This window comes from Brevibacterium sp. BRM-1 (assembly GCF_026802075.1).
GTDB classification, from domain to species: domain Bacteria; phylum Actinomycetota; class Actinomycetes; order Actinomycetales; family Brevibacteriaceae; genus Brevibacterium; species Brevibacterium rongguiense.
In genome coordinates this window covers 1,488,541-1,602,066 of record NZ_CP113788.1, presented here as the reverse complement: position 1 = coordinate 1,602,066, position 113,526 = coordinate 1,488,541, and the positions used below count along the sequence as shown (strand labels likewise).

Sequence of the window (113,526 nt, the reverse complement as noted above, 5' to 3'; positions counted from 1 at the left end):
GCAGCTTCGAGGAGGTCGCCTACCTCATCTGGCACGGCGAGCTGCCCACCCGCGCGCAGCTTGACGAGTTCACCCGCAGCGAGCGCGACAAGCGCGAGATCGACCCCCAGCTCGTCGACCTCCTGCTGTCGCTGCCGCGCGACTCCCACCCCATGCACGTCGTGCAGACGGCCGTCGCCTACCTGGGCGCCGTGGACCCCCACGCCGATGAGACGGGGGAGGAGGCCAATCGCCGCATCGCCGAGCGCCTCTACGCCCAGCTGCCCACGATCGTCGCGATCGACCACCGGCGCCGCCACGGGCTGGACCCGGTCGCCCCCTCGAAGGACCTGGGCTACGCGGCCAACTTCTTCCACATGGTCTTCGACGAGGTCCCGGCCGAGGAGATCGTCCGCGCGTTCGACATCTCGATGATCCTCTACGCGGAGCACTCGTTCAACGCCTCCACGTTCACCGCCCGCGTCATCACGTCGACCACCTCGGACATGTACTCCGCGGTCGCCGGGGCCGTGGGCGCGCTCAAGGGCCCGCTGCACGGCGGTGCCAACGAGGCCGTCATGGCGATGCTCGAGGAGGTCGGCACGGCGGATCGGGCGTCGGAGTGGATCGACCGGGCGCTGGCGGAGAAGAAGAAGATCATGGGCTTCGGCCACCGGGTGTACAAGAACGGCGACTCGCGCGTGCCCACCATGCGCAAGGCGTTCGAATCGATGGTGGAGGTCACCGGCGACACCCAGCTGCTCGACCTCTACAACGCCTTCGAAGAGGACTTCGTGGGCCGCAAGGGCATCTACCCGAACCTCGACTACCCATCCGGGCCCGCCTACCACCTCATGGGCTTCGACACCGAGCAGTTCACGCCCATCTTCGTCATGGCCCGCATCACCGGATGGACCGCGCACATCATGGAGCAGCAGGCCGCGAACGCGCTCATCCGCCCGCTGAGCGCCTATGACGGGCAGGAGCAGCGCGAGGTCCCGGCCGACCGCGGCTGAGCGATGACCGCGCAGCAGACCGGCCGGGCGGCCGATCGCGAGGGCTTCGCCTACTCCGTCGCCGACGGCGTCGGCACCCTCGTCATCGACCGCCCGGCCAAGCGCAACGCGCTCTCGCGCGCCATGTGGCAGGCGCTGCCGGGCATCCTGCACGACATCGACGCGGACCCCGAGGTGCGCGTCCTCATCCTCACCGGCGCCGGCGGGCACTTCTCCGCGGGCTCGGACATCCACGACCTCGACGTGCCGCTCGCCGAGTTCTGGGAGACCAACTCCGCCGCCGAGGCGGCCCTCGCATCCGTGGACATCCCCACCATCGCCGCGATCGAGGGCAACTGCGTGGGCGGGGGCACGGAGCTCGCGGCGGCCTGCGATGTGCGCATCGCGGCGCCGGGCACCATCTACGGCGTCACGGCCGCGAAGCTGGGCCTCGTCTACCCCCCGGGCCCCACCCGGCGGCTGGCCGCGATCCTGGGCGAGTCCTGGGCGCGGTACTTCCTGCTGACCGCGGAGATCATCGACTTCGACGAGGCGCTGCGCCTGGGCTTCATCCACCGGTCCGCCGATGAGCCGCTGGCCGCCGCGCGGGAGCTCGCGGCCACGATCGCCGGGCGCTCGGCGCTCAGCCAGACGGGGGTCAAGCGGATCCTGCGGGGCGCGGAGCCGTCGCCGGAGGCCGCCGGCTGGCTCGCCGAGGCGTACGCCCACGAGATCACCGAGGGGCAGCGGGCGTTCTTCGCCAAGGAGGCGCCGGCGTTCACCACCCGCCGCCAGGACTGGGAGGCGTGAGGGCGGGCGCCGGTGAGCGCCCGCGCGCTCAGCGCGCGCCGTGCGCGGCGTCGGTGCCCAGGACGTAGGCGACCTGGGCGATGTGCTCGGCGGCGTCGACGCTCACGCTGATGAGCCGCCCGGCCCGGGTGACGGGCGGATCCCACTGCTCGTCGATGACCTCGGCGACCTGCGCCTCGGTCAGCTGCGAGACGTAGTCGACCTGCGCCTCGGTCGCGGCCTCGATGTAGTCGATGAGCAGGCGCGGATCGTCGACGACGATCCGCTCCGCCTGCTCGGCCGACTGGCCGTAGCCCATCTGCGCGGCGCCCAGCTCGGCATCGTCCAGGCCCAGGTCGAAGCGCGCGTCGAACCCCTGGGCGGTCCACACCTGCTCGGTGCCCGCCAGGTCCGCGATCTGCACGTCGATCTCGCGGCCCGTGTGCCACAGCAGCCACGCCGGCGAGTTCGGGTGGCCGCCCACGTGGACGTTGAGCACCGCAGGGTCGAGCGAATCGGCGATGGCGGCAAGCGAATCGGCGGGCCGGCGGGCGAGGTCGGTGAGGATGGCGATCGATTCCATGCCTGCACACTAATGCGCCGCGGCGGTGGCGAAAAGGGCGCCGCCAGCAGGAATGATCTCCCGGGGCGCCGTGTTCTACACCGTGTAGCAAGAAAAACCACAACCCGAGGAGGAAACGCGATGGCAGACAATGCCCCGTTCAAGGCGTCCCACGAGCTGGCCGAGAACCTGCAGAGCGTCGTCACCGATCTCATCGACCTGAGCCTGGTGGGCAAGCAGGCCCACTGGAACATCCTGGGCACCAACTTCCGCGACCTCCACCTCAACCTCGACGAGGTCATCGACATCGCCCGCGAGGGAGCGGACGACTTCGCCGAGCGGATGCGCGTGCTCTACGCCGTGCCCGACGGCCGCGCGGTCGTCGTCGCCAAGGAGTCCAGCCTCCCGGCGTTCCCCGAGGGCGAGATCTCCACGCACGATGCGGTGGACCGCATCACCGATGCGATCTACGCCGCGACCGGCACGATGCGCAAGATCCATGACGCCGTGGACGCGGCCGACCCCACGACCGCGGACATCCTGCACGAGTACACCCAGAAGCTCGAGCAGCAGGCCTGGTTCATCTCCGCGGAGAACCGCAAGCCCGCCGCGAAGTAACCCGCCGCACCTCACGCCGTCCGGCGCCACGGCCGAACGGCGCACGGCATCGGCCGTGCTCAGCATGTGAGTCCTCATCCGGCCGACGCCCACAGGGGCCCGGCAGCCGCGCGCTGCCGGGCCCCTGTGCGCGCCCTGCGCCTCCTGGACGGGCGGCGGACAGGCACCGTGCCCGGCGCGGATACACTGGCCCGATGCGCCTAGCGGTCCTCGACATCGGGTCGAACAGCATCCACCTCCTCGTCGTCGACGCCCACGTGGGCGCGCCGCCGCTGCCCGCGACCTCCCACAAGGAGGTGGTGCGCCTCGCCGAATACCTCAAGCCCGACGGCTCGATCTCCGGCTACGGGCGCGATCGCCTCATCGCGTTCTGCCGCGAGGCCATCGACATCGCCGAGGACCAGGGGGCCGAGCAGATCCTCGCCTTCGCGACCTCCGCCATCCGCGAGGCGCCCAACGGCGAGGAGGTCATCGAGGCCATCCGCACGGCCTCCGGCCTCGACCTGACCGTCATGACCGGCGACGACGAGGCGCGCATCACGTTCCTGGCCGCCCGCCGCTGGTTCGGCTGGTCGGCCGGCAACATCCTCCTCCTCGACATCGGCGGCGGCTCGCTCGAGATCGCGGCCGGACACGACGAGTACCCCGAGGCCTCGCTGTCCGTGCCGCTGGGCGCGGGCCGGATGCACGCGGACTTCCTGCCGGACGAGGCGCCCTCCGAGGAGCAGCTCGCCCGGCTGCGCCACCACGCCCGCCGCACGATCGGCCGGATCGCCGGCGACATCAACCGGGTGGGCGCGCCGGAGAACGTCGTCGGCTCCTCGAAGACCTTCCGCTCGCTGGCCCGGATCGCCGGCGCCGCCCCGAGCGCCGACGGCATCTTCGTGCCCCGCACCCTCTCCCGCCGCGACCTGCCCGGCATCGTCGACGCCCTGGCCAGTCGCACGAACGCCGAGCGCGCCCAGCTGCCCGGCGTCTCCGAGGCCCGCGCCGGCCAGGTGCTCGCCGGTGCGATCGTCGCCGAGGCCGCATTCGCGATCTTCGGCATCGAGCGTATGAGGATCTCCCCGTGGGCGCTGCGCGAGGGGATCATCCTCCGGCGGCTCGACCTCCTCGACTCCGCGGAGGCGCTCTCGCCCTCCGATGCCGCCCACCGCACGCTCGCGGCCGCGGGTCGCAGCTGAGGCGCCGCACCGCCTGGCGCACGGGCTCCCGCGTCGTCTGCCACCTCTGGGGCATTCCGCGCCCGCGGGCCCTCGGGCCCGCCGGCCCGCACGTCCACCCGCTGGCCGCCTGCGCGCCAGACGGCCACCGGTCCCGAGGGGGTCATGGCCCGCGGCCGGGCGCCAGTAGACTAAGCGCCGTGAGCGGGAAGAGCGAAGACAGCGAGACGGACCGGCCGACCCCGGCGCGCAGGGCACTGACCGCCAAGAACTCGGCGAAGGCGAACTCCCGCCGGCACCGCGAGTACTTCGCGGCCAACCCGGTCTACGAGCAGGGCGCCGGCCACGTCTCTGACCACGAGATCCGCATCGGACTCTCCTCCTCCTCCGTGTCCCCCATGACGGTCGAGGAGACCTTCGACACCGCGGCCCGCCTGGGCTACGACGGCGTGGAGATCATGGTGACGAACAACCGCGGCACGCAGGACGCAGAGCTCATGCGCGCGGAGTCGCAGCGCACCGGCCTGCCCGTCATGTCGCTGCACGCGCCCACCCTGCTGCTCATGCCGCGCGTCATGCACCGCGACCACTGGGAGAAACTGCGCCTGACCTGTGAGCTCGCCGCGCGGGCCGGCGCCCGCACCGTGGTCCTCCACCCGCCGTTCCGCTGGCAGGGCGACTACGCCCGCGACTTCGTGCCCGGGGTGCGCCGGATGGCAGCCGAGACCGGGATCGCGCTGGCGGTGGAGAACATGTACCCGTGGCGCGCCGGCGTGCGCGAGATCCTCGTCTACCAGCCGGACTGGAATCCGCTCGACGAGGACTACGACGCCATGACCTTCGACTTCTCCCATGCCGCGACGGCCGGGATGAACGCGCTGGAGACGGTGGCCGAGATCCGCGACCGGCTGGCGGTCGTTCACCTCACCGACGGCTCCGGCTCCCTCAAGGACGAGCACCTGGTGCCCGGCCGCGGGCGCATGCCCGTCGCGGAGACCCTCCAGCACCTCGCCAAGCACAACTGGGCCGGCGACGTCGTCGTCGAGGTCAACACCCGCCTCGTCGCGAAGAAGGCCACCCGCGATGCGATGCTCGCCGAATCCCTCGCCTTCGCCCGGCGCCACCTGGGCCTCACCGCCGCCCGATGACGGCGGCAGTGTGCCCAGCGGGCCGGTGCCGCGGCCGAGGCGCGGGCCCGGCCGGCGCCTCGCGCTCGGCTCGCTGAGCGCAGCCGCACCGACACCCCACTACCTCCCCACCGAAAGGACGGCAGTCAGCATGACGCCAACGATTGCATTCCTGGGCACCGGAAACATGGGCGCCGCCCTGCTGGCGGGCATCCTCGCCGCGGGCGAGGACCACGTCGCCCGCGACCGGGTGCACGCCACGACGAAGTCGGAGGAGTCCGCGCGCGCGCTCGCCGAGCGCCTCGACGTCCCCGCGACCTCGCTCGAGTCCGAGCCGGATGCCAACCGCGAGGCCGTGGACGGCGCGGACTTCGTCTTCCTGGGCGTCAAGCCGTGGATGATGCGCGGGACGCTCGCCGACCTCGCGGGCGCGCTGCCGGCCCGCGCCGTCATCGTGTCCATGGCGGCGGGCTTCTCCGCCGCGCAGATCCAGGAGCTCGCCCCGGACAACCCGGTCGTGCGGATCATGCCGAACACCCCCTCCGCACTGGGCCGCGGCGTCATCGCGCTGGCGGCCGGGGAGGGCGTCGACGAGGACCAGCGCGCGCAGCTGAGCGCGCTGCTGTCCGGCGCGGGCGAGGTCTTCGAGGTCAGCGAGGAGCAGATCGGGGCGATGACGGGCATCTCCGGCTCCGGCGTGGCGTACTTCTTCTACCTCGCCGAGGCGCTCGTCGCCGCCGGCGTGGAGCTGGGACTGGACGAGGAGACGGCGCGCGGGATGGTCGTGCAGACGGCCGTGGGCGCCGGTGCGCTGCTGGCCGACGGGGGCGACCCGGCCGCGCTGCGCAACGCCGTGACGAGCAAGGGCGGCACCACGCACGCGGCCATCACCGCGCTCGCCGACGCCGACTTCGAGGCGGTCGTGGCGCGCGCCGCCACCGCCGCCCGGGATCGCGCCGCGGAGATGGAAGCGGAGAACCAGCAGGGCTGAGCGCCCGCCTGCCGCAGGAGCGCCCGCTGGGCTCCCGCGCTACGGGCGGCCGGCGAAGCGGCCCAGCAGCTCCACATTGCCCGCCACGATGAGCACGTCCTGGGCGCCGATGCGGGTGCTGGGCTCCGCGTACGTGAAGTCCCGCCCGGGGCTCTTCACGCCCACGACCGTGACCCCGTACGTGTCCCGGATGCGCGACTCGCCCAGCGTGAAGCCCTGGACCTCCTTGGGCGGGCGCATCTTCACGACCGCGAAGTGGCCCTCGTCGAACTCGATGTAGTCGAGCATCCGCGAGGACACAAGGTGGGCCACGCGCGCCCCGGCCTCGGACTCGGGGAAGAGCACGTGCTCCGCGCCGATCCGGCGCAGGATCTTGCCGTGGGCGTTCGAGATCGCCTTCGCCCACACCTGCGAGATGCCCAGGTCCACGAGGTTCGCGGTGGTGAGCACGCTCGCCTCGATCGAGGTGCCGATGCCCACGACGGCGGTCGTGAAGTCCTCGGCGCCCACCTGGCGCAGCGCCTCGATGTTCGTCGAATCGGCCTCGACGACGTGGGTGAGGCGGCCCGTCCACTGCTGGACGACCTCCGGGCTGCGCTCGATCGCCATGACCTCGCGGCCCAGGCTCATGAGCCCCTCCGCGGTAGCCGAGCCGAAGCGCCCCAGCCCGATCACGAGGATCGAGGACGCCTCCCGCTCGGAGGACTTCTTGGCCACGCGCTCTCCTTCTCACTCGTCATCACAGGCTCAGACATCGTCACAGGGCCGGTCGCACTGTCGTCCTGCCCCGCAGGGCCATTCGCATCCCGGCGTGCGCCGCGGTGCTCAACCGATGATCGGCCGCTCCTCGGGGAAGCGGTACAGCCGCTGGGTGTCGCGCTGGGAGACCGCCGCCGCCAGCGTAATCGTACCCAGCCGGCCCAGGAACATGAGGACGGAGAGGACGTAGAGGCCGGCGGGCGGCGAGGCCTCCGTCACGCCGGAGGACAGCCCGCAGGTGCCGAACGCGGAGATGACCTCGAAGAGCACGAGGTCGAGCTTGAGGTGGGTGACCTGGAGCATGATGAGCGTGCCGACGATGACGATCGTGAAGCCCGCCAGGGTCACGGAGATCGCCACCTTGATGACCGAGGGGTCGATGCGCCGCTGGAAGGCGCTGACATCGCGCAGGCCACGGGCCTCCGACCAGGCGGCGAGCACGAGGATCGCAAGCGTCGTGACCTTGATGCCGCCGGCCGTGGACGAGGAGCCGCCGCCGATGAAGATGAGGACGTCGACAAGCAGATGGCTGCTGGCCGACATGTCCGGCACGCTCACCGTGGAGAACCCGCCCGAGCGAGTCATCACGGACATGAAGAGCGCCTCGACGTTCGTGTCCCAGAAGCCGTGGGCGCCCAGCGTGCGCGGATTGCCCGCCTCGAAGAGGAGGAGGAAGGCGAAGCCCACCGCCACGAGGATCCCGGAGGTCGCCAGCGTGAGCTTCGTGTGCAGGTCCCAGCGCCGCGGTCGGCGCCACAGGAAGGTGACCATGAGGATGACGGGGAAGCCCAGGGAGCCCACGAACACCGCGAGCATGATGACGATGAGGATCAACGGATCGTTGGCGAAGTGCTCCATGCCGCCGGAGTGGATCGTGAAGCCCGCGTTGTTGAACGCGGAGATCGCATAGAACGCGGAGTGCCAGACCGCATCGCCCAGCTCCTCGCCGCGCAGCAGGAAGCGGGGCAGGAGCAGGGCGAAGACCACCGCCTCGGCGACGACGATCGTGCCGACGACCACGCGCAGCAGCGTGCCGACCTGGCCCAGCTTGAACGTGTTCGTCGCCTGCGCCGCGATGAGCCGCTGGCGCACGCCCAGCTTGCGGGAGACGACCATGCCGAGCACCGAGGCCAGGGTGAGGATGCCCAGGCCGCCCACCTGGATGCCAGCCGTGATGACGGCGACCCCGAAGTCCGACCAGTACTCCTCCGTGACCACCGGCGTCAGCCCGGTCACGCACACGGCGGACACGGCGGTGAAGACGGACTTCGCAATCGAGATGTCACCGGGGTCGCGGTGGGCGATCGGCAGGCACAGCAGGACGGCGAAGACCGCGATGACGCCCACGAACGAGACCATCGCAAGGCGAGCGGGGGAGGAGTCGGCGACCCTGTCGACGAAGTCGCGCAGGCGCCGGCCCGGGGCGAACACGCGCTCGCTCATGGGGTCCCCGGGCAGTCTGCTCACCCGGACATCCTACGGCGAGCCCGCGCTGCCCCGGGGGAGCCCGCCCCGGGCTGTCCCGGCGCCCGCCCACGCTGCGCAACTCCGCGCCCGAGGCGCGGGCGGGCGGGTGCGCGCCCGCACCTCGGGCGGGGCGTGACCGGGGTTACAGTTGACGCATGAGTGCGGCAGAAACCGACGTGCTCGTCATGTGGGACGAGTCGCTGACCGAGTACAACTTCGGGCCCAGCCACCCCATGAACCCGCTGCGCCTGGACCTCACGGCCAAGCTCGCCACCGACTTCGGGCTCTTCGACGCCCCGAACATCACGATCGAGGCGATCCCGCAGGTGGACGAGGCGGAGCTCGCCCGGCTGCACAAGCCGGACTTCATCGCCGCCGTCAAGGACGCCGGGCGGGTCTCCCAGGTCGACGAGCACACGCAGGCCGCCTACGGGGTGGGCACCGAGGACGTGCCGCGCTTCAACTCGATCCACGAGGCCTCCGGGCGGATCTTCCAGGCCAGCGTCGAGGCCGCGCGCGCGATCGCCGGCGGCCGCTACGACCGGGCGGTGAGCTTCGCCGGCGGCATGCACCACGCGATGCCCGGCAAGGCGGCCGGATTCTGCGTGTACAACGACTGCGCCGGCGCCGTCCAGCAGTTCCTCGACGCGGGCTACGAGCGGGTCGCCTACATCGACTTCGACGCGCACCACGGCGATGGCACGGAGTCGTTCTTCTGGGACGATCCGCGCGTGCTCACCGTCTCCGCCCACGAGAACGGGCGGTTCCTGTTCCCGGGCACGGGCTTCGCCAACGACATCGGGGGGCTCAAGGCCGCCGCGAGCGCCGTCAACATCTCGCTGCCCCCGCGCACCGGGGACGCGGACTGGCTGCGCGCCATCGACGCGGTGGTCCCGCCCGTGCTGCGCGGCTTCGATCCGCAGGTCATCGTCTCCCAGCACGGCTGCGACGGCCACCGCCTCGACCCCCTCACCCACCTGCGGGTCAGCGTCGACGCGATGCGCGTGGCCGCCACGTGGGTCCGCGGACTCGCCGAGGAGCTCACCGACGGCAAGTGGCTGGCCGTGGGCGGCGGGGGCTATGCGCTCATCGACGTCGTCCCGCGCGCCTGGGTCCAGCTCGTCGCGATCGCCGCGGGCCGCGATATCGAGCCCGCCGCCGAGGTGCCCCAGCGCTGGCGCGACTACGTCCTCGCGCTCACCGACCGCGACGCACCCGTGCGCATGACCGACGGCTCCGATGCGGACTTCGCGCCGTGGTCGCGCGGCTACGATCCCGAATCCGACCTGGACCGCACGGTGATGAGCACGCGCAAGAACATCTTCCCCTTCTTCGGGCTCGACGCGTACTACGACTGAGCCGCCGGCGCCCGCCTGTCGCCCATCTCTCCCGACGCTCGTTTGGGAAAAGGCCGCGCGGCCGATACCATAGAGCGGTTACGTTCAGCCCGTGAGCCCCGTGTTCGCGGGAGTTTCCGACGCAAAGGAATCACTGTGGGTTCAGTCATCAAGAAGCGCCGCAAGCGCATGGCCAAGAAGAAGCACCGCAAGCTTCTGCGCAAGACCCGTCACCAGCGCCGCAATAAGAAGTAAGGCGCGCAGGGCCGCAGTGTCCGACCCCCGTCGCACCGGCGGCGGGGTTTCGTGCTGTCGTGGGCGTGCCCGCGTCCGGCACGCGCTCGGCCCGGTCCGCAGCGCCGTGGAGTGCGCATGAGCCTCAAGCTGACCCTCATCACCCGCGAGGGCTGCCACCTGTGCGCGGAGGCCGCGCCGATCGTCGCCCAGGAGGCGGCTGCGCGCGGCCTGTCCGTCGCGGTGCGCGATGTCGATGCGGACCCCGACCTGCTCGCCCGCTACGACTGGGAGGTGCCGGTCGTGCTCATCGGCGGGCGCCAGCACAGCTTCCACCGGGTCGACCGGCGGCGCCTGGCCGCCGCGCTCGACCGCGCGATGGCGGCACGGGGAGCCCCGGACCAGCCCGGGCCGCCCGGCACCGCCGGGCACTGAGGCGCCGGCCACCACAGCACTGGGCGCTGAACGGCCGAGGCGCTGGACGACTGAGGTGCTGGAGGACCGAGGCGCTGAACGACTGAGGTGCTGAGGCGCTCCAGCGCTGCGGCGCTGCGCCGCTGGGCACCGAGCCCCCCGCTGGGCCCGCGCAGCGCTCGGCACCCGCAGCGGGCAGCACCCGCATGCGCACCCGCTGCGGCGGGTGCGATCCCGCCCGGCGCGCAGCCGGGCGGCCGCGGACCCGCCGCCGGCGGGCCCGCACGGAGGACAGGAGTGAGATCGGTGGACAGCGCAACACAGCTGCGGCCCGGCCCCGCCGTGCCCGAAGTCCCCGCCCCGGTCGTCTCCCGCCTGCCCGCCTACCTCCACGCGCTCGAGGAGCTCGTGGCCGAGGGCCGCACGACCGTGTCCAGCGAGGAGCTGGCCGGCAAGTGCCAGGTGGGCGCCGCGATCCTGCGCCGCGACCTCTCCCAGGTCTCCGCCGTGGGCCGCCGCGGCGTCGGCTACGACTCCACCGCGCTCACCCGCGCGATCCGCGGCTTCCTCGACGTGGACTCCCGCCGGGCCGTCGCGATCGTCGGCGTGGGGCGCCTGGGCACCGCGCTCGCCCACTACCCGGGCTTCCTGCCCGCCGGCTTCGAGATCGCCGCGGTGTTCGACGACGACCCCGCCAAGATCGGCACGGCGATGGGCGGGCTCACGGTGCGCCACCCCGACGACCTGGCGGCCGTCATCGCCCGGACCGGCATCGACCTCGCCGTCCTCGCCGTGCCCGCCGAGGCCGCCCAGGCCACCGCGGATGCGTGCGCCGCCGCGGGGGTGCGCGGCCTGCTCAACTTCGCACCCGTGCTCGTGAGCTCCCCGGAGCACGTCCACGTGCGCTCGATCGACCTGGCCTCGGAGATGCAGCTGCTGGGCTTCTACGCCCCAGCCGCCGCCCCCGACCCCACAAGCACTGAGCCCGCGAGCGCTGAACCCGCGGGCGCCGCCCCCGCAGCACCCGCGCCCGGCCCCGCCCCCCGCGACGGGGCGCCGGACGCTCCCTCCGCCGCGCCGGCGCCGTCCGGCACAGCACCGCATCGGCACCCGGACCCCGGGTCCCAGGAGATGACACCATGACCCTGCTCGTTCTGGGGATCAACCACCGTTCCGCCCCGATGTCCGTGCTCGACGCCATCGCGCTCGACCGCGAGGGGATCGCGGCCCTGCGCGCGGGGATGCTCGCCGGGGAGTACGTCAGCGGCGGCGCCGCGCTCGCCACCTGCAACCGGGTCGAGCTCATCGCCGATGTCACCTCGTTCCACGGCGGCCTCGCGGACATGGGCAGCGCGCTCGTCACCGCCACCGGCCTGGACTGGCGCGAACTCGCCCAGTACCTCACCGTCTACTTCGACGACCGCGCGCAGGAGCACCTCTTCACCGTCGCCGCGGGCCTGGACTCGATGGCGCTGGGCGAAGCGCAGATCCTCGGCCAGCTGCGCCGGGCCTACACGGCCGCGCGGGAGGCCGGCGCCCTGTCCGGTCCGCTGACCCGCGCCCTCGAGGCCGCCCTCGAGCTGGGCAAGCGCGCCCACGCCGAAACCCCCCTCGACAGCGTCTCCCAATCGCTGCTCGACGCCGCCCTGACCGCCGCGGCCCACCACGTGGGGCCGATCGCGCAGGCCAATGCGCTCATCATCGGCGCCGGAGCCATGTCCGGCCTGGCCGCCGCGACCCTCGCGCGCGCCGGCACCGCCTCGATCACCATCCTCAACCGCACGCTCGTCAAGGCGCAGCGGCTGGCCGACTCCGTGGGCGGGCGCGCCGTCGAGTTCGACGAGCAGTCCCTCATCGCCGAGGTGGCGGCCGCCGACGTCGTCATCTCCGTCACGGGCGCGCGCGGCACGGTCCTCGACCGCGACCGCGTCATCGCGGCCCTGCAGGCCAAGGCCAAGCCGCGGCAGAACACGTTCCTCATCGACCTGGCCCTGCCCCACGACATCGCCCCCGATGTCGCGGACCTGCCGCACATCCGTCTGCTGGGCCTCGAGGACCTCTCGCGGATGTTCGCCGACGCCAGCCAGGAGGCCGGGTCCGACGTCATCGCGGTCATCGCCGAGGTGCGCGGACTCATCCGCGAGGCCATGGACGCCGACGCCCAGCGCCGCGCTGCCAACCGGATCAGCCCCACCGTCGCGGCGCTGCGCGAGCAGGCGGCGGCCGCCGTCGAGGCCGAGTTCGAGCGCGTGGCCAACAAGCTGGGCGAGCGCGCCGACGCGGCGGTGCTCAAGGAGATCCGCAAGAGCCTGCGGCGCACCGCGGACAAGATCATCCACACGCCCACGGTGCGGGTCAAGGAGCTCTCCGCCGAGGACTCGGGCGTCGACTACGCCGCCGCGCTGACGACGCTGTTCGACCTGTCCTCGGCGCCCGCCGTGCGCGCGGACACGATCTCCGACCTCCAGCGGCCCGGCGCCGCCCCGATGGCCCGCAGCGGCCCGAGCGCAGCCCCGCGGCGCCCCGGCGGGGCCGAGCGGTCACCGGTCGCCGCCGACGGCCTGACCCCCGTGGCCGACCACACCCTCGACGTCGTCGAGCCCGCCCACTACACGGGCCGCACGGTCAAGCTCGGCACGCGCCGGTCCCAGCTCGCCCGCGCCCAGTCCACGGCCCTGGCCCAGCAGCTCGCCGCCCAGACGGGCTGGCGGGTCGAGATCTGCGAGGTCGTCACCGAGGGCGACATCAACATGACCCCGCTCGCCGCGCTGGGCGGCACCGGCGTGTTCGTCTCCGCCGTGCGCACGGCGCTGCTCACGGGCAAGGTCGACATCGCCGTGCACTCGCTCAAGGACCTGCCGACGGCCCCGGCCGCGGGCATCGACCTGGCCGCCGTGCCCCCGCGCGTCGACCCCTCCGACGTCCTTATCGCCCGCGACGGGCTGACCCTGGCCGAGCTGCCCGCCGGCTCCGTGGTGGGCACCGGCTCACCGCGCCGCGCGGCCCAGCTGCGCGCGGCGCGCCCGGACATCGAGGTACGCGGCGTGCGCGGCAACGTCGACACCCGCATCCGCCACGTCACCGAGGGCCGGCTGGACGGCGTCGTCCTCGCCGCGGCCGGGGTGCGCAGGCTCGGGCGGCTGAGCGAGGTCACCGATGTGCTCGCCACCTCCGTCATGCTGCCCGCGCCCGGACAGGGCGCCCTGGCCGTGGAGTGCCGCGCCGCGGACGCGGACATCGCCGCGACGGACGCCGAGCTGCGCGAGGCGCTGGCCGGCCTCCACGACGAGGCCGCCGCCCTGTGCGTGCTCAGCGAGCGCGCCGTGCTCTCGCGCGCCGAGGCGGGCTGCTCGGCGCCCATCGGCGCGCTCGCCGAGCTCGACGGCGAGGCGCTCACCCTCACGGCGGTCATGGCCGACGACGAGGGCCGCCTCCAGCAGGTCAGCCGGTTCGCCCGCCTCGCCGCCAGCGTGGGCAGCGCCGATGCCGGGGCCGCCGCGGACAACCGGCGCAGCGCCCGCGAGCTGGGCTACCTCAGCGCCGACGAGCTGCTCGGCGCACTCGGCGAGGTGCCCGGCACCTCGGCGCCGGGGGCCAACGCGCCCCGAACCCATGTGGAGACTGCGAGGGGCGTGAGCCGATGAGCGACGAGACGAAGGACACCGCCCCCGCGGATCCCGGGACCCGGGTGGAGGGCGCGCCCGCCGCGGGCGACCCCGCGCATGCCCAGGCGCCGCTGCGCGAGAGCCCCCACGTGTACTTCCTCGGCGCCGGACCCGGCGACCCGGGGCTCATGACGATGCGCGGCGCGGACCTGCTCGCGGCCGCCGGCGTCGTCGTCCACGACGAGCGCATCCACGACGACATCCTCGACGCCTACCTGCCGACGGCGGCCCGGCGCATCGACGCCGCGGAGCTCGGCACCTCGGCGACCACCCGCGGGCGCCGGCTCGCGGCGCTGGCCCAGGAGGAGGGCGTCGTCGTGCGGCTCGTGCCCTACGACGGCGTGCTGTTCTCCACGACGACCGATGAGGCCGCCGCCGTCCACCGCGGCGACGTGCCGTTCGAGATCGTGCCCGGCATCGGGCTCAGCGCCGCCGTCTCCGCCTACACGGGCACGCCCCTGACGACGAACCGGGTGCGCTCGGTGCGCTTCGTCGAGGCCGGCGAGCAGAGCCACGTCGACGTCTCCAAGCACCGCAACACGGGCCACGTGCTCATGGGCTCGCCCCAGGAGATGACCGCCGGCATCCGCGCGCTGCTCGCCGACGGCTGGGACCCGCAGACTCCCGCGCTCATCGCGGCCAACGTCTCCACGATCAGCCAGCTCACCATCGAGACGGCGCTGGGCGCTGCCCCGGACCGGATCGCCGAGGAGATCGCCGACGAGCACCTCACCGTGCTCCTGGGCCAGGGCATCGCCGCCCGCTCCGAGCTGTCCTGGTTCGAATCGCGCCCGCTGTTCGGCTGGCAGGTGCTCATCCCGCGCACCAAGGAGCAGGGCGCGGACACCTCCGAGGTGCTCGCCGAGTTCGGCGCCGTGGGCACCGTCGTGCCGACGATCGCGATCCAGCCCCCGCGCACCCCGCAGCAGATGGACAAGGCGATCCGGGCGCTCGTCGACGGCGACTACCAGTGGGTGGGCTTCACCTCCGTCAACGCCGTGCGCGCCGTGCGCATGCGGCTGGCGAACCTGGGCCTCGACACCCGCAGCCTGGCCGGCGTCAAGGTGGCGGCCGTGGGCGGCAAGACCGCCGAGGCGCTGGGCGAGTGGGGCATCGACCCCGACCTCGTGCCCACCGCCGAGCAGTCCGCCCGCGGGCTCGCCGCGATCTGGCCCGAGTTCGACGACGAGGGCGGCTTCAACCGCGTCCTCCTGCCGCGCGCCGACATCGCCACCGAGGTGCTTGTGACGGGTCTCACCGAGCGCGGCTGGCAGGTCGACGACGTGACGGCGTACCGTACGGTGCGTGCGGCCCCGCCGCCCGCTCCGGTGCGCGACGCCATCAAGGGCGGCGAGTTTGACGCGGTGCTCTTCACCTCGTCGTCGACCGTGCGCAACCTCGTGGGGATCGCGGGCAAGCCGCACCCCACCACGGTCGTCGCGTGCATCGGCCCGGCCACGGCGCAGACCGCGCGCGACCACGGCCTGCGCGTGGACGTGACCGCACCCGAGGCGAACGTGGGCGCCCTCATCGATGCCCTCGTCGCCGACGCCCGGCGGATGCGCGACGAAGACCTCGCCGCGGGTCTCGCCCCGCTGCGCCCCTCGCAGAAGAGGCGCAGCCGTTCCAGGAGGAGCTGACATGCCCGACTACTCGCTGGCTCCGGGAGCCATCCGCCCCCGCCGCCTCCGCCGCACCCCCGCCCTGCGCCGCCTCGTCGCGGAGCACCGCCTGAGCCCCGCCGAGCTCATCGAGCCCATGTTCGTCAAGGAGGGCCTCGAGGCCCCCGTCGAACTCGCGACGATGCCCGGCGTGAGCCAGCACAGCCTCGACTCGCTCGTTGCCGCCGCGCAGCGCGCCGCCGATGCCGGGGTGGGCGGCGTCATGCTCTTCGGGATCCCGGCCCACCGCGATGCGACCGGCTCGGCCGCCGATGACCCGGGCGGCATCCTCAACCGGGCCATCGCGGCCGTGCGGGACGCCGTGGGCGAGCGCCTCGTCGTCATGGCCGACCTGTGCCTCGACGAATTCACCTCGCACGGCCACTGCGGCGTGCTCGCAGCCGACGGCGGCGTCGACAACGACGCCACCCTGGACCGCTACGTGTCCATGGCGCTCGCCCAGGCGCGCGCCGGGGCGCAGGTGCTGGGCCTGTCGGGCATGATGGACGGCCAGGTGGCCGCCGTGCGCACGGGCCTCGACGAGGCGGGACTCCTCGACACCGTCGTCATGGACTACACGGCGAAGTACTCCTCCGCCTTCTACGGGCCCTTCCGGGAGGCCGTCGACTCGCAGCTGACGGGCGACCGGCGCACCTACCAGCAGGATCCGGCCAATGGCCGCGAGGCGCTGCGCGAGCTCGACCTCGACCTCGCCGAGGGCGCCGACATCGTCATGGTCAAGCCGGGCATGCCCTACCTCGACGTGCTCGCAGAGGTCGCAGCGGCCAGCCCCGTGCCGGTGTGGTCCTACCAGATCTCCGGGGAGTACGCGATGATCGAGTTCGCCGCCCGGGCCGGCGCGATCGACCGCCGCGCCGCGATCCTCGAGTCGCTCATGGGCTTCAAGCGCGCCGGCGCGGACGCCGTGCTCACCTACTGGGCCACCGAGGCGGCCGGGTGGCTGCGGGAGACGGCGTGAGCGAGCCGCGCTGGCTCGACGACGGGCAGCAGCGCGCGTGGCGCAGCCTGCTCGAGGGCTTCTCGCTGCTGAGCGCGGAGCTCGAGCGCGGGCTGCGCACCCGCTTCGGGCTCGGGATGGGGGAGTACGAGGTCCTCGTGCGCCTCTCCGAGCGCCCCGACCACTCGATGCGGATGGCGGAGCTCGCCAACGGCACAGTGATGTCGCGCTCCCGGCTGACCCACGTGGTCGGCCGGATGGAGCGCCGCGGCCTCCTCGAGCGCACGGCCACCGCGGAGGACGGGCGCGGCGTGCTGTGCTCCATGACCGAGGCCGGCTGGGAGCTGCTCAAGGCCGCCGCCCCGTACCACGTCGAGGACGTGCGCGAGAACCTCATCGACCTCATCGACGCCGAGGACACCCAGGCGCTCGCCCGCGCCATGGGCGCCGTGGCGAAGCACATGCGCGGGCAGCGCTGAGCCCCGCGAAAGGAGACACATGCCCCAGGACACCGCACCCCAGGACACCGCACCGCACGCCGCCGGCTCGGCCGCCCAGGCCGACCCCACCGCCCGGTCCCGGGAGCTGTTCGCCCGCGCCCAGCGGGTCATCCCCGGCGGTGTGAACTCGCCCGTGCGCGCGTTCGGCGCGGTGGGCGGCACGCCGCGGTTCATCGAGCGCGCGCAGGGCGCCCTGCTCACCGATGCCGACGGCCGCGAATACGTCGACCTCATCGGCTCCTGGGGCCCCATGATCCTGGGCCACGCCCACCCCCAGGTCCTCGCCGCCGTCCAGGAGGCGGCCGCGCGGGGCTTCTCGTTCGGCACCCCGAGTGAGAACGAGGTGCGGCTGGCCGAGGCCATCGTCGAGCGCATCGAGCCCGTGGACGAGGTGCGCCTCGTGTCCTCCGGCACGGAGGCGACGATGTCGGCCATCCGCCTGGCCCGCGGCTGCACCGGCCGCTCGCGCGTCGTGAAGTTCGCCGGCTGCTACCACGGCCACGTCGACTCGCTGCTCGTGGCGGCCGGCTCCGGCCTGGCGACGTTCGCGCTGCCGGATACGCCCGGCGTGACCGGCGCCGACGCCGCGGACACAATCGTGCTGCCCTACAACGACGCCCAGGCCCTCGAGGAGGCGTTCGCCGAGCACGGCGACTCGATCGCCTGCGTCATCACGGAGGCGTGCCCCGGCAACATGGGCATCGTGCCGCCGCGCGAGGGCTTCACCCAGCTCATCCGGCGCCTGACCCGGGCCCATGGTGCGCTCATGATCTCCGACGAGGTCATGACCGGCTTCCGCGTGGGCCCGGCCGGCTGGTACGGCTGGGAGTCCGAGCGCGAGGGCTATCCCGACGGCCCCGCCGACCTCTTCACGTTCGGCAAGGTCATGGGCGGCGGCTTCCCGGCGGCCGCGTTCGGCGGCAGGGCCGAGGTCATGGGCCACCTGGCGCCGGCCGGGCCGGTCTACCAGGCGGGCACGCTGGCGGGCAATCCCGTTGCCACCGCGGCGGGCCTCGAGACGCTGCGCCTGACCACGGAGCTCGACGTCTACTCCCACCTCGAAACCGCCGCAGACGCGCTGCGCCCGGCCATCGCCGAGGCGCTCGAGCGCGAGGGCGTGGCGCACACGATCCAGAGCGCGAACTCGATGTTCTCCGTCTTCTTCACCGACCGCGAGGTCCGCGACTACGAGGACGCGCGCAGCCAGGACAGCGCCGCCTACGCCGCGTTCTTCACCGCGATGCTCGACCAGGGCGTCCACCTGCCGCCCAGCGCGTTCGAGGTGTGGTTCCTCTCCCTGGCCCACACCCCGGAGGTCATCGACCGGATCATCGCCGCGCTGCCGCAGGCGGCCCGCGCGGCCGCGGCCGCCGCCGGGACCCGAACGGGGGCCGGCGCATGACCCGCACCCGCGTCCACCTCACCCGCCACGGGGAGGTCGACAACCCCGAGGGAATCCTCTACGGCCGACTGCCCGGCTACGGCCTCTCCGAGCGCGGCGGCCGCATGGCCCAGCGCCTCGGCGAGCACTACGCGGCGGCCCAGGAGACGGGCGGCGCTGCGATCCGCGGGCTCGTGCGCTCCCCGCTGCAGCGCACCGCGGAGACGATCGCGCCCACCGCCGCCGCGCTGGACCTCGAGCCCGTCGTCGACGAGCGCGTCATCGAGGCCGGCAACGGCTTCGAGGGAATGTGGGTCGACCGCCGCACGCTGCTCGAGCCGGCGAGCCTGGCGATGGTCTACAACCCGCTGCGCCCCTCGTGGGGCGAGGCCTACCGCGCGCAGGCGCTGCGGATGACCGCGGCCATCGCGAGCCTGCGCCGGCGCCTCGAGGATGCCGCGGCCGCCGAGGGCCTGGAGTCCGCGGACGGGATCATCGTGTCCCACCAGCTGCCCATCTGGATGGCCCGCCGCTTCGCCGAGGGCCGGCGCCTGTGGCACGATCCCCGCGCCCGCGAGTGCGCGCTGGGCTCTGTCACGACCCTCACATACGACGGGGGCACACTGGTGGGCGTGGACTACCGGGACGTGTGCGCAGACCTCCAGCCCGCCCGGGCGGGGGTGGGGGCATGATGGACCGCCGCGGCGCGCTGGGCGCGCTCGGCGCGCTGGGGGCCGGTGCGGGCCTGCTGGGCCTGAGCGGCTGCAGCACGGACAACGACCAGCTGGCCAAGCAGGCGGGCTCGGGGCAGGGCTACGTTTCCGGCGACGGCGTCGTCACGCAGATCGCGCCCGGTGAGCGCAAGGAGCCCCTCGACCTCGCCTTCACCCTGCTCGACGGCAAGCGGGCCGACCTCAAGCAGTGGCGCCCCCGCGCCGTCGTCATCAACCTCTGGTACGCCGCGTGCCCGCCGTGCCGCCGCGAGGCCCCCGAGCTCGTGAAGGTGGCCCAGAAGTACAAGGGGCGCGCGGAGTTCCTGGGCGTCAATGTCCGGGACCAGAAGGCCGCCGCCCAGGCGTTCATCGACACGTTCGCCATCAAGTACCCCGTCATGCTCGACGCGGACGGCCGGATGGTCTCCCTGCTGTCGGCGATCCTGCCGCCGCAGGCCACCCCGTCCACCGTCGTGCTCGATGCCCAGGGCCGGGCGGCCGCGCGCATCGTGGGCCGCGTGGAGTCCTCGACGCTGACCGGCGTCATCGACGACGCGCTGCAGGGCTGACCGGCGTGCTCGCAGGCGGACTCGGACACACGTTCGCGCAGACCGCGCTGAGCGGGCCGCTCCTCGCGGCGCTCGGCGTCTCCGCGCTGGCCGGGCTCGTCTCGTTCCTCTCCCCGTGCGTGCTGCCGCTCGTGCCCGGCTACGTGGGTTACGTGACCGGGCTGACCGGGGCGCACGCGAAGGACCGCAGGACCTCGACGGTGGTGCTGGGCGTCAGCCTCTTCGTGCTGGGCTTCGCCGTCGTCTTCGTCTGCCTGGGCACCGTGTTCTCCTCGCTGGGGGCGCTGCTGGGCAATTGGACGGACATCGCGATCCGCATCATGGGCGTGTTCGTCGTCATCGCGGGCATCGTCTTCATGGGCGGGCTGCGCGGCCTGCAGCGGGAGCGGCGAGTGCATGCGCGCCCCCGCGCGGGGCTCTGGGGCGCGCCGCTGCTGGGCGCGACGTTCGCACTCGGCTGGGCGCCGTGCATCGGCCCCACGCTCGCCGCCGTGCTCGCTCTGTCCACCGGCTTCGGAGCGGAGGGGGCGAGTGCCCGCGGAGCGCTGCTCACGTTCGCCTACTGCCTGGGCCTGGGCGTGCCCTTCCTCATCGTCGCGGTGCTCGTGCACAAGGGCATGGGCCGCCTGCGCTGGGTGCGCGAGCACCAGCGCGGGATCCAGCTGGCCGGCGGCGCGATGCTCGTGGCGGTGGGCCTCGTCCTCATCAGCGGGCTGTGGACGGCGTGGATGAGCGGCGTGCAGAACGCCGTGGGCGGATTCGAGACGGTGATCTGAGTGGCCGAGCACGATCACGCAGGCCGGCCCGCGCACGATGACGCGGGCGGGCCCGTACCGAGCAGGGAACGGCCCGCAGCTGGCGAGCAGCGGCCCACGACGCAAGAGGAGCAGCCCGAGCAGGTGGCGAAGCGCAGGAACGGAGCAGCGGCGGGGAGCGAAGCCGCCGAGGGTCCGGCAACGTCCGGATCGGCGAAGGCGGGCAGCCAGGCGAAGGCCGGCAGTCGCGCGCAGCCCGGCAGGACGAAGGCCAGGGCGGCCACGCCCGGCGGGACGAAGGCCGGTCAGGAGCCCGAGGCCGCCACGACGGGATCCGGCCGGGGACCCAGCGCCGGAAAGGCCGGGAGGCCGGCGGGCGCCTCGGGCCCGGCAGCTCCGGCGAACCTCGGCGTGCTGGGCATGGCCCGCTGGGCCTGGCGGCAGCTGACGACCATGCGCGCGGCCCTCATCCTGCTGCTCATCCTGGCGCTCGCGGCCATTCCCGGCTCGCTCCTGCCCCAGCGCATCCAGGACCCAGGCCGGGTGACGACGTACATCCAGGACAACGGGCAGCTCGGCCAGGTCCTCGACCGGCTCCAGCTCTTCGACGTCTACTCCTCGTTCTGGTTCTCCGCCGTCTACATCCTCCTCATGATCTCCCTGGTGGGCTGCGTGGTGCCCCGCTCCGCGCAGCACTGGAAAGCGATGCGCGCCAAGCCGCCCAAGGCGCCGCGCAGGCTGGGCAGGATGCCCGGCTATCAGGAGTTCGCGCTGCCGGAGGGCCAGGCGCCCCAGGCGCTGCTGCTCCAGGCCCAGAAGCGGCTGAAGAGGGCCGGCTACCGCACGGCCCTGGCCGAGGACCACGTGGCCGCCGAGCGCGGCTACCTGCGCGAGACCGGCAACCTCGTCTTCCACATCTCCCTGCTCGCCCTCGTCATCACGATGGCCGCGGGCTCCCTCTTCGGCTACTCGGGCCAGCGCGTCCTCGTCGAGGGCGACACGTTCACCAACTCGCTCGTCTCCTACGACTCCTTCGAACCGGGCTCGTACTACGACTCGGACCGGATGCCGGACTTCCGGCTCAAGCTGGACTCGTTCGACGCCACCTTCGACACCCAGGCCCAGGGCAGCCAGTTCGGCCAGCCGCGCAGCTTCCTCGCCAAGGTCACGGAGACCTCGAACGGGGCCTCCACCCAGCACGAGCTGCGCGTCAACGAGCCCATCCGCATCAACGGCACGCGCGTCTACCTCACCGGCAACGGCTACGCGCCGGTCGTCACGACCCGCAACGCCAAGGGCCAGGTGACATTCTCCGGGCCCGTCGTCTTCCTCCCCGAAGACGGCAACTACACCTCGCGCGGCGTCATCAAGGTCCCCGATGCCGGCAAGGAGCAGCTGGGCTTCGGCGCGGTACTGCTGCCCACCGCCGGGCTGAACAAGGACAACGAGCTCATCTCCACGTTCGCCGGCCTTGAGCGGCCCTACCTCGTCATGACCGCCTACAAGGGCAACCTGGGCCTCGACTCCGGGCAGGCGCAGTCCGTCTACGACCTCGACACCTCGGAGATGGAGCCCATCGCCGGCGCCGACGGGCAGCCGCTGCGCCTCGAGATGAGCCCCGGCAAGACCGCCCAGCTGCCCGATGGGCTGGGCTCCATCACCCTCGACCGGATCGACAAGTACGTCTCGCTCGACGTCCGCCACGACCCCACGCAGGGCTTCATGCTCGTCTTCTCCGTGCTGCTCGTGGCCGGCCTGGGCCTGTCCCTGTTCGTGCCGCGCCGGCGCATGTGGGTGCGCGTGAAGGACGGCCGGGTCAAGGTGGCCGCGCTGGCCCGCGGTGAGGACCCCCGCGTCCAGGCGGCGGCCGCGGACCTTGCCGTAGACTTGCGGGACTGAGGAGTCGCTCAGCCGCGCTCCCCGGAAAATGCTGCTGCAGAGGAACCGAGTACATGGACGTCAACGTCACCCTGGCCGCCTGGTCGAACCTGCTCGTGTACTCGGCCATGGCCGTCTACGCGATCGCGTTCCTCGTGTACGCGTTCGACCTCTTCGGCCGCCAGCGCACCGCTGACGCCGCTGCCCGCCGCACCGCGGCCGAGGCGCGGGCCGGGGCCCGCTCGCGCGCCGGGTCGCGCGCGCAGGGTCGCGCGGGGCGCGCCTCGGCGAAGAGCTCCGTGCACCGGACCTCGCGCCACGAGCAGGTGGCCGTGCTCGACGCGGAGGACGAGGCGGACGCTGACGGCGGCCAGGCGCGAGCGGGCTCGAGCAAGCCGGCCGAGGCCGCGGACGCGGATGGCCCCAGCGCGGGTGCGGGTGCGGACGGGCCGGGTGCGGGCGCATCGGTGCGCGGCGCCTCGGGCGGGATCCGCCGCCTGGCCCGCGTGGGCACCGCCCTGACCGTGCTGGCGCTGCTCCTGCACATCGCCGCCATCGTCACGCGCTGCCTGTCCGTCATGCGCGTCCCGTGGGGCAACATGATGGAATACGCGATGACGGCCTCGGCAATCGCGTGCATCGTCTACCTCGTCACGGTCCGCGTCAAGGACGTGCGCTACCTGGGCACATTCGTCACCGGGGCCGTGCTCCTGGCGCTGGGCCTGAGCATCACCGTGTTCTACACGCCGGCCGCGCAGCTCGTCCCCGCCCTGCAGAACTACTGGATCTACATCCACGTACCGATCGCGATCCTCTCCACCGCGCTGCTCTCCGTGTCCGCGGCGCTCGCGGTGTTCCAGATGCTGCGCGCCTGGCGCGAGGCGAAGTCGCCGTGCCTCCTGCGCTTCATGGACCGGCTGCCCGCCAGCGACGACATCGAGAAGGCCTCCTACCGGATCGCCGCGGTGGGCTTCATCACGTGGACGTTCACGCTCATCGCCGGGGCCATCTGGGCCGAGGTGGCCTGGGGCCGCTACTGGGGCTGGGACTCGAAGGAGATCTGGACCTTCGTCGTGTGGGTCGTCTACGCGGCGTACCTGCACTCGCGGGCCACGCGCGGCTGGAGCCCCACGAAGGTCGCGGTGCTCAACCTCGTGGGCTTCCTCTGCGTGATCTTCAACTTCACGATCGTCAACGTCTTCTTCAACGGCCTGCACGCGTACTCGGGGCTGAGCAGCTGAGCGGTTGAAAGGCGGGCTGCTTCGCCGCCGCACGGCTGAGTGCCTGGGTTCGGGTGGCGCGGTGCTGTTGTGGTGGGGCGGTGCTGTTCTGGTGGGGCGCTCGGGGGATTCGGCTGCGGCTGGTGGGCGAGCGCTCAGGCGTCCGGATCTTCGCCGCGCTCGCGCATCCGCCGGCGGCGATCCTGCTCGTCGCGGACGCTCTGGGCGATGCGATCGAGGTATTCCGGGTCGTCGTCCGGGGCCGCGGGACCTGACGGGCGGCGCTGGGGAAAGCTCGTGCGGCCGAACAGGTACCACAGCACGATGCCGATGACGGGCACGAACACGATGACGGCCAGCCACGCGGCCTTCGGCATGATCTTGATGAGGTCCCGCTCGCGCAGCGCGCAGTCGAAGACGCTGTAGATGGCGATCGCCGCGTAGAGCACGACAACGGCGATGAGGATGCGAGACATGCCGCCCAGGATAGTGCACTCAGCGCGCGGTCCACGTGGGGCGGGCGCTCAGCCGCCGCGACTAGAATCGTGGCCGTCATGCGCGAATTCGTTCTGTACTCCCTCGCCCGCCTGGGCTTGCTCGCCGTCACGCTCGTCGTCGTCGTGTGGGCACTCGGCCCGTCCGTCTTCTCGCTCGTGGCGGCCGTGCTCATCGCCGCCATGCTCAGCTATCTCCTGCTGGCCGGCCTGCGACGCCGGGCCACGGATGCGATGGCCAAGCGCCGCCGGCTGGCAAAGGCCTCCGCGGCCAGCGCGCCCGGTGCCCAGCCGGCCGACGCTCGTCCTGCCGACGCACGGCAAGTGGACGCCCAGCAAGCGGACGCCCGGCGTGAGGGTGAGCGAACCGTCGACGACCAGCTGCGCGCAGCCGCTACAGGCCCGCGCCGCCGCGGCGCCGATGAGTCCGCCGAGGATGAGGCCCTCGATGCCGCTCAGCCCGTGGAGCCAGCAGACGCCGCCGAGCCGGACACAGCGGAGGCTCCGCCCGCCTCGGACCACCGCGCCGAGCCCTGACCGGCGCGTCCCCGCTGCTGCATCACCGCAGCACGCAGCGATCTGCGGGCCGGTGAGCGGTCGATTTCGTACGGTTCCGGTGCGCCAGAGCGAACAGGATTGACCGTTCGGCACCGGGTGGGGCAGGGGACCGCACAGGAATGACCTTTCAGCCGCGCGCCCGCCACCCCGCGGAGGCGCCGCGCCCGGCACCCCGTGCCGCGCTGACCGCTACCCGGCGCCGAGCCCCCGCGCCAACCGCCCCGCCGCAGCGGCGGGCCCGGCGGGCGGCCGTCAGAGCGAGAGGCCCAGTGCCAGCAGCGCCGAGTACGTGAGCGCGGCGAGCCCCGTGTGCTTGATCGTGGGGATGAGCGCCGTGCCCTCAGCATTGCCCAGCACCGTCTTGAGCGGGGAGACGATGAGCACCAGGGAGAGCACCGCGAGCAGCGCGGCGGGCTGGCCGGTGAGGATCGGGACGATGAGCAGCACGTAGGGTGCAAAGACGAGGAGGGCGTAGACGGCGCGGGCGTGGTCGTCGCCCAGGAGCACCGCGAGCGTGGTCTTGCCCACCTGCGAGTCCGAGGGGATGTCGCGCAGGTTGTTGACCATGAGCACGGCGCAGGCGAACAGCCCGATCGCCACCGCCCCCGCCCAGGCGGACGGGGAGAGCCGGTGGACCATGGAGTACGCGCTGCCCAGTGTCGCGACGAGGCCGAAGAAGACGAAGACGAACACCTCGCCCAGCGCGATGTAGCCATAGGGGTGCTTGCCGCCCGTGTAGTACCAGGCCGCGAGCACCGCGAGGACGCCCACGGGGATGAGCCACCACGAGTGCGACACGATGGTCAGCAGCACGCCGGCCAGCCCGGCCACCGCGAAGCTTGCGAATGCGGCGCGCTTGACGGCATGCGGCGGGGCGGCACCGGTGGCGGTCAGACGCAGCGGCCCCACGCGCTCGTCATCGGTCCCGCGGATGCCATCGGAGTAGTCGTTGGCGTAGTTCGAGCCGATCTGCAGCCCCAGTGAGACGACCAGGGCGAGGAGCGCCCGGAGGAAGAGCGAGGGCAGGTGCACGCCGTGGGGCTGACCGTCGTCGACGGAGCCGATGATGAGCGAGGACAGGCCGCCGATGCTGCCCAGCGCCGCGCCGGTGCCGATGAGGACCGGGGCGATGGCCAGGGGGAGGGTGCGCAGCCGCGCGCCCTCGATCCACTGCGCCGCTGTCGCCATGCGCGCTCGCCGCCCTTTCGCTCATCCGTGTGTGTGCGCCATCCGCGCCCGAGGTGCCCCGGGCGGTGCGCTGCCGTGCCGGCCCGCGCTCATATCGAACGCACGATCGGCCACCCCATCGTACTCGGCGCGCCGATGGGCTGCGAGTTCGTCCGGTTCGCTCAGCGGGCGCCCACGCTGCCCCCGGAGCCGGAGAGCCTGCGGGCCGCGAGCGCTCGGGCGGCCCGTCGGTCGGGCTTGCCGATGCCGGTGGTCGGCAGGGCCCCCACGGTGATGACCGCCATGGGGCGCTCATGGGGTGCGAGAGCGGGCCGCTCGGCGGCGGGGACGGCCGCGGCCGCGGGCGGCGCGCTGCGCGGTGCGCTCGGCCCGCCGTTCTGCAGCAGCGTCTTCGCCGCCAGCTCGCGCACGCGCCCGGCCTGGCGCTGCGGGTCCGCGCCCCGGGCCGCGGAGAACTCACCCGCCTCGGCCGTGACGAGCGCGACCAAGCGCTCGCCCCACTCCTCGTCGGGCACCGAGGTGACGAGCACCTCGGCGACCCCGTGCGGTTCCAGCAGCGCGAGCAGGGCGTGCTCGACGGCGAGCGGCGAGACGTTTTCACCGCCGGTGATGATGACGTCGTCGGCCCGGCCGAGCACGCTGAGCACGCCCCCCGCCAGGCGGCCCAGGTCGCTCGTGAGGAAGGCGCGTGCAGTGCCCGCACCGGAGAAGCCCGTGCCCTCGTCCGGCAGCGCCCGCAGGGTTCCGGCGCTCGGATCGTGGGCGATGTAGCCATCGGCGAGCACCGGGCCCGCCAGCTCGATGCGCGAGTGAGCGGTGATGGCCACGCGCACGCCGTCGAACGGCACGCCGTCGTAGACGCACCCGCCGCCGGTCTCGCTCATGCCGTAGGTGCGCACGATGCGCAGCCCGGCATCCGCGGCGCGGGCCAGCAGCGCTGGGGACAGCGCGGCTCCGCCCAGCAGGATCGCGTCGAAAGCCGCCGCGGCGCGCACGGCGGCCGGATCGCGCATGATCCGCACGAGCTGCGTGGGCACGAGGGAGGTGTAGAGCGGCTCGGCGGCCGAGTGGAGCGCGGCCGTGCGGAGGTCGCGCACCTCCTGCGCGAAGCCCTGCGCGCTGAAGCGGCCCTGCGCCACGAACGGGGTCGTGCCCGCCAGCTGCGAGCGCAGCAGCACCTGCGCGCCGGCGATGTGGTTGGGCGGCAGGGCCAGGTACCAGCGGCCGTGCCCGCCCAGGTATGACGCCGTCGCCTCCGCCGAGGCGCGCAGGGCGTCCGCGCTCAGCGCCACACCCTTGGGCGCCCCCGTGGAGCCCGAGGTGTGGACGACGAGGGCAGGCGCGCCGCGCCCCGTGCCGGCGGGGTCGAACGCGCTCGGTTCGACGACGGAGGCACTTTCCCCGCTGCGCGCGGGCAGGACGACGGTGTGCCGGCCGGCCATGGCGCGGCGCAGCAGCTCGGAGAGTTCGACGGGAGTGTGCAGGGCGGTCCTCGCTCGGGGTGGGGTGGTCGGCGGAGCCGGCGGTTCAGGAGCCCTAGGGGCTCACGAGTACCAGGAGGTCAGGAGTACCAGGTTCTCAGGAGTGCTCAAGGGCTCACGAGCACTGGCGGCTCAGGGGTACCAGCGGCCCAGTGGTGCCGGCCGCTCAGCGGTACCGCGGGGTCAGTAGTACCACGGGAACGGCGACCAGTCGGGCTCCCGCTTGCCCAGGAAGGCATCGCGGCCCTCGACGGCCTCGTCGGTCATGTAGCCCAGGCGGGTGGCCTCGCCCGCGAACACCTGCTGGCCCATGAGGCCGTCGTCGGCGAGGTTGAACGCGAACTTCAGCATCCGCTGCGCATTGGGCGACTTGCCCAGGATCTCGTGGGCCATCGTGAGCGCGGCGTCCTCGAGCTCTGCGTGGTCGGCGACCTCGTTGACCGCGCCCATGTCCGCCATCTCCTGCGCGGAGTAGGCCCGGCCCAGGAAGAAGATCTCCCGCGCCCGCTTCTGGCCCACCTGCTTGGCCAGGTAGGCGGAGCCGTAGCCCGCGTCGTAGGAGCCCACGTCCGCATCCGTCTGCTTGAAGCGGGCGTGCTCGCGGCTGGCGATCGTGAGGTCGCACACGACGTGCAGGCTGTGGCCGCCGCCGGCCGCCCAGCCCGGGACGACCGCGATGACGATCTTGGGTATCGTGCGGATGAGGCGCTGGACCTCCAGGATGTGCAGCCGGCCGGCGCGCGCGGGATCGACCGACTCCGCGGTCTCGCCGTCCGCGTACTGGTAGCCCGAGCGCCCGCGGATGCGCTGATCGCCGCCGGAGCAGAACGCCCAGCCGCCGTCCCGGGGGGAGGGGCCGTTGCCCGTCAGCAGCACCGCGCCCACGGTGGGGGTCTGGCGGGCGTGGTCGAGGGCGCGGTAGAGCTCGTCCACCGTGTGCGGGCGGAACGCGTTGCGCACCTCGGGCCGGTCGAATGCGATGCGCACGCAGCCCACGTCGGCCCCCTGGGCGTCGATGGCGCGGTGGTAGGTGATGTCCGTGAAGTCGAAGCCGGGCACCTCGCGCCACTTCGCGGGGTCGAAGGTCTGGGACACGGGCGCCGGGGCGGAATCGGTTGGGCTCATAGGGTTCCAAGGATAGTGCGCGGCCCGGCCGGGCGCCGCCTACGCTGGGGGCATGCGCGACGACACCGGCGGCACCGCACCGCTTCCACCGCTTCCAGCGCGGGCCCCCGCGCCCGGCACGCACACGACCGCGGATCGTGGACCCGAGGCGACCCGGGCCGGTGTGCGCCAGTCCGAGACCGGCCAGGCCGCGGGGCGCGAACCTCGGGCCCCCGGGCCGGGGCAGTCCCGGCCCGGGGAGCGCCGGCCCGAGGAGCGCCTCGGCGGTGGGCTGGCGCAGGTGCTCGCCGGTGAGCCCGCCGACCTCTTCGACCGGATGTGCGCCGTCTCCCTGCCCATGGTCGCCCGGTTCCGCGGCATCACCGTGCGCGAGGCGCTGCTGCTGCGCGGGCCCGCCGGCTGGGCGGAGTTCTCCCCGTTCGCCGAGTACGCCGTGCCGGAGGCGTCCACCTGGCTGGCCGCGGCCATCGAGGCGGCCACGGGCCCGTTCCCGCCGCCGAGGCGCCCCGCGGTGGCCGTCAACGCCACCTTGCCGGCGGTCCCGGCAGAGCGGGTGGCGGAGGTGCTCGCCCGCTACGACGGGGCGCACTGCGTGAAGATCAAGATCGCCGACACGGGCGCGGCGGGCGGTGCCGACGATGCGGGCGGCGCGGGCCTCGAGGAGGACCTCGCCCGCATCGCCGCGGTGCGCGCGGCCGCCCCCGGCATGCGGGTGCGCCTCGATGCCAACGGCCGCTACGGGCCCGCACAGGCCCGCACCGCGCTCGCCCGCTTCGCGCGGCTGCCGGGTTTCGCCGAGGCGTGCGACTACATCGAGCAGCCGGTCATGGACGTGCGCGAGCTCGCCGACCTGCGCGCCTGGGCGCAGGCGGAGCGCCTGGGGCTGCGGATCGCCGCCGACGAATCGATCCGCAAGGCCGAGGACCCGCTCACCGTCGCCAGGCTGGGCGCGGCCGATCACATCATCGTCAAGGCGCAGCCGCTGGGCGGGGTGCACCGCGCGCTGTCCATCGTGGAGCAGGCAGGCCTGCCCGCCACGGTGTCCTCGGCGCTCGAGACGTCCGTGGGTCTGGCCGCTGGGGCCGCGCTGGCCGCGAGCCTGCCCCCGGTTGCCGCAGGCCTGGGCACGAGCGCACTGTTCGAGCGCGACGTCGCCCAGCCGCCGCTGCGCGCGGTGGGCGGCGAGCTGCCGGTGGGCCGAGTCGAACCGGACGCGAAGCTGCTGGCCGAGCTGGATGCGGGCCCCGTGCGCACCGCGTGGTGGGTCCGCAGGCTCGAGGCGTGCTGGGAGCATCTGCGCGGGCGAGTGGAGCGCGGTGAGTTTGCCGACCACTCGGGGCCGGGGACTAGCCGCGCGGTGCGCTGAGGTCGCGTTCCCCTGGCGCCCCTGGCGCCCCCGGTGTCGAGGCATCGTGCACTATGCGCGTGCGCCGCGGGTCGCCCGCCGTGCGCGCAGGGCTGCCGACCGCGCGCGCAAGGTTGCCCGCCGTGCGCCCCGAGCTGCCCGCGGCCCGCGCGGCCAGGACCTCGGCCCGCGCGGCCGTGGCGATGGACACGACTGCGCCCACCAGCGTGACGGGCACGACCTCATACTCGTAGATCGCCACGTTCAGACCCCACAGGTCCATGTCGATGAGCAGCGTGAGCCCGTGCAGTGCCAAGCCGCCGCCCACGAGCAGCGCAGCGAACGCTGCGAGTCGGAGGGGCGCTCGCACTCCCGCGCGGGTCGTCACCGCCTCGACGACCGCACCGGGCGCGAACGCGGCCATCCCCAGCTGGGCGGCGAACAGCAGCGCACCGGGGTCCAGTGCCGCATGCCACCCGCCGGAACCGGGCCCGCCCGCGAACGACTCGACGGCGTTGATGACACCGAGGACCCCGGTGATGACGAGGCCCGGCACCAGCCACCACGCGGCGCGGTGCAGTGGGCGCAGGACATAGCGCGCGGGGAGACGGGTCATGTCAGTCCAGTGCCGCGAACAGGGACGCGGCGGCCTCGGCAGCCGGCTGCGGATCGTCCGCGCTGAGGTTCTCCGCGCTCACCAGCGCCGTTCCGCTCACCGCCCAGACGGCTGCCGTCTTCGTCTGCTCGCCGGAGAGGTCCCCGGTGATGACGGCGGCCCGCGCGGCCTGCGAACCGTCGACCGCGACGTCGCGCGCCTCGACCGTGAAGGGCGACGTGCGACCGCCGATGTCCAAGGTGAAGGAGGCGCAGCGGTCGAGTGCCCGGTCCACGGTGTCGTAGGCTCCGCGCGCCTGGCCGGGGGAGTCGTAGGACACGACGGCCAGCGAGTGGTCGCTGTCCTCGGTGAGTCCCGCCACCGCATCCTCCTCGGGGGCGTTGGTGGCCAGCACCTCCTGCGCGAGGCCCTTACAGTCCGCAGGGGTCGACTTCGCCTTCTCCAGCTGATCGAGCATGGCCTCGAGCTGCGCCTTCGTCTCCTCGGACATGGGCGCGAACGCCTTGCCGCCCGCCTTCGCCTTGCGCACCGCGGCCTCGAGCGCCGAGCGGTCGACCTTTTCCTGTGGGCCCTGCGTCTCCGGCGCCGAGGTGCCCTCGCCCTGCGCGCTCGCCGTGCCGGCCGTCGGCGCCGAGGTCGCACCGCCCTGTGCATCGTCGGGATCCGATCCGTGGTCACCGGCCGGGGTGCAGCCCGCGAGGGCGAGTGAGGCGACGAGGGCCAGGGCGGGCAGAGCGCTGCGCCGCGGGCTCCGCCCGGTGCGCGCAGCGCCCGGGGCGGCCGTGGGCATCGGGTGGGTGTGTGGCGGATGCTGGGCGGGGGTGCGCATGCTGCTGCCTTCGTCGCAGGGGCCGACCGTGTCGGTACCGCCGACGCTAGCACGCGGCCGTGGCCGTGGACCCGCCCGGCGAGCGGGCAATCGCCGCGCCGCGGCGGGCCTTCGCGCTGCGTGTCCGGCGGGCAGGCACACGGGATGACGGCCCGTGGACGAGGCGGCCCGCGGACGAGGCGGCCCGCGGGCGAGGTGACTCGGGCACCCGGGTCACCGGTCCGGGAGGGCGCGAGCCCTCAGGCGAGCGCAGTCGGCGCGGCGACGATCCGCACCTGCGTCAGCGCCTCCTGGCCCCACGTGCGGAAGTGGCGCGTCCGCGGGCCCGGGACGATGGGATCGTGGAGGGCCGCACCCAGGCGGCCCGTGAGGTCGAGGCGCCCGTGTGCGTCCGCGCGCACGGAGAACGCGCTGCTTCCCAGCGGTGAGGCCACCTCGCAGAGGTACAGCGCCCCCGGCCGGTAGAGGGCGGGCGTGCGGACGCGGAACGTGCCCGCCCCGGTGAGTGCGAATCCGTCCCGTCCCGCCGTGAACACGGTCTCCTGGCCCCGCCGCCGTGAGAGCGAGACGTACCACCCGTCGGAGGCGAACACCGGTTCTGCGGTGCGCACCGTGGTGCGCTCACCCGCTGTGCCTGCCCCTTGCCCGGGCGGGGATGTGAGGCCGGCGGCAGTTGCGAGCGGGGCGCGCGGCACACGGGCCGGGGCCGGCTCGGAGCAGCCCGCAGCCGGAACTGCCGCCCCTGTGAGAGCGGCACCGTCGGCGCTCGGCTCCGCGGGCCTTCCGGTGGCACCGGCCCGGTCCCCGGTGCCCCAGCGGCCGGTGGCGCATCCGGTCCCCGCACCGCGGCCGATGCCGTCGCCACGTTCGGGGCCGTCACCACGAGCGAGGCCCGAACCGCGAGGGAGGCCGTCACCGCAGTCGGAGCTGTCACCACGACCCGGGGCGCTCAGGGAGCCGAGTTCATCGCCGGAGCCGGGAGCAAGCTGGACGAGGCCGCCATCGTCATCGGGAGCGAGCCGGCCGAGGTCGCCGAACCGGTCGGGCTCGCCACCCCTGTGATGGTCGTCGAACCGGCCGGGGCGGTCGGACCGCTCGAGCTCGGCGAGGTGGCCCAACCAGCGGTGCAGCTCGCGCTGCCACGCGTGCCAGGAGTGCGCACCGGCCGGCCGCGGATGCCAGGCATGGTCGATGCGCAGTTCGTCCAGCCGCGCGTGGAACCGCTCGCCCAGGGCGCTCACGGCGGCCTCGAGGCGGTCCGGGCCCGCGGCCGCAGCGGGGTCGTCCGGGTCCGGCAGGCCGGAACCCGCGGTGAACCACAGGTCCGTCCCGCGCAGTCCCGCCGCGAGCGCCAGCGGGGAATTGTCCTCCCAGCGCTGCCGCGAGGTCCGCACGGGCCCGAACAGCGAGTGCGCGCGTGCGCCCTCGCGCAGCGCCACGATATGGAAGAGCGGCGGGGCGGCCAGCGGGTCGAGCGGCGAGGAGAATGCGGCCGCGGCCCGGCAGGAGCCGGGCGCCCACGCGGCGTACTTCATGGCCCCGTACCCGCCCATCGACAGTCCGGCCAGCAGGCGGCCGCGGGGCCCGGCCCGCACGGAGTGGAGCTCGGCGATGAGCGCGGGAAGCTCGATGGTGTGGAATGCGGGCCAATCGAGGATCGAGCCGTCGTCGAGCGCATGGCGCGAGTAGGAGGCCGCGCCCGCGTCCGGCATGACGACGAGGTGGGGCGAGTGCGCCGTCAGCGCCTCCGCGTTGCCCAGGTCGGTCCACGAGCGGAAGTCGTCCCCGCCGCCGTGGAACAGGTAGAGCGCGGGGGCCTGCTCGCTGGGCACGCCGGGCAGCAGCACCCGCACCCCCACCGTGCGGCCCAGGGCGGGGGAGTAGACGAAGAGCTCCCGCAGCCGGTCCGAGAGCTTCCGCTTCTCCCGCACGTGGATCCGGCGGGCGGCCGGCCCGGTGGGCTCGGCGCCCAGGGGCGCAAGCGTCTCGCTGCGCGCCGGGTAGGCACCGGCACGGCGGCGGGCCGAGGTGTGGGCGCGCACGGCGCGCGCGCCGAGCCCCAGGGCGGCCCGCTGGGCCAGCGAAGCCCGGGCCGGCGCTGCAGTCGGGCCAACACCGGCCGGCGCCTCGGCGTCCGCGGGCACGACGACATCGCCCCAGTTCAGGGCGGTGGGCAACGGTGCGGAGGCGGGAGAGCGCAGGGACATGGCGGGGCCTCGGGCGGTGGGCGCGGTGAACGGCGAACCGCCGGCGCATGGCCGGCGGACTGCGACTATACGGCGCGAAGGTGAACAGGCCCGTGCCTCTTCGCGCTCGCCCGCGCTCACTGCGCTTACCCCCGCGCAGCGCGCCTGGCCGCGCCGAACCGCGCTCACCGCACCTATCCGCGCTCACCGGCGCTTACTGGGGGAGCCCGCGCGCTCCCCGTAGGCGGCCCGCCCCTCGGGCTCCCCGGGTCTCGGGCCCCGGACCCCGGGCTACTGCCCATCGGGCCCCCGAACCTCGGGCTACTGCGGTTCGGTCCCCCGCGGGTCAGGCTCCCGCGCCTCGGGCTCCCGTGCCGCCCTGCGCTCGCGGCGCACGGGCCCCACGATCATCCCGTGCTTGAGCGCCAGATGGAGGATGCCGCCGGCGGCGATCACGGCCACGGCGATCGTGAGGACCGAGCCCTCCATGCCCATTGTCCCGCCGGTCAGCCAGGCGGGACCGGGCCACTGCGCGGTGAACAGGCCGTGGGAGTCCCCGGTGCCGGAGATGTCGGAGGAGAAGATGCCGCCCTGCACGAAGTTCCAGGAGATGTGGATCGCGATGGGCAGCCAGAGGCGGCGCGTGAGGATGTATGCCCCGCCCAGCAGGCCGCCCGCGGAGACCATGATCCCCACGGTGCCCAGCCACGTCGCCTCGGGATTGGTGAGGTGGACCGCGCCGAACAGCACCGAGCTGAGGATGAGCGCCCACCACGTGCCCAGCCACGCGTCGAGGATGCGCAGCAGGAAGCCGCGGAACAGGATCTCCTCCATGAAGCCCGCGCCGATCCCCGCGGCCAGGGCCAGGAGGATGCCGCCGGAGACCTCGACGCCGGTGATGCGGTAGCCGCCGAACAGCGCGATGAGCCCCACCGAGACCGCGATGAGCACGGCGCCCACCCCCAGCCCGATCGCGATCTCCAGCGGCACGGATGAACCGCGCAGCCCCAGCCAGGGCGCCTTGCCGATGGTGCCCACGATGAGGGCGTAGAGGACGAGGGCCACGAGCGCGCCGGCGCACATGCCGATCAGGTACTCCCCGCCCGTGAGCTCGCCCGTGCTGCCCACGAGCGCGCCCGTGTTGAACACGTGGGCGAGGACGCTCACGGTCCCCGCCACGAGCTGCGCGAGGACGAACGCCACCGCCCCCGCGACGAGCTGCCACACCCGGTGCCGATCGCTGCGCTCGACTGCCGGCCTGTGCGGGGCTTCGGCGGCGGCGTAGGGATGGGGAGGGTACGAACTCATAGGGGCCATCGTAGTGCCGGGCCCGTGCCCGCAGCGGGCCTCGGCCGGGCGCGCGCAGTGGCCCCGCCAGCCCCGGCCGTGCCGGGCGGCTGCGTCGGCACACCCCGAGCGTCTGGTTGAATCGGGATGTGAACGACTCCACCGCGCTCGCCCGCGCCCTCGTCTCCGCTCTCCTCGGCGCCGGAGTGCGCCACGCGGTCATCAGCCCGGGTTCGCGTTCGGCTCCGCTGGCCTACGCACTGGCCGCCGCCGATGCCGCCGGCGCCCTCACCGCCCACGTGCGCATCGACGAGCGCGACGCCGCCTTCCTGGCCCTCGGGATCGCCAAGGGGGAGCGGGCCGCGGGCCGGCCGCCCGCCCCGGTGGCCGTCGTGACCACCTCCGGCAGCGCCGTCGCCAACCTCCACCCGGCCGCGCTCGAGGCCGCCTACGCCCACCTCCCGCTGCTCCTGCTCACCGCGGACCGGCCGGCCCGCCTGCGCGGCACCGGAGCCAATCAGACACTCGACGCGCAGCACCGCGCGCTGCCCGAGGTGCGCGCGGCCCTCGACGTCCCCGCGGGGACGCCGGGCTCCGCCGCCGAGGCGCTGGTCGCCCAGGCGCTCACCGCGGCGCTGGGCACCGGGCTGGCCGCCGGGCGGCCTCCCGGCCCCGTCCAGCTCAACGTCCAGTTCGACGTGCCGCTGGAGCCGACCGCGGACGACCCGCCGTTCGCGGTCGCGGTGCCGGCAGTGCAGGCTGGTGTGCCCGGAGCGCCCGTTGGCGCGTCCGCGGCCCCGGTTGGTGCGTCGGCGGCCCTCGACGCCGGGTTCCTCACCGCGCCCCGCGAGCGCGCGGTGATCCTCGCCGGCGATGCGTTCGGCTGGTCCGCCGCGCGGGCGGCCGCGTTCGCAGACGCCACGGGCCTGCCCGTGCTCGCCGAGCCCACCTCGGCCCTGCGCGAGCTGCCCGGCGCGGTCCCCGCCCACGCCGAGGTGCTGGCCGCGCATCCCGAGCTCACGGCGGAGATCCGCACGGTCTTCTCATTCGGCAAGGTCACGCTCTTCCGCCCCGATGCGCGGCTCCTCGCCGCCCCGGGTGTCGCGGTGCACCGCATCCAGGCCGATCTGGACGCGGTGAGCCCCGGTGCGTGGGAGGAGGCCTGGCAGGCCGCGGGGGCCGCCGCGGGGCTCGCCCCGGACGCCGTGGGGCTGCGCTGGGCCGAGCGCTGGCGTGCGGCGGGTGCGCCGCAGAGCGCCGACCCCGCGGAGCAGGACGGCGACCAACGGGAACAGGGCACCGGACTGCCACGGGCGGCGCAGCCTGCGCGGACCGAGCAGCCGGAGCGGACCGAGCAGGAGGAACCGGCCGCTGCGCGGCCGGCCGCGGAGCCCCAGCCGGGGGCACCTCGCCCGCTCGATCCAGCCGCCGCCGTTCGTGCGATCGCCGCGGCAGGGGGCGAGCTGTTTGCCGCCAGCTCGTCGGCCGTGCGCTACCTGGACCGGGTGCCCACCTCCGGGGTGCGGCTGCACGCCTCGCGGGGCCTGGCCGGAATCGACGGGCTCATCTCCACGGCCGCGGGCGCGGCGATGGGGCTGGGCCTCGATCCTGAGTTGGACGCACCGCTGCGGCTGGTCATCGGCGACGTCGCCGCGCTCCACGACGTGGGCGGGCTGCTGCGCGAATCCGGCGAGGCACCGCCGCACCTGCAGGTCTTCGTCCTCAACGACGACGGCGGGGCGATCTTCGCCGGCCTGGAGCACGGCCAGCCGCACCTGCGGCCGTTCTTCGACCGCTACTTCGGCACCCGCCACGGCCGCACGTTCGAACATCTGGCCCGCGCCTACGGCTGGCACTACGAGCGCTGTGCGGATGCCGCGGCCATCGCCTCGGCCGCTGCGGCCGGGCGCCCCGGGGTCTACGAGATACCGCTGCCGCCCGTCGGGGGCTGAGCACCGGCCGCGGCTACGGGGTGCGCCCGCGGCCCAGCGCCTGCCGGATGGCATCGGCGCGGTCCCGGGCGGGGAGCTTGGCGAAGACCGCGTTCACATGCGTCTTCACCGTGGGCATCGACACGAACAGGGAGCCCGCGATCTCGGCGTTGGTGAGCCCCTGCGCCATCAGGGCGAGCACCTCGGCTTCGCGCGCCGTGAGGTTCGCGTGGCGCCGTCGCAGGCTCGCGGGCGAGGCCTCCTCCTCTCGCTCGTCCCGTGTGGAGTCACCGCGGGCAGGCCGCGCAGACCCGTCGGCCACGGGCGCGGCCGGGGCGGGAGCGAGGCCCTGGAGCAGGCGCGCTCCGACCTCATCGGACATCGCCGTGGCCCCGGCGGCGACGGCGCGGATGGCCGCGGCGACCTGGGCCCGGGAGGCGTCCTTGGTCAGGTAGCCCGCGGCGCCGGCCCGCAGCGCCTCGGCGATCGAGGCGTCGTCGCCGAACGTCGTGAGAACGAGCACCCGCACCGAGGGCGCCTGAGCGCGCAGGAGGGCGGTCGCCTCCGCGCCGGATACGCCCGGCATGCGCAGGTCCATGAGCACGACATCCGGGTGCACCTCGCGGGCGATCGCGAGTGCCTGCGCGCCATCCGCCGCCTGCCCGACCACGTCGACGTTGGCGAGCAGCCCGAGCACCGTGGCGAGGCCCTCGCGCACGATCGCCTGGTCGTCCGCGACGATGACGCGGATCGGGGGGCCGGACTCGCTCACTCCGGGCACCCTTCGGCGCGTGCGCGGGCATGGAGGCTGAAGGCGCCGTCCGCGGTGCCGGCGCTGAGCTCGCCCCCGGGCAGCTGCGCGAAGCGCTCCCGCATCCCCCGCAGCCCGTTGCCGCCGCCGGACTCGGCCAGGGCACCGGGCGCGAAGGACAGCGCGTTCGCGACGTCCAACGTCGCCCACCCATCGCACACGGCGTATGCGAGGTCGACGGGCTGCCCGGGCGCGTGCTTGCGGGCGTTGGTCAGGGCCTCCTGCGCGGCGCGATGGAACGCGGCGGCAGCGACGGGGGACACCGCGTCGTCGGGGCCCGCCTGCGCTCGGACCTCCATTCCCAGTCCGCGCGCCTCCGCGACGAGGGGGTCCACGGCGGCGCTCAGCGAGGCGGACCGAGCGGGGGCCTCGGCCGGGGGCTCGCGCAGCTGGGCCACCGCGTCGCGCGCCTCGGACAGCCCGGTTGCGGCGAGGGCGCGCGCCGCGCCCACCGTCCGGGCCGCATCGTCTGCGCGCCCGGACTCGAGCAGCGCCTCGGCGGCATCGAGCTGCACGACAAGACCGCCCAGTGAATGGGCGAGCACGTCGTGCAGCTCGCGGGCCAGCGCCTGCCGGTCGGCCAGCACCTGCCAGCGGGCGGTGGCCTCGAGTTCGACCTCCCGGGCGCGGGCAGCGGCCAGCTCTGAGCGGCGCACCTGCCGGCGCGCCGCACCGAGTGCCGCCATGACGCCGACCATGGCCAGCTGCACCGGCAGCCAGCGGAGGTCCTCGCGGCCGTGTGGCGTCAGCGCGGCCCCGACCAGGGCCAGGGCGGTAAGGACCGCCAGGGCGGCGCCGTGCCAGGCGGGGCGCTGGGGCTCGGCCAGCGTGCGCACCAGCACGATCGCCAGCGGCACCGCGGTGAGTCCCAGGCTGCCGGTCAGTGCCAGCGAGGCGGCCAGCACGCCCAGTGCGGCAAGGGGCAGCGGCACCCGGCGGCCGAGGGCGGCGCACACGCTGAGGGCGGCCCAGACGGCGATCGCGAGCGCGGCGAACAGGGTAGGGAGGGTGCCCACCGGGATGACGATGAGCGCCGTCGTCACGGCGGCGATGCCCACGCCGGAGCGCACGAGGGCGAGCGCTGCGCGGTTCCGGCCGAACCCGGGTGCGGCGTCGCCCACGGTCATCGTCGTTCCCCTCCTCACGGTCCCGCGTGTGCGGGGCGGATCAGCGCGCGCGGTGCGGGGCGCTCGGCGCCTCCTCGAGGGCTGCCGTGCGCGAACCGAGGACCGCGGCGGCGCCCGCGCGGTTCGCGGCCACCAGCAGCAGGATCGTACCGCTGGAGACCGCGAACTCGATTCCCGCGACGTGGGCTGCGACGCCGATGGCCACCCGGACCAGGAGCAGGCCGACGAAGACCAGGAGGCCTGCGGCGCCGCCGCGGGCCTCCCACCGCGGGGCCGTCTCGGGGTTCTTCCCCGCTGCGGCCGCGTGCGGCCGCAGCGTCGTGAGACGCCCCATCACGACACCGGAGGCCGCACCGACCAGGAGCTCGACGGCGAGGAGCGCGCAGGCGGCGAGGGTCATGGCACCCAGCTGCCCGGTCACGACCACCAGGCCCGCGCCGATGCCGCCGAGGATGAGGGCGGATCTCCACGGCCGGGCCGCATCGAGGGCTCGCCACCGCAGCTGGCGGCGCCCGATCAGCGCGATGACCACCGCGACCACGACGACGGTGGGGAGGATCTGGCCGAGGGGTCCGAGGAACTGGGTGAGGGGCAAGCCGAGCATGATGCGGTCCTTTCGTCTGACGATGGGACCAGCATCCCGGCCGAGCGCAGGGGGCGCCTCAGTCCACGGGTGGGGATTCGGGTGGAGAAAGGCGGCCCGCCGTGTCACCGGTCTCGCCTCCCGCCTCGTCCGGCAGGCGGGCACCGAGCGCGCGCAGCATGGGCGCGAGCTTCGCCGCGGTCTCCGCCAGCTCCGAATCCGGGTCCGAGTCCGGCATGATGCCCGCGCCCGCCCACAGCCGGATTCGGTTGCGCGCCTCGAGCTGGCCGCAGCGCAGCGCGATGCCCAGCTGCCCGTTGCCGCGGTCGTCGAGCCATCCCACGGGCCCGGCGTAGCGGCCGCGGTCGGCGCCCTCGAGGTCGGCGATGAGCGCGGCCGCCGCCGCGGGGGGCACGCCGCCCACGGCGGCGGTGGGGTGCACGCGGCGTGCGACCTCGAGGATGGACGGCGGGGCCGCGGGCGCCCCGGCGGCCTCGCCGTCCCCGACCTCGTGTTCGGAGCCGGGAGCCCCGCCGGAGCCAGCGCCCGCGGCCGATCCGGTGGGGGCCAGCGTCCCGCGGGCGTCCGAGGCGAGGTGGATGACGTTGGAGAGCTGGAGCAGGTGGGGTTCGGCGTCGACGTGGAGGTCGGGGCTCAGCGGGCCCAGCGAGGCGGCCAGCGAGTTGATGGCGAAGCGGTGCTCCGCGCTGTCCTTGGCCGCGCCCAGCTGGGCGCGCGCGGCGTCGAGCTCCGCGGCCGGATCGCGCTGCACGCGGTACGTCCCGGCGAGCACGCGGGAGGTGACGGTGCCGTCCTGCACCCCGATGAGCAGCTCCGGGGTGGCGCCCACGAGGCCGGCCACATCGAATGTCCAGCACGAGGGGTAGTCGGCGTTGAGCCGGCCGAGCACCGCGCGCACGTCGATGTCCTCGACGGTCTCGACGACCGCGTCGCGGGCGAGCACGGCCTTGCGCAGCCGTCCGGCCTCGCCGGCCGCCCCCGCGCCCCCTGCGGTGGCGGCGCCGCCGGATTCGCCGGGGGAGCCGACGGTGCCAGGGGAGGCGGCGGCACCGGGGGAGCCATGCGCCCCAGTGCCGAAGGCGGTCACCCGGCCTCCCGCCTTCGAGGCATCCGTCTCGGGCAGGCCCGCCGCCGAGGTGCCAATCACCGAGGTGCCGCGCATCGTCGCGCTCGCCTGGGCCACATTCGCCCGGTAGGCCTGCGCGCTCACGCTGCCGGGCAGCACCCGGGCGCCCACCGGCGCGCGCAGGGGCGAGGCGGCGAGTGCGAGGCCGGCGGCATTGTCGCCGTCCGGGGCGATGTCCGTCAGCCAGACCCGGCCATCGCGGCGGCCCATGAGGTAGCGCGGCACGTCGATGACGGAGTGGGCCCGCGAGTCAGGCGAGAACGCGAGGGCCGTGAAGCCCACGAGGCCCGCGCCCGGCAGGCCCACGCCGTCGTCGATGCGGGCGCTCGCGACGAGCGCCCGCCAGGCGCGGTCGAGGACCGTGAAGCGCGAGGGGAGCGCCGCCTCGTCTGCGGCAACTGCGCCTGGCACCCCGTTCCCGGCCACGGCGCCCGGCCCCGCGGTCCCGCGCGTGCGCAGGCGCACGGCTCGCCCGAAGCCCACGAGACCGGAGGTGCCGCGCACCCAGCAGCTGAGCTCGTCGACCGGCAGCTGTGCGAGGAACTCGACGGGCGCGGTGGGCAGGCCCGCGCGGAACGGGCGCGGGGCCTCGGGGCTGACGCCGTCGATGAACCACGAGCGCACCCGCAGCGCCGGCAGGTCCGGGAGCTCCACGGCGGCGGGGTCCAAGTCCACGGTGATCACGGCCCCATGCTAGCGACGCCGCCACAGGTCCGGTGCCGGGAGCCCGCGCGGCAGCGAGAGCACGCGCGGCGCCGGGATCCCGCGCGGCGCACCCGGGGTGGCGCGCATGCCCCGCCGGTTGCGATCATGGGGGCATGAATCGCGCGCACCTGGACAAGCAGGCATCGGAAGTCGCATCCATGTTCGACGCCGTGGCCGACCGCTACGACCTGACGAACGACGCGATGACATTCGGCATCTCGCGCCTGTGGCGCATCGAGATCACGAAGGCCGTCGACCCGCACCCCGGTGAGCGGATCCTCGACCTGGCCGCCGGCACCGGCGCCTCCTCCGTGCCCTATGCGCGCGCCGGCGCCGAGGTGACGGCCGGCGACATCTCCACCGGCATGCTCGAGGTGGGCCGCCGCAAGCACCCGGAGATCGACTTCGTCTACGCCGACGCGCTGGACCTGCCGTTCGACGATGCGAGCTTCGACGTCGTGACCATCACCTACGGCTTCCGCAACGTGCAGGAGCCCCAGGCCGCGCTCGCGGAGATGCTGCGGGTGCTCAAGCCCGGCGGGCGGCTCCTCGTCGCCGAGTTCTCCACCCCCACGCTCGCGCCGTTCGCCCGCTTCTACAAGGGCTACATCATGCGCGCGCTGCCCGCCGTGGCGCGCGCCGTGAGCTCGAATCCGGAGGCCTACGTCTACCTCGCGGAGTCCATCCGCGCGTGGCCGGACCAGGACGCCCTCGCCCACCTCATCCGCGATGCCGGTTTCGACCAGGTGCGATACCGCAACCTCACCGGCGGCATCGTGGCCCTCCACCACGCCCTCAAGCCGGTCCCGGGAGCATGAGGGCACTCGACTTCGACGCCGTCGTCGTGGGCGCCGGGCCCGCCGGCTCCACCGCGGCAGCGCACCTGGCGGCCGCCGGGCTAAGCGTCGCGCTGCTCGAGAAGTCCGCCTTCCCGCGCGACAAGGTGTGCGGCGACGCACTGACCCCGCGCGCGGTCCGCGAGCTCCAGCTGCTCGGCATCGACCCGCGCGAGGAGGACGGCTGGCACCGCAACCGGGGGCTGCGCCTCATCGGCGCGGGCCACCGGCTGGAGATGGACTGGCCGGCCGTCGACGGGATGCCGGACTTCGGGCTCACCCGGGCCCGCACGGGACTCGACGCGGCGCTCGCCGACCACGCCCGCGCCTCGGGAGCGGAGCTGTTCGAGCACACGTTCGCGCAGGAGCCCGTGCTCGGCGCCGACGGCGGGGTCACCGGCGTGCGCGCCGTCGCAACGGACTCCCGCGGCCGCAAGACCGGTGACGAGACGCTCTTCCGCGCGCCCGTCGTCATCGCCTCCGACGGGGTCTCGGCCCGCATGGCCGTAGGGCTGGGGATCGAGAAGCGCGCGGATCGCCCCATGGGCGTGGCCGTGCGGACCTACTACCCCTCGCCGCGGGCCTCGGACGATCGGCTGGAGAGCTGGCTGGAGCTGCGCGCCCCTGCGCAGGCACCCGCTGGCGACGCCGCCGGAGCGGGCCGCGCTCGGCGCCCGCGCGAGGGCGAGCGCGGCGAGGCCATGCCCGGCTACGGCTGGCTCTTCCCGATGGGCGACGGCACGGTCAACGTGGGCCTGGGGATCCTCGACTCCTCGCCCCAGTTCGGCACCGTGGACTACCGCGGAGTCCTGCGCGAGTGGATTGCCGCGATGGGCCACGAGTGGTCGATCGGGGAGGACACGATGGTCGCGAAGGTGCGCAGCGCCGCGCTGCCCATGGCCTTCAACCGCACCCCGCACCTGCGCGCGGGAGTGCTGCTCGTGGGCGATTCCGCGGGGATGGTCAACCCGTTCAACGGCGAGGGCATCGACTACGCGATGGAGTCCGCGCGCCTGGCCGCCGAGGCCGTGTCGACCGTGCGGCGCTACCCGCGCGCGGCCATGCACGCCGCCCTGCGCGAATACCCGGACCGGGTGCGCGGGGCGTTCGGCAGCTACTTCACGCTGGGCCGGATCTTCGCCTCGCTCATCGGCAGGCCCGCCCTCATGAGCGCCGGTCTGAAGTACGGTATGGGGAGCGAGACGCTCATGCGGTTCGTCGTCAAGCTGCTCGCCAACCTGTATCGCGGTGGGGAGTCCGACGAGCGCGACCTGTACGATCGCATCATCGTCGCGCTGGAGACACTGGTCCCCGCGACGGACAACAGGGACCGCTGACGGACCGCACTGCGCAGCCCGCGCCGCGGAATCCGGCACGCGGCGGCGCGCGCACCGCCGCGCGAACGACCATGGAAGAGGACATGACGAAGGCTGCCGACACCCCCGCCGCGCGCTCGCGCGACCGTGGGCCGCTGACGCCCGGGTCCTTCGCGGCAGCGGGCTCCGGGCTCGCCGAGGAGCTTGCCGAGCGCCTCGGCGACGTCGAGGAGATCCTTGAGACCGCCGTCGCCCAGGCCGACCACCTCGCCGACGAGGCCTCCCACCACCTGCTCGCCGCCGGCGGCAAGCGGGTGCGGCCCATGCTCGTCCTCCTCACCGCCCAGTTGGGCGACGGGTCGCGGCCCGAGGTGCGCAGCGCCGCCGCGGCCGTCGAGCTCATCCACCTCGCGACCCTCTACCACGACGACGTCATGGACGATGCGCCGCTGCGCCGCGGTGCCCCGGCGGCACAGCACGTGTGGGGCAACTCCGTGGCCATCCTCACCGGCGATCTGCTGTTCGCCCGGGCCTCGCTGCTGAGCGCCCAGCTGGGCGTCGAGGCGGTCCGGCTGCAGGCGGAGACGTTCGAGCGGCTCGTCCTGGGCCAGCTCGCCGAGTTCTCCGGGCCGCCCGCCGGGGCCGACCCCATCGAGCACTACCTGCGCGTGCTCGCGGACAAGACCGGCTCGCTCATCGCCGCCGCCGGCGAGTTCGGGCTCATCTACTCCAACGGCCCGCGCGAGCTCATCGGTCCCCTGCGCGACTTCGGCGAGCGCGTGGGGATCGCCTTCCAGCTCGCCGACGACCTCATCGACCTGGCCGGCGATGGAGCGAAGACCGGCAAGACGCCGGGCACGGACCTGCGCGAGGGCGTGCCGACGCTGCCCGTGCTCTACGCCCGCCGCGCCGCAGCGGCCGGCGATGCGCAGGCGGCCCAGGCCATCGTGCTCCTCGACGAGGACCTGAGCTCCGATGCCGCGCTGGAGGCCGCGCGGCGCGCGGTCGTCGCGCTGCCGGCCACCGCGCAGGCCGCGGCCGAGGCCCGCCGCTGGGCCGCCGAGGCCGTCGAGGCGCTGGCCGCGCTGCCCGCGGGCGCCGTGCGCGACGAGCTCGAGGCGTTTGCCGCCTCGGTCGTCGAGCGGGTCGCCTAGACCGAGCGCCGTTCGCGGCTCCCGCGGTTCGCGCGCGCCGCGGCCGCCGCCGACCAGGCGTTCGGGCGTCACGGCGAAGATCGTCTGGTCGTCGCCGTGGGAGAGCCGCGGGAGACAGGAGAGGCGCCGTCGTTGCCAGCGGGGCTGGTGATCCGGGATGCGGAGGCGACGGCTCAGGGGCAGACGACGAGCTTGCCGCCGCCCCTGCCCGCTGCGGCATCCGCCCACGCCTGCGGCAGCTCTGCCAGGGGGCGGACGTCGGGCCGCACCTCGAGTTCGCCGTTGGCCAGCAGGGCGGCGACCTCGGCGTAGGCGGCGGTGCGCTCGGCCGAGGCGGCCAGGAAGTTCGAATGGCCGATGAAGGAGATGCCCCGATTGCGGAAGTCCGGGGCGGCGATCTCACCGCGTGCCCCGGCGGAGTTGCCCACCTGCGCGAAGCGCCCATAGCGGGCGGTGTGCTCCACCGCAGCGCCGGCGTAGTCGCCCCACAGGGTGTCCACGACGACGTCGAAGGGCTCGAGTCCTGCCAGGCCGGTGGACATCTCGTCCGCCGTGGTGGCGTGCACCGGCCGTCCTCCCGCACGCTCGATGGCGCTGCCGGCGCCGCGGGTGGTGGCCGCAACCTCCGCGGCGCCGAGTGCCCGGGCGAGCTGGACGGTGAGGCGGCCCACGCTGCCCGTGCCGCCCAGTACGAGCACCCGTTCGCCCGCCTGCATCCGCCCGGCCTTCGTGAGCGCCAGGAAGGCGGCGATGCCGGGCACCCCGAGCGCGGCGCCGGCGACCGGGTCGACGCCCGCCGGCAGCTCCACCGTCTCCGCACCGGAGAGGTCCACCCGCTCGGCGAACGAGCCGAACGGCGGAGCCGGTGCGGAGAAGTAGACGTGGGTGTCCGGGCCGGTCTGGGCGACGCCTTCGAAGCCCAGCACGTCACCGGCGGAGAGCGGGCGGAACGGGAAGCCGCCGGCGCCGATCGCGAGGTCCACGGGGTTGAGCGCCGCGGCCCGCACGGGGGCGAGCGCAGGTTCCGCAGTGGGCGGGTCCCAGTCGGAGAGGGCGGGAGTGCCGCCGGGCTGAGCGAGGAATGCCTGCATCGTGCCGCCTTTCGGTTCCGCTGCGACGGCGTGCGGCCTGCCGCCCGGGGCCCCCGTCCGAAGCCGGCGCTCGCCGGGGCGAGCCGACGGCGAGCGCCGTGGTACAGCGAGAGGCTGTGCGCTCGGGTGAGCGGGAGCCCGAGTCTACGCCGGTGCGATGCGGGGGCAACCCCAGCGCTGCGCCATCAGCGGCGGCGGCCCCGCCGGGAGGCGCGCAGCATGTCCGCGATGATGAGTCCGACCGTGGCCCAGATGATGATGAAGCCGATCCAGCGGGTCGTCGACATCGCCTCGTGGAAGACGAGCGTGCCGAGGACGAATTGCATGGTGGGCGCGATGTACTGGAGCATGCCCACCCAGGACAGCGGGACCCGGCGCGTGGCCCCGGAGAACATGATGAGCGGGATCGCGGTAAGGGGGCCCAGGAGCATCATGATGCCCGCGTGGCCCAGGCCTGCGCTGCCGAAGTGGGAGTGGCCGGTGGCTGCGAGGACGCCGATGACGACGAGCGCGGGCGGGGTGAGGACCGCCGTCTCGATCGTCAGGCCCTCGAGGGCGCCCACCCGGCCGCCCACCCGGTTCTTCACCAGCCCGTAGGTCCCGAAGCTGAAGGCCACGGCCAGCGACAGCCACGGCATGTGGCCGTAGCCCGCCGCGATGACGACGACCGCCGCAGCGCCCAACCCCACCGCGGCCCACTGGAGCGGGCGCAGCCGCTCGTGCAGGAAGATGACGCCCAGCGCGATCGTGACGAGGGGATTGATGAAGTAGCCCAGCGAGATCTCGAGGACGCGGTTGACCTCCACCCCGTAGAGGAACGCGAACCAGTTGCACGCGACGATCGCGCTGGCCAGGGCCAGGGTGCCCAACAGGCGGGGGCTGCGAACCGCGGCCAGGACCCGGCCGAAGCCGCGGGCGCCGGTGAGCAGGATGAGGCAGAAGACCAGCGACCACACGATGCGGTGGGCGAGGATCTCGAGGCTCGAGGCGGGCGCCGCGAGCGCGAAGAACAGGGGCATGAAACCCCAGAAGACATAGCTGGCGGTGCCGAGGAGCAGGCCAGCGCGACGGCGGGCGGCCTCGTCCTCGGGGAGGGGAGTGTGGGTCACCCGCTCAGTCTAGGGAGGCCCCGGGTTCACGGGGCGAGTGCCCGCGGGCAGAGACGCCATCCGGCGCGCACCGGGCCTGCGTCGCTGCCGCTGCCGCTGCCGCAGTGATCCCCGGAGCCGCTGCCGCAGCGATCCTGGCCCGGGTCACAGTGATCCTGCACCGGGATTCGGCAACGAAATGCTGGGCCAATTAGACTGGTCCGCGGTGCCCGTGCGGGCCTCAGACCGCGCGCGGCCGACGCAGACGCTAAAGGAGTGACATGAGCCGAGCTCTCAGGGTGGCGATCGTGGGCGCGGGCCCCGCCGGGATCTACGCGGCGGACCTGCTGACGAAGGCCGAGCGCGACTTCGAGGTCAGCATCGACCTGTTCGAGCGGCTGCCCGCCCCCTTCGGCCTGGTGCGCTACGGCGTGGCCCCGGACCATCCGCGTATCAAGGGCATCATCAACGCGCTCATCAAGGTCCTCGACCGCGGCGACATCCGCCTGTTCGGCAACGTCGACTTCGGCACGGACATCACGCTCGAGCAGCTGCAGGACCACTACGACGCCGTCATCTTCTCCACCGGCAGCTTCGTCGATGCCCGCCTCGACATCCCCGGGGTGGACCTGCCGCGCTCCTACGGCGCCGCCGACTTCGTCAACTGGTACGACTCGCACCCCGATGTGGGCCAGGAGTGGCCGCTCGACGCGCAGCGCGTCGCGGTGATCGGCAACGGCAATGTGGCCCTCGACGTGGCGCGCATCCTCGCCAAGCAGGCCGATGACCTGCTGAGCACGGAGATCCCGGATCACGTGTACGACGGGCTCAAGAAGTCCGAGGTCACGGACGTCCACGTCTTCGGCCGCCGCGGCCCGGCGCAGACGAAGTTCACCCCGCTCGAGCTGCGCGAACTGGGCCACGTCAAGGACGTCGACATCATTGTCTACCCGGAGGACTTCGAGTTCGACGAGGCCTCCATGGCGGCGATCCACTCGAACAACCAGGTCAAGCAGGTCACCAAGACCCTCACGGACTTCACGCTGCGCGAGCCCACGGGCGCCCCCCGCCGCCTGCACCTGCACTTCCTCCACGCACCGGTGGCCGTGCTGGGAACCCAGGAGGAGGGGGTCACGGGCCTGCGCACCGAGCGCCAGGAGCTCGACGGCAACGCCGGGGTCACCGGCACTGGCGAATTCGTCGACTGGGGCATGGACGCGGTCTACCGGGCGGTCGGCTACTTCGGCTCGCCGCTGCCCGGCCTGCCCTTCGATCAGGCCCGCGGCGTCATCACGAACGTCGAGGGCCGCGTGGTGGACGGCGACGCACAGGCCACGGCCGCGCAGGCCGAGACCATTCCGGGCGTCTACACGACCGGTTGGATCAAGCGGGGCCCGGTGGGCCTCATCGGCCACACGAAGGGCGATGCGCTCGAGACGATCACGCACCTCATCGAGGACCGCGCTGCCGGTGCGCTGCCCGAGCCCGCGCACCCGGGCGAGGACGACATCGTGGACTTCCTCGACGCGGCGGGCGTCGAGTACGTCGACTGGGAGGGCTACCACCTCCTCGAGGCCGCGGAGAAGGCCGCGGGCGAGCCCCACGGCCGCGAGCGCATCAAGATCGCCACGCGGGAGGGCATGCTCGCGCAGGCCCGGCGCGCGGTGGAGTCCGCCGCCGAGGCGCCCGCGGGGCACTGAGCGGCGCCGCTTCGGGCGCGGGCCGGGGCGTGGGCCGGGCCCACACGCCCCTCAGCCGGCCCGGGGGAGGGCGCCCGGGCCCGAGGCCGCTCAGCGCGGGGCGTACATGATGAGCGCCACGCCGACCAGGCAGACGAGCGCGCCGCTGAGGTCCCAGGCATCGGGCCGGAAGCCGTCGGCGACCATTGCCCACGCGAGCGACCCGACGATGAAGACGCCCCCGTAGGCCGCGAGGACCCGCCCGAAGCCGCCGTCGGGCTGCAGGGCGGCGGTGAAGCCGTAGAGGCCCAGCGCCACGACCCCGGCGCCCAGGAACAGCCACCCGCGGTGCTCGCGGACGCCCTGCCAGATCAGCCATGCCCCGCCGATCTCGAGCACGGCGGCCAGTGCGAACAGGACGATCGACTTGAGGGTGTCCATGGGGCTCCTGAGCAGGGCGGCGGGCAATCGCCTCCCACCCTTGCAGACCGTCCGCCGGCGCGCACCGGGCAGGCCGGCCGCAGGCCCCAAACCCGTCGTCCACACGCCCGCCGCCTCCAGCCACGGACCACCAGCCCACCAGCCCTCCAGTCCCAGACCACCAGGAGCCCCCGCACCCGTGAACCACGTCCGCGAATTCTTCCGCCTGGCACCCGCCCAGCGCGACCACATCCCCGCCTTCCGCATCGCGCTGGGCGTGGGGGCCCCCTCCTCGCGCTGCTGGCGCTCGGCCGGCTGGACCTCGCGATCTACGCCTCCTTCGGCGCGTTCACCGGGATCTACGGCCGGTTCGAGGCGCGCCGCGCGCGGGCGGCGCGCCAGGCGATCGCGGGCGGGCTGCTCACCGCCTCCGTGGCCGTCGGCGCCGTGCTCGCGGCGCTGGGGGCGGACGTCTGGGCGCTCACGGCCGTGACCGCGCTCGTGTCCGGGGCCGGTGCGGTGACCGCGGCGCGATTCGGGCTCAAGCCGTCCGGGTCGATCTTCTTCATCTTCGCCACCGCCGCGGTGGGCTCGGTGCCGCACGGGGCTCCGGTGTGGCTCGCCGCGCGCAGCGCGGCGGCGGCCGCGGGCTTCTGCATCCTGCTGGGCACCGGGGCCCACCTGCTGGGCGAGGGCCGCATCCACGAGCCCCTCGGCCGCCTGACCTCGAACCTCACGGCCCGCGAGCTGGCGGGGCAGTTCGGCCGCTTCACCGCCGCGCCCCTGCTGGGCGGGGCCCTGGGGATCGCCGCAACGCAGCTGCTGCCGGGCCTCTCCCACTCCTACTGGGCGATGGTGGCGGCGGCCGCGCCCATCAGCGCGCCCCACCGCTCGGCGCGGGTGATCCGCGGCCTGCACAGGATCGTGGGCACGCTGGCGGGGGTCGCGGTCACGGCGCTGCTCCTCGCGTTCCCGGCCCAGCCCTGGCAGCTCGTGCTCGACGTCATCGTCCTGCAGTTCGCCGCCGAGGTGCTGGTCACCCGCAACTACGCACTCGCTCTGCTCTTCATCACCCCGCTGGCGCTCACGATGACCCAGCTGGGCAGCCCCCAGCCGGTGGGCGGGCTCGTCGCCTCGCGGGCGGCGGAGACGGCGATCGGGGCCGCGGCGGGCATCGCCGTGGTGCTCCTGGGCTTCCGCACCGAGGGCCGCGAACGGCGCCGCGCCCGCGAGGCCGCCCGCGGTCCGGGACACAGCGCACAGGGCGACCGGCACGGGTGAGGGCCACCGGATGGGGGCGGCGCCGGGGTGCTCAGCGGTAGTTCGTGAACTGCACGTCGACGTCGAGGTCCTTGCCCTTGAGCAGGGAGATGACGTCCTGGAGGTCATCGCGCTTCTTCGAGGTCACCCGCAGCTCATCGCCCTGGATCTGGGCCTTGACGCCCTTGGGGCCCTCCTCGCGGATGATCTTCGAGATCTTCTTCGCGTTGTCCTGGTCGATGCCGTCCTTGATCGAGGCCTCCAGGCGGAACTCCTTGCCCGAGGGGTACGGCTCGCCCAGGTCCAGCGACTTCAGGGAGATGCCGCGCTTGATGAGCTTGGACTCGAAGACATCGAGGACGGCCTTGACGCGGTCCTCGGAGACGGCCTTCATCATGACCTTCTCGCCCGACCAGGCGATCGAGGCGTCCGTGCCCTTGAAGTCGTAGCGCGAGCCGATCTCCTTGGCCGCCTGGTTGAGGGCGTTGTCCGCCTCCTGCTTGTCGACCTTGCTCACGATGTCGAAGCTCGAATCGCCTGCCATGTGTCATCCACTCCTTCGCGTCCGCCGCGGCCGCTGCTCGTCTTGGGTGTGCGGGGCCGGCCCCCAGCCGGGTCGTCGAGGCGCGGGGCCGGTGCTCGTGCGGCCAGTCTAGGGGCTCGGGGCGGCTGCGGGCTGCGCGGCGCGGTGCGGTGACAGCGGTATGCGCGGGCGCCGGCCCCGCAATTTCACAACGGCCGCGGCGCTATGTATGCTTTCTCTGGTGTTCATGCGGGCTGACCCGCACGAGCGCACCGCGGCAGGTTACCCGAGCGGCCAAAGGGGACTGACTGTAAATCAGTTGGCTTATGCCTACATAGGTTCGAATCCTATACCTGCCACACGGAAGAAGGGCCCCGCCACCAGCGAATACGCTGGGGCGGGGCCTTCGCCGTGGATGCCCGCGCGTGACCGGTGACGGCCGCGCCGCTCGGCGCCGTCGCCCGTCCCAGCGCTGCTGTCCGCGCCGGTGCCGTCCCTCACGCCGGTGCCGTCCCTCACGCCGGTGCCGGGATCGAGGCATCGGCACCCCGGGGCCGTGCGGTCGGCTCAGTCGGCGGCGCCCACGCGGCCGAGCGCCTCGGCGGCCCGGATGAGGCCCAGGTGGCTGAACGCCTGGGGGAAGTTTCCCGCCATGCGGCCGGCGCGCCCGTCGTACTCCTCGCTGAAGAGCCCCAGGTCGTTGCCCGCGGCCACGACGCGCTCCATGAGAGCGTGCGCATCCGCGCGGCGCCCGGAGTCCGCGTACTGCTCGACGAGCCAGAAGCAGCAGACGAGGAACGGGTGCTCGATGCCCGCCAGGCCGTCTTGGCCCTGGGCGCGGTAGCGCAGCACCAGGCCGTCGGCGGTGAGCAGGTCAGCCTCGATCCGGGCAACCGTCGCGAGCATCCGCGGGTCATCGGCCGGCACGAAGCCCGTGTGCGGGATCTGCAGGAGGGAGGCATCGACCTCCGCGGAGCCGTAGGTCTGGGTGAACGCCCCATCCTCGTCGACCCCGTGCTCCAGCACCTCCTCCCGCAGCCGGGCGCGCATCCGCCGCCACCCCTCGACGTCCGCGGCGGGCGCGGTGAGGCCCTCGTCCTCGACGGCGCGGATCCCGCAGTCGAAGGCGGCCCACACCATGATCCGCGAGTGGGTGAAGTAGGCGGGCTCCCCGCGCATCTCCCACAGGCCCTGGTCCGGATCGTCGATGTGCGCGGCGCTGTAGCGCATCAGCTCGCACTGCAGCGCCCAGGACCACTGCGATTCCGCGAGCCCCGCGCGCCGCATGTGCGCCAGTGCGATCATCACCTCGCCCACGACGTCGCCCTGGTACTGCGCGACTGCGGCGTTGCCCACGCGCACGGGCCGCGAGCCGTCGTAGCCGGCCAGGTGGTCGAGCTCGAGCTCGGTGAGGATGCGCTCGCCGCCCACGCCGTACATGATCTGCAGGCGCTCGGGATCGCCGGCGATGGCGCGCAGCAGCCAGTCCCGCCAGCCCGCCGCCGCCGAGGTGTGGCCGTGGGTGAGCAGCGCCTCGAGCGTGAGCGCCGCGTCGCGCAGCCAGCAGTAGCGGTAGTCCCAGTTGCGCTCGCCCCCGAAGTCCTCCGGCAGGCTCGTCGTGGGCGCGGCGACGATCCCGCCCGTGGTGCGGTGGGTGAGGGCGCGCAGGGTCAGCAGCGAGCGCTCCACGAGCTCGCACCACTCGCCGGCGACCTCGGAGCGCTCGAGCCACTGGCTCCACGCCGCGTGGGTGCGCTGCCGTGCCCAGTCCGGATCCGGCGGCTCGGGCGCGGTCGACCACGAGGGGAACCACGTGAGCGTCCACGTCGCACGGGCCTGTGCCTCGGCGCTCAGCTCGTGGCGGCCCTCGTGGACGGAGTCGTGCGGGTGCAGCGCGGGGCCGTGGAGGGCGAGCGCGCTGGGGCCGCCCACCGCGGTGAAGACCTCGGTGCCCGCGGCATCGGCCTGCTGGTGGACCCAGGGGACCACCGAGCCGTAGTCGAAGCGCACGCGCAGCTCCTGTTCGACCACCACGCGCCCGCGCGTGCAGGCCACGGTGCGCATGAGGTCGGAGTTCTCCGCCACCGGGGCGCCGCTGGGCGCGTGCCCGTCCGGGGGCACCGGCGCATCGAGGGCGACGTCCGCCGCGGCGGCCGCGCCGGCCGCATCGCAGTGGTCGCCCGGGGGATGGAGCACCGGCATGAAGTCGTGGACGACGGCGGTGCCGGTGGGGGAGCGCCAGGTCGTCTCGAGGATGAGCGTGCCGGGCAGGTAGCGGCGGGAGAGCACGCGGCCGTCGGCGATCGCCAGGCGCCACGCACCGTTGGACTCGTCGCCCAGGAGGGCCGCGAACGCGGCCGGCGAGTCGAAGCGGGGCAGGCACAGCCAGTCGACGACGCCCTCGCGGGTGATGAGCGCGGCCGTCCGGTTGTCCGACAGCAGCGCGTGCTCGCCGATGGGCACGCTGTGCCCGGCCGCCCGCTCATCGCCCGCCGCGGCGCCCGAGTCGCCTGCACCCGCCTCGTGTCCCGAATCGCCCGCGCGCGAGCGCTCCGCGCCCGCGCGCCGGTGCCGTGTGCTGCCCGCTGTCCCATCGCCCGTCATCGTGCGATTCTCCCGCAGGGGTCCGCCCGGCGTCGATGCGTTCCGCCGACCGGTCCCGCGGTGGCGCACCGCAGCGGTACCGCCGTTACCGGGCGGGGGCGTCCCGGCACCCGTCTCAGCCCGCGGTGAGCGGGAGGCGGGCCGCGGCCCGCGGATGGCAGACTGGGACCGGCACGGCCACTGCCCCACGCCTCGGCGGCGGTGGGCACCGCGCGCCCGAGGCCCGGGTGGCCCGGCCGCTGCCGCGCCCGGCCCAGGCACGCCCGACGAACCCCCGACGAATGGAGAGACGATGGCCCGCGAGTCGATCGACGACCTGCTGGAGCGGGTGCTCGCCCGCAATCCCAACGAGCCGGAATTCCACCAGGCCGTGCGCGAGGTGCTGGGCTCGCTGCGCGCCATGGAAGGCCGCCATCCGGAGTACGAGGACGCGCGGATCGTCGCGCAGATGTGCGAGCCGGAGCGCCAGATCATCTTCCGGGTGCCGTGGATCGACGATGCGGGCACCGTGCAGATCAACCGCGGCTACCGCGTCGAATTCAACTCCGCGCTGGGCCCCTACAAGGGCGGCCTGCGCTTCCACCCGAGTGTCAACCTCGGCATCGTGAAGTTCCTGGGCTTCGAGCAGATCTTCAAGAACGCGCTCACCGGGCTGCCGATCGGCGGCGGCAAGGGCGGCAGCGACTTCGATCCCCACGGCAAGTCCGATGACGAGGTCATGCGGTTCTGCCAGTCGTTCATGACGGAGCTCTACCGCTACATCGGCGAGTACACCGATGTGCCGGCCGGTGACATCGGAGTGGGCGCGCGGGAGATCGGCTACCTGTTCGGCCAGTACAAGCGCATCACGAACCGCTACGAGTCCGGCGTCCTCACCGGCAAGGGCCTGAGCTGGGGCGGCTCGCTCGTGCGCACCGAGGCCACGGGCTACGGCGCGGCCGCGTTCGCGCAGGAGATGCTGGGCACGCTGGGGATGTCGTTCGACGGCCTGACCGTGGGCGTCTCCGGGTCCGGCAACGTCGCGATCTACGCGATCGAGAAGGTCCAGCAGCTGGGCGGGCGGGCCATCACCGCCTCCGACTCCTCCGGCTACGTCGTCGACGAGGCCGGCATCGACTTGGAGCTGCTCAAGCAGATCAAGGAGGTCGAGCGCGGGCGGATCGGCGAGTACGCCGAGCGCCGCTCCGGCGCCCGCTTCGTCAAGGGCGGCTCCGTGTGGGAGGTCCCCATGGACGTCGCGCTGCCGTGCGCCACCCAGAACGAGGTCGACGCCGACGATGCCCGCGCGCTCGTGCAGAACGGCGCGAAGGTCCTCGCCGAGGGCGCGAACATGCCCACGCAGGCCGATGCGGTGGAGATCCTGCGCGATGCGGGCGTCGCGTTCGGCCCCGGCAAGGCCGCCAACGCAGGCGGTGTGGCCACGAGTGCGCTGGAGATGCAGCAGAACGCCGGGCGCGATACGTGGACGTTCGAGCACACAGAGGAGCGCCTCGTGGAGATCATGAAGAACATCCATGCGGACTGCCTCGCCACGGCCGAGGAGTACGGGCACCCCGGCGACTACGTCGCGGGCGCCAACATCGCGGGCTTCCGGCGGGTCGCGGACGCGATGCTCGCGTTCGGCGTGGTGTGAGCCCCGCGGTGTTCGCCGAGTACCTCGAGGCCAGCGGCGCCGAGCGCGTGCCGGGCGCCGATGCGCCGCCGTGGGTGATCGCCCACCGCGGGTACTCCGGCGTGGCGCCGGAGAACACGCTGGCCGCCGTGGACGCCGCCCGGGCGCTGGGCGTCGACCTCATCGAGGTCGACATCAACCTGAGCGCCGACGGCACGCCGATCGTCATCCACGACCAGACGCTCAGCCGCACGACGGGCTCGCACGGGACGATCGCCCAGCTCAGCGACGAGCGGATCTCGCTCGCCGATGCCGGCGGCTGGCTGGGGCCGGGGTATGCCGGGCAGCGCGTGAGCCCGCTGCGCACGGTGCTCGCCGCGCTGCGGGCCCACGGGGGCAGCCTGCTCCTCGAGCTCAAGCACGACTGGTCGCCGGGCGCCGTCAGCCGGGTGGCCGAGGAGATCATCGCCGCGGGGATGTCCGATCGCACGATCGTCCAGAGCTTCTCCGCGCGCACGGTGGGCGCCTGCCGCGACCTCGCCCCCATGGTGCCGCGCTGCCTGCTGCGCATGGTGCCCAAGGAGGGCGACCTGGAACTGGCGGCGGAGCTCGAGGCGATCGGCATCAACGTCTCCATGCGCGGCTACGGCCTGCGCCGGGAGCTCGTCGAGGAGGCGATGCGGGCGGGATTCGGCGTCTTCGTCTTCACCGTCGACACCGCCCGGGAATGGGAGCGGCTGCTGGCAGCCCGGGTCCACGGCCTCATCACGAACCAGCCGGGGCGCCTGCAGGGCTATCTCGCGGCGAAGTACGAGGCGGTCTGAGGCACCCGCCTGCCGGCTGGGAGAGGGCCGCGGCGGCGGGCCCCGGGGGCGGTGCCGATGGTCCCGGCGAGGTTTTGCCAACAGCCGAGTGGCTCATGTACAGTTCTTTCTCGTTGCCCCGATAGCTCAGTCGGCAGAGCATCTCCATGGTAAGGAGAAGGTCAAGGGTTCGATTCCCTTTCGGGGCTCTCGCACGTTCAGCGTGCCGAGGCGGGGTAGCTCAGCTGGTTAGAGCGCACGACTCATAATCGTGAGGTCGGGAGATCGAGCCTCCCCCCCGCTACCGCCCACACGGCCGCCGGATGCCCTCCGGCGGCCGTGTCCATTCACGGCCGGGCGACCCGTTGGCCGGCAGCCCCCTCAGCGCGAGCGCAGCTCCCGGCGCAGGATCTTGCCGGTCGCGGTCTTGGGCAGCTGCTCCAGCACCTCGACGCTGCGCGGGTACTTGTAGGCCGCCATGTTCGCCCGGCAGTAGTCGACGATCTCCTCCCCGCTGGCCTGTGCGCCCTCCTTGAGGGTCACGTACGCCTTGACCGTCTCACCGCGGTACTCGTCGGCCACGCCCACGACGGCCGCCTCGCTGATCGCCGGGTGGCCGTAGATGACGTCTTCGACCTCGCGGGGCCACACCTTGTAGCCGGCGGCGTTGATCATGTCCTTCTTGCGGTCGACGAGGAAGATCCAGCCGTCGGCATCGGCGAAGCCCACGTCGCCGGTCCTGAGGAAGCCGTCGTCAAACGCCTCTTGCGTCGCCTCCGGGCGCTCCCAGTAGCCGGGCACCACCTGGGGCCCCGCGCACAGCAGCTCGCCGTATTCACCGGCCGCGCAGTCGCGGCCGTCCTCGCCCACGACGCGCACCCGGGTGCCGTAGACGGGCCGCCCGATCGACAGGGCGCCGGAGGCGGGGTCGACCGGGGCGCGCGCGTCGCGCGGCACGCCGATGGCCGCGGAGGTCGTCTCGCTCATGCCGAAGATGTTGTGCACGTAGGCGCCGAAGACGCCCTCGAGCCTGTCCGCCAGCGCGGGGGCCACGGGGGCCCCGCCCGTGTAGACGACGTCGAGGCCGGCGAAGTCCTCGGGTCCGTTCTCACTCGCGTCCGCGAGGGCCATGAGCGCGGTGATGGCACCGATCGTGAAGACGGGGCGATGGGCGCGCGCGGCCTGAAGCATCGCCTTCGGGTGGAACCGGTGTGTCAGCGCGATGGGATGGGCGCCGCGGATGCCGAGCATGAGGTGGGCGACCATGCCGGTGATGTGGAACAGCGGGGCGACGCCCAGGATCGGCTGGCCCGGGCGCAGCCCGGTGAGCGCCTCGAACACCTCGGCGTCGAAGGCCAGGTTGCCGTGGGTGTTGCAGGCGCCCTTGGGCTTGCCCGTGGTGCCCGAGGTGTAGGTGAGCAGTGCGACATCGTCCGGCCGCGCCTGCGGTGGGGCGGGCACCGACGGCGGGTCGGCGAAGACGTCGTCGGCGAGCACGCAGCGCGGCTCGGCGGCGAGCTCGGCCGGGGCTGCGACCTCGGCGACCTCCGTGCCGTCGCCGCGCCATTCGCGGTGCCCGCCCACGATCGTGAGCGCGAGCCCGGCGCTCACGACGACATCGCGGGCGACCTCCGCAAAGAGCCCCGGCAGGGTGATGAGGGCCCGGGCCCCGGAATCGGACAGGTGGTAGGCAAGCTCGCGGGCCGTGTTCATGGGGTTGACGGGCACCGCGATGCCGCCGATCTTCCAGGCCGCGATGAGCCCGGCGACGAACAGGGGGTCGTTCTGTGCGAAGAGGGCGATGCGGTCGCCCGGGCCCAGCCCGGCCCGGGACAGTGCACCGGCCAGGGCGGCGGCCCGCTCGTCGAGTTCGCGGAACGTCAGCGGCTGTGCGAAGTCGTAGAGGAAGGGCACGTCCCCGTATTCCGCCACCGCCGCGTCCCACATGGCGACGGCGGTGGGGAAGCGGGAGCCGAGGGGCTCGTCGAACGGCTGGGCCGCGCGCAGCTCCGGGGCGGGGGTATCGGCGGTCATCGCGCTGCTCCTTCGCTGCGGACTCCGGTGTCCGCCTCGACGCCAGCCGAGCGACCGCTCGGCTCGTGTGAAAGCGTAGCGCAGGACGCCTCAGCGCCGCTGGGCTGAACCGCCCGTGCCCGCATCGCCCGTGCCCCCACTGTCTGCGGCAGAGTCCGGGGACGCGGCAGGGCCCTGGGACGCGGCTGAGCCCGGGAGTGGGGAATCGGCATCGGACCCCGCCCCGTGGCCGCCTGCCCGGTCCCGGCGGGGCGGCGGGGAGCCGATGGGGCGGAAGTCGGAGAACGGGTGGGCCCGCACGGCCTCGCGGGCCTCGCGGAGGCTCCGGGCGCCCACCGTGCGCGGGTCGCGGGCGATCATCATGGCCCGCGCGGTGCTGGGGATGAGCAGCGCGATGAGCGCCAGGCCGGCCCACAGGGCAATCGGCCAGCCGGTGCCGCTGCCGAGCACCTCGGCGGAGCTCCAGCTCAGCGGCACGCACACGGCGGCCAGCACCGCGCAGACCGCCGCCACAGCCCAGTGCGCCCAGGCAACGGCGCGCACGGTGCGCGGCGGGCGCACGAGCGCGCACGCCTGCATGGGCCACAGGAGGAAGAACGGCGCGAACAGCGAGCCCGCCCCCAGTCCCAGCACCCAGGCAAGCGCCCACTCCGGGCGCACGTTGAGCAGGTGGACCATGAGCGGGAACCCGGCGATGGCACCGCCGGCGGCGAGCCCCGCGAGCAGCCACATGCGCCCGGGAGCGGCGGCGGTGCGCGCGGCGGCACCGGCCGCCTCAGGCAGCGCGGCGCTCGCACCGGCCAGCTGGGCGAAGCGCTGGGGCTCGATGATGCCCATGTCCTCCCAGCGCAGGCCGGAGCGCGCGCAGAAGCGCTTGACCGCGTAGGCGTGGTAGAGCGGCTGCGGGTCACCGCCCAGGTAGGCCAGCGGCTCCCCGGCCCCATCGAGGACGAACCAGCACCGCCGCCAGGCGGTGCGCCGCGGCTGGCCGCGCTCGGGATCGCCGCTCATGCTCCCGCCCGCGCGCAGGCGCAGGTCCGCGAACCCGATCGCCGCGGGGGCCCGCGCACCGGTGCGCGGCAGCTCCACCGCGGGTCCGCGCGGCGGGCGCACGATGAGCGCACCGGCGGTGGCCTCGACGAGCGGGGCGCGCGCGGTGGGCTGCGGCTCGAGCGCGAAGCGGCGATCGGCCACGGCCCCTCCTCATGCGGCGGCAGCCGGGGCACTCCCAGCGCACGGCACGATTCTCGCACGGCTCCGGCGGGCGGGCAGCGCCGATCGTCTACTCTGGCAGGATGACCTCGTCCCCACCGGGCGGCGCCCGCGACACGATCGGCCAGGGCATCCGCCGCGCCCGCAACGCCCGCGGCCGCACCCTGGAGCAGGTGAGCGAGGAGATCGGCGTGAGCCCGGCGACGCTCTCGCTCATCGAGCGCGACAAGGTCTCCGTCACCCGCGCGCGCCTGAAGGAGATCGCCGCCGCGCTCGGCGCGGATCCCGCGGAGCTGGGCTGGGGGACGGACCCGGAGCACGAGGCGCAGCTGCGGGTGGAACCGGAATCCGAGCGCCCCCACGTGCTCGGGGCGGCCATCGAGTGCTTCACCCGGCGCGGGTACCACGGGACGTCCATGCGCGAGATCGCCCAGGCCGGGCACATGAGCGTGGCCGGGGTCTACCACTACTACGAGTCGAAGCAGCAGATGCTCGTCTCCGCGCTCGAACCCGCCATGGTCGAGCTGCGCGATGCCGTCGTCGCCGCGGGTCAGCGCCACCCGGAGGACGAGCCGGAGAAGCGCTTCGCCGCCATGATCGAGGTGCTCGCGATCTTCCACATCACGGAGCGCGACATCGCCTTCCTGGGCGGCAGCGAGCTGCGCAGCCTGGAGGGCGCGAACCGCGAGCGCGTCGTGCAGCTGCGCCGCGGCGTCCAGCACCTCGTGGACGCCGAGGCGCAGGCCGCCGCGGCTGCCGGCGCGTTCGCCAATCCGGACATCCTGTTCGCCAGCCGCATGGTCGTGAACATGTGCGTGTCCCTGGCGCGCTGGTATGACCCGGAGGGCCCCGTGGGCCCCGATGACGCGGTGGCCAATGCGGTCGCCTACGCGCTCGCCGTCATGAAGTCCACCGCCGTGGGCGCCTGAGCGCGCCCCGCGCTGCAGCCCACCCGCGCGCGTTCTGCCCTGAGGTCCTCCCGCCGCTAGACTCGGCCGCGGGAGCCCCCGCGCCGCGTGCCGGCGCCGGCGCCGCGCCGGGCGCGGCCCCCAGCCGTTGAGCGGAGAGGATGAGAATGGCAGTCAACACCGAGCTGCAGGGCACGAGCTACGCCCTGCCGGAGCCCTACGAGGTCTCCCGGGAGGCGATCGCGGCCTTCGCGCGCGCCACCCAGTCACATGATGCCGCGCACACGGACCCGCAGGCCGCCCGCGCCCTCGGCTACGCCGATGTCGTCGCGCCGCCCACGTTCGCCGTCATCCCCGCCCAGCGGGCCGAGGCGCGCTACATCTCCCTGCCCGAGGCCGGCATCGACTTCTCGCGGGTCGTCCACGGCTCCGAGCAGTTCTCCTACACCCGCCCGATCGTCGCCGGGGACGTCCTCAGCGCCGTCTGCCACGTCGACGGCCTGCGCGAGGCCGGCGGCCACGCGATGATCACGACGCGCACGGAGATCGCCGATGCGCACGCCGCGCCCGTCGTGACGGTCACGTCCACGATCGTGGTCCGAGGAGGAGACGATGACTGAATCCGCCGCGCCCCAGGACATGCCCGCCCAGTTCGCCCCCGTGGCCGCCCAGCTGCAGGTGGGCGCGCAGGTCGTCACGGCCGACGTCGAGTTCTCCCGCGCGGACCTGATCCGCTACGCGGGCGCCTCGGGCGACTTCAACACGATCCACTGGAACGAGCGCTTCGCCAAGGAGGTCGGCCTCGACGGCGTGATCGCCCACGGCATGCTCACGATGGGCGCGGTCATCGCCCCGATCGTGGAGTGGGCGGGCGCCCCCGGCGCCGTCCTCGACTACCGCACCCGCTTCACCGCTCCGGTCCTCGTGCCGGATGCCTCCAGCGGCTCGCCGGAGCAGCCCACCGCCTTCCTCACGGTGATCGCGAAGGTCGGCGCGATCGACGAGGACGCGAAGACCGTGCGCCTCGACATCGAGGTCGCCGACGGCGAGGCGAAGGTGCTCGGCCGCACCCAGGCCAAGGTGCGGGTGAAGTGAACTTCTCCGAGCTGACGACCATCCGGGTCGGCGGCCCGGCGGCCTCCGTCACCGAGGCCCGCACGCGCGCCGAGCTCATCGCCTTCTGCCGCGCTCACCCGCTCACCGCAGGCGCCGGCACCGCGCCGCCGGCCCTGTTCGTCGCCGGCGGGTCGAACCTGCTCGTCGGCGACGAGGGCTTCGCGGGCGATACGTGCCTCGTGCGCTCCCGCGGCGTGGACACGGAGCCCGGGGCCGACTCCGTGCTCGTCACTGCCGAGGCCGGCGAGCACTGGGACGACTTCGTCGCCTCGTGCGTCGAATACGGCCTGGCCGGCCTCGAGGCGCTCTCCGGCATCCCCGGCACCGTGGGCGCCGCGCCCGTCCAGAACGTGGGGGCCTACGGCGCCGAGGTCTCGGACACGATCGAGTCCGCGCTCGTCTTCGACCGGCTCACGGGCGACGCGCTGCGCCTCCTCGCGCGCGACCTGCACTTCGGCTACCGCACCTCGCTGCTCAAGCGGACCGCCGCCGAGTTCGGCCAGCCCCGCTTCGTCGTGCTCGCGGTGAGCTTCCGCCTGGCGCGGGCGGGGGAGTCCGCCCCGGTGCGCTACGGGCAGCTGGCCGGCCGGCTGGGCGTCGAGGTGGGCCAGGGCGCTCCGACCGACCGGGTGCGCGCGGCCGTGCTGGAGCTGCGCCGGTCCAAGGGCATGGTGCTCGACGAGGCCGACCACGACACCTGGTCGCTGGGCTCGTTCTTCACCAACCCCATCCTGCGGGGCCGCCCGGTGCCCGAGGGCGCGCCGGCCTACCCGGTGACCGACCCCACGACGGGCCGCGCCGAGGAGGGGGCGGTCAAGACCTCGGCGGCCTGGCTCATCGACCGTGCGGGCCTGGCCCGCGGCTACAGCGTGGGCAGCGGCCGGGCGGCCCTGTCCGGCAAGCACACGCTGGCGCTGACGAACCGGGGCGGGGCCACGGCCGCCGATGTCCTTGAGCTCGCCGCCGCCGTGCGCGACGGCGTCGAGGAGCGCTTCGGCATCCGGCTGGTCCCCGAGCCCAACCTCGTGGGCGCGACCCTGCCCGCGTAGGGCGCGGTCGGACGGCAGGGGGCGGCCGGGCGCCTGGGGTGGCCCGGCCCGGCGGTGCCGGTCTCAGCCGGCCGTCCGTGCCTCCCACGCCTCGATGTCGGCGAGCGCGGCTGCCCGGATCCGCTCCGGCGCCAGCGAGGCGCTAAAGCTCATCCGGGCCAGCTGGGCGAGGCCGTGAGCGTCGAAGCCGGCCGCGTGGGCCACTGCGTACTGGTCGGTCAGCCGCGCGTCGAAGATGAGCGGGTCATCGGCCCCCAGGGCAACGGTCGCGCCCGCGTCGACGAGCGCGCGCAGCGGGACATCGCCGGCGGCGGGGTAGACGCCGAGCCGCTCATTGGATACCGGGCACGCCTCCAGCGCGATCCCGGCCTCGACGAGCGCCGCCAGCAGCGCGGGATCCTCGGCGGCCCGCACGCCGTGGCCCAGGCGCGTCGGCCGCAGCTCGCGGACGACCTCGCGGATGTGCGCGGGCCCCAGCAGCTCACCGCCGTGGGGCAGGGCCGCCAGGCCCGCCCGGCGCGCGATCGCGAAGGCGGGGCCGAAGGCGGCCGTCGAGCCGGCCCGCTCATCGTTGGACAGCCCGAAGCCCACCACCTGGCCCGCCCCGCTGCCGGCGTGCTGGGCGGCCAGGCGGGCGAGCGCGCGGGCGTCGAGGGGGTGGCGGGTCCGCGAGGCCGCGACGATGAGCGCCATCCCGAAGCCCTCGTCAGACACGGCCCGGGCCTCGTCGAGCGCGATCTCGAGCGCCGGGGTGATGCCGCCGACGAACGGCGCATAGGAGGTCGGGTCGAGCTGGAGCTCGAGCCACCGGGACCCCTCGGCCCGGTCGAGGGCGGCAGCCGTGCGGATGACCTCGCGCATCGCCTCCTCGCCGCGCACCACGGCGCGCGCAGCATCGTAGAGCCGCTGGAAGCGGAACCAGCCGCGGGCATCGGGCGACACGCGCACCGCCTGGGCACCGCTCAGCGCGGCGGGCAGGCGCACACCGGCCCGCGCGGCGAGCGCAGCGAGGGCCGCGGGGCTCAGCGAGCCCGTGAAGTGCAGGTGCAGGTGGGCCTTGGGAAGCGCGTCCAGCTGGGCTCGGGTCGCCATCGCCCCAGCATACGAGCCCGCGGTGCGAGCCCGCCGAGCCGGCGCGGTTCGACGCGCGCGCCCGGGACCGGTATGCTCATATGCGTCTCCGGTCCGCGGATGCGCATCTGCGCGCTCCGAGGCGAAGGGGTGTGGCGCAATTGGTAGCGCAACGGTCTCCAAAACCGTAGGTTGCAGGTTCGAGTCCTGTCACCCCTGCTCTGGTCTGCTGCCGGGTCCGGCCGGGCTCCGGCAGACCGAAGCACAACGACGACCGAGTGAGGGCGAGTGGCACAGACACCGGCGCAGGCCGACGGCGCGACGAGCGCCCCCGAGCGCATGAAGCGCGGGTTCTTCGCAACGATCGTGCAGTTCTTCCGCGAGGTCTTCTCCGAGCTCAAGAAGGTCGTCACCCCCACCCGCAAAGAGCTCATCAACTACACCCTCGTGGTGCTGGGCTTCGTCATCACCATGATGCTGCTGGTCACCGTGCTGGACTTCGCGTTCGGCAAGCTGTCGGCCTTCGTCTTCGGCGGCGCGGCCCTGTGGCCGCTCTGGTGACGCACCCCTGCCGCCCGGCGCCCGCCGCCTAGCCGCAGCGCCCGCCCCGCATCACCGAGCACAGACCACAAGGAGAACTGGTGTCGGACAACACCCCGGAAACCGAGAACCCCGACGCGGCCGAGACCGCACAGGCGGACACCGCAGCCGCGGCGGCCCAGCCGGCCGAGGAGGCGCAGCCCGCCGAGGAGGCGCAGCCCGCCGCGCAGGGCGCGGACGAGGCCGGCGCCACCGGCTCGCTGCCGGATGACGAGGCCTCCGCTGAGGCGACCGGGGCCGTCGAGGGCGAGCAGGCCTCGGCAGAGGCCGACGGCACGGCCGCTGCCGAGTCAGAGGCCGATGCCGATGCGGCCGATGCCGAGCCTGAGGTCGATCCCGCCGAGGAGTTCAAGGCCGAGCTGCGCATGCAGGACGGCGACTGGTACGTCATCCACTCCTACGCGGGCTACGAGAACCGCGTGAAGACGAACCTCGAGAACCGTGCGGTCAGCCTCGACATGGAGGACCACATCTTCGAGGTCCAGGTCCCCATGGAAGATGTCGTGGAGATCAAGAACGGCCAGCGCAAGCAGGTGCGCCGCGTGCGCATCCCCGGCTACGTCCTCGTGCGCATGGAGCTCACCGATGAGTCGTGGGGCGTCGTGCGCAATACGCCCGGTGTGACGGGCTTCGTGGGCAATGCCTACGATCCGGTGCCGCTGCGCCTCGATGAGGTCTTCTCCATGCTCGCCCCCGTCTTCGAGGAGAAGCAGGCGGCCGCGGCCAAGGAGTCCGGCGCCGCCCAGCAGACCGCCGACGGCCGGCCCTACGAGGTCGACTTCGAGGTGGGCGAGTCCGTGCTCGTCAAGGAGGGCTCCTTCGAGGGCCACCCCGCGACCATCCAGGAGATCCGCCCGGATCAGCAGAAGCTCGTCGTGCTGCTGTCGATCTTCGAGCGCGACGTGCCGGTCGAACTGGGCTTCAACCAGGTCGAGAAGGTCTGACCGCCGTCCAAGCTTCCGGGCCGCCCGCGCGGCGGTCCGGCACAGCCCCGCCAGGGGTGCGCGGCGCCCGGGTCCGCCCGGGCGCCGCGCGCTTCCCTTCCGCATGCGTTCGTGGAATAATGGTGTGGTTTGACTGTCGGGATCTCATCGGAGCCCGGCGGGAACGCCCCCGCGGCACGAGCCGCGGGATGTCATACGAACGAGAAGGACCAACATGCCTCCCAAGAAAAAGGTTGCTGGCCTGATCAAGCTCCAGATCCAGGCTGGTGCCGCGAACCCGGCACCGCCCATCGGCCCGGCGCTCGGTCAGCACGGCGTCAACATCATGGAATTCTGCAAGGCGTACAACGCCGCGACGGAATCCCAGCGCGGGAACGTCATCCCCGTCGAGATCACCGTGTACGAGGACCGCTCGTTCACGTTCATCACGAAGACGCCGCCGGCCGCGGAGCTCATCAAGAAGGCCGCCGGAGTGAAGTCCGGTTCCGCGACCCCGCACACCGTCAAGGTGGCCCACCTGTCCAAGGACCAGGTGCGCGAGATCGCCCAGACGAAGATGCCCGACCTCAACGCGAACGACCTCGACGAGGCCGATCGCATCATCGCCGGCACCGCCCGGTCGATGGGCATCACCACCGACATCGAAGTCTGATCCCAGACACCAATCCCGTGGCAGGGTCGGCGGACCCGCACCACGACTGCAAGGAGTTAGCAGATGGCTAAGCGCTCAAAGGCCTACGAGGCCGCTGCCGAGAAGATCGCGGCAGACACCCACTACGAACCGGCCCAGGCGATCACCCTGGCCAAGGACACCTCCGTGGCGAAGTTCGACGCAACCGTCGAGGTTGCGCTGCGCCTGGGTGTCGATCCGCGCAAGGCGGATCAGATGGTGCGCGGCACCGTCAACCTCCCGCACGGCACCGGCAAGACCGCCAAGGTCCTGGTGTTCGCCGCCGGCGACCGTGCAGAGGCAGCCCGCGAAGCAGGTGCCGACTTCGTCGGCTCCGATGACCTGCTGGAGAAGGTGGCCGCAGGCTTCACCGACTTCGACGCCGCGGTTGCGACCCCGGACATGATGGGCAAGGTCGGCCGGCTGGGCAAGGTGCTGGGCCCCCGCGGCCTCATGCCGAACCCCAAGACCGGCACCGTGACGATGGACGTGGCGAAGGCCGTCAAGGACATCAAGGGCGGCAAGATCGAGTTCCGCGTGGACAAGCACTCGAACCTCCACTTCATCGTGGGCAAGGTGTCGTTCTCGGAGCAGGATCTCGAGGACAACTTCAACGCTGCGATCGAAGAGGTGCTGCGCCTCAAGCCGTCCTCCTCGAAGGGCCGCTACATCTCCAAGGCGACGCTGGCGACGACGAACGGCCCGGGCATCCCGCTCGACACGAACGCGCTGCGTCCGTGAGCTAGCCGCTCACCGCTCACCGCACAAGGGGCCGGGACGATCCGCTGGGATCGTCCCGGCCCCTTGTGCATCCCGGCGCCCGAGGCGCCCAGCAGGCGGGCGCCTCGGGCGCGGGAAAGCGGCGCGGCTAGAGTGGCTGGCGAATCCCCGCGGCGGCCCGCGCCGCGGCTGGCAGGGGGAGTGGCATGCAGCGGTACGCACCGGAGTCCGTCCGAGCCCAGATCGACTCGATCATGGGCGGCCTGGGGGCCGATGAGCACACGCGCGCCGTGTGCACGGAGGTCATGTACGACACGGACCTCATGGGCGTGGACTCGCATGGGATCTCGATGCTCGCCTACTACGCCCACGAGGTGCGCGCCGGCCGGATGGTCCCGGACGCGCGCCCGGAGGTGGTCCGCGACTTCGGCGCCGTGGCCCTCGTGGACGGTCGGCGCGGTTTCGGCCACCCCGCGGCGCACCTGGCCATGAGCCTCGCGATCGAGAAGGCTAAGCGCCTCGGCGTGGGGCTGGGCTCGGTGCGCGAGACCAACCACTACGGCGCCGCCGGCTACTACGCCCGCATGGCCGCTGCGGAGGGGCTCATGGGCCTCTCGCTGTGCTCCACCGCGAACGCCCTGCAGATCCCGCACGCCGCCAGGCGCCCGCTCATGGGCACCAACCCCATCGGCTTCGCCGCCCCCGTGCCCGGTGAGGACCCGCTGCTCGTGGACATGGCGACTTCGGTCGTGCCGCTGAACAAGGTGAAGGTCTACGGCCTCAAGGGCGAGGATCTGCCGGCCGATTGGGTGGCAGATGAGAGCGGCAGCGTGCTCACCGACGCGGGGGAGATCTACCGCAAGCTCGAGATCGACAAGGACGGCGCCCTGGGCCTCCTGCCGCTGGGCGGGGCGACGTTCTTCGAGGGCGGCCACAAGGGCTCCGCGCTCGCGACCATGGTCCAGGTGCTCTCCGCCGCGCTGTCCGGGGCGGCCCAGCCCGGCAATGTGGACGGCTACCAGAGCATCGGCTACTTCTTCCTCGCCATCGACCCGCAGGTGGTCGACCCGGACGGCGACGCCGGCGCCTATGTCCGCGAGCTGCGCGACACGATCCGGGCCATGGCGCCCGTGGACCCCCAGGTGCCCGTCCAGGCCACCGGCGACCGCGACTTCGCGACCCGCGCGCTGCGGTTGGCGGAGGGCGTGCCCCTGGCCCCCGCGCTGGTCGAGCAGCTGCGCGAGATCAGCGCCGACCTCGGCGTGGGCTTCGAGCTGCGCGAGCAGGGCTGACCGGCCGCGCGTGACCGGGCGCGGCTGCGCCCGCGGTCGGCCCGGGCCAGGCGGCCGTCTCACCCGTCGCCTCGCCGGCCGCTTCCTCACCCGCCGGCCGGCGCCGCCGGCGCCCGAAGCGGGCGAGCCACGCATCGCCCAGGCGGGAGAGCAGCGCGCCCAGGAGAAGCGAGACGACGATCGCGAGGCCCACCGTGAGCCATGTGGGCAGCGGGACCAAGCGGCCGGACACCCAGCCGACTCCCACGGAGTACACCGCCCAGACGACGGAGGCGGCGGCGGCCTGGCCGGCGAAGGCGCGCGCGGGCACCGCGCCGGAGCCCGCCACCAGCGCGATCGTCGTGCGCCCCAGGGGGATGAAGCGGGAGACGAGGGTGAGCACGAGCCCGTGGCTGCTGGCCCGCGCCTCCATCCGGTCGATGCGCTCGCGCGTGCGCTGGCCCGACAGCAGGCGCCAGGACCGGAAGCGCAGCCTGCCCGCCAGGCCCCACAGGCCCATATCGCCCAACCACGAGCCCGCGGCCATGGCGCCGATGAGCGCCCATGCCGAGGGGACGGCGTGCGCCGCGCTCAGCGCCCCCAGCGCCACGAAGAGCGAGGTGGTGGGGATGAACGGCGCGATGATCGAGACGAGGACGCAGAGGCCCGCGAGGGGATAGACGAGGGGGTCCGCGGCGAAGCCGAGCACCCACTGGGCGAGATTCTGCATGCGCCCAGGCTAGCCGCGTGCGGCGCGGGCGCCGGCTTCGGTCGCGGCGGCGGCGCTCGGGGACCGTGTCGAGTGGGCCGCGCCGGCGGACCGTGCCGAGCGAGGCCGCGGGCTTCGGCCGCGGCGGCCGGCGGCGGCCGCCGGCGCAGGTCGCTGTGGCCGTGGCACCCGGCCCGATTTGGCCCCGTCGGCCACCTGGTCTATGCTGGTATCTGCCCAAGACCGTCGGTCTCCGCGGGCACACCCGTTGCGAAGCGATTCGCGCCGGGCACCCGCGGGCGAAGACTCGTGAGAGTGACCTGCGCAGGTGTGAGGAGAATGCAGCCGGAGCAATCCGGTGCCAGCGTTCCGCGCCCCTGTGCGGAGCGCTTTTTTCGTGTCCGAGTCGGACCGGCATTTACGAAAGGACAACCATGGCGAGGCCTGACAAGGCAGCCGCGGTCGCGGAGATCAAGCAGCAGTTCGCTGATTCCCACGCCGCGTTGCTGACCGAGTACCGCGGTCTCACCGTCGCGCAGCTCAAGGAGCTGCGCGTCGCACTGGGTGAGAGCGCCTCCTACGCCGTGGTGAAGAATACGCTGACCGCAATCGCTGCTAAGGAAGCCGGCGTCGAGGGACTCGACGACCTGCTCTCCGGGCCGACGGCAATCGCCTTCGTCTCCGGTGAGATCTCCGATGCAGCGAAGGCGCTTCGTGACTTCGCCAAGGCGAATCCGCAGCTGGTCATCAAGGGAGGCTACTTCGACGGCAGCCTCCTCGCCGCTGAGGATGTAACGAAGCTCGCCGACCTCGAGTCGCGGGAGGTTCTGCTGGCCAAGGCCGCCGGTGCCATGAAGGGCGGCCTGTACAAGGCTGCCTACGTGGTCCAGGCTCCGCTGGTCAAGAACATCCGCACGATCGACGCCCTGCGCGAAAAGCGCCAGGGCGAAGAGGCCGCCTGAGCTTCACCCCGAACAACCACCCGGCCGCCCCGTGCGGCCACCACACGGAAGGACTAAGCCACCATGGCTAAGCTCACCCCCGAAGAGCTCATCGAGGCTTTCAAGGAGCTCACGCTCATCGAGCTCAACGACTTCGTCAAGAAGTTCGAAGAGGAGTTCGAGGTCGAGGCCGCGGCTCCGGTCGCCGCCGCTGCCGCCCCCGCCGCCGGCGGTGCCGATGCCGGCGCCGCCGCCGAGGAGAAGGACGAGTTCGACGTCGTCCTCGAGTCGGCCGGCGACAAGAAGGTTCCGGTCATCAAGGAGGTGCGCGCCCTCACCTCGCTCGGCCTCAAGGAGGCCAAGGAGCTCGTCGACGGCGCCCCCAAGGCCGTCCTCGAGGGCGTCAACAAGGAGACGGCCGACAAGGCCAAGGAGCAGCTCGAGGGCGCCGGCGCGACCGTCACCCTCAAGTGATCCCCCGTCGCTGACGGCTCGCGCCGTCCGCGACCGGCTCACCGCGAACCCCGCCGTGCATCGCACGGCGGGGTTCGCTGCGTCCGCGGGGGTGTGCGGACGCAGAGCCGTGCGGACGTGGAGCCATGCGGACGCCCCGCTCACGAGGCTGTGCCTGCGCCGCCGTGTGCGAGCGGGGAGGCGGCGCCCTCGAGCGCGGCACGCGGTCTTCGCGAGGCTGTGGCAGCGGGGGATATCGCGTGCCTGCGGTCTCCGGGGATCAGGCGATCAGGGGATCACGGGATGGGGCGCACCATGACAGGATGAGGCCATGTCCGCCGCATCGCCCTCGCCGGGCCCCTCGTCTTCCCCGTCCGCTCAGCCCGTGCGCACCGGCCGCGGAGGGTGCCCCGGCGGCGCGTCCACCCGGCTGAGCGCGGTGGCGCTGGCGCTGAGCATCGTGGCGCTGGTGGGATTCGCGGCCGCCGGCGCCGCCATGGGGTTCGTGACCACCCGGTGGCAGCAGTCCTCCGGGCGGTACATGAGCGACCTGCCGCCGGACTACTTCCTCGTGGCCAACGGCATCTGGCTGTCCTTCGCGCTGTGGGGTGCGCTGGGCACCGCCGGGCTCGTGTGCGCCATCGTGGCGCTCGTCAAGCGGCAAGGCAAGGGCCGGCCCATCGTCGCGATCGTCTGCAGCGTCCTGGCGCCCGGGGTGGGCTTCGCGGCCTTCGCGCTGGTGGCCCTCGTGTCGGCCTCCGCCTCGTAGCCCGGAATCACCCGGAACGGAACCGTTCGCGCCGGCCGCCCGAGTGCAGGCGCCCGCTCACCGGCGCGGGGCGCTTGTGGCCGCGGGCCGCATTCCGGCCGGCACGGCTGGATCCCTGGTCTCGGCACCGCTGCCCCCAGCTCGAGGTGCGACGGGGTCCGGTCACGGGGCGGCCGTGCTCCCGGGGACGGGTGTGCTGCCAGAACCGAGCCTGCGGTGCGGGCCCGGGGCCCGGCGCCGCCAGGGCCGCGCCCAGCGGCGACGAGCTCGGCCGGGGCCGCGGCGGCCCCTCTGTGGGCCGTGCGTCCGGCATCGCCCCCCGCGACGGGCGCCTGCCCGGCTCGCAGGCTCAGCGCAGGCGACGCAGGCCGGCGGTGCCCGTCTCCTCCGCCCAGGCGAAGGGCGCGGTGGCGAGCTCGCGCACCTCGGCGGCCGGATCCGCGGCCAGCTCCGCGAGGTTGGCGGCCTGCTCCTGGACGAAGGCCCGGTCGACCGGCTGGCCGTGGCCGGGGCAGAACACCGCGATGCCGGGCAGCGCCAGGACGTCGCGCAGCGCCTGCGCCCAGCGCCCGGGTGTCGCGTCCTCGCCCACGGAGGGCGGGGCGCCCTCCTCCACGAGGTCGCCCACGAGCGCGACATCGTCCACGATGAGCACGAGGTCGCTGTCGGTGTGGCCCGCCAGCTCGCGGGCGACGACGCTCGCCCCGCCCAGCTCGATCGCCTCACCGGCCCCCAGGGGGCGGACGTCCACGATGAGCTGTCCCGGATCCGGCGGCAGGTCGGGCTCGGCCTCGAGCGGCACGGAGTGGTACTGGTACCACGCGGAGCCCGCCTGGTCGCGCACGAAGCCGACGCCGGCGCGGAAGTCCTCCACCCCGGCCGCTCGGAACGTCGCGTTGCCGAAGAAGTGGTCCCAGTGGTCGTGGGTGTTCACCACCGTCAGCGGCAGCTCGGTCACGGCGCGAACGGCCGCAAGGATCCCGGCCGCCTGGCGCGGTCCCGCTCCCGTGTCGACGACGAGGGCGCGCTCCGCACCCACGACCAGGTAGCTGTTGAGGGCGGCCGGGTCGCTGGTGAAGGCGTAGACGCGGCTCACCGCGATTCCTCCGTGGCAGGACCGCCCTGGGTGCCGGGGGGCTGTGCACCGGGGCTCTGCGCTCCGGCACCCTGCGCTCCGGCACCCTGCGCACCGGGATCATGCGCGCCCGGTGCCTGGGTCCCGGGAGCGTGTGTGCCGCTGCCCGGGGCCCGGGGTGTGCCGGGGCGCCGCACTGCGCCCGGGCGCGGGGGAGCGGCCTGCGCGCCCGGGTCCGCCGGAGCCGGGCGCGCACCGGGGTTTGGCTGCCCATCGTCGTGCACGAGGCCGCGGCGGGGATCCATCCCCTGTGGGCGGGGACCCGGCCCCGCCTGCTCACGGTGGTCGGTCCGGTAGGGTGCCGGCGCTCGCCCGCCCGCCAGTCTGGGATCCCCGGCCTGCGGGGGCGCCGGGGGCGGCGTGGGCGGCGTGGCGCCGTGGTGACCGGCGGTCTGCGGATGCTGCGGCGGGTTCGCCCACTCGCCGGGCCGGCCGCTCACCGGCCCGGCGAGGGGGCCGGGTGGGATCTCCGGCGGACCCGCCGACGGCCGCCGAGGCTCCCGCGGGTCTCCGGCCCCTGAGGGCGCCATCCCCGCGGGCGGACCCTGCTGCTGGCCACGATCACCGCCCGGCACCGCACCGCCCGGTCCGCGCGGGGCCGGCGCTGGCGGCCGGAACCCGGGCGCAGGGGCGCCTGCGGGCCGCGGGGCCCAACGAGTGTGAGGATCCTGGCGCGCGCCCCCGGTTGCCGCGGCGGCGTCCCGGCGCGCCTGAGCGCCCCAGTGCGCGGCCCCGCCGTGAGGTCCCCCGGTTCCCCCGCCGGTGCCATCGCTCTGGGGGCCGGGGTCGAATGCGGGGGGCGACTGCGGCTGCGGCTTGCGCTGTCCGCGCAGCAGCAGCCAGACGACCACCCCGATGAGCACGAGCGCCAGCACGATGAGCGCCAGCCACACGAGGTCGCGCAGGAACCAGACGATGGCCGCGACGGAGGCCGCCAGTCCCCACCACAGCGCCCACGGCCGGGAGCGAAGCGCCCCGTAGACGAGCAGCGCCACGTGGTCGGCGAGGAAGACGACCGTGTACCAGCCGCCGCCGGCCAGTGCGGCGACGAGCCCCAGCAGGGTGAGCGCGGCGAACGGGACGATCAGCCGGACGAGCGCACCGGTGCGCTCGCCCCGCGGTTCGGCGCGCAGTCCCCAGAACCAGGCGACGGCCACGACGAGGTGCCAGCCGATGACGGCGCGCACGTCGACGATGCCGTGGACCACGAGCATCGCGCCGAAGGCCATGACGTAGCTCGCCGCCTCCGGCAGCACGCGCCGGGCCATGGGGCTGCGCATGCGCACGCCGAGCAGCGCGAGCATGAGCGCCGGCGCCATGACGGTGAGCCCGGCGGCCGCCTGCGGCAGGGAGTGCAGCCAGGGCACCGAGGCGCTCAGCGTGAGGGTGGCGAGCACCGCGATTCCCACCGCGCAGAACGCCATGATGAGGAGGGTGAGACTGGGGCGCCCCAGGCGCACGAGCAGCCAGTAGGCGCCGTAGGTGACGGCCCACGCACCCCAGGCGCCCACCAGCAGCTGCACGGACCCGTCATCGGTGATGAGCTGCGCCGGCAGCGTGAACATGATGAGCAGGGGCAGGCCCCCCAGGGCGAAGAGGCCGCCCAGCCGTTCACCCAGCGCCGTCGCGGCGCTGATCGCGACGACCACGCCGCAGGCCACCACGGCCAGCGGCAGGGCGGCGGCCGAGGAGCCGAACACCACGACCGCCGCACCGGCCAACGCGCCGATGCCCAGCGAGAAGGCCGTCGTGTATCCGGTGGCCCCGGCCAGCCGTGGGCGCGGGCCCCATCCGGCCGGCGGCGCCGGTTCGGGCCGTCGCGCGGCCGGCGCCCCCGGCTGCCGCGGAGCGGCGGGCCGCTTGACGGCACCGGGGATGGCCACGGTGGCCGGCGCGGTGGTGAGCACGCGGCGCTGCACCCAGCGCGCGGCCCCCAGGACGGCTACGATTCCCGCCCCGGCGAGCACCGCCTCGCTGGGGGCCAGCTGCGTGCGCGCGGAGATGAGGGACATGGCAAGGCCGGACAACAGCATGGGCTGGGCACCGGCCGTGCACAGCATGGCGGCTGTGGCGCACGAGAGCGCGCGCTGCGCTCGCCCCCTGCGCACGAGGGGCGCGGCGGCCAGGACGAGTCCCGCCGTTATGAGCGTGAGAACGACCGCGGTGATGAGCGCCGTGCGGGCCGGCGCCTCGGACGCGGGGCCGAGCGCGCGCGCAATGCCGCTCCCGAGCGCGAAGCTGAGCGGCATCGCCCCGGTGAGGAGCAGACCGGACTTCGCGGCGCACGCGCACCCCGCAAGCGCGAGCAGGAGCGCGAGGGCGATGGCGGCGGCCACCAACGGCATGCCGGCGTCCGGGGCGATCGCCGCGGGCAGGAGGAGGACGAACGGCGCACCGCCGCTCATCCAGGGGATGGCCCGCCGGGTGCGCGGCAGGCGGCGCCCGGCGCGCGAGGCGGCGAAGGTCTGCACGGCGATGACCCCGGCCAGCACGATCGTGAAGCCCGCTGCGGCGACGAGCACCCAGCGGGCCCCGCCGCCCGGCAGTGACGGGGACAGCGGCAGGAGCCTGCCGACCCATGCCACGGCGCCCAGCGCGCAGGCCGCGGCCACACCCTGTGCGGGCGGGAGGTCGAAGGCGAGGGCGATGAGGAGCGCGCATCCGGTGGCGCTCGCGCAGGCGAGGGCGAGCGCGATGGCCAGCGCCGGGACATCGGCGCGCAGCATCCCCTCGGCCGCGAAGTGCGCGGCGATCAGCAGCACTCCGCCCGTGCCCAGGCAGAGGAGGGAGAACAGCCGGTTGCGGCGGCGGACGAGCACCGCCTCGGCGCCCACGGCGACGGCGGCGATCAGCGCGGTGACGGCGCCGGCGCCGGTGCGCCCCGCGAAGCCCTCGTGACCGTGAAACCACAGCGCCCCGGAGCACGCCACGACGAGGGCGACGAGGGCGGCGATGGCAGCGGCCTGGGCCGCGGCAATCCGCCACATGGCGGGGAAGAGGAGCGCCGCGACGGCGTAGTGCACGGCGAGGGCGCCGAACAGCCCGGCCCAGGCGCCCGCGGAGGGGAACGGCATGATCGCCGTCGCGGCGACCACGGCTGCTGGCGCGACGACCTCGCCGATGAGCACGAGGGGCTCGGTCGTCAGGGCGCTCGCCCGGCCGCGGAGCACCCGCGCGGCGAGCGCGAGGAGCGAGGTGGCGAGGATGAGCACGACGAAGTACCAGACCACCGGTGCGGCGGTGAGGCTGGCGGCGGACATGAACAGGGAGAGGCAGAACAGGCCGGCGAACCAGGTGATCGTCGCCGAGCGCAGCAGCCATGCGGCGAGGACGAAGCACGCGAAGCCCACCAGCGAGGAGACGAACCAGGCGAGGCTGGGGGAGGTCAGCGACAGGCCGCCCAGCAGGGAGCCCGCGATCGGCACGAGGGCGAGGCCGAGCCCGGTGAGCGCGCTGCCGACGGGCCGCAGGCGCCGGGTGAGCGTGTAGATGAGCAGGCCGGTGCCGTAGACGACGAGGGCAACCGCCCAGATGCAGACCGCACGGATGCCCGGTGAGCGGGCGATGCTCGCGAACACGATCGCGGCGGCGAGGACGAAGAGGCAGGCGACGCCCAGGAGGATGTTCGGGTAGAGGGCGCTGCGGTCGGCGGCGGGGCGGGCAGCCGGCCGCTGTCCCGCGGGCGCGTAGGCCGCGGGCGCGTAACCGGCGGGAGCGGCCGCGGAGCGCGGAGTGCCGAGGGCACGGTCCGAGGGCACGGGCCCGCCCGGGTACGGCTGGCTGGCGATGGGCTGCTGCCCGGGGCCGGGGCCCCAGGCGCGGGATGCGCTCGGCCGTGGTCCTCCCGCTTGGGGCCCGCGAGGGCGGGGGCCCTGAGGCCGTGGACCCTGGGCCGCGGGGTTCGGTGCCGTGGGGTTCACGGCTGCGGGGCGTGGGGGCCCGGGGGCGGCGGCTCGTCGGCTCCCGCGGCTCCCGGGCCCCGCAGCGCGCCCGGCGGCACGCTCGGCGACGCGCCCGCCGGGGCGCCGCGAACCCGTGCCGCCCGTGGGGATCAGCCCCAGGCAGGAGACGCCGATCAGCGCGAAGGCCGCGGCGGAGGCGGCGAAGTGCAACCAGAAATACGACCCGTCCATGCTGGCAAGCTATCAGCGCGCACCGGTTCGCCGGCGAGGATCCACAGGGCCGCCGCCCGTTGTTCCCAAACCGCTACGAGGGACGCGGCGCCGCGCCCTCACCGTGCGCGGACACGCGGGGCAGCGTCCAGGGGCGCGGAGCCCAGCCGGCTCGCACCTCGCATCGGGCCCGCTGCTGGCCGGGTGCCGCCCGCGGCCCTCGCGTCGCCCCCGTGCCCTCGCATCAAACCCGCGCCCGCCGGTACCATCGCGCACATGACGAGAGCGGACGCGGCAGCACAGCCCGTGACGCTGCCGCCGGGGATGCGCCTTTTGCGAACCGCGGACTGCGGCGACCCGCGCCGCCCGGCCGGCCGCGCGCGACTCGCCGCGCTCCTGGACGGCATCGCCGGACTCGACCGGGCGCAGGAGGAGCGCCTGAGCGGCCTGCCCGCCGCGGTGGCCACCGGGGCGGAGCGACTGGCGAGGTGGCTGACGGACACGAGCTACACGCGCACGGGGGCGGTCATCGTCGGCCCCGGCGGGCGTCCCATCGCCGCCGGCCTCGCGCTGTTCTCGCAGCTGGAGAACCTCGACTTCATGGACTCGGAGGTGATCGTCGATCCGCGCGCCGCGCCGCAGCGGGCCGCGGCGGCCGTCGGCGCGCTCGAGGCGTTCCTCACCGCGGCGCGCGAGCGCGCCGGCCGGACGAAGGACCTGCGCTTCACCGAATCCGGTGCGGTGCCCGCGAGCGCGTTCAGCGAGCTCGCCCTGCCCGCGGTCCACCGCACCGGGCCGGTGTGGTGGAGCCCGGGGCTGCGCGGCAGCGGGCCGTCGGAACCCGGTGGCCGTGCTGCCGGTCCGGCCGGGCCGCGGGACCCGGCCGCGCGGGCGGTCCGGCCCGGCTCGGGCGCCGGCGCGCTGGGGGCCGATGCGACGACCGCGAGGATGCTCGCCCTCGGGTACCGGCTCATCCAGGTCGAGCGCCGCTCACTGCTGGCCCTCGCGGCCGTCTCCGCTCCCGAGGCCCCGGCCGGCCTCACCGCGCGCAGCTGGGCCGGCCTGCCGGGGGATGGGGACATGGCGGCACTGCTCGAGCTGCTCACGACGTTCAGCGCGGACGTCCCGGCCGGCGATGGGTCCTTCGAGCACGAGGCCGTTAGCGCCGACCGGCTGCGCAACGACCTCGACGTCGTGCGGGCCCAGGGCGGCGAGCGCTACTGGACGGCGCTGTTCGACACCGCAGGGCGCTGCACCGCGGCCACCGCGTTCGCCGCCGGCCCGCGGCCGGTGGCCCAGCAGGAGGAGACGGTGACGGCGCGCGCCCACCGCGGCCGGGGGCTGGCGGGCACCGTCAAGCGCCTGAATGCGGCGCACCTGCGGGAGCGGCGCCCCGATGTCGCATGGGTGCAGACGTACAACGCGTGCGAGAACGACGCGATGCTCGCCATCAACAACGCGGTGGGCTTCGAACCGGTCGCGTTCACCGGCCTCTGGGAGCGCTCCTGAGCGCCGACGACAGCCTCACCACCGCAAGCGGGGCACCATACCACAGCCGGACTTGCGCGCGGGGGCATTCGGGTCTAATGTAGATCCTTGCGTTGCTGTAGCTTGTGGTGCCTTCAAATAGCGGTGGGCCAGCAAGGACTTCACCTCCGGAGACGATCGGAGCCCGCACACCAGGGCGGGCTCGCGCACTCGATTGAGCCCACGCCGGCAATGCTCCCGGGGTGAGCGCGGCAGCGCAGGAGAGACAACCACGTGGAAGGATCCCATTGGCCGCCGCCAACGAAAACATCAGGACCGCTAACCCGCCCAAGCGCATCTCCTTTGCGAAGATTCACGAGCCCCTCGAGGTCCCCAATCTGCTGGGCCTCCAGACCGACAGCTTCGACTGGCTGATCGGCAACGAGCGCTGGCAGGACCGCGTCGCCGAGGCCATCGAGACGGGCGACGACTCGGTTGCCACCACCTCGGGCCTCGAGGACATCTTCGAGGAGATCTCTCCCATCGAGGACTTCTCCGGCGCGATGAGCCTGTCGTTCCGCGAGCACCGCTTCGAGCCGCCCAAGTACTCGATCGACGAGTGCAAGGAGCGGGACATGACCTACTCGGCCCCGCTGTTCGTCACCGCCGAGTTCATGAACAACAACACGGGCGAGATCAAGAGCCAGACGGTCTTCATGGGCGACTTCCCGCTCATGACCGACCAGGGCACCTTCGTCATCAACGGCACCGAGCGCGTCGTCGTCTCGCAGCTCGTGCGCTCCCCGGGCGCCTACTTCGAGGCCGCCGCGGACAAGACGAGCGACAAGGACATCTACACCGCGAAGATCATCCCCTCGCGCGGCGCCTGGCTCGAGTTCGAGATCGACAAGCGCGACCAGGTGGGCGTGCGCCTCGACCGCAAGCGCAAGCAGTCCGTCACCGTGCTGCTCAAGGCGCTGGGCTGGACTGAGTCGAAGATCCTCGAAGAGTTCGGCGAGTTCGAGTCCATCCGCGAGACCCTCGCGAAGGACACCGTCGAGACCCGCGAGGAGGCGCTGCTCGACATCTACAAGAAGCTGCGCCCGGCCGAGCCCGCGACCGTCGAGGCCGCGGAGACCCTGCTGCGCAACCTCTACTTCAACAACAAGCGCTACGACCTGGCGAAGGTGGGCCGCTACAAGCTCAACCGCAAGCTCGGCATCGACGCGCCGCTGTCGGACTCCGTGCTCTCCGTCGACGACATCGTCGCGACCATCCGCTACATCGTCTCGCTGCACGCCGGCAAGGACTCCATGCCCGGGCGCCGCGACGGCGAGGAGACGGAGATCCGCGTCGCGCTCGACGACATCGACCACTTCGGCAACCGCCGCATCCGCGCGGTGGGCGAGCTCATCGAGAACCAGGTCCGCACGGGCCTGTCGCGCATGGAGCGCGTCGTGCGCGAGCGCATGACGACGCAGGACGTCGAGGCGATCACGCCGCAGACGCTCATCAACATCCGCCCGGTCGTCGCCGCGATCAAGGAGTTCTTCGGCACCTCGCAGCTGAGCCAGTTCATGGATCAGAACAACCCGCTCGCGGGCCTGACCCACAAGCGCCGGCTCTCCGCGCTGGGCCCCGGCGGCCTCTCCCGCGACCGCGCGGGCATGGAGGTCCGCGACGTCCACCCCTCGCACTACGGCCGCATGTGCCCGATCGAGACGCCGGAGGGCCCGAACATCGGCCTCATCGGCTCGCTCGCGTCCTACGCGCGCATCAACCCGTTCGGCTTCATCGAGACCCCGTACCGCAAGGTCGTCGACGGCGTCGTGACGGACCAGACCGCGTACCTCACCGCGGACGACGAGCTGGAGTACAACATCGCGCAGGCCAACGCGCCGCTCGACGACGACAGCCGCTTCGCCGAGGACCACGTGCTCGCCCGCCCCAAGGGCGGCGGCGGCGAGGCCGAGCTCCTGCCGGTCTCCGAGATCGACTTCATGGACGTCTCGGCCCGCCAGATGGTCTCCGTGGCCACCGCGCTCATCCCGTTCCTCGAGCACGACGACGCCAACCGCGCCCTCATGGGCGCGAACATGCAGCGCCAGGCGGTGCCGCTGGTCATGAGCGAGGCCCCGTTCGTGGGCACCGGCATGGAGTACCGCGCGGCCGTCGACGCCGGCGACGTCATCGTCGCGCAGAAGCCGGGCGCCGTCACCGAGGTCTCCGCGGACCACGTCACCGTCATGAACGACGACGGCACCACCTCGACCTACCGGGCCGAGAAGTTCCGCCGCTCGAACCACGGCACGTCCTACAACCAGCGCATCATCGCCAACGAGGGCGACCGGGTGGAGATCGGCGCAGTGCTCGCCGACGGCCCGGCCACCGAGAACGGCGAGATGGCGCTCGGCAAGAACCTGCTCGTGGCGTTCATGTCCTGGGAGGGCTACAACTTCGAGGACGCCATCATCCTGTCCCAGCGCATGGTCCAGGACGACGTCCTCTCCTCGATCCACATCGAGGAGCACGAGGTCGACGCCCGCGACACGAAGCTGGGCGCCGAGGAGATCACGCGCGACATCCCGAACATCTCCCCGGACGCGCTGGCCGACCTCGACGAGCGCGGCATCATCCGCATCGGCGCCGAGGTCACGGACGGCGACATCCTCGTCGGCAAGGTCACGCCCAAGGGCGAGACCGAGCTGACCCCGGAGGAGCGCCTGCTGCGCGCGATCTTCGGCGAGAAGTCCCGCGAGGTCCGCGACACATCGCTCAAGGTGCCCCACGGCGAGTCCGGCACCGTCATCGCCGTCAAGGTCTTCGACCGCGACGAGGACGACGAGCTGGCTCCCGGCGTCAACCAGCTGGTCCGCGTCTACGTCGCCCAGCGGCGCAAGATCACGATCGGCGACAAGATGGCCGGCCGCCACGGCAACAAGGGCGTCATCTCGCGCATCCTGCCGGTCGAGGACATGCCGTTCCTCGCCGACGGCACGCCTGTCGACGTCATCCTCAACCCGCACGGCGTGCCCCGGCGCATGAACATCGGGCAGGTCTTCGAGGTCCACCTCGGCTGGATCGCCAAGCAGGGCTGGAAGATCGAGGGCAACCCCGAGTGGGCCCAGGAGCTCAGCCACCTGCACTTCGAGCGCGAGGCCGAGCCCGGGACGAACGTCGCCACCCCGGTGTTCGACGGCGCCCACGAGGAGGAGCTGCGCGGCCTGCTGGACTCGACGCTGCCCAACCGCGACGGCGACCGCCTCATCGACTCCTCGGGCAAGGCGCGCCTGTTCGACGGCCGCTCCGGCGAGCCGTTCCCGTACCCCATCTCCGTGGGCTACATGTACATGCTCAAGCTGCACCACCTGGTCGACGACAAGATCCACGCGCGCTCGACCGGGCCGTACTCGATGATCACCCAGCAGCCGCTGGGCGGCAAGGCGCAGTTCGGCGGACAGCGCTTCGGCGAGATGGAGGTGTGGGCGCTCGAGGCGTACGGCGCCGCGTACACCCTCCAGGAGCTGCTCACCATCAAGTCCGATGACATCCCGGGCCGCGTGAAGGTCTACGAGGCGATCGTCAAGGGCGAGAACCTGCCGGACCCGGGCATCCCCGAGTCCTTCAAGGTCCTCATCAAGGAGATGCAGTCGCTGTGCCTCGACGTGGAGGTCCTCTCCGCGGACGGCATGTCGGTCGAGATGCGCGATTCCGATGACGAGGTCTTCCGCGCCGCGGAGGAGCTCGGCATCAACCTCTCGCGCAACGAGGCCAACACCGTCGAAGAGGTCTGAGACCCGCTGACACCAGCAAACCCGAACTCACCTGAGATTTACGACGGCCCCGAGGCCGTCAATGAGAAAGAGGTTCTACGTGCCTGACGTCAATTTCTTTGATGAGCTGCGCATCGGCCTGGCGACCGCCGAAGACATCCGCCGCTGGTCGTACGGCGAGGTCAAGAAGCCCGAGACCATCAACTACCGCACCTTGAAGCCGGAGAAGGACGGCCTCTTCTGCGAGAAGATCTTCGGACCGACTCGCGATTGGGAGTGCTACTGCGGCAAGTACAAGCGCGTGCGCTTCAAGGGCATCATCTGCGAGCGCTGCGGCGTCGAGGTGACCCGCGCCAAGGTGCGCCGCGAGCGGATGGGCCACATCGAGCTCGCCGCCCCGGTCACCCACATCTGGTACTTCAAGGGCGTGCCCAGCCGTCTGGGCTACCTGCTCGACCTGGCGCCGAAGGACCTCGAGAAGGTCATCTACTTCGCCGCCTACATGATCACCTCGGTCGACGAGGAGTCGCGCCACCGCGACCTGCCCACGCTGCAGAACCAGATCGACGTGGAGAAGAAGCGCATCGTCGACCGCCGCGACGCGGACGTCGACCGCCGCGCCAAGAAGCTCGAGGAGGACCTCAAGGCCCTCGAGGCCGACGGTGCCACCGCCGCCGCCAAGAAGAAGCTCGAGGCGCAGGCGGAGAAGGAGATGGGCAATCTGCGCCGCAGTGCGGATCGCGAGCTCGACCGCATCGAGAAGGTGTGGGACCGCTTCAAGGGCCTCAAGGTCTCCGACCTCGAGGGCGATGAGCAGCTCTACCGCGACATGGTCGAGCGCTTCGGCATCTACTTCACCGGTGCCATGGGCGCCGAGGCGATCCAGAAGCGCCTGCAGGACTTCGACCTGGACGCCGAGTCCGAGGCCCTGCGCGAGCTCATCAAGACCGGCAAGGGCCAGCGCAAGACCCGCGCGCTCAAGCGCCTCAAGGTCGTCAACGCGTTCATGACCACGGACAACTCGCCCGAGGGCATGGTGCTCGACGCGATTCCGGTGATCCCGCCGGAGCTGCGCCCCATGGTCCAGCTGGACGGCGGCCGCTTCGCGACCTCCGACCTCAACGACCTGTACCGCCGCGTCATCAACCGCAACAACCGCCTCAAGCGCCTGCTCGACCTGGGCGCCCCGGAGATCATCGTCAACAACGAGAAGCGGATGCTCCAGGAGGCCGTGGACTCGCTGTTCGACAACGGCCGCCGCGGCCGCCCGGTCACCGGGCCGGGCAACCGCCCGCTCAAGTCGCTGTCCGACATGCTCAAGGGCAAGCAGGGCCGGTTCCGCCAGAACCTGCTCGGCAAGCGCGTGGACTACTCGGGCCGCTCGGTCATCGTCGTCGGCCCGCAGCTCAAGCTGCACCAGGCCGGCCTGCCGAAGACCATGGCGCTCGAGCTGTTCAAGCCGTTCGTCATGAAGCGGCTCGTGGACCTCAACCACGCGCAGAACATCAAGTCCGCCAAGCGCATGGTCGAGCGCCAGCACCCCCAGGTGTGGGATGTCCTCGAAGAGGTCATCACCGAGCACCCGGTGCTGCTCAACCGCGCGCCCACCCTGCACCGCCTGGGCATCCAGGCGTTTGAGCCGCAGCTCATCGAGGGCAAGGCCATCCAGATCCACCCGCTCGTCTGCTCGGCGTTCAACGCCGACTTCGACGGCGACCAGATGGCCGTGCACCTGCCGCTGGGCACCGAGGCGCAGGCCGAGGCCCGCATCCTCATGCTGTCCGCGAACAACATCCTCAAGCCCTCCGACGGCAAGCCCGTGACCATGCCCAGCCAGGACATGATCATCGGCATCTACCACCTGACGTCGCAGCGCACGGATGTCCCCGGCATCGGCCGCGAGTTCGGCTCGATCGCGGAGGCCATCATGGCCTTCGACCGCGGGGAGCTGGACCTGGGCGCCGAGTGCAAGATCCGCATCGGCGACGTGGTCCCGGGCAAGGACCTCGAGGTCCCGGCCGGCTGGGCGCCGGGTGATCCGCTGGTCGTGCAGACCACGCTGGGCCGCGCGCTGTTCAACGAGACGCTGCCGGCGGACTACCGCTACGTCAACCGCACGGTGGACAAGAAGACGCTGTCGAAGATCGTCAACCGCCTCGCCGACCTGTACCCCAAGGTCGACGTCGCCGCGACCCTCGACAACTTCAAGGCCACCGGCTTCTACTGGGCGACCCGCTCCGGCCTCACGGTCGCGATGTCCGACATCGTGTCCCCGGCCGTCAAGGAGTCCATGCTCTCCGCGGCTGAGGACCAGGCGGCGAAGGTCCAGGACCAGTTCGACTTCGGCGCGCTCACGGACGATGAGCGCCGCTCGGAGCTCGTGAAGATCTGGTCGGACACGACGGACGAGGTCGCCGAGGCCATGCAGCACAACTTCCCCGAGGAGAACTCGGTGCTGCGCCTCGTCGAATCCGGCGCCTCGGGCAACTGGACCCAGGTCCGGCAGCTCGCGGGCATGCGCGGCCTGGTGACGAACCCCAAGGGCGAGATCATCCCGCGTCCCATCAAGTCGAACTACCGCGAGGGCCTCTCGGTGCTCGAGTACTTCATCGCCAGCCACGGCGCCCGCAAGGGCCTGGCCGACACCGCGCTGCGCACGGCGGACTCGGGCTACCTGACCCGACGCCTCGTCGATGTGTCGCAGGACGTCATCGTGCGCACGGAGGAGACGGACTCGAACAAGGGCATCACGCTGCCCGTGGCGCAGGAGACCGCCGACGGCGGCCTCGAGCCCCACGAGTACGTGGAGACCAGCGTCTACGGCCGCCTGCTCGTCAGCGATGTCCTCGACGCGGACGGCAACGTCGTCGTCGAGGCCAAGACGGACATCAACGCGGACGTCGTGGACCGGCTCGTCGCCGCGGGCATCCGCGAGGTCAAGGTCCACTCGGTGCTCACCGCCGATTCGGACGTGCAGATCTCCGCGATGCACTACGGCCGCTCGATGGCCACGGGCAAGCTCGTGGACATCGGCGAGGCGATCGGCACCGTCGCGGCGCAGTCGATCGGCGAGCCCGGCACGCAGCTGACAATGCGCACCTTCCACACCGGCGGCGTGGCCGCCGGCGGCGGGGGCGACATCACGCAGGGCCTGCCGCGCGTCACTGAGCTGTTCGAGGCGCGCACGCCCAAGGGCTTCGCGCCCATCGCCGAGGCCACCGGCCGGGTGAAGATCGACGACAGCCGCAAGACGCGCTTCGTCATCGTCGTCCCGGACGACGGCGCCGAGGAGATCGAGCACGCCGTGGGCCGCCGCTCGCAGCTGCTCGTCGAGGACGGCCAGCACATCACCGCGGGAGACAAGCTCGTGGCCGGTGCGGTCGACCCCAAGCAGGTGCTGCGCATCCGCGGTCGCCGGGAGGCCGAGCGCTTCCTCGTCGACGAGGTGCAGAAGGTCTACCGCTCGCAGGGCGTGGGCATCCACGACAAGCACATCGAGGTCATCGTGCGCCAGATGCTGCGCCGCGTGACGGTCATCGAGTCCGGCGACACGAACCTGCTGCCGGGCGAGCTGGTGGACCGCGGCCGGTACCAGGCGGAGAACCGCCGCGTCGTGGCCGAGGGCGGCACGCCCGCCAGCGCCCGCGATGAGCTCATGGGCATCACGAAGGCGTCGCTGGCCACGGACTCGTGGCTGTCGGCCGCATCGTTCCAGGAGACGACGCGCGTGCTCACCGAGGCTGCGATGGAGGGCAAGTCCGACCCGCTGCTGGGCCTCAAGGAGAACGTCATCCTGGGCAAGCTCATCCCGGCGGGCACGGGCATGCACAAGTTCCGCGACATGGTCGTGGAGCCCACGGAGGAGGCGAAGGCGGAGATGTTCAACAACTCCTACGGCGACTTCTACCCGGCGCTGGCCGGCGAGGGCTCGGCGATCGCGCTCGAGGACTACGACTTCGGGGGCTTCTCCGGCGTCTGATCCGCCCGGGGCCGGCCGCCGCGCCGGCCCCGGCAGCCCGAGGGCCCCGCCTCCACTCACGTGGAGGCGGGGCCCTCTCGCCTGTCCGGTGGGGCGCGCGGCGCACGGTTGTGCCCGGTGCGCGGGCGCACCCGGTGTGCCTGCGCCGAAACGGCCTATCCGAGCAGCACCTGCACCTCATCCCAGCGCTGCTGAGGGACGAGCTTGAGCTTGTCCACCGCGGACTCCATGGAGACGGAGACGATGTCCGTGCCGCTCAGGCTGGCCATCTGGCCCCAGCTCCCGTTGGCGGCGAGGTCCACCGCGGCCATGCCCAGGCGGGTGGCCAGCACGCGGTCGTAGGCGGTGGGCTGGCCGCCGCGCTGCAGGTGGCCCAGCAGCGTCGAGCGCGTCTCGATGCCGGTGGCGTCCTCGATCATGGGCGCCAGGTGGTTGCCGATGCCGCCCAGGCGGATCCGCCCGTCGCGGTCGCGGCCCTTGTCGGCGACCTGCTCGTCGGCGCCCGCGGGCATGAAGCCCTCGGAGACGACGACGAGCGGGGCGCGGCCGCGGTCGTGGGCGGAGCGCACCCACGCGTAGATCTGCTCGTAGTCCACGGGGAACTCGGGGATGAGGATCGCGTGGGCGCCCCCGGCCATGCCCGAGTGCAGCGCGATCCAGCCCACGTTGCGGCCCATGACCTCGACGACCATGCAGCGGTGGTGCGATTCGGCGGTGGTGCGCAGCCGGTCGATGGCCTCGGTGGCGATCTCCGCGGCCGTGTCGAAGCCGAACGTGTAGTCCGTGTTGTCCAGGTCGTTGTCGATGGTCTTGGGCACGCCCACCACCGGCAGGCCGTCGTCGCGGACCAGGCGCGCCGCGCCGGCGAGCGTCCCCTCGCCGCCGATCGCGATGATCGCGTCGATCCCGCGCGCGGCCATGACGCGCTTCATCTGCTCGGGCCCGCCCTGCGAGTACGGGTGGGTGCGCGAGGTGCCGAGGATTGTGCCGCCGCGCCCGGAGATGCCGCGCACGTCGTGGGTGGTCAGCGGGGCGATGTCGTCCTCGAGCAGCCCGCGCCACCCGTCGCGGATGCCGCTGAACGTCATGTGCTCCGAGCGCACGCCCTTGCGCACGGCCCCGCGGATCACCGCGTTGAGGCCCGGGCAGTCGCCGCCGGAGGTGAGGATGCCGATGTTCATGTGCGTCCTTTGCGTTGAGTCCACGGGGTCCCAGGTGCGATGCGCGGGCGGTTGGGCCACGGCGGGTGCCTCCTGCGAGCATACGTGCTGAGCGCCGGGCCGCGGGCCCCATGCGGCCGGGTCGGGCTGAGCGCCGGGGGAGGGCCTAGGACCGGGCCGGCGGCAGTGCGGCGGCCTCGTCGAGGCGGATGTCGTGGCCCGCCATGATGCTCACGCCCTTGAGCACGAGCGTGCCGTTGGAGCCATCGCCCTTGGCCTCCGGGTGGACGTCGCTGCCGGCCAGGATGTTGACCGTCCGGTCGATGATCCGCACGCCCGGGGGCACGTAGATGTCGTGGCCGGCCATGAGGGCGTAGCAGTCGAGGACGTACTCGACACCGGGGCCCATGGCTTCGGCCAGGTAGATGTCGTCTCCGGCCATGACCGCATAGGCGCGCCGGCTGGTCTCGCCCTCCGGCACGTGGGTGGTGGAGCCCGACAGCACGGCGACCGAGGTGGAGTGCGCTCCCGCGCCCGCGCGGCCCTGCACGGTACCGGGCCCCTGCACCGCCGGTGCGCCCGTCGCTGCGCCGCGGGGCGCGGTGCCCTGAGCTGCAGCGCCCTGAATCGCAGTGCCCGGAACCGCAGGGCCCTGAGCCGCGGGGAGCCCCACGGTGGCGCGCATGTCCGCGGCGAGGCCATCGCCCTCGGGCACGTCGTCGATGGGGGCGATGAGCTCGTGGACGAACCTCGCCCCCAGCACCGCGGACTGGCGCTCGTCGAACTCCCCGGCGTCCAGCCGGCCGTGCGCGTGGGCCTGTCCCAGCACGGCGAGCACCGCGTCGCGGTCCGCGTCCGAGGCGCGCACCCGCCGCGCCGCCGCGTCACCGGCGGGCGCAGGGTCGCCCCCTACGGCGCGCTCGGGTTCAGCATCGCCTCGCTCGGCGCGCTCGGGTTCGGCATCGCCCCGCTCGGTGGGCTCGGGCACGGCACCGTCCTGCTGGGAGCGCTCGGTCGCGGAGTCGCCCTGCCCGGCGCGCTCGGGCTCTGCCGCGCTGCCGCCGGCCGGAGTATCCGGCTCGCGCGCTGCGGCGGTGCCGGGGGAATCGGGATTCTCAGTCGCCATGGTCCCATCCTACGAAGGCCCGGCTCCGCGTGCCGGTGCCACCGTGCCCACCCGGCTGCGGGGATGGACCGCACTGCGCTCCCGCCCAGCATCCCCGCGCCGCCGGCCGCCCACTCACAGCCCCGGCATAGCTGCGCCCCACAGCCGCCCTAAGCCACCGGACTGTACTGAGCGGCATGAAGACGACGCGCGATACCCACCTCGAACGCCAGCAGCCCGATTTCGATGCGCCGGATGCCGCCCCCACGAGCGGCGCGGCGCGGGATCCCGCGGCACGCGGCGACACCTCCGGCCCACGATGGGCGGGCGCACCGGCACGGCGGCCCGGTCCGGCACAGGATCCGGCCCCGGGCGCGCCCCGGACCGCGACCACCGTCGACCTCGTGGTGCCGGTCTTCAACGAGGAGGCCCAGCTCGTCGCCAGTGTCGACCGGCTCCTCGCCGCGACCGCGCACTCACCCCACGCGGTGACCATCGTCATCGCGGACAACGCGAGCACGGACGACACCCCCGTCCTGGCCTCCCACCTCGCCACCAGCCGCGAGCGGGTGCGCTGGGTGCGCCTGGGGCTCAAGGGGCGCGGCCGGGCGCTCAAGCAGGTGTGGTCCGATTCGAGCGCGGACGTCGTCGCGTACACGGACGTCGACCTCGCCACGGATGTCCGCCTGCTCGATCCCATGATCGCGGTCCTCGCGAGCGGGCACAGCGACGTGGCCATCGCCTCGCGCCTGCGCCGCGACGCCCGGGTGGAGCGCGGGGCCAAGCGGGAGATCATCTCGCGCTGCTACAACCGCCTGCTGCGCGGGTTCCTCGACGTCGACTACTCGGACGCGCAGTGCGGGTTCAAGGCGATGTCGCGGCGCGCCGCGGATGCCGTCCTGCCCCATGTGGAGGACACGGGCTGGTTCTTCGACACGGAGGTCCTCACGCTCGCGCAGTGGTCGGGCCTGCGCATCCACGAATTCGCCGCCGACTGGACCGATGACCCGGATTCCTCCGTCGACGTGGTCCGCACGGCCCTCGACGACCTGCACGGGATGTGGCGGATGCGCCGCGAGCTGCGCCGCAACACGGTCCCGCTCGAGCGGATCGCGGCCCTCGTGGGGCGCCCGCCCGCCGTGCCGAACACGGGCACCCAGCTCCTCCACTTCGTCGACGTCGGCATCCTCTGCACGGTCGTCTACTCGCTGGGCTTCCTGGTCCTCGGCCACCTCATGCCGCTGGGGGCCGCGAATCTCACGGCGCTGCTGGGCTCGGCGATCCTCAACACCGCGCTCAACCGCCGCTACTCGTTCGGGGCGCAGAACCCGCGCAACACCCTGGGCCACCACATCAAGGGGCTCGCGGTGTTCGCCCTGTGCTGGGCGCTGACCTCCGCGGCCATCGCACTGACCGCGGGGCAGCCTACGATCTGGGTACTCGTCGCCGTCACCGGCGCAAACGTGCTGGCCACGGTCGTCCGCTTCGCGCTGCAGCGGCTGTGGGTCTTCGCCGATGCCGTCCGCCCGGGCCGGCGGCGCGGCAGCGTCCTGGCCCGCGTGCGCGCCGCGCTCGCCGATCCCAGCCGCGAGGCCGAGGCACAGGTCCGCGCCCGCCAGGCCGGCGCCTCGGGCGCGGATGGGCGCACGGCGACGGGACCGGGCGCACAGGACCGGGAGGCCTGAGATGCTGCAGATGAAGAACGATCACGCGGCCCCCGCCCGCACCCCGGGTGGCAGGCTTGTCCCGTACCGCTCCCGCGCCGCGGGCTTCCTCGCCACCCGCTGGTACGGCATTGCGCTCGCAGTGCTGGCCCTCGGCACGGTCGGCGCGTACCTCCTCAACCTGGCGGCGAACGGGTGGGCCAACGCGTTCTACTCCGCTGCGGTCCAGGCCGGCAGCCAGAGCTGGGAGGCGTTCCTCTTCGGCTCGTCGGACGCCGCGAACGCCATCACCGTCGACAAGCCACCGGCCGCGCTGTGGCTCATGGAGCTCAGCGTCCGGCTGTTCGGGCTGGGCAGTGTGCAGATCCTCGCGCCGCAGGTCATCCTCGCCGGGCTGACCATGCTCATGCTCGCCCGCTCGGTGCGGGTGGCGCTCGAGGCCAGGGCCGGCACCGCGCCCGCGCGCTGGGCAGCGCTGGGCGCGGGGCTCATCTTCGCCCTCAGCCCCGTCGCGGCGCTCATGTTCCGCTTCAACAACCCGGATGCCCTGCTCGTGGCGCTCATGGCCGCGGCCGTGCTCGCCACCCAGCAGGCGGTCCGCGCCCAGCTCGCACGCGCCGACGCCGGCCGTGCCGAGTCGGCTCGCGCCGAGTCCGCACGTGCCGAGCCCGCGAACCCCGAGCTGCGCGCGGCCGGTTCGCGGCGCGCACCTCTCGTGCGCCGGGCGCTGGGCACACCGGCCCTCTGGCTCGTGCTCGCCGGCGTGGCGCTGGGCCTGGGGTTCCTCACCAAGCAGCTCCAGGTGCTGCTCATCGCGCCGGGGCTCGTCGCCGCATGGCTCGTCGCGGCGCGCCTGCCGCTGCGCCGCCGTATCGCGAGCCTGGGCTGGCCGCTCGCAGGCCTCATCGTCTCCACCGGCTGGTGGATCGCGCTCGTCGAGCTGCTGCAGGCCTCCCTGCGCCCCTACGTCGGCGGTTCGCAGACGAACTCCTTCCTCGAGCTCACCTTCGGCTACAACGGCCTGGGGCGGCTCACGGGCGACGAGGAGGGCTCCGTGGGCGGGGGCATGGGCGGCGGCTGGGGCACGACGGGCATCGCCCGGCTCCTCACCGGTGAGTACGCCACGCAGATCGCCTGGCTGCTGCCCGCGGCCCTCGCACTCCTCGTCCTCCTCGCGGTCGCCGGCCTGCAGGACCGCGCCGCGCGGCGGACCCGCCCGGCGCTGCCGGGCCGTTCCCCGGCCCCGGCCCACACCCCGCCCGCCGAGCACGTCACCGGCCGTGGGCGGGCAGCCGAGGCGCGACCGGAGCGGGCCGCTGCCCCGCGGCTGCCGCGCGCCGCGGGCGATCCCCAGCTGCGCGCTGCGCTCTTAGCGTGGGGCGGTTGGCTGGTCGTGACGTGGCTGACGCTGAGCTACATGAGCGGCATCGTGCACAGCTACTACACGGTGGCGCTCGTGCCCGCGATCGCCGCGGTCATCGCCATCGGCGCGCCCGCCCTCCTGGCCCGCCGCCGCGTGTGGACGCTGCCCGCACTCGCCGCGGTCCTCGCGATCACCGGCGGCTGGCAGTTCTGGCTCCTGGCGGATGTCTCGGGTGTGCCGGAGTGGCTGCGCTGGGGCGTCCTCATCGTGGGCGTCGCCGGGGCGCTCGCGCTCATCGTCGCGAGCCTGGCCGGCCCGCGGCTGCGGCGCACGCTGGCAGCCGGAGCGCTCGCCGCAGCGCTCCTGACGGGGCTGGCCGCGCCCGCGGTGCTGACCGCCAATACGATCGGCTCGGCCGCGACCGGCTCGCTCGTCTCCGTGGCGGGCACGGGCGGCATGGGCGGCGGCCCCGGCGGCGGGGGCGGACAGGGCGGCGGCGGCCGGACGGGCACACCACCCGGCCAGACCTCGCAGGGCGGCCAGAACTCCCAGGGCGGCCAAAACTCCCAGGGCGGTCAGACCGCGAAGGGGGGCCAGGCATCCCAGGGCGGCCGCTCCCAGGGCGGACCCGGCGGCGTGGGCGGGCTGCTGAGCGGCTCCGAGCCCAGCGCGGAGCTCACGGCCCACCTGTCGGCGAACAGCGGCGACTACACGTGGATCGCGGCGACGACCGGTGCGAACAGCGCGGCCGGCTACCAACTGGCTGCGCGCTCGCCGGTCATGGCGATCGGCGGGTTCAACGGCACCGATCCAGCGCCCACGCTCGCGCAGTTCCAGCAGTACGTGGCGGAGGGCGAGATCCACTACTACATCGCGGGGCAGTCCATGGCGTCCGACGATTCGGCCGCGGGCCAGATCGCCGACTGGGTGGCGGCGAACTTCTCCTCCACCACCGTCGACGGCACCGTCGTCTACGACCTGAGCGCGGGAGCGCAGTCGTGAGCGGCGGGCGGGCGGCGGCCGCGGCGACCGTGGATAATGAGCCCATGAGCGCCAACCTCGAGCACCCGGACGGCACCCCCATGCGGATCCTCGTCGTCGACGACGAGGCCAACCTCGCCGAGCTGCTCGCGATGGCCTGCACGGTGCAGGGATGGCAGCCCACCGCGGTGGGCACGGGCCGCGAGGCCGTGCGCGCGGCGCGCGCGGAGGCGTTCGATGCGATCATCCTCGACGTCATGCTGCCCGACCTCGACGGCTTCGCGGTGCTCGAGAAGCTGCGCGCCGAGGGCATCGACACCCCCGTCGTGTTCCTCTCCGCGCGCGACGGCGTCGACGACCGCCTCACCGGCCTGCGGCTGGGCGGGGACGACTACGTGACGAAGCCGTTCAACCTCGACGAGGTCATCGCCCGGGTGGCGGCGCGCCTGCGCCGCGGCTCGGCGCCGGTGCCAGAGAAGACCTCGGTGCTCACGGTGGGCGACCTCACCCTGGACGAGGACAGCCACGACGTGGCCCGCGGCGGCACGCCGATCGAGCTCACGGCCCGCGAGTACGAGGTGCTGCTGCTCTTCATGCGCAATCCGCGCGTGGTGCTGTCGAAGTCCCAGATCCTCGACCGCGTGTGGGACTACGACTTCGGGGGCAACGGCAACATCGTCGAGCTCTACATCTCCTATCTGCGCAAGAAGATCGACGCGCCGTTCCCCGACCGCCCGGCGCTGCTCACCACCAAGCGGGGCGCCGGCTACATGCTCCGCGCCGCGGATGACTGAGCCGGGGGTGGCCGCGCAGGCGCCCGCGCGGCCGCGCCGACGCGTGACGCTGCGCGCCCGGCTCATCATCACCACCGTCGCCATCCTCGCCGTCATCGGCGTGGGCATCGGCGCCGCGGCGGTGCTCGCCGTGCGCGGCTCGCTCATGGACGACCTCGACGGCCAGCTCGAGCAGCTGTCCGCGCGCGCCCAGGCCTCGCCCCGCGGCGGCGACGCCGGCCGCCACCCGTTCCAGGACCCCCTGCGCTTCCTGTCGCTGCCCGGCCAGGGCGACGGCACGATCGCCGCGGTGACGGACGGCAGCACGGTGCAGGGCCAGATCGCCCGCGCCGGCCGCGGCGCCTCCGAGTCCCTCGACGCGCAGACCCTGCGGGGGCTCATCGGCGTCTCCCCGGACGGCGAGCCGCGCACGGTGCGCCTGGCGGGCCTGGGCGACTACCGCGTGGTGGCGGTCGAGGCCTCCGGCATGCGCGTCGTCTACGGGATCCCCCAGACGGGCGTCAACGCGGCCATGGGCGCCACGCTGTGGCGCACCGCGCTCGTCGTCGTCATCGGCGTGGCCGCCGCGGCGGTGCTCGCCGGGCTGCTCATCTCCCGGGCCCTGCTGCCCCTGCGCCGGGTGGCGCAGACCGCCGCCGAGGTCTCGCGCCTCGAACTCGAGCAGGGCGAGTCCGCGCTGCGCACCCGCGTGCCGGATGACCTCTCGCAGCCCGGCACCGAGGTGGGCGACGTGGGCTCGGCGGTCAACCACATGCTCGACCACGTCGACGCGGCCCTCCAGGCGCGCTACGACAGCGAGCTCCAGGTCCGCCGGTTCGTCGCCGATGCCTCGCACGAGCTGCGCACGCCGCTCGCGACGATCCGCGGCTACGCGGACCTCACGAAGCCGCTGCGCCCGGACTCCCCTCCCCAGGTGGCGCAGGCCCTCGAGCGCATCGACGCGGGGGCCGTGCGGATGACCGGCCTCGTCGACGACCTGCTGCTGCTGGCCCGCCTCGACGCGGGGCGCGAGCCCGTCGAGCCAGAGCCCGTGGACCTCTCCGCCCTGCTCCTCGAGATCGTCGACGATGCGCACGTCACGGCCCGCGAGCACCAGTTCGCCCTCGACCTGCAGGCCGAGCCGGTCATGGGGATGGCGGTGCCGGCCCGGGCGGTGCAGGTCATCGCCAACGTGGTCGCCAATGCCCGCGTGCACACCCCTCCCGGCACCACCGTGACGGCCAGCGCGGCCTACGAGGGCCCGTGGGCCGTGGTGCGGATCGCCGATGACGGGCCGGGGATCGCCCCGGAGATCGTCGACCGGGTCTTCGACCGGTTCGTGCGCGCGGGCGCCGACCGCGCCCGCTCGAGCAGCGCGCAGGCAGCGGGCGGTTCGAGCGGCCTCGGCCTGGCGATCGCCAAGGCGCTCATGGGCGCCATGGGCGGCGACATCTCCGTGGTCTCGCGCGACGCGGGGGAGGACCGCGGCACCGTCTTCGCGCTCCGCTTCACAGCCGCGGCATAGCTCCGCCTGCCCGGTGCTCTAGGTTGCGCGTCCAGAGTGGGTCCCACACGAGGAACCGACGCACACGAGGAGACGACAGTGAGCGACTCGAACAACCGATACGACGACGCACAGCCCTACTTCGACGGCCACCGCGAAGAGCCCACGCGGGTGCAGCCCACCGCGGACGAGGCGCCCACCCGCGCGCAGCCGGCCGCGGGCACCGCTCGCGACTGGGAAGGCGCGGGCTACGGGCCACGCACGGGCAATGGGGAAGGCACGGGTCACGGGGAAGGCGCGGGCGGGTTCGCCTCGGCGGCCTCCGGCGCCCCCAGCGGTTCCGCGCCTGCAGACGCGGGAGAGTTCGGCGGGGACGGGGGAGCCGGCCGCCTCGCGCACGGCGCCTCGGGTGCTGCCTACGGTGAGCAGCGCGGCCGCGGCACGTCCGGCGGCCCCGAAGCCCACACGGCCGGGGCAGGCGCGGACGGCATCGCCGGCTACGGCGCCGCGGCGGGCCCCGGCACTGCAAGCGGGAGCGCCCCGCAGGGCGCCTACGCCCAGGGCGGTGCCGGTGAGGACGGCGGGTTCGGCGCGACCGGTGGGTACGGCGCGGCCGGTGCCCCCGGGGAGCCCGGCCCATTCGGCCAGCCCGGCCCCTACGGTGCGGCCGGGCTGCCGGCCCAGGGCCGGCCCAAGCGCAAGCGCACCGTCCCCATGCTCCCGGCCATTGCGGCCGGAGCCGCGCTCTTCGTCGTGGGCGGGGCGGCGGGCGGTGCGATCGGCGCGGCGGCCGGCCACGCGAGCGGCGCGGACTCCGGCTTCAGTCGGCAGGGCCCCGGCGGCCGCGGCGGTGGAATGCCGGGCGGCGGCCAGGGCGGGATGCCCGGCGGCTCCCAGGACGGCTCCGGTTCCCAGGACGGCTCGGGGACGGATGCCCAGGGCGGCGCCGACTCCGGCACCGGCGCCGACTCCGGGGCGGGCTCCGGTGCCGCCGGCGGCCAGCAGGTGCCCGGCGCTCCCGGCGGCCAGGATTCCTCGAGCGGGGACGACTCGTCCAGCAGCCAGAGCGGCACGGGTGCGCAGGGCGGTTCTGACGGCCAGGACTCCTCCGGTACGCAGGACGGCGCCGCGAGCGCCGACCAGACCGGCGCCTCGGCGGCTCAGACCGCCACGGCGCAGGCGGGTGCGAACCTCGCGGACGCAGCGAACCTCGGCACCGCGGTGGCCTGACCGCACGCGGGAGCCGTCCCGCCGGCCGGCGCCGGCGGGAACCCCAGGGGCCCGGGCCCTCCGATCACGCGGAGCGCCCGGGCCCGCCCGCGCCTCCGGACGGGCACAGCAGGCACGGGCAGGCGCCGACGGGCCGGGAATAGGGGCCGCCACTCCGGCGTTCGAGCACCCAGAGGCTGCGCCCCCGCGGCCGACCGCGGACCGGATGCGCACCCGATGCGGACCGGGCGCGGACGAGCCCGGCGCGGCGCGCACCGTGCCCCAAGCATTTTGACCGCGCGCCGATCCCCGTCTACGCTGGACGATGACTGATTGACATCAGCCATGTCCGCGTGCGCGCAATCGAGCGATCGGCCCGGTGCCGCGAAGCCCGATGGGCGAATCGCCCCGTGCGCACGCCGACCGCGCGGAGTTCCGCGTCGGCAGGAGTTCGCTCCTTCCGACACACCCGACCTCGGGTGCAGGCGACCCGCGCGAATGCTGCGATTGGGAAGGCAGCTTCACCCAGTCGCAGGGGACATGCTCCCCGCTCAACGGCCCGTGGCCGGCGGCGGGAAGCTTAGGAACATCGAGAAGCAATGGAGAACTCTTAAGTGCCCACTATCCAGCAGCTCGTCCGCAAGGGACGGCATTCGAAGGCCGCGAAGAACGCGACGCCTGCCCTCAACGGCAGCCCGCAGCGCCGCGGCGTCTGCACCCGCGTCTACACCACCACTCCCAAGAAGCCGAACTCGGCGCTGCGCAAGGTCGCCCGCGTCAAGCTGTCCTCGCAGATCGAGGTCACGGCCTACATCCCCGGCGAGGGCCACAACCTGCAGGAACACTCGATCGTGCTCGTGCGCGGCGGCCGCGTGAAGGACCTGCCGGGCGTGCGCTACAAGATCGTCCGCGGCTCGCTCGACACGCAGGGCGTGAAGGGCCGCCAGCAGGCCCGCAGCCGCTACGGAGCCAAGAGGGAGAAGAAGTAATGCCGCGCAAGGGCCCCGCACCGAAGCGCCCGGTCGTCATCGACCCGGTGTACAACTCGCCCGTCGTCACGCAGCTGATCAACAAGATCCTGCTCGACGGGAAGCGCTCCACCGCCGAGCGCATCGTCTACGGCGCACTCGAGGGCGTGCGCGAGAAGGGCAACGCGGACCCGGTCCAGCTGCTCAAGAAGGCGCTCGACAACATCCGCCCGTCGCTGGAGGTCCGCTCCCGCCGCGTCGGCGGCGCCACCTACCAGGTGCCGATCGAGGTGCGCCCGGGCCGCGCGACGACGCTGGCCCTGCGCTGGCTGGTCGGCTACTCGCGCCAGCGCCGTGAGAAGACGATGACCGAGCGCCTCCAGAACGAGATCCTCGACGCCTCGAACGGCCTGGGTGCCGCGGTCAAGCGCCGCGAGGACACCCACAAGATGGCCGAATCCAACAAGGCATTCGCTCACTACCGCTGGTAATATCCACGGTCCGGCCGCGGCAGCCCGCCGCGGCCGGACCGCGGGCATCACTTCACACGAGAGAGAGACACCGTGGCACTCGCAGTGCTCAGCGACCTCAACAAGGTTCGCAACATCGGCATCATGGCCCACATCGATGCCGGCAAGACAACCACCACCGAGCGCATCCTGTTCTACACCGGTGTGAACTACAAGATCGGCGAGACGCACGACGGCGCCTCGACGATGGACTGGATGGAGCAGGAGCAGGAGCGCGGCATCACCATCACGTCCGCCGCGACGACCTGCTATTGGGGCGATAACCAGATCAACATCATCGACACCCCGGGCCACGTCGACTTCACGGTCGAGGTCGAGCGCTCGCTGCGCGTCCTCGACGGCGCCGTCGCGGTGTTCGACGGCAAGGAGGGCGTCGAGCCCCAGTCGGAGACCGTGTGGCGCCAGGCCGACAAGTACGACGTGCCCCGCATCTGCTTCGTCAACAAGATGGACAAGCTGGGCGCCGACTTCTTCTTCACCGTGCAGACGATCATCGACCGCCTGGGCGCGAAGCCGCTCGTCATGCAGGTGCCGATCGGCTCCGAAAGCGAGTTCCGCGGCGTCGTCGACCTCGTTGAGATGAAGGCCTACGAGTGGCCGGACACGTTCCCCGTGGACGTGCCCGAGTTCAACGCGAAGGCCGGCGACGAGGCCCGCGGCCAGTACCAGGTCGAGGTCCCGATCCCGGACGAGCTGGCCGACAAGGTCGAGGAGTACCGCAGCAAGCTCGTCGAGGACGTCGCCGAGAGCTCCGAGGAGCTCATGGAGGCCTACCTCGAGGAGAGCGACCTCACCGTCGAGCAGCTGAAGAAGGGCATCCGCGAGCTCACCGTGACCTCGCAGGCCTACCCCGTCTTCGCGGGCTCCGCGTACAAGAACAAGGGCGTCCAGCCCATGCTCAACGCGGTCATCGACTACCTGCCGTCGCCGCTGGACGTGCCGCCCATGATCGGCCACGACACCAAGGACGAGGAGATCGAGCTCACGCGCGAGCCCTCGACCACGGAGCCGTTCTCCGCGCTCGCGTTCAAGGTCGCGACCCACCCGTTCTTTGGCACGCTCACCTATGTGCGCGTGTACTCGGGCCACGTCAAGACCGGCGACCAGGTGCTCAACGCCACGAGCGGCAAGAAGGAGCGCGTCGGCAAGCTCTTCCAGATGCACTCCAACAAGGAGAACCCGGTGGATGAGGCCTTCGCGGGCCACATCTACGCGTTCATCGGCCTCAAGGACACGACGACCGGCGACACTCTGTGCGACCCGGCGAACCCGATCGCCCTCGAGTCGATGACGTTCCCCGAGCCCGTCATCTCCGTGGCCATCGAGCCCAAGACGAAGGGCGACCAGGAGAAGCTGTCGGCGGCCATCCAGAAGTTCGTCAAGGAGGACCCGACCTACCAGGTCGAGCTCGACGAGGAGACCGGTCAGACGGTCATCCGCGGCATGGGCGAGCTGCACCTCGACATCCTCGTGGACCGCATGCGCCGCGAGTTCAAGGTGGAGGCCAACGTCGGCAAGCCGCAGGTGGCCTACCGCGAGACCATCCGCCGCAAGGTGGAGAAGCAGGACTACACCCACAAGAAGCAGACCGGCGGATCCGGCCAGTTCGCGAAGGTGCAGGTCACCATCGAGCCCCTCGAGGTCGAAGGCGACACCATCTACGAGTTCGACAACGCGATCACCGGCGGCCGCGTCCCGCGCGAGTACATCCCGAGCGTGGACGCCGGCATCCAGGATGCGATGCAGGTGGGCGTCCTCGCGGGCTACCCGATGGTGGGCGTCAAGGCCACCCTGGTCGACGGCGCGTACCACGACGTCGACTCCTCGGAGATGGCGTTCAAGATCGCCGGCTCGATGGTCTTCAAGGAGGCCGCGCGCAAGGCGAACCCGGTGCTGCTCGAGCCGCTCATGGAGGTGGAGGTCCGCACGCCCGAGGAGTACATGGGCGACGTGATCGGCGATCTCAACTCGCGGCGCGGGCAGATGCAGTCGATGGAGGACGCTTCCGGTGTGAAGGTCATCCGCGCCCTTGTTCCGCTCTCGGAGATGTTCGGCTACATCGGCGACCTGCGTTCCAAGACGCAGGGCCGCGCCGTGTACTCGATGCAGTTCCAGAGCTACTCGGAGGTCCCGAAGGCCGTTGCCGACGAGATCATCCAGAAGACCCGCGGCGGAGAGTAATCTCCCCGTTTGCCGCGGGGCACACGCCCCGCGGCAGCATCAATAAGGAAAGGCGCGGCGCATGGACCACATGAGCCGCACCAACCACGAGGAGGAACCCAGTGGCAAAGGCTAGTTTCGACAGGACTAAGCCGCACGTCAACATCGGTACCATTGGTCACGTTGACCACGGTAAGACGACTCTGACCGCGGCAATCACCAAGGTTCTGGCTGACAAGTACCCGGATCTGAACGAGGCCAAGGCCTTCGATCAGGTCGACAACGCGCCCGAAGAGAAGCAGCGCGGCATCACCATCAACGTGTCCCACGTTGAGTACCAGACCGAGAAGCGCCACTACGCGCACGTCGACGCTCCCGGTCACGCCGACTACATCAAGAACATGATCACCGGCGCGGCCCAGATGGACGGCGCGATCCTCGTGGTCGCCGCCACCGACGGCCCCATGCCGCAGACGCGCGAGCACGTGCTGCTCGCCCGCCAGGTGGGCGTGCCCTACATCGTCGTCGCCCTGAACAAGGCCGACATGGTGGAGGACGAGGAGCTCCTCGATCTCGTCGAGATGGAGGTCCGCGAGCTGCTGAGCGACCAGGAGTTCGACGGCGACAACGCGCCCGTCGTCAAGGTCTCGGCGCTCAAGGCCCTCGAGGGCGATCCCGAGTGGGTCAAGTCCGTCGAGGACCTCATGGACGCCGTGGACGAGTACGTCCCGGAGCCCGAGCGCGACATCGACAAGCCGTTCCTCATGCCCGTCGAGGACGTCTTCACCATCACCGGCCGCGGCACCGTCGTGACCGGTCGCGTGGAGCGCGGCGTGCTGCTGCCGAACGAGGAAATCGAGATCGTCGGCATCAAGCCGCACTCCTCGAAGACCACCGTCACGGCCATCGAGATGTTCCGCAAGACCCTCCCCGACGCGCGCGCCGGTGAGAACGTGGGCCTCCTGCTGCGCGGCACCAAGCGCGACGACGTGGAGCGCGGTCAGGTCATCGTGAAGCCGGGTTCGATCACCCCGCACACCAAGTTCGAGGGCCAGGTCTACATCCTGTCCAAGGACGAGGGCGGCCGTCACAACCCGTTCTACTCGAACTACCGTCCGCAGTTCTACTTCCGGACGACCGACGTCACCGGCGTCATCACGCTGCCCGAGGGCACCGAGATGGTCATGCCCGGCGACAACACCGACATGTCGGTCGAGCTGATCCAGCCGATCGCCATGGAGGACGGCCTGCGCTTCGCCATCCGCGAGGGCGGCCGCACGGTCGGCGCCGGCCGCGTCACCAAGATCATCGAGTGATGATCTTCGGCTGATCCGCGCGTCTGCGGTGCTGCGGGCCCCGGCAGGATTCGTCCTGCCGGGGCCCGTTCGCATGTCCTGGGCAGGCGCGCCGCAGCCCCGCAGCCCCGCAGCCGCCGAGGCGCACCCGGGCGGGCGCGCCCGCCCGCGGGCCCGCTGATAGCCTGGGGCGCGCGCGGCGGGGCCCGTCCCGCGCGCGGCACCCGTCCGGACGATGAAGGGATCCCCGCCGTTGAGCGAGTCGCAGGCCCCCTGGTGGGCCGACGCCGTCATCTACCAGATCTACCCCCGCTCGTTCGCCGACTCCGACGGCGACGGGATGGGCGACCTGCCGGGGATCACCGCGCGGCTGGACTACCTGGCCGGCCTGGGCGTGGACGCCGTGTGGCTCTCGCCCTTCTACCGCTCGCCCCAGCGCGACGCCGGCTACGACGTCGCCGACTACCGCAGCGTCGATCCGATGTTCGGCACCCTGGCCGATGCCGAGGCGCTCATCTCCCGGGCCCACGCGCTCGGCCTGCGGGTCATCGTCGACCTCGTGCCCAACCACACCTCCGATGAGCACGCCTGGTTCCGCGCGGCGCTGGCCGCGCAGCCCGGTTCGCCGGAGCGGGCCCGCTATCACTTCGCGGACGGCCGGGGCGCGCACGGCGAGCTGCCGCCCAACAACTGGTCCTCCGTGTTCGGCGGCAGGGCGTGGACGCGGACCGCGGACGCCGCCGGGCGCCCGGGGCAGTGGTACCTCCACCTCTTCGACTCCTCCCAGCCGGACCTCAACTGGGACAGCCCGGAGGTCCACGCCGAATTCGCCGCCGTCCTGCGCTACTGGCTCGACCGGGGCGCCGACGGCTTCCGCGTCGATGTGGCCCACGGCCTCGTCAAGGCCGAGGGGCTGCCCGACCACGCCGGGACCGTCCACATGGTCTCCGGGGCAGACGACGAGCCGGCCGGCCACGATCCGATGGCCGCGGCCCCGTATTTCGACCAGGAGGGCGTCCACGCGATCTACCGGGAGTGGAACGCGGTGCTCGCCCAGTACCCGGGGCAGCGGATGCTCGTCGCCGAGGCGTGGGTCGAGCCGGTCGAGCGCCTGTTCCGGTACGTCCGCCCGGGGGAGATGCACCAGGCCTTCAACTTCGGCTTCCTCGTGGCCGGCTACGACGCGGCAGCCATCGACGCCTCGGTGCGGGCCACGCTCGAGGCGGCGCGCAGCGTCGGCGCGCCCGCGACCTGGGTGCTGTCGAACCACGACACGGTGCGCCACTCGGCGCGCTTCGGCCTGGCCCAGGCCCCGGCGCAGCAGCGGGGGATCGGCGCGGGGGACCCGCAGCCGGACCACGGCCTCGGGCGCCGGCGCGCGATCGTCGCCGCGATGATCGAGCTCGCCCTGCCGGGCTCCGCCTACCTCTACCAGGGCGACGAGCTGGCCCTCACGGAGCACACCGTGCTCGCCGACGAGCTGCGCCAGGACCCCGCGTACTTCCGGACGGCCGGCGCGGACCTCGGTCGGGACGGCGCCCGCATCCCGCTGCCGTGGGACTCCCAGGCCCCCGGCCTGGGGTTCGGGCCCGGGCGGCCGGGCGACGCCGCGCCGTGGCTGCCGCAGCCCGCGGAGTTCGCGGCGCTGGCCGTGGACCGGCAGGAGGCCCGGCCCGGCTCGGCGCTGCACCTCTACCGGACCCTGCTGCACGTGCGGCGGGCCCGCGGGATGGGGCGGGCGCGGCTGCGCCCGGGCGCCGAGCACGATCCGGCCGGCGGGCTCATCCACTACGTCCTCGCCTCGCCGGAGGGGACCACAGAGGTGCTGGCGAACCTCTCCGCGCGCGCCCGGGAGATCGCGCCGCGCGCGGTGCTCGCGGCATCCTCGCCCGAGGCGCTGCGGGGCACGCTGCTGCCGGCCGACGCGGCCGTGTGGGCGGCCGCGGACTGAGCGCACCGCCCGCCCGAGCCAGCGGCCGAATCCGCGGCGCCACCAGCCCGAACGCCCAACCTCTGAGAATTCTTGGCGGTTGCGCAGAAGAGCGTGGGAACTGGGGTAGTCTGTCACCACGATTCGAACGGCGGAACTGGTGGTACGACGGCAATGACGCTCACAACCTCGCGCGGTCGACGGCGGCTGCGCCGCCTGGCGACCCGGCTGACGGCGGTGGTGACCGCCGTCGCCGCGCTGTCGCTGACCGGCTGCGGCTCCGACACCGGCACCCCCACGCTCACGTGGTACATCAACCCCGATGACGGGGGCCAGGAGACGATCGCGCAGAAGTGCACGGACGCCTCGGGCGGGAAGTACCGGATCAAGACGAGCCTGCTGCCCAGCGACGCCCCGGGCCAGCGCGAGCAGCTCATCCGCCGCCTCGCCTCGCACGACTCCTCCATCGACATCATGAGCCTCGACCCCGTCTTCGTCGCGGAGATGGCGCAGGCCGACTACCTCGCCCCGGTGCCCGCGCAGTACGAGCAGGAGTTCACCGAGGGGGTCAACGAGGCCTCCGTCGACTCCTCGACGCGCCAGGACCAGCTGGTGGCGGCCCCGTTCTGGGCCAACACGCAGCTGCTGTGGTACCGCAAGTCGGTGGCCAAGGAGGCGGGCCTCGACATGTCGAAGCCCGTGACGTGGGACCAGGTGATCGCGGCCGCGCAGCAGTCGGACAGGCTGCTGGGCGCCCAGGGCATCCGCGCCGAATCGCTGACGGTCTGGGTCAACGCGCTCGTGGAGTCCGGCGGCGGCCACATCGTGGAGAACCCGGACGCCGAGCGCCCCGAGGACGTCAAGCTCGGCCTCGATTCCGAGGCCGGCAAGAAGGCCGCAAAGGTCGTGGGCACCATCGGCAAGGAGGGCCTGGCAGGCCCCACGTTCTCCAACCTCGACGAGAACAACACGATGCTCGGCTTCCAGGGCGACGACGGCGGGTTCATGGTCAACTGGCCGTTCGTCTACGCGGCGATGAAGAAGGGCGCGGAGGAGGGCACGCTCGACAAGTCCGTGCTCGACGACGTGGGCTGGGCGCTCTACCCCCGCGTCGACGCCGACCGCGCCGCCGCGCCGCCCTTCGGCGGGATCGAGCTGGGCGTCGGGGCGTTCGGCGAGCACCAGGCCGAGTCCTTCGAGGCGGTCAAGTGCATCCGGTCGAAGGACAACCAGATCGAGTACTTCCTCACCGACGGCAACGCGCCCTCGCTGCTGGCCGCGTTCGACGACTCCCGCATCCGCGAGGAGCTGCCCGCGGCCGCGACGATCAAGCAGTCGCTGGCGATGGCCAAGGCCCGCCCCACGACGCCGTACTACAACGAGGTCACCGGCGGCGTGCAGAAGACCTGGCATCCGCCGCAGGACGTCAGCCCCGACTCGACGCCGGCGGACTCGGCGAACTACATCTATGAGGTGCTGAGAGGGGAGCGGCTGCTATGAGTGCGACCGATCGCGCGAAGTCCGAGGCCAAGCTCGGCTGGATGCTCTCCGCCCCGGCGGTCATCATCCTCCTGGCGGTCACGGCCTATCCCATCGTGCAGGCCATCTACTTCTCCCTGTTCAACTACCGGATGACGGATCCGGACAACCGGTCGTTCAACTGGGGCCACAACTACATCGTCATCCTCAGCGACCCGCAGTGGTGGCAGACCCTGGGCGTCACGGTGCTCATCACCGTCATCACGGTCGCGGTCGAGCTCGTGCTGGGCTTCGCGCTCGCGCTCGTGATGATCAACGCGATCCGCTCGGTGCGGCCCTGGGTGCGCACCGTCATCCTCATCCCCTACGGCATCATCACCGTGGTCTCCGCCTTTGCCTGGAAGTACGCGTTCGACCTGCCCACCGGCTTCGTGGGCACGTGGACGGGCAACAGCGACTTCGACTGGTTCGGCCACTTCGGCTCCTCGATCGTCGTCATCTGCCTCGCGGAGATCTGGAAGACCACGCCGTTCATCTCGCTGCTGCTGCTCTCCGGCCTCGCCCAGATCCCGGGCGACATGCTCGAGGCGGCCACGGTCGACGGCGCCAGCTGGTGGCAGCGGATGACGAAGGTCATCCTGCCCAACATGAAGGCCGCGATCCTCGTGGCGCTGCTGTTCCGCACGCTCGACGCGTTCCGCGTCTTCGACTCGGTCTTCGTCATGACCTCCGGTGCGCAGGACACGGCGACGGTGTCGTTCCTCGCCTACGACCAGTCGATCTCGCAGCTGCAGGTGGGCATGGGCTCCGCGCTGTCGGTCATGCTCTTCCTGTGCGTGGCGATCATCTGCTTCATCTTCATCAAGGGCTTCAAGGTCGATCTCGGCCAGGTGCGGGGAGACTGATATGAAAGCGAATCCGAAGAAGACGATCCTCTGGGTGATCGTCGGCCTCCTCATCGCGGTGTACGCGCTCTTCCCCATCGTGTGGATCGTGTCGCTGTCGATGAAGTCCGCCAGCGACATCGCCAACCGGCACTTCTGGCCCACGAACATCTCGTGGGAGAACTACCAGCTCATCTTCACCGGGGACGCGCACGACCTGTTCATCCCCGCGCTCATCAACTCGATCGGCATCTGCCTCATCTCCACCCTGGTGGCCGTGGTGCTCGCGACGCTGACCGCCTACGCGGTGGCGCGGCTGGACTTCCCCGGCAAGAGCCTCATCCTCACGATGGCGCTGGGCGTGTCGATCTTCCCCGTCATCTCGCTCGTCACACCGCTGTTCAACGTGTGGTCGAAGATCGGCCTCTACGACACGTGGCTGGGCCTCATCATCCCGTATCTGTCGCTCACGCTGCCCATCTCGATCTGGACCCTCGCGGCCTTCTTCCGGCAGATCCCGTGGGAGCTCGAGCAGGCCGCGCAGGTGGACGGGGCGACGCCGTTCCAGGCGTTCCGGAAGGTCATCGTGCCGCTGGCCTCGCCCGGCGTGTTCACCACCGCGATCATCGCGTTCTTCATCGCCTGGAACGACTTCCTCTACGGCATCTCGCTGACCTCCACCTCGGCGGCCCGCCCGGTGCCGGCCGCGCTGTCGTTCTTCACCGGCGCCAGCCAGTTCGAGGAGCCCGCCGGCGCCATCGCCGCGGCCGCGATCGTCGTGACGATCCCCGTCATCATCATCGTGCTGCTCTTCCAGCGCCAGATCGTCAGCGGCCTCACCTCCGGAGCCGTCAAGGGATGACGTCCGCACCCCGCCCCCACGCACACCGCCCCACCGCGCGCCCAGCGCCGCGCCGCCCCGAAGGAGCCGAGCATGTCTGAGATCGTCCTGGAGCACATCGTCAAGAAGTACGGTGACGGCTTCCCGGCCGTCAACGACGTGAGCCTGACGATCGCCGACGGCGAATTCGTCATCCTCGTGGGCCCCTCGGGTTCGGGCAAATCGACGCTGCTGCGCATGATCGTCGGTCTCGAGGACATCAGCGACGGCAGCCTGAGCATCGACGGCAAGCGGGTCAACGACGTCGCCCCCCGCGAGCGCGGGCTGTCCATGGTGTTCCAGAACTACGCGCTCTACCCCCACCTGACGGTCTACGAGAACATCGCGTTCCCGCTGCGCCTGGCCAAGGGGCAGTTCTCGGACCAGGAGATCGACCGCCGGGTCAACCAGGCGGCGCAGATGCTCGAGCTCGGCGAGCACCTGCAGCGCAAGCCTGCCAACCTCTCCGGCGGCCAGCGCCAGCGCGTGGCCATGGGCCGGGCGATCGTGCGCGACGCGAAGGCGTTCCTGTTCGACGAGCCGCTGTCGAACCTCGACGCGAAGCTGCGCGGGCAGATGCGCACGGAGATCTCGCGCATGCAGCGCACGCTGGGGACCACCACGGTCTACGTCACCCACGACCAGACCGAGGCGATGACGCTGGGCGACAAGGTCGCGGTCCTCAAGCGCGGGGTGCTCCAGCAGTACGCGAGCCCCAAGGAGCTCTACGACGAGCCCGTCAACCTCTTCGTCGCGGGCTTCATCGGATCCCCGCCCATGAACTTCCTGCCCGTCCAGAACCGCGACGGCGCCCTGCACTCCCCGTTCGGCTCGTTCTCCCTCCCGGAGGGCCGTGCCCGGGCGCTCGACGGTGCGCCGGAGCTGCTCATCGCGGGCATCCGGCCCGAGCACTTCCGCGACTGGGAGCTCGTCGAGCCGGAGGACCAGGCGCGCGGGGCCGAGTCCACCGCCAAGGTCGACGTCACCGAGTGGCTGGGCCACGAGCTCTACGTCTACCTGCCGTTCGAGGCCGATGCGGAGGTCCGCGAGGCACTCGAGGAGCTCGACCGCGACCTCGACGGCGAGTCGCTGCGCACGCAGATCGTCGCGGCGCTCGAGCCGGGCTCGCTCGTGCGCGAGGGCGATGATATGTCGCTGTGGTTCGACCCGGCCAACGTCATGGTCTTCGACCCGAAGACGGGGGACAACCTCACCCGGGACCCCGCCAACGCCCGGCGCCTGGCCGAGCGCTCGGAGCAGATGCGCCAGCGCGCGCTCGAGCGGGCGCAGGCCGAGGGCGCCTCGGTCGTCGGCGGCAAGGAGTAGGCCGCCCGCGCACCCGTGGCGCGCACGTCCGAGGGGGCGGGACCGGAGCGCCGGCCCCGCCCCCTCGGGCCTGCGGTGGCAAAGCTCACATCGCGGTCGCTCGGGATGTGAGCTTGGCCACCGCAGGCCCAGACACGCCGTGCGACACGCCCGGGCGCAGGTGCTTTCGGCCCGCGGATTTGCGCGGCCCGAGCAGTCCGTGCCAAGATAGGCAGGTTGCATTTCGGACGATGACCCCTGCACAGCGGCCTCGCCGCGAACGGTCCGAAAGCCTCCGGGAAGAATCTGCGCACAGCGGTTTCGATGTACCGGGCAGCCAATGAAGAAGCGCGGAGTTCTGTCGGAAGACATGGACGACACGCCCGACCTCGGGGGTCGGTCAGCTCAGCCGGCGCAGACCGCGCGATCCGCACAGGACCGCGGTTGATGGCCGGGAAGATCAACGGAAAGAGATACGACGCCATGGCGGGACAGAAGATCCGCATCCGGCTCAAGTCGTACGACCACGCGGTGATCGACAGTGCAGCACGCAAGATCGTGGACACTGTGACCCGCGCGGGCGCTACGGTGGTGGGCCCCGTGCCGCTGCCGACCGAGAAGAACGTGTACTGCGTCATCCGGTCGCCGCACAAGTACAAGGACAGCCGCGAGCACTTCGAAATGCGCACGCACAAGCGGCTCATCGACATCGTCGACCCGACGCCGAAGGCCGTTGACTCGCTCATGCGCCTCGACCTCGCCGACGACGTCAACATCGAGATCAAGCTGTAAGGGGGAGCCATGGCAAACACCCGTTCCAAGCCGCTCCCCACCACGCGCAGCGTCAAGGGCCTGCTGGGCACCAAGCTCGGCATGACCCAGGTGTGGGACGAGAACAACGTCCTCGTGCCGGTCACCGTCATCAAGACGGGCCAGAACGTCGTCACGCAGGTGCGCAGCGCAGACACCGACGGCTACCCCGCGGTCCAGATCGCCTACGGCGAGATCGACCCGCGCAAGGTCAACAAGCCGCTCACCGGACACTTCGAGAAGGCCGGCGTCGCGCCGCGCCGCCACCTCGCCGAGCTGCGGACCGCGGACGCCGCGGACTACTCGCTCGGCCAGGAGCTCGGGACCGAGGTCTTCGAGCCCGGTGTGAAGGTCGACGTGACCGCCAACACCAAGGGCAAGGGCACCGCGGGCGTCATGAAGCGTCACGGCTTCAAGGGCGTCGGCGCCTCGCACGGCCAGCACCGCAACCACCGCAAGCCCGGCTCGATCGGCGGAGCGTCGACCCCCAGCCGCGTGTTCAAGGGCATGCGCATGGCGGGCCGCATGGGCAACGTGCGCCACACCACGCAGAACCTCACCGTTCACGCAGTCGATGCGGACAACGGCCTGCTGCTCGTCAAGGGCGCCGTTCCCGGCCCCAAGGGCGCCGTCGTCCTCGTCCGCTCCGCTGCGAAGGGAGCATGAGCACAATGACTGAGACCAAGACGATCGACGTGCTCGACGCCGCTGGCAAGAAGTCCGGCACCGCGTCCCTCCCCGCCGAGGTCTTCGGCGTGGAGGCGAACATGCCGCTCATCCACCAGGTCGTCGTGGCGCAGCTGGCAGCAGCGCGCCAGGGCACGCACAAGACCAAGACCCGCGCCGAGGTCCGCGGCGGCGGCAAGAAGCCGTACCGCCAGAAGGGCACCGGCAACGCCCGCCAGGGCTCGATCCGCGCGCCGCAGTACGCCGGCGGCGGCATCGTGCACGGCCCCGTGCCGCGCGACTACTCGCAGCGGACGCCCAAGAAGATGAAGGCGGCCGCGCTGCGCGGCGCGCTCTCGGACCGCGCCCGCCTCGACCAGGTGTTCGTCGTGTCCGGCCTCATCGAGGGCGATGCGCCGTCCACCAAGCAGGCCCGCCTCGCGCTGGGCAAGCTCTCGGACCGCGCCAACAAGCTCGTCGTCGTGGATGCGGCGGACGAGCTCACCTACCGCAGCGTTCGCAACCTGCCGAAGGTGCACGTGCTCACCCCGGGCCAGCTCAACACGTACGACGTGCTGATGGCCGATGACATCGTGTTCACCCAGGCCGCGCTGGACTCGTTTCTCGATTCGGCCGCAGCGGGCGCAGCACGCTCGAGCAGCGAGGAGGACGCCAAGTGAGCAGCGTGACGATCAAGGACCCGCGCGACATCATCATCGCGCCGGTCGTCTCGGAGAAGACCTACGGGCTCATGGACGAGGGCAAGTACACGTTCCTCGTCGATCCCCGGTCGAACAAGTCCGAGATCAAGTACGCAATCGAATCCATCTTCGGCGTGAAGGTCGCCTCGGTGAATACCCTGAACCGTCAGGGCAAGCGCCGCCGCACCCGCTCCGGCTGGGGCAAGCGCAATGACACCAAGCGTGCCATTGTCGCCCTGAGCGAAGGATCGATCGACATCTTCGGCGGATCGCTCTAAGCGATACACCTCGGTAGAGAAGGATCAGGACTCATGGGAATCCGTAAGCACAAGCCGACAACGCCGGGCCGTCGCGGCTCGTCCGTTGCCGACTTTGTCGAAGTGACCCGGTCTACGCCGGAGAAGTCGCTTCTGCGCCCGCTGCCCAAGAAGGGCGGCCGCAACAGCAATGGTCGTGTCACCACCCGCCACCAGGGCGGCGGGCACAAGCGCCAGTACCGCGTCATCGACTTCCGTCGCCATGACAAGGACGGCGTGCCCGCCAAGGTCGCGGAGATCGAATACGACCCCAACCGCACCGCGCGCATCGCGCTGCTCCACTACGTGGACGGCGAGAAGCGCTACATCATCGCCCCGAACCGCCTCAAGCAGGGCGATCGGATCGAGGCCGGCATCGACGCGGACATCAAACCGGGCAACAACCTGGCGCTGCGCAACATCCCGGTCGGCACCGTCATCCACGCAGTCGAGCTGCGTCCGGGCGGCGGCGCGAAGATCGGCCGCTCGGCGGGCGCCTCCGTGCAGCTCGTCGCGAAGTTCGGCCCCTACGCCCAGCTGCGGATGCCCTCGGGCGAGATCCGCAACGTGGACGTGCGCTGCCGCGCGACGATCGGCGAGGTCGGCAATGCCGAGCAGTCGAACATCAACTGGGGCAAGGCCGGCCGCATGCGCTGGAAGGGCAAGCGCCCGACCGTCCGCGGTGTCGTCATGAACCCCGTCGACCACCCGCACGGCGGCGGCGAGGGCAAGACGTCCGGCGGCCGCCACCCGGTGAGCCCCTGGGGCAAGCCCGAGGGCCGCACGCGTCGCCCCAACAAGGAAAGCGACAAGCTCATCGTCCGTCGCCGGCGTACCGGCAAGAAGCGCTGATAGGGAGCCTGAGAAATGCCTCGCAGTCTGAAGAAGGGCCCCTTCGTCGATGAGCACCTCTACAAGAAGGTCGCTGCTCAGAACGAAAAGGGCACCAAGAACGTCATCAAGACGTGGTCCCGCCGCTCGATGATCGTCCCGGATTTCCTGGGCCACACGATCGCCGTGCACGACGGGCGCAAGCATGTCCCGGTGTTCATCACCGAGTCCATGGTCGGGCACAAGCTCGGCGAATTCGCACCGACGCGGACGTTCCGCGGCCACGAGAAGGACGACCGCAAGGGCCGTCGCCGCTGAGGCGCCGACCCGCGGTCATCAAAAGAGAGAAGGAAACGATGGAAGCCAAGGCGAAGGTGCGCTACCTGCGCGTCACGCCCCAGAAGGCTCGGCGTGTCGTTGACCTCATTCGTGGTCAGCAGGCAACCGAAGCCCTCGCGGTCCTGAAATTCGCAGAGCAGGCCGCCTCCGAGCCGGTCTACAAGCTCGTCGCGTCGGGCATCGCGAATGCCCGCGTGCAGGCCGACAAGTTCGGCGAGGCGTTCAACGAGGATGACCTGGTCATCTCGGAGGCGTACGTCGACGAAGGCCCGACGATGAAGCGGTTCCGGCCGCGCGCACAGGGCCGTGCCTACCGCATCAACAAGCGCACGAGCCACATCACCCTGGTGCTCTCCTCTGAGGAAGCCGGCGCTTCACGGAAGGAGAACGCCTGATGGGCCAGAAGATCAACCCGAACGGATTCCGCCTGGGAATCACGACCGACCACAAGTCGAAGTGGTTCGCGGACTCCAACAAGCCCGGCCAGCGCTACGCCGACTACGTCGGCGAAGACGTCCGGATCCGCCGGCTGCTCAAGAGCAGCCTCGAGCGCGCCGGCCTCTCGCAGGTCAACATCGAGCGCACCCGCGACCGCGTCCGCGTGGACATCCACACGGCGCGTCCGGGCATCGTGATCGGCCGCCGCGGCTCCGAGGCCGACCGCCTGCGCGGTCAGCTCGAGAAGCTCACCGGCAAGCAGATCCAGCTCAACATCCTTGAGGTCAAGAACCCCGAGGTCGACGCCCAGCTCGTCGCGCAGGGCGTCGCCGAGCAGCTCGCCAGCCGGGTGGCGTTCCGCCGCGCGATGCGCAAGGCCATCCAGTCCGCGCAGCGGGCCGGGGCCAAGGGCATCCGCGTGCAGTGCGCCGGCCGCCTGGGCGGCGCCGAGATGAGCCGGTCGGAGTTCTACCGCGAGGGCCGGGTGCCGCTGCACACGCTCCGCGCGAACATCGACTACGGCTTCTACGAGGCGCAGACCACCTTCGGCCGCATCGGCGTGAAGGTGTGGATCTACAAGGGCGACCTGACCGACAAGGAACTCGCCGCCGTCGAGGCGCAGCAGCCGAACAACCGCGGTCCTCGCGGTGCCGGCCGCGGCCGCGGACGCGCGGGAGGCCGCGGCCGCGCGCCGGAGCGCCAGGGCGCCCCCCAGAAGAAGACTGAGAACTCTGCCGACGCCGCGTCTGAGGCGCCGGCCGGATCGGAGGGCTGACCCGTGCTGATCCCGCGTCGCGTCAAGTACCGCAAGCAGCACCATCCCAAGCGCCGTGGCGTCGCCAAGGGCGGCACCGAGGTGTCGTTCGGCGACTGGGGCATCCAGGCGCTCGAGCACGCCTACGTGACCAACCGGCAGATCGAGGCCGCGCGTATCGCCATGACCCGCCACATCAAGCGCGGCGGCAAGGTCTGGATCAACATCTACCCGGACCGCCCGCTGACCAAGCGCCCCGCCGAGACCCGCATGGGCTCCGGCAAGGGCTCACCCGAGTGGTGGGTGTCCAATGTCAAGCCGGGCCGCGTCATGTTCGAGCTGGCCGGCGTGTCCGAGGAAGTCGCTCGCGAGGCCCTGCGCCTGGCGATCCACAAGCTTCCGCTCAAGGCGCGCATCGTTTCGCGCGAAGGTGGTGAGTGATCATGGCGATCGGTTCGAAGGACCTCTCCATGGACGTGCTCGACGGTTATGACGAGCAGCGTCTGGTCGAGGAGCTCAAGAAGGCCAAGGCCGAGCTGTTCAACCTGCGCTTCCAGTCGGCCACCGGCCAGCTGGAGAGCAACGGCCGGCTCAAGGCCGTCCGCCGCGACATCGCCCGGATCTACACCGTGCTCCGAGAGCGCGAGCTGTCGATCCGCACCAACCCCGCCGAGGCGAAGGAAGAGGATAAGTGATGTCCGAGCAGACCCAGGCCGCCGAGCGCGGCTCGCGCAAGGTGATGCGCGGCTACGTCGTCTCCGACAAGATGGACAAGACCATCGTCGTCGAGGTCGAGGACCGCAAGAAGCACCGCCTCTACGGCAAGGTCTTGCGCACCACCAGCAAGATCAAGGCGCACGACGAGGAGAACACCGCCGGCATCGGCGACCTCGTCCGCGTCGCCGAAACCCGCCCGCTCTCGGCTTCCAAGCGCTGGCGGCTGCTCGAGGTCGTCGAGCGCGCCAAGTGATGTGAAGCCCGCCCGGTCCCTCCCGGTCCCGCCTGTTCCGCGGCGGCCACCGGGAACCCGGGCGGGGCAGTTGACCATGACCGTTCCGCAAGGCTCGCCCCAGGCGAGAACCCGCGTGACGACAGGAGAATGAACAGTGATCCAGCAGGAGTCGCGACTCAAGGTCGCCGACAACACCGGAGCGAAGGAAATCCTCGCGATCCGGATCCTCGGGGGCTCGGGCCGGCGCTACGCCGGCATCGGCGACACGATCGTCGCCACCGTCAAGGACGCCATCCCCGGGGGCAACGTCAAGAAGGGCGATGTGGTCAAGGCCGTCATCGTCCGCACCGTCAAGGAGCGCCGCCGCAGCGACGGCTCCTACATCCGCTTCGATGAGAACGCGGCCGTCATCCTCAAGAACGACGGCGAGCCCCGCGGCACCCGCATCTTCGGACCCGTGGGCCGCGAGCTGCGCGACAAGAAGTTCATGAAGATCGTCTCGCTCGCGCCGGAGGTGCTGTGAACATGGCGAACAAGCTCAAGATCAAGAAGGGCGACCTCGTCCAGGTGATCTCCGGTGCCCGGCAGGCCCGCGGCGGCGACCGCGGCAAGCAGGGCAAGGTCCTCGAGGTCTACCCGGAGCGCAATCGCGTGCTCGTCGAGGGCATCAACCGCGTGACCAAGCACAAGAAGGCCGGCCAGACCGCCAACGGCGCCACCGCCGGCGGCATCGAGGTCGTCGAGGCGCCCATCCACGTCTCGAACGTCATGCTCGTGGATCCGAAGGACAAGAAGCCCACCCGCGTGGGCTACCGCGAAGAGGTCGTGGAGCGCGACGGTCGGCAGAAGACCGTGCGGATCCGCATCTCGCGCCGCACCGGGGAGGACATCTGATGACCGAGAACACCGTGTCCAACCGTCCCGCACCGCGCCTCAAGCAGGTCTACCGCGATGAGATCGTGGCCAAGCTGCAGGACGAGTTCGGCTACGCCAACCCCATGCAGGTGCCGACGCTGACCAAGGTCGTCGTCAACATGGGCGTCGGGGACGCCGCCCGCGACTCGAAGCTCATCGAGGGCGCGATCAACGACCTCACGCTCATCACGGGCCAGAAGCCGGTCGTGACCCGCGCACGCAAGTCGATCGCGCAGTTCAAGCTGCGCGAGGGCCAGCCGATCGGCGCGCACGTCACGCTGCGCGGCGCGCGCATGTGGGAGTTCCTCGACCGCGTCGTGTCGCTCGCGCTGCCCCGCATCCGCGACTTCCGTGGCCTGTCGGACCGCCAGTTCGACGGCAACGGCAACTACACGTTCGGCCTCACGGAGCAGTCGATGTTCCACGAGATCGACCAGGACGCGATCGACCGGGTGCGCGGCATGGACATCACCGTCGTGACGACCGCCAAGTCGGACGAGGACGGCCGGGCACTGCTCCGCCACCTCGGCTTCCCGTTCAAGACCAACTGATCTCTACGCTGCAGGTCCCCCGCGCGGGGAAACCTCAACGAGGAAGGGCACGAGCCCAATGACTATGACCGATCCCGTCGCAGACATGCTCACGCGTCTGCGCAACGCCAATTCGGCGTATCACGAAGAAGTCAGCATGCCCCACAGCAAGCTGAAGACGAACATCGCCGAGATCCTCAAGGCCGAGGGCTACATCGCCGACTACCGCGTCGCGGACGCGGAGGTCGGCAAGAGCCTCGAGCTCGACCTCAAGTTCGGCCCGAACCGCGAGCGGTCGATCGCCGGCCTCAAGCGCGTGTCGAAGCCGGGTCTGCGGGTCTACGCGAAGAGCACGAACCTGCCGAAGGTCCTGGGCGGACTGGGCATCGCGATCCTGTCGACGTCCTCCGGCCTGCTCACCGATCGTCAGGCCGCCAAGAAGGGCGTGGGCGGAGAAGTCCTCGCCTACGTCTGGTAAGGAAGGAGAGAGCACATGTCACGCATTGGCAAGCAGCCGATCTCCGTTCCCTCGGGCGTGGAGGTCGCGATCGACGGGCAGCACGTGTCCGTCAAGGGGCCCAAGGGCGAGTTCGCCGTCACGGTCCCGGAGCCCATCCGGGCGACCCTGGACGACGGC

Annotated in this window: 103 protein-coding genes and 4 tRNA genes (2 of these 107 cut by a window edge); 79 read left to right on the top strand and 28 right to left on the bottom strand. The window is 72.7% G+C overall.

The genetic code is table 11. The features are described from left to right. On the top strand, positions 1-995 hold the 3' portion of the coding sequence (locus BRM1_RS07095) for a bifunctional 2-methylcitrate synthase/citrate synthase (RefSeq protein WP_160953352.1). 130 nt of this gene lie to the left of the window's left edge; 995 of the gene's 1,125 nt are visible here — the last part of the coding sequence; the start codon falls outside the window, past its left edge; its stop codon occupies positions 993-995. A 3-nt stretch (positions 996-998) separates the two neighbouring features. Then, positions 999-1,784: an enoyl-CoA hydratase/isomerase family protein gene (locus BRM1_RS07090; RefSeq protein ID WP_268524795.1), complete on the top strand. Its 786-nt coding sequence runs from the start codon at positions 999-1,001 to the stop codon at positions 1,782-1,784. Between the two features lie 28 nt (positions 1,785-1,812). Here BRM1_RS07090 and BRM1_RS07085 read toward each other — a convergent pair whose 3' ends face one another. Next, positions 1,813-2,346 (bottom strand): mycothiol transferase, encoded by a 534-nt coding sequence (locus tag BRM1_RS07085; protein WP_268524793.1) that lies wholly within the window; start codon positions 2,344-2,346, stop codon positions 1,813-1,815. A gap of 120 nt (positions 2,347-2,466) precedes the next feature. Between BRM1_RS07085 and BRM1_RS07080 the strand changes: the two genes are divergently transcribed. From BRM1_RS07080 to proC, 4 genes are all read left to right on the top strand, one after another. Beyond that, positions 2,467-2,943, top strand: coding sequence for a Dps family protein (locus tag BRM1_RS07080; protein ID WP_268524791.1), 477 nt, complete (start codon positions 2,467-2,469; stop codon positions 2,941-2,943). A gap of 194 nt (positions 2,944-3,137) precedes the next feature. Further along, positions 3,138-4,127 (top strand): Ppx/GppA phosphatase family protein, encoded by a 990-nt coding sequence (locus BRM1_RS07075; protein ID WP_160953348.1) that lies wholly within the window; start codon positions 3,138-3,140, stop codon positions 4,125-4,127. A 179-nt stretch (positions 4,128-4,306) separates the two neighbouring features. Beyond that, positions 4,307-5,254, top strand: coding sequence for a sugar phosphate isomerase/epimerase family protein (locus tag BRM1_RS07070; protein ID WP_268524789.1), 948 nt, complete (start codon positions 4,307-4,309; stop codon positions 5,252-5,254). Between the two features lie 130 nt (positions 5,255-5,384). After that, complete coding sequence (gene proC, locus BRM1_RS07065; protein ID WP_268524786.1) at positions 5,385-6,224, top strand: pyrroline-5-carboxylate reductase; 840 nt, start codon at positions 5,385-5,387, stop codon at positions 6,222-6,224. 39 nt (positions 6,225-6,263) lie between these two features. Here the strand turns inward: proC and BRM1_RS07060 are convergent, their stop codons facing one another. Further along, positions 6,264-6,941: a potassium channel family protein gene (locus BRM1_RS07060; RefSeq protein ID WP_160953345.1), complete on the bottom strand. Its 678-nt coding sequence runs from the start codon at positions 6,939-6,941 to the stop codon at positions 6,264-6,266. Positions 6,942-7,049: 108 nt separating this feature from the next. Then, complete coding sequence (locus BRM1_RS07055; RefSeq protein WP_160953361.1) at positions 7,050-8,426, bottom strand: TrkH family potassium uptake protein; 1,377 nt, start codon at positions 8,424-8,426, stop codon at positions 7,050-7,052. 179 nt (positions 8,427-8,605) lie between these two features. On the opposite strand from BRM1_RS07055, the gene BRM1_RS07050 reads away from it, so the two are divergent. From BRM1_RS07050 to ccsB, 14 genes are all read left to right on the top strand, one after another. Then, on the top strand, positions 8,606-9,808 hold the full coding sequence (locus tag BRM1_RS07050; protein ID WP_268524783.1) for an acetoin utilization protein AcuC: 1,203 nt from the start codon (positions 8,606-8,608) through the stop codon (positions 9,806-9,808). A 135-nt stretch (positions 9,809-9,943) separates the two neighbouring features. Next, positions 9,944-10,042, top strand: coding sequence for a 30S ribosomal protein bS22 (locus BRM1_RS07045; protein ID WP_003792170.1), 99 nt, complete (start codon positions 9,944-9,946; stop codon positions 10,040-10,042). Positions 10,043-10,159: 117 nt separating this feature from the next. Further along, positions 10,160-10,456: a glutaredoxin family protein gene (locus BRM1_RS07040; protein WP_268524780.1), complete on the top strand. Its 297-nt coding sequence runs from the start codon at positions 10,160-10,162 to the stop codon at positions 10,454-10,456. 285 nt (positions 10,457-10,741) lie between these two features. After that, positions 10,742-11,578, top strand: a complete 837-nt coding sequence (locus BRM1_RS07035; protein ID WP_268524778.1) for a redox-sensing transcriptional repressor Rex — start codon at positions 10,742-10,744, stop codon at positions 11,576-11,578. Continuing rightward, positions 11,575-14,079 carry a glutamyl-tRNA reductase gene (gene hemA / locus BRM1_RS07030; RefSeq protein WP_268529668.1) on the top strand — a complete coding sequence of 835 codons (2,505 nt, stop codon included), beginning with the start codon at positions 11,575-11,577 and terminating at the stop codon, positions 14,077-14,079. Before BRM1_RS07035 ends, hemA begins: the two co-directional genes overlap by 4 nt. Then, complete coding sequence (locus BRM1_RS07025) at positions 14,076-15,740, top strand: uroporphyrinogen-III synthase (RefSeq protein ID WP_268529643.1); 1,665 nt, start codon at positions 14,076-14,078, stop codon at positions 15,738-15,740. The genes hemA and BRM1_RS07025 overlap by 4 nt, the downstream gene beginning before the upstream one ends. A gap of 1 nt (position 15,741) precedes the next feature. Then, positions 15,742-16,740 carry a porphobilinogen synthase gene (gene hemB / locus BRM1_RS07020; RefSeq protein ID WP_268529641.1) on the top strand — a complete coding sequence of 333 codons (999 nt, stop codon included), beginning with the start codon at positions 15,742-15,744 and terminating at the stop codon, positions 16,738-16,740. Next, positions 16,737-17,198, top strand: a complete 462-nt coding sequence (locus BRM1_RS07015; protein ID WP_268529639.1) for a MarR family winged helix-turn-helix transcriptional regulator — start codon at positions 16,737-16,739, stop codon at positions 17,196-17,198. Before hemB ends, BRM1_RS07015 begins: the two co-directional genes overlap by 4 nt. A gap of 19 nt (positions 17,199-17,217) precedes the next feature. Next, complete coding sequence (gene hemL / locus BRM1_RS07010) at positions 17,218-18,621, top strand: glutamate-1-semialdehyde 2,1-aminomutase (RefSeq protein WP_268529637.1); 1,404 nt, start codon at positions 17,218-17,220, stop codon at positions 18,619-18,621. Continuing rightward, positions 18,618-19,292 (top strand): histidine phosphatase family protein, encoded by a 675-nt coding sequence (locus tag BRM1_RS07005; RefSeq protein WP_268529635.1) that lies wholly within the window; start codon positions 18,618-18,620, stop codon positions 19,290-19,292. The genes hemL and BRM1_RS07005 overlap by 4 nt, the downstream gene beginning before the upstream one ends. Then, on the top strand, positions 19,289-19,882 hold the full coding sequence (locus tag BRM1_RS07000) for a TlpA family protein disulfide reductase (protein WP_235936393.1): 594 nt from the start codon (positions 19,289-19,291) through the stop codon (positions 19,880-19,882). The genes BRM1_RS07005 and BRM1_RS07000 overlap by 4 nt, the downstream gene beginning before the upstream one ends. Beyond that, on the top strand, positions 19,879-20,658 hold the full coding sequence (locus BRM1_RS06995) for a cytochrome c biogenesis CcdA family protein (RefSeq protein ID WP_268529767.1): 780 nt from the start codon (positions 19,879-19,881) through the stop codon (positions 20,656-20,658). The genes BRM1_RS07000 and BRM1_RS06995 overlap by 4 nt, the downstream gene beginning before the upstream one ends. Further along, positions 20,659-22,536, top strand: a complete 1,878-nt coding sequence (resB, locus tag BRM1_RS06990) for a cytochrome c biogenesis protein ResB (RefSeq protein WP_268529633.1) — start codon at positions 20,659-20,661, stop codon at positions 22,534-22,536. Positions 22,537-22,589: 53 nt separating this feature from the next. Then, positions 22,590-23,756, top strand: a complete 1,167-nt coding sequence (gene ccsB, locus BRM1_RS06985; protein ID WP_268529631.1) for a c-type cytochrome biogenesis protein CcsB — start codon at positions 22,590-22,592, stop codon at positions 23,754-23,756. A gap of 134 nt (positions 23,757-23,890) precedes the next feature. Here ccsB and BRM1_RS06980 read toward each other — a convergent pair whose 3' ends face one another. Next, complete coding sequence (locus tag BRM1_RS06980) at positions 23,891-24,211, bottom strand: PLD nuclease N-terminal domain-containing protein (protein ID WP_160953334.1); 321 nt, start codon at positions 24,209-24,211, stop codon at positions 23,891-23,893. Between the two features lie 78 nt (positions 24,212-24,289). Between BRM1_RS06980 and BRM1_RS06975 the strand changes: the two genes are divergently transcribed. Next, positions 24,290-24,766, top strand: coding sequence for a DUF4229 domain-containing protein (locus BRM1_RS06975; protein ID WP_268529628.1), 477 nt, complete (start codon positions 24,290-24,292; stop codon positions 24,764-24,766). A 273-nt stretch (positions 24,767-25,039) separates the two neighbouring features. Here the strand turns inward: BRM1_RS06975 and BRM1_RS06970 are convergent, their stop codons facing one another. The 3 genes from BRM1_RS06970 to BRM1_RS06960 all read right to left on the bottom strand — a co-directional run bounded on the left by BRM1_RS06970 (position 25,040) and on the right by BRM1_RS06960 (position 28,581). Further along, positions 25,040-25,975, bottom strand: a complete 936-nt coding sequence (locus BRM1_RS06970) for a 1,4-dihydroxy-2-naphthoate polyprenyltransferase (RefSeq protein ID WP_268529626.1) — start codon at positions 25,973-25,975, stop codon at positions 25,040-25,042. Between the two features lie 161 nt (positions 25,976-26,136). Then, the gene (locus BRM1_RS06965) at positions 26,137-27,417 is read right to left on the bottom strand and encodes an AMP-binding protein (RefSeq protein ID WP_268529624.1); all 1,281 of its coding nucleotides are present in this window, start codon (positions 27,415-27,417) and stop codon (positions 26,137-26,139) included. A gap of 222 nt (positions 27,418-27,639) precedes the next feature. Further along, positions 27,640-28,581: a 1,4-dihydroxy-2-naphthoyl-CoA synthase gene (locus tag BRM1_RS06960; protein WP_268529622.1), complete on the bottom strand. Its 942-nt coding sequence runs from the start codon at positions 28,579-28,581 to the stop codon at positions 27,640-27,642. 316 nt (positions 28,582-28,897) lie between these two features. On the opposite strand from BRM1_RS06960, the gene BRM1_RS06955 reads away from it, so the two are divergent. Beyond that, on the top strand, positions 28,898-29,947 hold the full coding sequence (locus BRM1_RS06955) for an o-succinylbenzoate synthase (protein ID WP_268529766.1): 1,050 nt from the start codon (positions 28,898-28,900) through the stop codon (positions 29,945-29,947). Here the strand turns inward: BRM1_RS06955 and BRM1_RS06950 are convergent. From BRM1_RS06950 to BRM1_RS06935, 4 genes are all read right to left on the bottom strand, one after another. After that, the gene (locus tag BRM1_RS06950; RefSeq protein WP_268529620.1) at positions 29,928-30,542 is read right to left on the bottom strand and encodes a hypothetical protein; all 615 of its coding nucleotides are present in this window, start codon (positions 30,540-30,542) and stop codon (positions 29,928-29,930) included. The two genes, BRM1_RS06955 and BRM1_RS06950, sit on opposite strands and share 20 nt — an antisense overlap. A gap of 1 nt (position 30,543) precedes the next feature. Beyond that, positions 30,544-31,332 (bottom strand): hypothetical protein, encoded by a 789-nt coding sequence (locus BRM1_RS06945; RefSeq protein WP_268529618.1) that lies wholly within the window; start codon positions 31,330-31,332, stop codon positions 30,544-30,546. Between the two features lie 278 nt (positions 31,333-31,610). Beyond that, positions 31,611-33,578 (bottom strand): alpha/beta fold hydrolase, encoded by a 1,968-nt coding sequence (locus tag BRM1_RS06940; RefSeq protein ID WP_268529616.1) that lies wholly within the window; start codon positions 33,576-33,578, stop codon positions 31,611-31,613. A 300-nt stretch (positions 33,579-33,878) separates the two neighbouring features. After that, entirely contained in the window at positions 33,879-34,865 is a 987-nt protein-coding gene (locus BRM1_RS06935; RefSeq protein ID WP_268529614.1) for a CPBP family intramembrane glutamic endopeptidase, read from the bottom strand. A 128-nt stretch (positions 34,866-34,993) separates the two neighbouring features. On the opposite strand from BRM1_RS06935, the gene menD reads away from it, so the two are divergent. Continuing rightward, positions 34,994-36,796 carry a 2-succinyl-5-enolpyruvyl-6-hydroxy-3-cyclohexene-1-carboxylic-acid synthase gene (menD, locus tag BRM1_RS06930; protein WP_268529612.1) on the top strand — a complete coding sequence of 601 codons (1,803 nt, stop codon included), beginning with the start codon at positions 34,994-34,996 and terminating at the stop codon, positions 36,794-36,796. Positions 36,797-36,809: 13 nt separating this feature from the next. On the opposite strand, the gene BRM1_RS06925 is transcribed toward menD, so the two are convergent. The 4 genes from BRM1_RS06925 to BRM1_RS06910 are packed head-to-tail and all read right to left on the bottom strand — an operon-like array spanning position 36,810 to position 41,127. Beyond that, positions 36,810-37,547, bottom strand: coding sequence for a response regulator transcription factor (locus BRM1_RS06925; protein ID WP_268529610.1), 738 nt, complete (start codon positions 37,545-37,547; stop codon positions 36,810-36,812). Continuing rightward, complete coding sequence (locus BRM1_RS06920; protein ID WP_160954098.1) at positions 37,544-38,713, bottom strand: sensor histidine kinase; 1,170 nt, start codon at positions 38,711-38,713, stop codon at positions 37,544-37,546. The genes BRM1_RS06925 and BRM1_RS06920 overlap by 4 nt, the downstream gene beginning before the upstream one ends. Positions 38,714-38,753: 40 nt before the next feature. Further along, entirely contained in the window at positions 38,754-39,317 is a 564-nt protein-coding gene (locus tag BRM1_RS06915; RefSeq protein WP_268529609.1) for a hypothetical protein, read from the bottom strand. 58 nt (positions 39,318-39,375) lie between these two features. Further along, entirely contained in the window at positions 39,376-41,127 is a 1,752-nt protein-coding gene (locus BRM1_RS06910) for an isochorismate synthase (protein ID WP_268529607.1), read from the bottom strand. A 134-nt stretch (positions 41,128-41,261) separates the two neighbouring features. Between BRM1_RS06910 and BRM1_RS06905 the strand changes: the two genes are divergently transcribed. From BRM1_RS06905 to BRM1_RS06895, 3 genes are all read left to right on the top strand, one after another. Next, positions 41,262-41,966, top strand: a complete 705-nt coding sequence (locus BRM1_RS06905) for a demethylmenaquinone methyltransferase (protein ID WP_160954100.1) — start codon at positions 41,262-41,264, stop codon at positions 41,964-41,966. Further along, on the top strand, positions 41,963-43,321 hold the full coding sequence (locus BRM1_RS06900) for an FAD-dependent oxidoreductase (protein ID WP_268529606.1): 1,359 nt from the start codon (positions 41,963-41,965) through the stop codon (positions 43,319-43,321). The genes BRM1_RS06905 and BRM1_RS06900 overlap by 4 nt, the downstream gene beginning before the upstream one ends. Positions 43,322-43,404: 83 nt before the next feature. Beyond that, a complete protein-coding gene (locus tag BRM1_RS06895; RefSeq protein ID WP_268529605.1) occupies positions 43,405-44,454 on the top strand; it encodes a polyprenyl synthetase family protein in 1,050 nt (349 codons plus the stop codon). Positions 44,455-44,627: 173 nt separating this feature from the next. On the opposite strand, the gene BRM1_RS06890 is transcribed toward BRM1_RS06895, so the two are convergent. Together BRM1_RS06890 and rarD are read right to left on the bottom strand one after the other, a co-directional pair. Continuing rightward, the gene (locus BRM1_RS06890) at positions 44,628-45,545 is read right to left on the bottom strand and encodes a quinone oxidoreductase family protein (RefSeq protein ID WP_160951961.1); all 918 of its coding nucleotides are present in this window, start codon (positions 45,543-45,545) and stop codon (positions 44,628-44,630) included. 185 nt (positions 45,546-45,730) lie between these two features. Next, positions 45,731-46,654: an EamA family transporter RarD gene (rarD, locus tag BRM1_RS06885; protein WP_268529603.1), complete on the bottom strand. Its 924-nt coding sequence runs from the start codon at positions 46,652-46,654 to the stop codon at positions 45,731-45,733. 260 nt (positions 46,655-46,914) lie between these two features. On the opposite strand from rarD, the gene BRM1_RS06880 reads away from it, so the two are divergent. Next, positions 46,915-48,333: an FAD-dependent oxidoreductase gene (locus BRM1_RS06880; RefSeq protein ID WP_160951959.1), complete on the top strand. Its 1,419-nt coding sequence runs from the start codon at positions 46,915-46,917 to the stop codon at positions 48,331-48,333. A gap of 90 nt (positions 48,334-48,423) precedes the next feature. Here the strand turns inward: BRM1_RS06880 and BRM1_RS06875 are convergent, their stop codons facing one another. Further along, on the bottom strand, positions 48,424-48,753 hold the full coding sequence (locus tag BRM1_RS06875) for a YnfA family protein (RefSeq protein ID WP_160951958.1): 330 nt from the start codon (positions 48,751-48,753) through the stop codon (positions 48,424-48,426). Positions 48,754-49,164: 411 nt separating this feature from the next. On the opposite strand from BRM1_RS06875, the gene BRM1_RS06870 reads away from it, so the two are divergent. Next, positions 49,165-50,013 (top strand): FUSC family protein, encoded by an 849-nt coding sequence (locus BRM1_RS06870; RefSeq protein WP_268529601.1) that lies wholly within the window; start codon positions 49,165-49,167, stop codon positions 50,011-50,013. A 31-nt stretch (positions 50,014-50,044) separates the two neighbouring features. Here BRM1_RS06870 and BRM1_RS06865 read toward each other — a convergent pair whose 3' ends face one another. Next, positions 50,045-50,536 carry a YajQ family cyclic di-GMP-binding protein gene (locus BRM1_RS06865; RefSeq protein WP_268529599.1) on the bottom strand — a complete coding sequence of 164 codons (492 nt, stop codon included), beginning with the start codon at positions 50,534-50,536 and terminating at the stop codon, positions 50,045-50,047. A 255-nt stretch (positions 50,537-50,791) separates the two neighbouring features. Here BRM1_RS06865 and BRM1_RS06860 point away from each other — a divergent pair. After that, positions 50,792-50,874: transfer RNA gene (locus tag BRM1_RS06860), tRNA-Tyr, on the top strand. A gap of 208 nt (positions 50,875-51,082) precedes the next feature. Here the strand turns inward: BRM1_RS06860 and BRM1_RS06855 are convergent. Continuing rightward, positions 51,083-53,119 carry a glycoside hydrolase family 15 protein gene (locus BRM1_RS06855; RefSeq protein ID WP_268529597.1) on the bottom strand — a complete coding sequence of 679 codons (2,037 nt, stop codon included), beginning with the start codon at positions 53,117-53,119 and terminating at the stop codon, positions 51,083-51,085. A gap of 292 nt (positions 53,120-53,411) precedes the next feature. Here BRM1_RS06855 and gdhA point away from each other — a divergent pair, with 292 nt between their 5' ends. From gdhA to BRM1_RS06835, 4 genes are all read left to right on the top strand, one after another. After that, positions 53,412-54,752, top strand: coding sequence for an NADP-specific glutamate dehydrogenase (gene gdhA, locus BRM1_RS06850; protein WP_268529595.1), 1,341 nt, complete (start codon positions 53,412-53,414; stop codon positions 54,750-54,752). An 8-nt stretch (positions 54,753-54,760) separates the two neighbouring features. Continuing rightward, on the top strand, positions 54,761-55,555 hold the full coding sequence (locus BRM1_RS06845; protein ID WP_160951968.1) for a glycerophosphodiester phosphodiesterase: 795 nt from the start codon (positions 54,761-54,763) through the stop codon (positions 55,553-55,555). Positions 55,556-55,670: 115 nt separating this feature from the next. Next, positions 55,671-55,743: transfer RNA gene (locus BRM1_RS06840), tRNA-Thr, on the top strand. Positions 55,744-55,764: 21 nt separating this feature from the next. After that, positions 55,765-55,838, top strand: a tRNA-Met gene (locus tag BRM1_RS06835). Between the two features lie 77 nt (positions 55,839-55,915). Here the strand turns inward: BRM1_RS06835 and BRM1_RS06830 are convergent. After that, entirely contained in the window at positions 55,916-57,568 is a 1,653-nt protein-coding gene (locus BRM1_RS06830; protein ID WP_268529593.1) for an AMP-binding protein, read from the bottom strand. 90 nt (positions 57,569-57,658) lie between these two features. After that, positions 57,659-58,762: a hypothetical protein gene (locus BRM1_RS06825; RefSeq protein ID WP_268529591.1), complete on the bottom strand. Its 1,104-nt coding sequence runs from the start codon at positions 58,760-58,762 to the stop codon at positions 57,659-57,661. Between the two features lie 101 nt (positions 58,763-58,863). Between BRM1_RS06825 and BRM1_RS06820 the strand changes: the two genes are divergently transcribed. From BRM1_RS06820 to BRM1_RS06805, 4 genes are all read left to right on the top strand, one after another. Next, on the top strand, positions 58,864-59,709 hold the full coding sequence (locus tag BRM1_RS06820; protein ID WP_160951952.1) for a TetR family transcriptional regulator: 846 nt from the start codon (positions 58,864-58,866) through the stop codon (positions 59,707-59,709). 146 nt (positions 59,710-59,855) lie between these two features. Then, positions 59,856-60,308 carry an FAS1-like dehydratase domain-containing protein gene (locus BRM1_RS06815; protein WP_160951951.1) on the top strand — a complete coding sequence of 151 codons (453 nt, stop codon included), beginning with the start codon at positions 59,856-59,858 and terminating at the stop codon, positions 60,306-60,308. Beyond that, positions 60,301-60,783: a MaoC/PaaZ C-terminal domain-containing protein gene (locus BRM1_RS06810; RefSeq protein WP_268529588.1), complete on the top strand. Its 483-nt coding sequence runs from the start codon at positions 60,301-60,303 to the stop codon at positions 60,781-60,783. The genes BRM1_RS06815 and BRM1_RS06810 overlap by 8 nt, the downstream gene beginning before the upstream one ends. Continuing rightward, positions 60,780-61,853, top strand: a complete 1,074-nt coding sequence (locus BRM1_RS06805; protein WP_160951950.1) for a UDP-N-acetylmuramate dehydrogenase — start codon at positions 60,780-60,782, stop codon at positions 61,851-61,853. The genes BRM1_RS06810 and BRM1_RS06805 overlap by 4 nt, the downstream gene beginning before the upstream one ends. Positions 61,854-61,916: 63 nt before the next feature. Here the strand turns inward: BRM1_RS06805 and BRM1_RS06800 are convergent, their stop codons facing one another. Beyond that, the gene (locus tag BRM1_RS06800; protein WP_160951949.1) at positions 61,917-62,945 is read right to left on the bottom strand and encodes an adenosine deaminase; all 1,029 of its coding nucleotides are present in this window, start codon (positions 62,943-62,945) and stop codon (positions 61,917-61,919) included. A 125-nt stretch (positions 62,946-63,070) separates the two neighbouring features. Here BRM1_RS06800 and BRM1_RS06795 point away from each other — a divergent pair. From BRM1_RS06795 to BRM1_RS06770, 6 genes are all read left to right on the top strand, one after another. Next, positions 63,071-63,143: transfer RNA gene (locus BRM1_RS06795), tRNA-Trp, on the top strand. 69 nt (positions 63,144-63,212) lie between these two features. After that, positions 63,213-63,485 (top strand): preprotein translocase subunit SecE, encoded by a 273-nt coding sequence (secE, locus tag BRM1_RS06790; RefSeq protein ID WP_442864349.1) that lies wholly within the window; start codon positions 63,213-63,215, stop codon positions 63,483-63,485. 80 nt (positions 63,486-63,565) lie between these two features. After that, the gene (gene nusG / locus BRM1_RS06785; protein WP_268529586.1) at positions 63,566-64,468 is read left to right on the top strand and encodes a transcription termination/antitermination protein NusG; all 903 of its coding nucleotides are present in this window, start codon (positions 63,566-63,568) and stop codon (positions 64,466-64,468) included. A gap of 214 nt (positions 64,469-64,682) precedes the next feature. After that, positions 64,683-65,120, top strand: coding sequence for a 50S ribosomal protein L11 (rplK, locus tag BRM1_RS06780; RefSeq protein WP_160951947.1), 438 nt, complete (start codon positions 64,683-64,685; stop codon positions 65,118-65,120). A gap of 63 nt (positions 65,121-65,183) precedes the next feature. Beyond that, positions 65,184-65,879, top strand: a complete 696-nt coding sequence (rplA, locus tag BRM1_RS06775; protein WP_268529584.1) for a 50S ribosomal protein L1 — start codon at positions 65,184-65,186, stop codon at positions 65,877-65,879. Between the two features lie 185 nt (positions 65,880-66,064). Continuing rightward, entirely contained in the window at positions 66,065-67,150 is a 1,086-nt protein-coding gene (locus BRM1_RS06770; RefSeq protein ID WP_160951945.1) for an Ldh family oxidoreductase, read from the top strand. On the opposite strand, the gene BRM1_RS06765 is transcribed toward BRM1_RS06770, so the two are convergent. Continuing rightward, positions 67,104-67,859, bottom strand: coding sequence for a DedA family protein (locus tag BRM1_RS06765; RefSeq protein WP_268529583.1), 756 nt, complete (start codon positions 67,857-67,859; stop codon positions 67,104-67,106). The two genes, BRM1_RS06770 and BRM1_RS06765, sit on opposite strands and share 47 nt — an antisense overlap. Before the next feature lie 413 nt (positions 67,860-68,272). Between BRM1_RS06765 and rplJ the strand changes: the two genes are divergently transcribed. The 3 genes from rplJ to BRM1_RS06750 all read left to right on the top strand — a co-directional run bounded on the left by rplJ (position 68,273) and on the right by BRM1_RS06750 (position 70,001). After that, positions 68,273-68,800 (top strand): 50S ribosomal protein L10, encoded by a 528-nt coding sequence (gene rplJ / locus BRM1_RS06760; RefSeq protein WP_160951943.1) that lies wholly within the window; start codon positions 68,273-68,275, stop codon positions 68,798-68,800. A 63-nt stretch (positions 68,801-68,863) separates the two neighbouring features. Continuing rightward, positions 68,864-69,253: a 50S ribosomal protein L7/L12 gene (gene rplL, locus BRM1_RS06755; RefSeq protein WP_160951942.1), complete on the top strand. Its 390-nt coding sequence runs from the start codon at positions 68,864-68,866 to the stop codon at positions 69,251-69,253. A 310-nt stretch (positions 69,254-69,563) separates the two neighbouring features. Next, positions 69,564-70,001: a hypothetical protein gene (locus BRM1_RS06750; protein WP_268529580.1), complete on the top strand. Its 438-nt coding sequence runs from the start codon at positions 69,564-69,566 to the stop codon at positions 69,999-70,001. Between the two features lie 349 nt (positions 70,002-70,350). Here the strand turns inward: BRM1_RS06750 and BRM1_RS06745 are convergent, their stop codons facing one another. Further along, positions 70,351-71,097, bottom strand: coding sequence for an MBL fold metallo-hydrolase (locus BRM1_RS06745; protein ID WP_160951940.1), 747 nt, complete (start codon positions 71,095-71,097; stop codon positions 70,351-70,353). Then, the gene (locus tag BRM1_RS06740; RefSeq protein ID WP_268529578.1) at positions 71,094-74,894 is read right to left on the bottom strand and encodes a hypothetical protein; all 3,801 of its coding nucleotides are present in this window, start codon (positions 74,892-74,894) and stop codon (positions 71,094-71,096) included. Before BRM1_RS06740 ends, BRM1_RS06745 begins: the two co-directional genes overlap by 4 nt. 630 nt (positions 74,895-75,524) lie before the next feature. On the opposite strand from BRM1_RS06740, the gene BRM1_RS06735 reads away from it, so the two are divergent. The 3 genes from BRM1_RS06735 (at position 75,525) to BRM1_RS06725 (ending at position 84,467) form a co-directional block, all read left to right on the top strand. Continuing rightward, positions 75,525-76,757, top strand: coding sequence for a hypothetical protein (locus BRM1_RS06735; RefSeq protein ID WP_160951938.1), 1,233 nt, complete (start codon positions 75,525-75,527; stop codon positions 76,755-76,757). 266 nt (positions 76,758-77,023) lie between these two features. Continuing rightward, positions 77,024-80,509: a DNA-directed RNA polymerase subunit beta gene (rpoB, locus tag BRM1_RS06730; protein ID WP_160951937.1), complete on the top strand. Its 3,486-nt coding sequence runs from the start codon at positions 77,024-77,026 to the stop codon at positions 80,507-80,509. 79 nt (positions 80,510-80,588) lie between these two features. After that, positions 80,589-84,467, top strand: coding sequence for a DNA-directed RNA polymerase subunit beta' (locus BRM1_RS06725; protein ID WP_326958504.1), 3,879 nt, complete (start codon positions 80,589-80,591; stop codon positions 84,465-84,467). Positions 84,468-84,622: 155 nt separating this feature from the next. Here BRM1_RS06725 and BRM1_RS06720 read toward each other — a convergent pair whose 3' ends face one another. Further along, the gene (locus BRM1_RS06720; protein WP_268529572.1) at positions 84,623-85,648 is read right to left on the bottom strand and encodes a 6-phosphofructokinase; all 1,026 of its coding nucleotides are present in this window, start codon (positions 85,646-85,648) and stop codon (positions 84,623-84,625) included. 145 nt (positions 85,649-85,793) lie between these two features. After that, entirely contained in the window at positions 85,794-86,753 is a 960-nt protein-coding gene (locus tag BRM1_RS06715) for a DUF1707 SHOCT-like domain-containing protein (RefSeq protein WP_160951934.1), read from the bottom strand. A gap of 176 nt (positions 86,754-86,929) precedes the next feature. Here BRM1_RS06715 and BRM1_RS06710 point away from each other — a divergent pair, with 176 nt between their 5' ends. The 30 genes from BRM1_RS06710 to rplF all read left to right on the top strand — a co-directional run. Further along, the gene (locus BRM1_RS06710) at positions 86,930-88,417 is read left to right on the top strand and encodes a glycosyltransferase (protein WP_268529570.1); all 1,488 of its coding nucleotides are present in this window, start codon (positions 86,930-86,932) and stop codon (positions 88,415-88,417) included. Positions 88,418-88,427: 10 nt separating this feature from the next. Beyond that, the gene (locus tag BRM1_RS06705) at positions 88,428-90,761 is read left to right on the top strand and encodes a glycosyltransferase family 39 protein (protein WP_268529567.1); all 2,334 of its coding nucleotides are present in this window, start codon (positions 88,428-88,430) and stop codon (positions 90,759-90,761) included. 44 nt (positions 90,762-90,805) lie between these two features. Continuing rightward, positions 90,806-91,534 (top strand): response regulator transcription factor, encoded by a 729-nt coding sequence (locus BRM1_RS06700; RefSeq protein ID WP_268529565.1) that lies wholly within the window; start codon positions 90,806-90,808, stop codon positions 91,532-91,534. Further along, positions 91,527-93,038 carry a sensor histidine kinase gene (locus BRM1_RS06695; protein WP_268529563.1) on the top strand — a complete coding sequence of 504 codons (1,512 nt, stop codon included), beginning with the start codon at positions 91,527-91,529 and terminating at the stop codon, positions 93,036-93,038. The genes BRM1_RS06700 and BRM1_RS06695 overlap by 8 nt, the downstream gene beginning before the upstream one ends. A 78-nt stretch (positions 93,039-93,116) precedes the next feature. Beyond that, on the top strand, positions 93,117-94,247 hold the full coding sequence (locus BRM1_RS06690) for a hypothetical protein (protein ID WP_268529562.1): 1,131 nt from the start codon (positions 93,117-93,119) through the stop codon (positions 94,245-94,247). Between the two features lie 593 nt (positions 94,248-94,840). Continuing rightward, a complete protein-coding gene (rpsL, locus tag BRM1_RS06685) occupies positions 94,841-95,215 on the top strand; it encodes a 30S ribosomal protein S12 (protein ID WP_160951928.1) in 375 nt (124 codons plus the stop codon). Then, positions 95,215-95,685, top strand: coding sequence for a 30S ribosomal protein S7 (gene rpsG / locus BRM1_RS06680; protein WP_268529559.1), 471 nt, complete (start codon positions 95,215-95,217; stop codon positions 95,683-95,685). The genes rpsL and rpsG overlap by 1 nt, the downstream gene beginning before the upstream one ends. A gap of 72 nt (positions 95,686-95,757) precedes the next feature. Continuing rightward, on the top strand, positions 95,758-97,905 hold the full coding sequence (gene fusA / locus BRM1_RS06675) for an elongation factor G (RefSeq protein WP_160951926.1): 2,148 nt from the start codon (positions 95,758-95,760) through the stop codon (positions 97,903-97,905). Between the two features lie 101 nt (positions 97,906-98,006). Then, the gene (gene tuf / locus BRM1_RS06670; RefSeq protein WP_160951925.1) at positions 98,007-99,200 is read left to right on the top strand and encodes an elongation factor Tu; all 1,194 of its coding nucleotides are present in this window, start codon (positions 98,007-98,009) and stop codon (positions 99,198-99,200) included. Positions 99,201-99,414: 214 nt separating this feature from the next. Beyond that, positions 99,415-101,130, top strand: a complete 1,716-nt coding sequence (locus BRM1_RS06665; protein ID WP_442864348.1) for a glycoside hydrolase family 13 protein — start codon at positions 99,415-99,417, stop codon at positions 101,128-101,130. A gap of 153 nt (positions 101,131-101,283) precedes the next feature. After that, positions 101,284-102,609: an extracellular solute-binding protein gene (locus BRM1_RS06660; protein ID WP_268529551.1), complete on the top strand. Its 1,326-nt coding sequence runs from the start codon at positions 101,284-101,286 to the stop codon at positions 102,607-102,609. After that, positions 102,606-103,493 (top strand): carbohydrate ABC transporter permease, encoded by an 888-nt coding sequence (locus BRM1_RS06655; protein ID WP_268529548.1) that lies wholly within the window; start codon positions 102,606-102,608, stop codon positions 103,491-103,493. Before BRM1_RS06660 ends, BRM1_RS06655 begins: the two co-directional genes overlap by 4 nt. 1 nt (position 103,494) lies before the next feature. Next, a complete protein-coding gene (locus BRM1_RS06650) occupies positions 103,495-104,334 on the top strand; it encodes a carbohydrate ABC transporter permease (protein ID WP_160951924.1) in 840 nt (279 codons plus the stop codon). A gap of 72 nt (positions 104,335-104,406) precedes the next feature. After that, on the top strand, positions 104,407-105,678 hold the full coding sequence (locus tag BRM1_RS06645) for an ABC transporter ATP-binding protein (protein WP_268529544.1): 1,272 nt from the start codon (positions 104,407-104,409) through the stop codon (positions 105,676-105,678). A 462-nt stretch (positions 105,679-106,140) separates the two neighbouring features. After that, positions 106,141-106,449, top strand: coding sequence for a 30S ribosomal protein S10 (rpsJ, locus tag BRM1_RS06640; RefSeq protein WP_009379191.1), 309 nt, complete (start codon positions 106,141-106,143; stop codon positions 106,447-106,449). A 9-nt stretch (positions 106,450-106,458) separates the two neighbouring features. Further along, positions 106,459-107,133, top strand: a complete 675-nt coding sequence (gene rplC / locus BRM1_RS06635; protein ID WP_160951922.1) for a 50S ribosomal protein L3 — start codon at positions 106,459-106,461, stop codon at positions 107,131-107,133. A gap of 5 nt (positions 107,134-107,138) precedes the next feature. Then, the gene (gene rplD / locus BRM1_RS06630) at positions 107,139-107,813 is read left to right on the top strand and encodes a 50S ribosomal protein L4 (protein WP_160951921.1); all 675 of its coding nucleotides are present in this window, start codon (positions 107,139-107,141) and stop codon (positions 107,811-107,813) included. Further along, the gene (gene rplW / locus BRM1_RS06625) at positions 107,810-108,112 is read left to right on the top strand and encodes a 50S ribosomal protein L23 (RefSeq protein WP_160951920.1); all 303 of its coding nucleotides are present in this window, start codon (positions 107,810-107,812) and stop codon (positions 108,110-108,112) included. The genes rplD and rplW overlap by 4 nt, the downstream gene beginning before the upstream one ends. A 33-nt stretch (positions 108,113-108,145) precedes the next feature. Then, on the top strand, positions 108,146-108,982 hold the full coding sequence (gene rplB / locus BRM1_RS06620) for a 50S ribosomal protein L2 (protein WP_160951919.1): 837 nt from the start codon (positions 108,146-108,148) through the stop codon (positions 108,980-108,982). 15 nt (positions 108,983-108,997) lie between these two features. Next, positions 108,998-109,279, top strand: a complete 282-nt coding sequence (gene rpsS / locus BRM1_RS06615; RefSeq protein ID WP_160951918.1) for a 30S ribosomal protein S19 — start codon at positions 108,998-109,000, stop codon at positions 109,277-109,279. 38 nt (positions 109,280-109,317) lie between these two features. Further along, positions 109,318-109,695 (top strand): 50S ribosomal protein L22, encoded by a 378-nt coding sequence (rplV, locus tag BRM1_RS06610; RefSeq protein WP_268529539.1) that lies wholly within the window; start codon positions 109,318-109,320, stop codon positions 109,693-109,695. Further along, entirely contained in the window at positions 109,695-110,513 is an 819-nt protein-coding gene (gene rpsC, locus BRM1_RS06605) for a 30S ribosomal protein S3 (RefSeq protein ID WP_268529537.1), read from the top strand. Before rplV ends, rpsC begins: the two co-directional genes overlap by 1 nt. Before the next feature lie 3 nt (positions 110,514-110,516). Beyond that, positions 110,517-110,933, top strand: coding sequence for a 50S ribosomal protein L16 (gene rplP, locus BRM1_RS06600; RefSeq protein ID WP_160951915.1), 417 nt, complete (start codon positions 110,517-110,519; stop codon positions 110,931-110,933). A gap of 2 nt (positions 110,934-110,935) precedes the next feature. Continuing rightward, entirely contained in the window at positions 110,936-111,187 is a 252-nt protein-coding gene (rpmC, locus tag BRM1_RS06595; RefSeq protein WP_160951914.1) for a 50S ribosomal protein L29, read from the top strand. After that, positions 111,187-111,462, top strand: coding sequence for a 30S ribosomal protein S17 (gene rpsQ, locus BRM1_RS06590; protein ID WP_160951913.1), 276 nt, complete (start codon positions 111,187-111,189; stop codon positions 111,460-111,462). The genes rpmC and rpsQ overlap by 1 nt, the downstream gene beginning before the upstream one ends. Before the next feature lie 136 nt (positions 111,463-111,598). Next, positions 111,599-111,967: a 50S ribosomal protein L14 gene (gene rplN / locus BRM1_RS06585; RefSeq protein ID WP_160951912.1), complete on the top strand. Its 369-nt coding sequence runs from the start codon at positions 111,599-111,601 to the stop codon at positions 111,965-111,967. A 2-nt stretch (positions 111,968-111,969) separates the two neighbouring features. Further along, positions 111,970-112,338, top strand: coding sequence for a 50S ribosomal protein L24 (rplX, locus tag BRM1_RS06580; protein WP_160951911.1), 369 nt, complete (start codon positions 111,970-111,972; stop codon positions 112,336-112,338). Continuing rightward, a complete protein-coding gene (gene rplE / locus BRM1_RS06575) occupies positions 112,338-112,910 on the top strand; it encodes a 50S ribosomal protein L5 (RefSeq protein WP_160951910.1) in 573 nt (190 codons plus the stop codon). Before rplX ends, rplE begins: the two co-directional genes overlap by 1 nt. Positions 112,911-112,968: 58 nt before the next feature. Beyond that, on the top strand, positions 112,969-113,367 hold the full coding sequence (rpsH, locus tag BRM1_RS06570; protein WP_160951909.1) for a 30S ribosomal protein S8: 399 nt from the start codon (positions 112,969-112,971) through the stop codon (positions 113,365-113,367). Between the two features lie 15 nt (positions 113,368-113,382). Next, positions 113,383-113,526, top strand: the 5' end (the start) of a protein-coding gene (rplF, locus tag BRM1_RS06565) for a 50S ribosomal protein L6 (RefSeq protein WP_160951908.1). The gene runs 393 nt beyond the window's last position; only the first 144 of its 537 coding nucleotides appear in the window; its start codon is at positions 113,383-113,385; the stop codon falls past the right edge of the window.

Coding starts and splice junctions, on each gene's coding strand:
- BRM1_RS06980 (WP_160953334.1), bottom strand. CDS start 24,211: ATGTCTCGCATCCTCATCGCCGTTGTCGTGCTCTACGCGGCGATCGCC.
- BRM1_RS06815 (WP_160951951.1), top strand. CDS start 59,856: ATGGCAGTCAACACCGAGCTGCAGGGCACGAGCTACGCCCTGCCGGAG.
- proC (WP_268524786.1), top strand. CDS start 5,385: ATGACGCCAACGATTGCATTCCTGGGCACCGGAAACATGGGCGCCGCC.
- BRM1_RS07080 (WP_268524791.1), top strand. CDS start 2,467: ATGGCAGACAATGCCCCGTTCAAGGCGTCCCACGAGCTGGCCGAGAAC.
- BRM1_RS06820 (WP_160951952.1), top strand. CDS start 58,864: ATGACCTCGTCCCCACCGGGCGGCGCCCGCGACACGATCGGCCAGGGC.
- BRM1_RS06665 (WP_442864348.1), top strand. CDS start 99,415: ATGAAGGGATCCCCGCCGTTGAGCGAGTCGCAGGCCCCCTGGTGGGCC.
- rplK (WP_160951947.1), top strand. CDS start 64,683: ATGCCTCCCAAGAAAAAGGTTGCTGGCCTGATCAAGCTCCAGATCCAG.
- BRM1_RS06750 (WP_268529580.1), top strand. CDS start 69,564: ATGTCCGCCGCATCGCCCTCGCCGGGCCCCTCGTCTTCCCCGTCCGCT.
- BRM1_RS06800 (WP_160951949.1), bottom strand. CDS start 62,945: ATGGCGACCCGAGCCCAGCTGGACGCGCTTCCCAAGGCCCACCTGCAC.
- rplE (WP_160951910.1), top strand. CDS start 112,338: ATGACCGAGAACACCGTGTCCAACCGTCCCGCACCGCGCCTCAAGCAG.
- BRM1_RS06710 (WP_268529570.1), top strand. CDS start 86,930: ATGAAGACGACGCGCGATACCCACCTCGAACGCCAGCAGCCCGATTTC.
- BRM1_RS06975 (WP_268529628.1), top strand. CDS start 24,290: ATGCGCGAATTCGTTCTGTACTCCCTCGCCCGCCTGGGCTTGCTCGCC.
- BRM1_RS06695 (WP_268529563.1), top strand. CDS start 91,527: ATGACTGAGCCGGGGGTGGCCGCGCAGGCGCCCGCGCGGCCGCGCCGA.
- BRM1_RS07050 (WP_268524783.1), top strand. CDS start 8,606: ATGAGTGCGGCAGAAACCGACGTGCTCGTCATGTGGGACGAGTCGCTG.
- BRM1_RS06900 (WP_268529606.1), top strand. CDS start 41,963: ATGAGGGCACTCGACTTCGACGCCGTCGTCGTGGGCGCCGGGCCCGCC.
- BRM1_RS06890 (WP_160951961.1), bottom strand. CDS start 45,545: ATGCAGGCATTCCTCGCTCAGCCCGGCGGCACTCCCGCCCTCTCCGAC.
- rplC (WP_160951922.1), top strand. CDS start 106,459: ATGGCAAACACCCGTTCCAAGCCGCTCCCCACCACGCGCAGCGTCAAG.
- rplJ (WP_160951943.1), top strand. CDS start 68,273: ATGGCGAGGCCTGACAAGGCAGCCGCGGTCGCGGAGATCAAGCAGCAG.
- BRM1_RS06880 (WP_160951959.1), top strand. CDS start 46,915: ATGAGCCGAGCTCTCAGGGTGGCGATCGTGGGCGCGGGCCCCGCCGGG.
- rplB (WP_160951919.1), top strand. CDS start 108,146: ATGGGAATCCGTAAGCACAAGCCGACAACGCCGGGCCGTCGCGGCTCG.
- rpsS (WP_160951918.1), top strand. CDS start 108,998: ATGCCTCGCAGTCTGAAGAAGGGCCCCTTCGTCGATGAGCACCTCTAC.
- BRM1_RS06945 (WP_268529618.1), bottom strand. CDS start 31,332: ATGCCCACGGCCGCCCCGGGCGCTGCGCGCACCGGGCGGAGCCCGCGG.
- rplA (WP_268529584.1), top strand. CDS start 65,184: ATGGCTAAGCGCTCAAAGGCCTACGAGGCCGCTGCCGAGAAGATCGCG.
- BRM1_RS06830 (WP_268529593.1), bottom strand. CDS start 57,568: ATGACCGCCGATACCCCCGCCCCGGAGCTGCGCGCGGCCCAGCCGTTC.
- BRM1_RS07025 (WP_268529643.1), top strand. CDS start 14,076: ATGAGCGACGAGACGAAGGACACCGCCCCCGCGGATCCCGGGACCCGG.
- rplD (WP_160951921.1), top strand. CDS start 107,139: ATGACTGAGACCAAGACGATCGACGTGCTCGACGCCGCTGGCAAGAAG.
- BRM1_RS07005 (WP_268529635.1), top strand. CDS start 18,618: ATGACCCGCACCCGCGTCCACCTCACCCGCCACGGGGAGGTCGACAAC.
- BRM1_RS06700 (WP_268529565.1), top strand. CDS start 90,806: ATGAGCGCCAACCTCGAGCACCCGGACGGCACCCCCATGCGGATCCTC.
- rpsH (WP_160951909.1), top strand. CDS start 112,969: ATGACTATGACCGATCCCGTCGCAGACATGCTCACGCGTCTGCGCAAC.
- BRM1_RS06735 (WP_160951938.1), top strand. CDS start 75,525: ATGACGAGAGCGGACGCGGCAGCACAGCCCGTGACGCTGCCGCCGGGG.
- BRM1_RS07090 (WP_268524795.1), top strand. CDS start 999: ATGACCGCGCAGCAGACCGGCCGGGCGGCCGATCGCGAGGGCTTCGCC.
- rpmC (WP_160951914.1), top strand. CDS start 110,936: ATGGCGATCGGTTCGAAGGACCTCTCCATGGACGTGCTCGACGGTTAT.
- BRM1_RS06855 (WP_268529597.1), bottom strand. CDS start 53,119: ATGACGGGCGATGGGACAGCGGGCAGCACACGGCACCGGCGCGCGGGC.
- BRM1_RS06920 (WP_160954098.1), bottom strand. CDS start 38,713: ATGACCGTGGGCGACGCCGCACCCGGGTTCGGCCGGAACCGCGCAGCG.
- BRM1_RS07040 (WP_268524780.1), top strand. CDS start 10,160: ATGAGCCTCAAGCTGACCCTCATCACCCGCGAGGGCTGCCACCTGTGC.
- BRM1_RS06905 (WP_160954100.1), top strand. CDS start 41,262: ATGAATCGCGCGCACCTGGACAAGCAGGCATCGGAAGTCGCATCCATG.
- rpsC (WP_268529537.1), top strand. CDS start 109,695: ATGGGCCAGAAGATCAACCCGAACGGATTCCGCCTGGGAATCACGACC.
- rplX (WP_160951911.1), top strand. CDS start 111,970: ATGGCGAACAAGCTCAAGATCAAGAAGGGCGACCTCGTCCAGGTGATC.
- BRM1_RS06715 (WP_160951934.1), bottom strand. CDS start 86,753: ATGGCGACTGAGAATCCCGATTCCCCCGGCACCGCCGCAGCGCGCGAG.
- BRM1_RS06915 (WP_268529609.1), bottom strand. CDS start 39,317: ATGCTCGGCTTGCCCCTCACCCAGTTCCTCGGACCCCTCGGCCAGATC.
- ccsB (WP_268529631.1), top strand. CDS start 22,590: ATGGACGTCAACGTCACCCTGGCCGCCTGGTCGAACCTGCTCGTGTAC.
- BRM1_RS06765 (WP_268529583.1), bottom strand. CDS start 67,859: ATGCAGAATCTCGCCCAGTGGGTGCTCGGCTTCGCCGCGGACCCCCTC.
- BRM1_RS06970 (WP_268529626.1), bottom strand. CDS start 25,975: ATGGCGACAGCGGCGCAGTGGATCGAGGGCGCGCGGCTGCGCACCCTC.
- BRM1_RS06940 (WP_268529616.1), bottom strand. CDS start 33,578: ATGTCCCTGCGCTCTCCCGCCTCCGCACCGTTGCCCACCGCCCTGAAC.
- BRM1_RS06950 (WP_268529620.1), bottom strand. CDS start 30,542: ATGACCCGTCTCCCCGCGCGCTATGTCCTGCGCCCACTGCACCGCGCC.
- BRM1_RS06895 (WP_268529605.1), top strand. CDS start 43,405: ATGACGAAGGCTGCCGACACCCCCGCCGCGCGCTCGCGCGACCGTGGG.
- BRM1_RS06770 (WP_160951945.1), top strand. CDS start 66,065: ATGCAGCGGTACGCACCGGAGTCCGTCCGAGCCCAGATCGACTCGATC.
- BRM1_RS06875 (WP_160951958.1), bottom strand. CDS start 48,753: ATGGACACCCTCAAGTCGATCGTCCTGTTCGCACTGGCCGCCGTGCTC.
- BRM1_RS06655 (WP_268529548.1), top strand. CDS start 102,606: ATGAGTGCGACCGATCGCGCGAAGTCCGAGGCCAAGCTCGGCTGGATG.
- rpsG (WP_268529559.1), top strand. CDS start 95,215: ATGCCGCGCAAGGGCCCCGCACCGAAGCGCCCGGTCGTCATCGACCCG.
- rplV (WP_268529539.1), top strand. CDS start 109,318: ATGGAAGCCAAGGCGAAGGTGCGCTACCTGCGCGTCACGCCCCAGAAG.
- gdhA (WP_268529595.1), top strand. CDS start 53,412: ATGGCCCGCGAGTCGATCGACGACCTGCTGGAGCGGGTGCTCGCCCGC.
- BRM1_RS07000 (WP_235936393.1), top strand. CDS start 19,289: ATGATGGACCGCCGCGGCGCGCTGGGCGCGCTCGGCGCGCTGGGGGCC.
- BRM1_RS06810 (WP_268529588.1), top strand. CDS start 60,301: ATGACTGAATCCGCCGCGCCCCAGGACATGCCCGCCCAGTTCGCCCCC.
- BRM1_RS06720 (WP_268529572.1), bottom strand. CDS start 85,648: ATGAACATCGGCATCCTCACCTCCGGCGGCGACTGCCCGGGCCTCAAC.
- rpsQ (WP_160951913.1), top strand. CDS start 111,187: ATGTCCGAGCAGACCCAGGCCGCCGAGCGCGGCTCGCGCAAGGTGATG.
- hemA (WP_268529668.1), top strand. CDS start 11,575: ATGACCCTGCTCGTTCTGGGGATCAACCACCGTTCCGCCCCGATGTCC.
- BRM1_RS06965 (WP_268529624.1), bottom strand. CDS start 27,417: ATGGCCGGCCGGCACACCGTCGTCCTGCCCGCGCGCAGCGGGGAAAGT.
- BRM1_RS06960 (WP_268529622.1), bottom strand. CDS start 28,581: ATGAGCCCAACCGATTCCGCCCCGGCGCCCGTGTCCCAGACCTTCGAC.
- BRM1_RS07075 (WP_160953348.1), top strand. CDS start 3,138: ATGCGCCTAGCGGTCCTCGACATCGGGTCGAACAGCATCCACCTCCTC.
- BRM1_RS06660 (WP_268529551.1), top strand. CDS start 101,284: ATGACGCTCACAACCTCGCGCGGTCGACGGCGGCTGCGCCGCCTGGCG.
- BRM1_RS06955 (WP_268529766.1), top strand. CDS start 28,898: ATGTGCGCCGTCTCCCTGCCCATGGTCGCCCGGTTCCGCGGCATCACC.
- BRM1_RS06645 (WP_268529544.1), top strand. CDS start 104,407: ATGTCTGAGATCGTCCTGGAGCACATCGTCAAGAAGTACGGTGACGGC.
- BRM1_RS06935 (WP_268529614.1), bottom strand. CDS start 34,865: ATGAGTTCGTACCCTCCCCATCCCTACGCCGCCGCCGAAGCCCCGCAC.
- hemB (WP_268529641.1), top strand. CDS start 15,742: ATGCCCGACTACTCGCTGGCTCCGGGAGCCATCCGCCCCCGCCGCCTC.
- BRM1_RS07085 (WP_268524793.1), bottom strand. CDS start 2,346: ATGGAATCGATCGCCATCCTCACCGACCTCGCCCGCCGGCCCGCCGAT.
- BRM1_RS06650 (WP_160951924.1), top strand. CDS start 103,495: ATGAAAGCGAATCCGAAGAAGACGATCCTCTGGGTGATCGTCGGCCTC.
- rpsJ (WP_009379191.1), top strand. CDS start 106,141: ATGGCGGGACAGAAGATCCGCATCCGGCTCAAGTCGTACGACCACGCG.
- BRM1_RS06705 (WP_268529567.1), top strand. CDS start 88,428: ATGAAGAACGATCACGCGGCCCCCGCCCGCACCCCGGGTGGCAGGCTT.
- rplL (WP_160951942.1), top strand. CDS start 68,864: ATGGCTAAGCTCACCCCCGAAGAGCTCATCGAGGCTTTCAAGGAGCTC.
- BRM1_RS06865 (WP_268529599.1), bottom strand. CDS start 50,536: ATGGCAGGCGATTCGAGCTTCGACATCGTGAGCAAGGTCGACAAGCAG.
- BRM1_RS07055 (WP_160953361.1), bottom strand. CDS start 8,426: ATGAGCGAGCGCGTGTTCGCCCCGGGCCGGCGCCTGCGCGACTTCGTC.
- hemL (WP_268529637.1), top strand. CDS start 17,218: ATGCCCCAGGACACCGCACCCCAGGACACCGCACCGCACGCCGCCGGC.